General features: G+C 66.8%; 97 protein-coding genes, 1 tRNA gene and 1 pseudogene (1 of these 99 running past the window's edge). 36 read left to right on the top strand and 63 right to left on the bottom strand.

Annotated elements, in window-relative coordinates; genetic code table 11:
• Positions 1-862: the 3' portion of a DUF3108 domain-containing protein gene (locus tag HMPREF9710_RS14385; RefSeq protein ID WP_005667448.1), read on the top strand. The gene continues 122 nt to the left of window position 1, outside the view; only the last 862 of its 984 coding nucleotides appear in the window; its start codon lies off the left edge, out of view; its stop codon occupies positions 860-862.
• Between the two features lie 13 nt (positions 863-875).
• Here the strand turns inward: HMPREF9710_RS14385 and HMPREF9710_RS14380 are convergent, their stop codons facing one another.
• From HMPREF9710_RS14380 to HMPREF9710_RS14340, 9 genes are all read right to left on the bottom strand, one after another.
• The gene (locus HMPREF9710_RS14380) at positions 876-2,528 is read right to left on the bottom strand and encodes a peptide chain release factor 3 (protein WP_005667447.1); all 1,653 of its coding nucleotides are present in this window, start codon (positions 2,526-2,528) and stop codon (positions 876-878) included.
• Positions 2,529-2,639: 111 nt separating this feature from the next.
• Complete coding sequence (locus HMPREF9710_RS14375; protein ID WP_005667445.1) at positions 2,640-7,304, bottom strand: pilus assembly protein; 4,665 nt, start codon at positions 7,302-7,304, stop codon at positions 2,640-2,642.
• 26 nt (positions 7,305-7,330) lie between these two features.
• Positions 7,331-7,927: a hypothetical protein gene (locus HMPREF9710_RS14370; protein WP_005667444.1), complete on the bottom strand. Its 597-nt coding sequence runs from the start codon at positions 7,925-7,927 to the stop codon at positions 7,331-7,333.
• Positions 7,924-9,099, bottom strand: a complete 1,176-nt coding sequence (locus tag HMPREF9710_RS14365) for a PilW family protein (protein WP_005667442.1) — start codon at positions 9,097-9,099, stop codon at positions 7,924-7,926. The genes HMPREF9710_RS14370 and HMPREF9710_RS14365 overlap by 4 nt, the downstream gene beginning before the upstream one ends.
• Positions 9,096-9,536 (bottom strand): type IV pilus modification PilV family protein, encoded by a 441-nt coding sequence (locus HMPREF9710_RS14360; RefSeq protein WP_005667440.1) that lies wholly within the window; start codon positions 9,534-9,536, stop codon positions 9,096-9,098. Before HMPREF9710_RS14360 ends, HMPREF9710_RS14365 begins: the two co-directional genes overlap by 4 nt.
• On the bottom strand, positions 9,533-10,171 hold the full coding sequence (locus tag HMPREF9710_RS14355) for a pilus assembly FimT family protein (RefSeq protein WP_040776296.1): 639 nt from the start codon (positions 10,169-10,171) through the stop codon (positions 9,533-9,535). The genes HMPREF9710_RS14360 and HMPREF9710_RS14355 overlap by 4 nt, the downstream gene beginning before the upstream one ends.
• Positions 10,172-10,194: 23 nt before the next feature.
• The gene (locus HMPREF9710_RS14350) at positions 10,195-10,626 is read right to left on the bottom strand and encodes a type IV pilin protein (protein WP_005667436.1); all 432 of its coding nucleotides are present in this window, start codon (positions 10,624-10,626) and stop codon (positions 10,195-10,197) included.
• 133 nt (positions 10,627-10,759) lie between these two features.
• Positions 10,760-12,076 (bottom strand): sensor histidine kinase, encoded by a 1,317-nt coding sequence (locus HMPREF9710_RS14345; protein WP_005667434.1) that lies wholly within the window; start codon positions 12,074-12,076, stop codon positions 10,760-10,762.
• A gap of 25 nt (positions 12,077-12,101) precedes the next feature.
• On the bottom strand, positions 12,102-12,773 hold the full coding sequence (locus tag HMPREF9710_RS14340) for a response regulator transcription factor (RefSeq protein WP_005667433.1): 672 nt from the start codon (positions 12,771-12,773) through the stop codon (positions 12,102-12,104).
• Positions 12,774-13,123: 350 nt separating this feature from the next.
• On the opposite strand from HMPREF9710_RS14340, the gene HMPREF9710_RS14335 reads away from it, so the two are divergent.
• Positions 13,124-13,858: a Crp/Fnr family transcriptional regulator gene (locus HMPREF9710_RS14335; RefSeq protein WP_143054549.1), complete on the top strand. Its 735-nt coding sequence runs from the start codon at positions 13,124-13,126 to the stop codon at positions 13,856-13,858.
• On the opposite strand, the gene HMPREF9710_RS14330 is transcribed toward HMPREF9710_RS14335, so the two are convergent.
• From HMPREF9710_RS14330 to HMPREF9710_RS14280, 11 genes are all read right to left on the bottom strand, one after another.
• Entirely contained in the window at positions 13,839-15,377 is a 1,539-nt protein-coding gene (locus HMPREF9710_RS14330) for a CHASE3 domain-containing protein (protein WP_005667430.1), read from the bottom strand. The genes HMPREF9710_RS14335 and HMPREF9710_RS14330 overlap by 20 nt on opposite strands.
• Positions 15,378-15,568: 191 nt before the next feature.
• Positions 15,569-16,201 (bottom strand): response regulator, encoded by a 633-nt coding sequence (locus HMPREF9710_RS14325; protein ID WP_005667428.1) that lies wholly within the window; start codon positions 16,199-16,201, stop codon positions 15,569-15,571.
• Between the two features lie 284 nt (positions 16,202-16,485).
• Positions 16,486-16,887: a MerR family transcriptional regulator gene (locus tag HMPREF9710_RS14320; RefSeq protein WP_005667427.1), complete on the bottom strand. Its 402-nt coding sequence runs from the start codon at positions 16,885-16,887 to the stop codon at positions 16,486-16,488.
• Positions 16,888-16,903: 16 nt separating this feature from the next.
• The gene (locus tag HMPREF9710_RS14315; RefSeq protein WP_005667425.1) at positions 16,904-17,272 is read right to left on the bottom strand and encodes an integration host factor subunit alpha; all 369 of its coding nucleotides are present in this window, start codon (positions 17,270-17,272) and stop codon (positions 16,904-16,906) included.
• A 172-nt stretch (positions 17,273-17,444) separates the two neighbouring features.
• The gene (gene pheT / locus HMPREF9710_RS14310) at positions 17,445-19,871 is read right to left on the bottom strand and encodes a phenylalanine--tRNA ligase subunit beta (protein ID WP_005667424.1); all 2,427 of its coding nucleotides are present in this window, start codon (positions 19,869-19,871) and stop codon (positions 17,445-17,447) included.
• A 25-nt stretch (positions 19,872-19,896) separates the two neighbouring features.
• The gene (pheS, locus tag HMPREF9710_RS14305) at positions 19,897-20,910 is read right to left on the bottom strand and encodes a phenylalanine--tRNA ligase subunit alpha (protein ID WP_005667423.1); all 1,014 of its coding nucleotides are present in this window, start codon (positions 20,908-20,910) and stop codon (positions 19,897-19,899) included.
• 134 nt (positions 20,911-21,044) lie between these two features.
• Positions 21,045-21,404: a 50S ribosomal protein L20 gene (gene rplT / locus HMPREF9710_RS14300; RefSeq protein WP_005667421.1), complete on the bottom strand. Its 360-nt coding sequence runs from the start codon at positions 21,402-21,404 to the stop codon at positions 21,045-21,047.
• Positions 21,405-21,424: 20 nt separating this feature from the next.
• Positions 21,425-21,625, bottom strand: a complete 201-nt coding sequence (gene rpmI, locus HMPREF9710_RS14295; RefSeq protein ID WP_005667419.1) for a 50S ribosomal protein L35 — start codon at positions 21,623-21,625, stop codon at positions 21,425-21,427.
• Between the two features lie 295 nt (positions 21,626-21,920).
• Positions 21,921-22,478 (bottom strand): translation initiation factor IF-3, encoded by a 558-nt coding sequence (gene infC / locus HMPREF9710_RS14290; protein ID WP_267871919.1) that lies wholly within the window; start codon positions 22,476-22,478, stop codon positions 21,921-21,923.
• A complete protein-coding gene (thrS, locus tag HMPREF9710_RS14285; RefSeq protein ID WP_005667417.1) occupies positions 22,478-24,388 on the bottom strand; it encodes a threonine--tRNA ligase in 1,911 nt (636 codons plus the stop codon). The genes infC and thrS overlap by 1 nt, the downstream gene beginning before the upstream one ends.
• A 327-nt stretch (positions 24,389-24,715) precedes the next feature.
• Positions 24,716-24,792, bottom strand: a tRNA-Val gene (locus tag HMPREF9710_RS14280).
• Positions 24,793-24,923: 131 nt separating this feature from the next.
• Between HMPREF9710_RS14280 and HMPREF9710_RS14275 the strand changes: the two genes are divergently transcribed.
• The 4 genes from HMPREF9710_RS14275 to HMPREF9710_RS14260 all read left to right on the top strand — a co-directional run bounded on the left by HMPREF9710_RS14275 (position 24,924) and on the right by HMPREF9710_RS14260 (position 29,079).
• The gene (locus tag HMPREF9710_RS14275; protein ID WP_005667415.1) at positions 24,924-25,847 is read left to right on the top strand and encodes a cation diffusion facilitator family transporter; all 924 of its coding nucleotides are present in this window, start codon (positions 24,924-24,926) and stop codon (positions 25,845-25,847) included.
• A gap of 84 nt (positions 25,848-25,931) precedes the next feature.
• A complete protein-coding gene (locus tag HMPREF9710_RS14270; RefSeq protein ID WP_005667414.1) occupies positions 25,932-26,870 on the top strand; it encodes an NAD(P)/FAD-dependent oxidoreductase in 939 nt (312 codons plus the stop codon).
• 159 nt (positions 26,871-27,029) lie between these two features.
• Positions 27,030-28,235 carry a glycosyltransferase gene (locus HMPREF9710_RS14265; protein ID WP_005667413.1) on the top strand — a complete coding sequence of 402 codons (1,206 nt, stop codon included), beginning with the start codon at positions 27,030-27,032 and terminating at the stop codon, positions 28,233-28,235.
• The gene (locus HMPREF9710_RS14260) at positions 28,210-29,079 is read left to right on the top strand and encodes a phytanoyl-CoA dioxygenase family protein (protein ID WP_005667411.1); all 870 of its coding nucleotides are present in this window, start codon (positions 28,210-28,212) and stop codon (positions 29,077-29,079) included. The genes HMPREF9710_RS14265 and HMPREF9710_RS14260 overlap by 26 nt, the downstream gene beginning before the upstream one ends.
• A gap of 66 nt (positions 29,080-29,145) precedes the next feature.
• Here the strand turns inward: HMPREF9710_RS14260 and HMPREF9710_RS14255 are convergent, their stop codons facing one another.
• The 7 genes from HMPREF9710_RS14255 to HMPREF9710_RS14225 all read right to left on the bottom strand — a co-directional run bounded on the left by HMPREF9710_RS14255 (position 29,146) and on the right by HMPREF9710_RS14225 (position 35,857).
• Positions 29,146-29,670, bottom strand: coding sequence for a hypothetical protein (locus tag HMPREF9710_RS14255; protein ID WP_005667409.1), 525 nt, complete (start codon positions 29,668-29,670; stop codon positions 29,146-29,148).
• Between the two features lie 126 nt (positions 29,671-29,796).
• Complete coding sequence (locus HMPREF9710_RS14250) at positions 29,797-30,441, bottom strand: hypothetical protein (protein ID WP_005667406.1); 645 nt, start codon at positions 30,439-30,441, stop codon at positions 29,797-29,799.
• The gene (locus HMPREF9710_RS14245; protein ID WP_005667404.1) at positions 30,438-31,385 is read right to left on the bottom strand and encodes an MlaD family protein; all 948 of its coding nucleotides are present in this window, start codon (positions 31,383-31,385) and stop codon (positions 30,438-30,440) included. Before HMPREF9710_RS14245 ends, HMPREF9710_RS14250 begins: the two co-directional genes overlap by 4 nt.
• Positions 31,386-31,404: 19 nt before the next feature.
• On the bottom strand, positions 31,405-32,211 hold the full coding sequence (locus HMPREF9710_RS14240) for an MlaE family ABC transporter permease (RefSeq protein ID WP_005667401.1): 807 nt from the start codon (positions 32,209-32,211) through the stop codon (positions 31,405-31,407).
• Positions 32,212-32,310: 99 nt separating this feature from the next.
• Positions 32,311-34,551: a RelA/SpoT family protein gene (locus tag HMPREF9710_RS14235; protein ID WP_005667399.1), complete on the bottom strand. Its 2,241-nt coding sequence runs from the start codon at positions 34,549-34,551 to the stop codon at positions 32,311-32,313.
• 14 nt (positions 34,552-34,565) lie between these two features.
• Positions 34,566-34,916, bottom strand: a complete 351-nt coding sequence (locus HMPREF9710_RS14230; protein WP_005667398.1) for a RidA family protein — start codon at positions 34,914-34,916, stop codon at positions 34,566-34,568.
• A gap of 50 nt (positions 34,917-34,966) precedes the next feature.
• Positions 34,967-35,857, bottom strand: coding sequence for an alpha/beta fold hydrolase (locus HMPREF9710_RS14225; protein WP_005667396.1), 891 nt, complete (start codon positions 35,855-35,857; stop codon positions 34,967-34,969).
• A gap of 143 nt (positions 35,858-36,000) precedes the next feature.
• Here HMPREF9710_RS14225 and HMPREF9710_RS14220 point away from each other — a divergent pair, with 143 nt between their 5' ends.
• From HMPREF9710_RS14220 to HMPREF9710_RS14175, 10 genes are all read left to right on the top strand, one after another.
• Entirely contained in the window at positions 36,001-36,783 is a 783-nt protein-coding gene (locus tag HMPREF9710_RS14220; protein ID WP_229409797.1) for a 3-hydroxybutyrate dehydrogenase, read from the top strand.
• Complete coding sequence (locus HMPREF9710_RS14215) at positions 36,761-37,747, top strand: cupin domain-containing protein (protein WP_005667394.1); 987 nt, start codon at positions 36,761-36,763, stop codon at positions 37,745-37,747. The genes HMPREF9710_RS14220 and HMPREF9710_RS14215 overlap by 23 nt, the downstream gene beginning before the upstream one ends.
• A 184-nt stretch (positions 37,748-37,931) precedes the next feature.
• Positions 37,932-39,233, top strand: coding sequence for a dicarboxylate/amino acid:cation symporter (locus tag HMPREF9710_RS14210; protein ID WP_005667392.1), 1,302 nt, complete (start codon positions 37,932-37,934; stop codon positions 39,231-39,233).
• Between the two features lie 115 nt (positions 39,234-39,348).
• Complete coding sequence (locus HMPREF9710_RS14205; protein ID WP_005667390.1) at positions 39,349-39,852, top strand: GAF domain-containing protein; 504 nt, start codon at positions 39,349-39,351, stop codon at positions 39,850-39,852.
• On the top strand, positions 39,845-40,276 hold the full coding sequence (locus HMPREF9710_RS14200; protein WP_005667388.1) for a DNA-binding transcriptional response regulator: 432 nt from the start codon (positions 39,845-39,847) through the stop codon (positions 40,274-40,276). The genes HMPREF9710_RS14205 and HMPREF9710_RS14200 overlap by 8 nt, the downstream gene beginning before the upstream one ends.
• Before the next feature lie 108 nt (positions 40,277-40,384).
• On the top strand, positions 40,385-40,771 hold the full coding sequence (locus tag HMPREF9710_RS14195; protein ID WP_005667387.1) for a BlaI/MecI/CopY family transcriptional regulator: 387 nt from the start codon (positions 40,385-40,387) through the stop codon (positions 40,769-40,771).
• Complete coding sequence (locus HMPREF9710_RS14190) at positions 40,768-42,039, top strand: M56 family metallopeptidase (protein ID WP_005667385.1); 1,272 nt, start codon at positions 40,768-40,770, stop codon at positions 42,037-42,039. The genes HMPREF9710_RS14195 and HMPREF9710_RS14190 overlap by 4 nt, the downstream gene beginning before the upstream one ends.
• Positions 42,036-43,619 (top strand): alpha/beta hydrolase, encoded by a 1,584-nt coding sequence (locus HMPREF9710_RS14185; RefSeq protein WP_005667383.1) that lies wholly within the window; start codon positions 42,036-42,038, stop codon positions 43,617-43,619. The genes HMPREF9710_RS14190 and HMPREF9710_RS14185 overlap by 4 nt, the downstream gene beginning before the upstream one ends.
• A 44-nt stretch (positions 43,620-43,663) precedes the next feature.
• Positions 43,664-44,071 (top strand): energy transducer TonB, encoded by a 408-nt coding sequence (locus HMPREF9710_RS14180; protein ID WP_005667381.1) that lies wholly within the window; start codon positions 43,664-43,666, stop codon positions 44,069-44,071.
• Positions 44,068-44,451 carry an energy transducer TonB gene (locus HMPREF9710_RS14175; RefSeq protein ID WP_005667380.1) on the top strand — a complete coding sequence of 128 codons (384 nt, stop codon included), beginning with the start codon at positions 44,068-44,070 and terminating at the stop codon, positions 44,449-44,451. Before HMPREF9710_RS14180 ends, HMPREF9710_RS14175 begins: the two co-directional genes overlap by 4 nt.
• Positions 44,452-44,526: 75 nt before the next feature.
• Here the strand turns inward: HMPREF9710_RS14175 and HMPREF9710_RS14170 are convergent, their stop codons facing one another.
• Together HMPREF9710_RS14170 and HMPREF9710_RS14165 are read right to left on the bottom strand one after the other, a co-directional pair.
• Positions 44,527-45,177 carry a 3-oxoacid CoA-transferase subunit B gene (locus HMPREF9710_RS14170; protein WP_005667378.1) on the bottom strand — a complete coding sequence of 217 codons (651 nt, stop codon included), beginning with the start codon at positions 45,175-45,177 and terminating at the stop codon, positions 44,527-44,529.
• A 24-nt stretch (positions 45,178-45,201) separates the two neighbouring features.
• Positions 45,202-45,897 carry a CoA transferase subunit A gene (locus HMPREF9710_RS14165; protein ID WP_005667377.1) on the bottom strand — a complete coding sequence of 232 codons (696 nt, stop codon included), beginning with the start codon at positions 45,895-45,897 and terminating at the stop codon, positions 45,202-45,204.
• Between the two features lie 153 nt (positions 45,898-46,050).
• Between HMPREF9710_RS14165 and HMPREF9710_RS14160 the strand changes: the two genes are divergently transcribed.
• Positions 46,051-46,623, top strand: coding sequence for a PAS and helix-turn-helix domain-containing protein (locus tag HMPREF9710_RS14160; protein WP_040776284.1), 573 nt, complete (start codon positions 46,051-46,053; stop codon positions 46,621-46,623).
• 34 nt (positions 46,624-46,657) lie between these two features.
• On the opposite strand, the gene HMPREF9710_RS14155 is transcribed toward HMPREF9710_RS14160, so the two are convergent.
• The 17 genes from HMPREF9710_RS14155 to HMPREF9710_RS14075 all read right to left on the bottom strand — a co-directional run bounded on the left by HMPREF9710_RS14155 (position 46,658) and on the right by HMPREF9710_RS14075 (position 66,027).
• A complete protein-coding gene (locus tag HMPREF9710_RS14155; protein WP_005667373.1) occupies positions 46,658-46,939 on the bottom strand; it encodes a superinfection immunity protein in 282 nt (93 codons plus the stop codon).
• Positions 46,936-48,396, bottom strand: coding sequence for a GNVR domain-containing protein (locus HMPREF9710_RS14150; protein ID WP_005667371.1), 1,461 nt, complete (start codon positions 48,394-48,396; stop codon positions 46,936-46,938). The genes HMPREF9710_RS14155 and HMPREF9710_RS14150 overlap by 4 nt, the downstream gene beginning before the upstream one ends.
• Before the next feature lie 225 nt (positions 48,397-48,621).
• Positions 48,622-50,124: a lipopolysaccharide biosynthesis protein gene (locus HMPREF9710_RS14145; RefSeq protein WP_040776281.1), complete on the bottom strand. Its 1,503-nt coding sequence runs from the start codon at positions 50,122-50,124 to the stop codon at positions 48,622-48,624.
• A 1-nt stretch (position 50,125) separates the two neighbouring features.
• Positions 50,126-51,271 (bottom strand): glycosyltransferase, encoded by a 1,146-nt coding sequence (locus HMPREF9710_RS14140; RefSeq protein WP_005667368.1) that lies wholly within the window; start codon positions 51,269-51,271, stop codon positions 50,126-50,128.
• Positions 51,255-52,370, bottom strand: a complete 1,116-nt coding sequence (locus tag HMPREF9710_RS14135; protein WP_005667366.1) for a glycosyltransferase family 4 protein — start codon at positions 52,368-52,370, stop codon at positions 51,255-51,257. Before HMPREF9710_RS14135 ends, HMPREF9710_RS14140 begins: the two co-directional genes overlap by 17 nt.
• On the bottom strand, positions 52,367-53,923 hold the full coding sequence (locus tag HMPREF9710_RS14130) for an O-antigen ligase family protein (protein ID WP_005667364.1): 1,557 nt from the start codon (positions 53,921-53,923) through the stop codon (positions 52,367-52,369). The genes HMPREF9710_RS14135 and HMPREF9710_RS14130 overlap by 4 nt, the downstream gene beginning before the upstream one ends.
• A gap of 23 nt (positions 53,924-53,946) precedes the next feature.
• Positions 53,947-55,671: a glucosamine inositolphosphorylceramide transferase family protein gene (locus tag HMPREF9710_RS28250; RefSeq protein WP_005667362.1), complete on the bottom strand. Its 1,725-nt coding sequence runs from the start codon at positions 55,669-55,671 to the stop codon at positions 53,947-53,949.
• Entirely contained in the window at positions 55,653-56,546 is an 894-nt protein-coding gene (locus HMPREF9710_RS14120; RefSeq protein ID WP_005667360.1) for a hypothetical protein, read from the bottom strand. The genes HMPREF9710_RS28250 and HMPREF9710_RS14120 overlap by 19 nt, the downstream gene beginning before the upstream one ends.
• Complete coding sequence (locus tag HMPREF9710_RS14115) at positions 56,546-57,727, bottom strand: Gfo/Idh/MocA family protein (RefSeq protein WP_005667359.1); 1,182 nt, start codon at positions 57,725-57,727, stop codon at positions 56,546-56,548. Before HMPREF9710_RS14115 ends, HMPREF9710_RS14120 begins: the two co-directional genes overlap by 1 nt.
• Positions 57,714-58,739 carry a DUF354 domain-containing protein gene (locus tag HMPREF9710_RS14110; RefSeq protein ID WP_005667357.1) on the bottom strand — a complete coding sequence of 342 codons (1,026 nt, stop codon included), beginning with the start codon at positions 58,737-58,739 and terminating at the stop codon, positions 57,714-57,716. Before HMPREF9710_RS14110 ends, HMPREF9710_RS14115 begins: the two co-directional genes overlap by 14 nt.
• A gap of 28 nt (positions 58,740-58,767) precedes the next feature.
• A complete protein-coding gene (locus HMPREF9710_RS14105; RefSeq protein ID WP_169331327.1) occupies positions 58,768-59,868 on the bottom strand; it encodes a glycosyltransferase family 4 protein in 1,101 nt (366 codons plus the stop codon).
• 57 nt (positions 59,869-59,925) lie between these two features.
• A complete protein-coding gene (locus tag HMPREF9710_RS14100; protein WP_005667353.1) occupies positions 59,926-60,150 on the bottom strand; it encodes a hypothetical protein in 225 nt (74 codons plus the stop codon).
• Positions 60,138-61,190, bottom strand: coding sequence for a GNAT family N-acetyltransferase (locus HMPREF9710_RS14095; protein ID WP_005667352.1), 1,053 nt, complete (start codon positions 61,188-61,190; stop codon positions 60,138-60,140). Before HMPREF9710_RS14095 ends, HMPREF9710_RS14100 begins: the two co-directional genes overlap by 13 nt.
• A 67-nt stretch (positions 61,191-61,257) precedes the next feature.
• Positions 61,258-62,490, bottom strand: coding sequence for a GNAT family N-acetyltransferase (locus HMPREF9710_RS14090; RefSeq protein ID WP_005667350.1), 1,233 nt, complete (start codon positions 62,488-62,490; stop codon positions 61,258-61,260).
• A 437-nt stretch (positions 62,491-62,927) separates the two neighbouring features.
• On the bottom strand, positions 62,928-64,220 hold the full coding sequence (locus tag HMPREF9710_RS14085; protein ID WP_005667349.1) for a hypothetical protein: 1,293 nt from the start codon (positions 64,218-64,220) through the stop codon (positions 62,928-62,930).
• A 586-nt stretch (positions 64,221-64,806) separates the two neighbouring features.
• Complete coding sequence (locus HMPREF9710_RS14080) at positions 64,807-65,226, bottom strand: acyl-CoA thioesterase (protein WP_005667348.1); 420 nt, start codon at positions 65,224-65,226, stop codon at positions 64,807-64,809.
• A 24-nt stretch (positions 65,227-65,250) separates the two neighbouring features.
• The gene (locus HMPREF9710_RS14075) at positions 65,251-66,027 is read right to left on the bottom strand and encodes an SDR family oxidoreductase (RefSeq protein WP_005667346.1); all 777 of its coding nucleotides are present in this window, start codon (positions 66,025-66,027) and stop codon (positions 65,251-65,253) included.
• Between the two features lie 205 nt (positions 66,028-66,232).
• On the opposite strand from HMPREF9710_RS14075, the gene HMPREF9710_RS14070 reads away from it, so the two are divergent.
• The 3 genes from HMPREF9710_RS14070 to HMPREF9710_RS14060 all read left to right on the top strand — a co-directional run bounded on the left by HMPREF9710_RS14070 (position 66,233) and on the right by HMPREF9710_RS14060 (position 69,405).
• Positions 66,233-67,909, top strand: coding sequence for an electron transfer flavoprotein-ubiquinone oxidoreductase (locus HMPREF9710_RS14070; protein ID WP_005667345.1), 1,677 nt, complete (start codon positions 66,233-66,235; stop codon positions 67,907-67,909).
• A gap of 9 nt (positions 67,910-67,918) precedes the next feature.
• On the top strand, positions 67,919-68,908 hold the full coding sequence (locus HMPREF9710_RS14065) for an alpha/beta hydrolase (protein WP_005667343.1): 990 nt from the start codon (positions 67,919-67,921) through the stop codon (positions 68,906-68,908).
• A 122-nt stretch (positions 68,909-69,030) separates the two neighbouring features.
• Entirely contained in the window at positions 69,031-69,405 is a 375-nt protein-coding gene (locus HMPREF9710_RS14060; protein ID WP_005667342.1) for a hypothetical protein, read from the top strand.
• Positions 69,406-69,475: 70 nt separating this feature from the next.
• Here HMPREF9710_RS14060 and HMPREF9710_RS14055 read toward each other — a convergent pair whose 3' ends face one another.
• Complete coding sequence (locus HMPREF9710_RS14055; RefSeq protein ID WP_005667340.1) at positions 69,476-70,291, bottom strand: transporter substrate-binding domain-containing protein; 816 nt, start codon at positions 70,289-70,291, stop codon at positions 69,476-69,478.
• 59 nt (positions 70,292-70,350) lie between these two features.
• Positions 70,351-71,463 carry a Gfo/Idh/MocA family protein gene (locus HMPREF9710_RS14050; protein WP_005667339.1) on the bottom strand — a complete coding sequence of 371 codons (1,113 nt, stop codon included), beginning with the start codon at positions 71,461-71,463 and terminating at the stop codon, positions 70,351-70,353.
• 154 nt (positions 71,464-71,617) lie between these two features.
• On the opposite strand from HMPREF9710_RS14050, the gene HMPREF9710_RS14045 reads away from it, so the two are divergent.
• Positions 71,618-72,574: an SMP-30/gluconolactonase/LRE family protein gene (locus HMPREF9710_RS14045; protein ID WP_005667338.1), complete on the top strand. Its 957-nt coding sequence runs from the start codon at positions 71,618-71,620 to the stop codon at positions 72,572-72,574.
• A gap of 4 nt (positions 72,575-72,578) precedes the next feature.
• Here the strand turns inward: HMPREF9710_RS14045 and HMPREF9710_RS14040 are convergent, their stop codons facing one another.
• Positions 72,579-72,980, bottom strand: a complete 402-nt coding sequence (locus HMPREF9710_RS14040) for a hypothetical protein (RefSeq protein WP_005667336.1) — start codon at positions 72,978-72,980, stop codon at positions 72,579-72,581.
• Between the two features lie 301 nt (positions 72,981-73,281).
• Between HMPREF9710_RS14040 and HMPREF9710_RS14035 the strand changes: the two genes are divergently transcribed.
• Positions 73,282-73,890 (top strand): potassium channel family protein, encoded by a 609-nt coding sequence (locus HMPREF9710_RS14035; protein WP_005667335.1) that lies wholly within the window; start codon positions 73,282-73,284, stop codon positions 73,888-73,890.
• 50 nt (positions 73,891-73,940) lie between these two features.
• Here the strand turns inward: HMPREF9710_RS14035 and HMPREF9710_RS14030 are convergent, their stop codons facing one another.
• The 4 genes from HMPREF9710_RS14030 to HMPREF9710_RS14015 form a co-directional block, all read right to left on the bottom strand.
• A complete protein-coding gene (locus HMPREF9710_RS14030) occupies positions 73,941-74,417 on the bottom strand; it encodes a metallophosphoesterase family protein (RefSeq protein WP_005667334.1) in 477 nt (158 codons plus the stop codon).
• Entirely contained in the window at positions 74,418-74,708 is a 291-nt protein-coding gene (locus tag HMPREF9710_RS14025) for a DUF378 domain-containing protein (RefSeq protein ID WP_005667333.1), read from the bottom strand.
• Positions 74,709-74,831: 123 nt separating this feature from the next.
• Positions 74,832-75,449 (bottom strand): YcbK family protein, encoded by a 618-nt coding sequence (locus HMPREF9710_RS14020; protein ID WP_005667332.1) that lies wholly within the window; start codon positions 75,447-75,449, stop codon positions 74,832-74,834.
• A 185-nt stretch (positions 75,450-75,634) separates the two neighbouring features.
• On the bottom strand, positions 75,635-76,159 hold the full coding sequence (locus HMPREF9710_RS14015; RefSeq protein WP_005667331.1) for a GNAT family N-acetyltransferase: 525 nt from the start codon (positions 76,157-76,159) through the stop codon (positions 75,635-75,637).
• A 204-nt stretch (positions 76,160-76,363) separates the two neighbouring features.
• On the opposite strand from HMPREF9710_RS14015, the gene HMPREF9710_RS14010 reads away from it, so the two are divergent.
• Together HMPREF9710_RS14010 and HMPREF9710_RS14005 are read left to right on the top strand one after the other, a co-directional pair.
• Positions 76,364-77,383, top strand: coding sequence for a sulfate ABC transporter substrate-binding protein (locus tag HMPREF9710_RS14010; protein ID WP_005667329.1), 1,020 nt, complete (start codon positions 76,364-76,366; stop codon positions 77,381-77,383).
• A 289-nt stretch (positions 77,384-77,672) separates the two neighbouring features.
• A complete protein-coding gene (locus HMPREF9710_RS14005; RefSeq protein ID WP_005667328.1) occupies positions 77,673-78,623 on the top strand; it encodes a serine hydrolase in 951 nt (316 codons plus the stop codon).
• A 60-nt stretch (positions 78,624-78,683) separates the two neighbouring features.
• Here HMPREF9710_RS14005 and recD read toward each other — a convergent pair whose 3' ends face one another.
• From recD to HMPREF9710_RS13985, 4 genes are all read right to left on the bottom strand, one after another.
• Positions 78,684-80,606 (bottom strand): exodeoxyribonuclease V subunit alpha, encoded by a 1,923-nt coding sequence (gene recD, locus HMPREF9710_RS14000; RefSeq protein WP_005667326.1) that lies wholly within the window; start codon positions 80,604-80,606, stop codon positions 78,684-78,686.
• Positions 80,593-84,255 carry an exodeoxyribonuclease V subunit beta gene (recB, locus tag HMPREF9710_RS13995; RefSeq protein WP_005667325.1) on the bottom strand — a complete coding sequence of 1,221 codons (3,663 nt, stop codon included), beginning with the start codon at positions 84,253-84,255 and terminating at the stop codon, positions 80,593-80,595. The genes recD and recB overlap by 14 nt, the downstream gene beginning before the upstream one ends.
• Positions 84,252-87,641 carry an exodeoxyribonuclease V subunit gamma gene (recC, locus tag HMPREF9710_RS13990; RefSeq protein WP_005667323.1) on the bottom strand — a complete coding sequence of 1,130 codons (3,390 nt, stop codon included), beginning with the start codon at positions 87,639-87,641 and terminating at the stop codon, positions 84,252-84,254. Before recC ends, recB begins: the two co-directional genes overlap by 4 nt.
• A 77-nt stretch (positions 87,642-87,718) precedes the next feature.
• Positions 87,719-90,775, bottom strand: a complete 3,057-nt coding sequence (locus HMPREF9710_RS13985) for a CHASE domain-containing hybrid sensor histidine kinase/response regulator family protein (protein ID WP_005667322.1) — start codon at positions 90,773-90,775, stop codon at positions 87,719-87,721.
• Between the two features lie 44 nt (positions 90,776-90,819).
• Here HMPREF9710_RS13985 and HMPREF9710_RS13980 point away from each other — a divergent pair, with 44 nt between their 5' ends.
• Positions 90,820-92,892, top strand: coding sequence for a prolyl oligopeptidase family serine peptidase (locus tag HMPREF9710_RS13980; RefSeq protein WP_267871918.1), 2,073 nt, complete (start codon positions 90,820-90,822; stop codon positions 92,890-92,892).
• A gap of 7 nt (positions 92,893-92,899) precedes the next feature.
• Here HMPREF9710_RS13980 and HMPREF9710_RS13975 read toward each other — a convergent pair whose 3' ends face one another.
• The gene (locus tag HMPREF9710_RS13975) at positions 92,900-93,481 is read right to left on the bottom strand and encodes an acyl-homoserine-lactone synthase (RefSeq protein ID WP_005667320.1); all 582 of its coding nucleotides are present in this window, start codon (positions 93,479-93,481) and stop codon (positions 92,900-92,902) included.
• Between the two features lie 186 nt (positions 93,482-93,667).
• On the opposite strand from HMPREF9710_RS13975, the gene HMPREF9710_RS13970 reads away from it, so the two are divergent.
• The gene (locus tag HMPREF9710_RS13970) at positions 93,668-93,940 is read left to right on the top strand and encodes a helix-turn-helix domain-containing protein (protein WP_005667319.1); all 273 of its coding nucleotides are present in this window, start codon (positions 93,668-93,670) and stop codon (positions 93,938-93,940) included.
• Here the strand turns inward: HMPREF9710_RS13970 and HMPREF9710_RS13965 are convergent.
• Positions 93,915-94,553, bottom strand: a complete 639-nt coding sequence (locus HMPREF9710_RS13965) for a helix-turn-helix transcriptional regulator (RefSeq protein ID WP_005667318.1) — start codon at positions 94,551-94,553, stop codon at positions 93,915-93,917. The two genes, HMPREF9710_RS13970 and HMPREF9710_RS13965, sit on opposite strands and share 26 nt — an antisense overlap.
• A gap of 140 nt (positions 94,554-94,693) precedes the next feature.
• On the opposite strand from HMPREF9710_RS13965, the gene HMPREF9710_RS13960 reads away from it, so the two are divergent.
• The 3 genes from HMPREF9710_RS13960 to HMPREF9710_RS13950 all read left to right on the top strand — a co-directional run bounded on the left by HMPREF9710_RS13960 (position 94,694) and on the right by HMPREF9710_RS13950 (position 102,253).
• On the top strand, positions 94,694-96,028 hold the full coding sequence (locus HMPREF9710_RS13960) for an IS4 family transposase (RefSeq protein ID WP_040775238.1): 1,335 nt from the start codon (positions 94,694-94,696) through the stop codon (positions 96,026-96,028).
• 461 nt (positions 96,029-96,489) lie between these two features.
• Entirely contained in the window at positions 96,490-101,403 is a 4,914-nt protein-coding gene (locus HMPREF9710_RS13955) for a response regulator (RefSeq protein WP_005667317.1), read from the top strand.
• A 7-nt stretch (positions 101,404-101,410) separates the two neighbouring features.
• Positions 101,411-102,253, top strand: coding sequence for a protein-glutamate O-methyltransferase CheR (locus tag HMPREF9710_RS13950; RefSeq protein WP_005667316.1), 843 nt, complete (start codon positions 101,411-101,413; stop codon positions 102,251-102,253).
• Positions 102,254-102,255: 2 nt separating this feature from the next.
• Here the strand turns inward: HMPREF9710_RS13950 and glpD are convergent, their stop codons facing one another.
• Entirely contained in the window at positions 102,256-103,797 is a 1,542-nt protein-coding gene (gene glpD / locus HMPREF9710_RS13945) for a glycerol-3-phosphate dehydrogenase (RefSeq protein WP_005667314.1), read from the bottom strand.
• A gap of 122 nt (positions 103,798-103,919) precedes the next feature.
• Between glpD and HMPREF9710_RS13940 the strand changes: the two genes are divergently transcribed.
• Positions 103,920-104,564 carry a hypothetical protein gene (locus HMPREF9710_RS13940; RefSeq protein WP_005667310.1) on the top strand — a complete coding sequence of 215 codons (645 nt, stop codon included), beginning with the start codon at positions 103,920-103,922 and terminating at the stop codon, positions 104,562-104,564.
• Between the two features lie 4 nt (positions 104,565-104,568).
• Here HMPREF9710_RS13940 and HMPREF9710_RS13935 read toward each other — a convergent pair whose 3' ends face one another.
• The 3 genes from HMPREF9710_RS13935 to HMPREF9710_RS13925 all read right to left on the bottom strand — a co-directional run bounded on the left by HMPREF9710_RS13935 (position 104,569) and on the right by HMPREF9710_RS13925 (position 109,292).
• On the bottom strand, positions 104,569-106,020 hold the full coding sequence (locus HMPREF9710_RS13935) for a sugar porter family MFS transporter (protein ID WP_005667309.1): 1,452 nt from the start codon (positions 106,018-106,020) through the stop codon (positions 104,569-104,571).
• Positions 106,021-106,599: 579 nt separating this feature from the next.
• Positions 106,600-108,696, bottom strand: a complete 2,097-nt coding sequence (locus HMPREF9710_RS13930) for an ATP-dependent helicase (RefSeq protein WP_005667307.1) — start codon at positions 108,694-108,696, stop codon at positions 106,600-106,602.
• A gap of 377 nt (positions 108,697-109,073) precedes the next feature.
• Entirely contained in the window at positions 109,074-109,292 is a 219-nt protein-coding gene (locus HMPREF9710_RS13925) for a hypothetical protein (protein WP_005667306.1), read from the bottom strand.
• 190 nt (positions 109,293-109,482) lie between these two features.
• Here HMPREF9710_RS13925 and HMPREF9710_RS28245 point away from each other — a divergent pair, with 190 nt between their 5' ends.
• The 6 genes and pseudogenes from HMPREF9710_RS28245 to HMPREF9710_RS28240 all read left to right on the top strand — a co-directional run.
• Positions 109,483-109,653 carry a hypothetical protein gene (locus HMPREF9710_RS28245; RefSeq protein ID WP_005667305.1) on the top strand — a complete coding sequence of 57 codons (171 nt, stop codon included), beginning with the start codon at positions 109,483-109,485 and terminating at the stop codon, positions 109,651-109,653.
• 61 nt (positions 109,654-109,714) lie between these two features.
• The gene (locus HMPREF9710_RS13920; protein ID WP_005667304.1) at positions 109,715-110,341 is read left to right on the top strand and encodes a chromate transporter; all 627 of its coding nucleotides are present in this window, start codon (positions 109,715-109,717) and stop codon (positions 110,339-110,341) included.
• Positions 110,338-110,928 (top strand): chromate transporter, encoded by a 591-nt coding sequence (locus HMPREF9710_RS13915; protein WP_005667302.1) that lies wholly within the window; start codon positions 110,338-110,340, stop codon positions 110,926-110,928. The genes HMPREF9710_RS13920 and HMPREF9710_RS13915 overlap by 4 nt, the downstream gene beginning before the upstream one ends.
• Before the next feature lie 62 nt (positions 110,929-110,990).
• A complete protein-coding gene (fghA, locus tag HMPREF9710_RS13910) occupies positions 110,991-111,833 on the top strand; it encodes an S-formylglutathione hydrolase (protein ID WP_005667301.1) in 843 nt (280 codons plus the stop codon).
• A gap of 89 nt (positions 111,834-111,922) precedes the next feature.
• Complete coding sequence (locus HMPREF9710_RS13905) at positions 111,923-112,657, top strand: phosphoribosyltransferase (protein WP_005667299.1); 735 nt, start codon at positions 111,923-111,925, stop codon at positions 112,655-112,657.
• Positions 112,654-112,860, top strand: a pseudogene (locus tag HMPREF9710_RS28240) (hypothetical protein); the annotation flags it as partial. The gene HMPREF9710_RS13905 and the pseudogene HMPREF9710_RS28240, both read left to right, overlap by 4 nt.

Raw genomic sequence — 112,860 nt, 5'->3', positions numbered from 1 at the left:
GCGCGAGCCTGCGCCGCTGACGCTGCGCATCGCGCGCGCCGGGACCGAGCGCGCAACGCCCCGGCCGGCGCCAGGCCCGTCGCCCGCATCCCGGCCCGCCCCTGGATCCGCCCCGCAGCCCGCGCCAGCGCCCGATGCCGGGCCTGAAGCCACATCGTCCCCGCTGCCGGCGCTCGCCCCGCTCCAGGCGGCCGGGCAAGGCGAGGTGCTGCCGGGCGCGATGCCGGGCCAGTTCCGCGTCTCGCCGGCGCCGCCGGCGCGCCTCGACTACCGCGTCAGCGGCGGGGGCGCGGCGCGCCTCGAATGGCGCACCGACGGCAGCAGCTACCGGCTCGCGCTCGACGGCATCCTGGGCGCGCTGGACAGCGAGGGCGGCCTGGACGACGGCGGCCTGGCGCCGCTACGCGCCAGCGAGCCGGCGGGCCTGGGCCGGGCGAGCACCGAATTCGATCGCGCGCGCGGGGTGATCGTCTCGCACCTCGGCGCGCGCCGCGACCAACTGGCGGGCGGGACCCAGGACCGCGCCTCGCTGCTGCTGCAGCTGGCGGGCATGGGACGCGCCAATCCGGACCAGCTGCGCGGCGTGCTGGCGTTCTGGATCGGCGCCGCCGGCGGGGCGCGCCAGGAACGCTACGAGGTGATGGAAATGGAGACGGTCGACACCGGGATCGGCGCCCTGGAAGCGCTGCGCCTGGCGCAGCTGGCGCCCGAGGGGGCGCCGCGGCTGGAAGTATGGCTGGCGCCAGGCCAGGCCTGGCTGCCGGTGCAGCTGCGCCTGACCTTGCCCGACGGCGCGGTGCGCACCCAGACCCTGGACGCGCTCGAGATCGACATGGAGATCAAGAACGCGGCCGGGCCTTGATGCGGGGGCTGCGTCAGGCCAGCTTGGCCGCGTGCTCGCGGGTCGCGTGGAACACCAGCTTGGGCCAGCGCTCCTGGGTCAGGCGCAGGTTCACGCCGGACGTCGCGAGGAAGGCCATATTGCCGGCGGCGTCGTAGGCGACCTGGTGGCCGAGCTGGTTCTCGAAGTCGGCAAGGGATTTCTTGTCGTCGCTCGAAATCCAGCGCGCGCTGCTGATGCTGCTGCTTTCGAACACCGCATCCACGCCGTACTCGTTGAGCAGGCGGCTGGCCACGACCTCGAACTGCAGCACGCCGACCGCGCCCAGGATCAGGTCCGAGCCGAGCACCGGCTTGAACACCTGCACCGCGCCCTCTTCGCCCAGCTGCTGCAAGCCCTTGTGCAGCTGCTTCACTTTCAATGGGTTGCGAATCCGCACCGTGCGGAACAGGTCCGGGGCAAAATACGGAATGCCGGTGAAGGTCAGCATCTCGCCTTCCGAGAAGCTGTCGCCGATCTGCATATTGCCGTGGTTCGGCAAGCCGATGATGTCGCCGGCGTAGGCTTCTTCGACCTGTTCGCGGCTCGAAGCCATGAAGGTCACGACCGACGACAGCTTCACTTCGCGTCCGAGGCGCAGGTGCTTGACCTTCATGCCCTTCTCGAAGCGTCCCGAGCACACGCGCAGGAAGGCGATGCGGTCGCGGTGGGCCGGGTCCATATTGGCCTGGATCTTGAACACGAAGCCCGAGAACTTGGGTTCGACCGGCGCGACCGCGCGCACGGTGGCGTCGCGTTCGCGCGGCGCCGGCGCCCAGTCGACCAGGGCCGACAGGATCTCGCGCACGCCGAAGTTGTTGATCGCCGAACCGAAGAACACCGGGGTCTGCACGCCCGACAGGAAGCGTTCGAGGTCGAACACGTGCGAAGCGCCGTGCACCAGTTCCACTTCCATCTTGAGTTGCTCGATCTCGAGCGGGAACATCTCGGCCAGCTTCGGATTGTCGATGCCCTTGACGATCTCGAAGGCGCCGTCGGCCTTCTCTTCGCCGGCCTTGAACAGCATGATCTCGTCGCGCAGCAGGTGGTACACGCCGCGGAAGTTCTTGCCCATGCCGATCGGCCAGGTCACCGGCGCGCACTCGATCTTGAGCACCGACTCGACCTCGTCGAGCAGCTCCAGCGGATCGCGGGTCTCGCGGTCCATCTTGTTCATGAAGGTGACGATCGGGGTGTCGCGCATGCGGCACACGTCGAGCAGCTTGATGGTCTGTTCCTCGACGCCCTTGGCGGCGTCGATCACCATCAGCGCCGAGTCGACCGCGGTCAGCACGCGATAGGTGTCTTCCGAGAAGTCCTGGTGGCCCGGGGTGTCGAGCAGGTTGATCACGTGCTCGCGGAACTCGAACTGCATCACCGAGGACGCGACCGAGATGCCGCGCTGCTTCTCGATGTCCATCCAGTCCGAGGTCGCGTGGCGGCCGCTCTTGCGGCCCTTGACGGTGCCGGCCAGCTGGATCGCGCCCGAGAACAGCAGCAGCTTCTCGGTCAGCGTGGTTTTACCCGCGTCGGGGTGGGAAATGATGCCGAAGGTGCGGCGGCGCGCGACTTCGCGCGCGATCGCGCCGGCCTGGCGGGGGGCGGCGACGTCGAGGTCGTCGCTGGAAATATCGGTGTCGTTGGCCATGGATCGAGCCCTGTTGTCGGGCCGCGGGCGACCCTTGTCGGAAAACCCTCGATTTTACCGTTTCCGGGGCGCGCCGTGTGAACTAAACGGCGCGCCCGGCGCGTCCATCGCCTAGTCGCGCACCCGGCGCCAGCCGGTGCGGCGCGCGTCCTGGGTCTTGGCCGGCGCCACCTCGGTGGTGATGGTGTTGCCCTTGGCGGTGGTGGTGATCAGCTTGAGCGCGCCCGACGGCAGGCGCACGATGGTCGTGCCCACCGCCGCCGCGTCGCCCGACAGCAGCACGCCGGCGATGTCGTTCGAGACCGCGGCGCCGCTGCACACGTCGACGAAATAGGCGTAGCTGATGCCGCCCACCGCGCAGGCGGTCGAGGATTGCGGCAGGTTGGACACCACGGTCAGGGTGCCGGCCACGATCTTCGGATCCAGGTTGACCCGCTCGCCGGCGTTCTTGTCGAAGTCGACGAACCAGCCGCGCTGGCGCCCCAGGTCGGCGATCGTCCCGCCGATCGTGAACTGGTTCGAGCGCGGCACGTCGGGCGCGGCGTCATCGTAGGGCCGGGTCTCGGTCAGCGTACGTTCGGCATAGGTTTCGTCGTCGCGCCAGGCAGCGGCGTCGAAGGCGGCGCCATCGTCCTTGAGCACATAGGCGCTTTGCACCTTGGTGTTCTGGATGTCCGGCAAGTCGAGCATGCGACCGGTGCCGAAGGCCACCACGCGCCTGGTCGGCGAGGCGTCCGCCCCCTCGCCGGTCGAGCCGACCTGGCAGACGGCGACGTCGGGACGGGTGGTGATCGGCTGATCGGGGCCGGCATCGGCCATCAGCAGCCGCTGGACGCGCTCGCCGGTGAAGTCGAAGCGCCACATCTGGCCCTGGTTGTCGCCGCCGTAGACGTAGGTCACCAGCGGATCGGTGTTCGGGTTGGCCGTGATCGCCGTGATCTTCGCCAGGCCGGACGGCGTCGTGGCGTCGCCGCTGCCGGTGGTGAGCATGCCCTTGTCCAGCACGTCGCCGGCGCCCAGGTTGGCGATCGCCTCGCCGGTGGCGACGTCGATCACGAACAGGTAGCCCTTGCCGCTGCCCGACTGGATGTCGTCGGCGCCGGGAATGTTGTTGTAGCCCGAGGTCAGGAACACCACCCAGCGCTCCGCGCCGCCCACCCGGATGGTGCCGAACTGGGGATTGCCGAAGGTGAAGCCCATGTCGGGCTGGTGGTGCACGCCGCCGCACACCGTGCTGTCGGCGCAGATTTCCCACAAGGGCTTGGGATCGGCCGGATCGGTGACGTCCAGCGCATAGTAGCCGCGCCCGCCGGCGTTCAGGCCGGCGACCAGCACCGTGCGCCATTCGCCGCCGATCTTGACGTCCGCCAGCTCGGGCGAACCGTCGGTGCTGAACTGGTGGCTCGACGCGTAATTGACGCTGGCCTGCCGGTACAGCTTCTTCATCGTGATGCGCGGCATGTAAGCCCACAGCTCGGTCCCCTTCTCGGCGTCGAAGGCATGCAGCATGCCGTCGTTGGCGGCGATGAAAACGACCGGGTCGCGGCTCGCGTTCTCGCTGCGGAAGGCCGCATAGTCGGCGCTGCCGTAAGCCTTGCGCGGCTCGCGCAGGTAGGCCGGCTTGGACGACGCCACGTCGCCCAGGATCTCCAGCTGCGCGCCGTTCGGGCCGGTGTCTTCCGGCCCGGTGGTGGTGTAGGCGCGCAGCAGGACGTTGTCGGCATGCTGCTGCTGGCCGCGCAGCCAGCCGACGATGGTGCGGCCGTCGTTGACGACGGCGCGCTGGTCGGCCGACAGGCGCGCGCACTGCGGCAGCGCCGAGCACTTGTTCGAGAACCAGGCCTGGTCGGCGCCCAACTGGTCGTAGGCGAAGTCGGCGCGCGCGCCGGTGGCCGGGTTGCGCCACCAGATGCTGCGGGTGTCGGCGTCGGCGCCCACCTTCTGGCCCATGCTCCAGGAGGTCTTCCAGTCGACGTCCTGGCTGACCTCGCCCGTGACGATGTCGATCACGCGCTTGGAGAGGTTTCCCGTCCATTTCACGGTGGTGAAGGTGGCCGAGAAGATGTCGCGGTCTTCCTGCGCCACGTTGGGGGTCGAGGTGGCGGCCGCGGCGGCCGCGCCGGTGGCGACCTGGATGTCGTTCAGGACCCGGTTCAGGCTGTCGACCACCTGCAGCGGATCGGAGGCCGGGAAGTATTTGCCGCCGCCGTTGATGGCGGCGTGCCACAGGTCGTCCACGCGCGACTGCAGCGCGGTCGACAGGTCGGTGGTGCCGGTGTTCGGATCGGGCCAGACGTAGGCGCCGTTGTTGTTCCACGGGCAACCGGTCTGTACGCCGTTGATCAGGTTGTAGAAATCGCCGCCGACCACCGGCTTGGTGTCGTAGTCGGGCTCATAGGTCATGATGCCGTCCACGCCCAGGCCCAGGGCGTAGGTGCGCATGTGCAGGTGGTTGTTGCCAGCGCCCGGCACCTGGCCGGTCTTCGACATGTCGTCGATCTCGGGACGCAGCGACACGGTGCCGGTGCTCGAACCGCCGTTGTACCAGTACAGCGCGACGTCGGCCAGCGACGGCAGCGTTTGCGCACGGGTGTCGAGGCAGCCCTTCTCGCGCGTGCAGAAGCGCGCCGGGTTGACGGTGTTGTCGTTGTTGACGACGGTTTCCTCGTATTCGGCGGGCGAATTGCGGGTCGCCGCCTTGACCAGCGTCTTGGGGCTGTTGCCGTTCCAGTAGCCGTCGGTGGTCACGAACGTGAAGTTCTGCTGGCACGCATACTCCACCGTCTCCGAGCCCGCCTCCTGCCTGTAGGGCGCCTGGTTGGCGAACATCTTGCCGATCGCGTGCAGCGCCAGACGCACCGGGGTGCCGCCCGCGCTGTTCATCGCGTACAGCGCGTCGTACCAGTCGATCCGGTTCTGGCCGGTGAACGGCTTCGGACGGCTCATCGTCCCTTCCGCGGCCGCATCCTGCAGGCCCACCAGGCCGACCTTGTAGGCTTCGCCCAGCGGCTGGAAGGCCAGGCCGACGGACGTCTTCATCATCTGGTTGCGCGTCTTGTAGTAGGCGTACCAGTTGGCGAAGTTGGTCATCTCCTCGGCGTAGGTGCAGGCCGCGCCCTGGCAATCGGTGCGCTGCGCCGATTTCGGGTAGTTGTCGCGCGCCGGTACGATGTCGGTGCGGATGAACACGCCGGTATCGAAACCCGAGACCGAGGTCGGCGCGCCGTCGCTGGTCGCCGGCGCGCCTCCCCAGCTCAGGCTGGCGGGATTGTCGACCCGGGTATAGCTCAGGTTGGCGCCGGCCATGCTCAGCGGCGCCACGATGCACACCATCGAACTGGTGGCCGCGGCGCACTGCGGCGTCACGTTGTTCGGACCCACATAGGCCTTGATCGTGCCGCGGGTGCCGATCTCGCTGGCGATTTGCGAGGCGACCTGGGCCGCCGTGTAGTTCTGGCCGAAGCGCAGCGAGTCGATCAGCGTGGTATTGCCCAGCTTCAGGCCGACCAGGCGGCTGCGGCCGTTGGTGTTGCTGCTGTTGGCGGCGCGTCCGCCCACTTGCAGCAGCGCGGTGGCGGCGGTGCCGGAATCGACCACGATCTCGTCGCCGGTGCGCTCGCCCTCCCTCACCACCGTGCAGTTGTTCTTGTTGGTGACGTTGCGGCCGCAGCTGATCGGGATCACCGCCAGCATGTCGCTCGACTCGAGCGTGATGCCGAAGTCGGAACAGGCGCGCACCACGCCGCTGGCCTGGGGCACGCAGGCGGTGAACGGACGGTCCGATACCGCCTTGTTGACGATCGAGGCCGCCAGCGCGGTGGCCAGCGCGGTGCGCTTGGCCGCGGTGTTGGTGCCGCCCGAGGCCGTGGCCGCGTCGCGGGTGATGGTCTGGGTGCCGGACACCCCGACCGCGCGCACGGCGGTGATCGAGACCGCGCTGGCGGCGCCCGAATCGTTGATGGTGATGGTCGAATACCAGTTGGCCGAGCGGTTCGGATCGCCGTAGCGCGGGTACTTGTAGTTGCCGACGTACTTGGCCTGGCAATCGGTCAGCGCCGTGCTGTTGCACCAGCGCACCGGGGCCGGCACCGGATACCCCTGCGGCGCGGGGGCATTGACCGCGGTGCTCACGCATCGCTTCAGGCTGGCGTCGGTGCAGTATTCGGCGACGTTGATCGTGTAGTAATAGGGATTGGCGCCGACCGCCTCGGCGCTGTTGTAGGTCAGGCTCGGATAGGCGTAGCCGCCGATGTTGCGGCGGCACTCGCCGTCGCTGTTGCACCACTGCAGGTCCGGGTAGCCGGTCAGCAGATTGGTGGTTTCCTCGTTCGCATTGCGCATGTTCCGCTTGTCGATGCCGAAGCCGTCGGTGGTCACGGACTTCCAGCCGTCGGTCTGGCTGGAGGTCTGGCTCGGATACGAGGTCTGGTCGGCCCGGACCGGCGGCTGGTAGCGCACCTTCGGGTCGTAGTACTGGCGGTTGAACAGCGGCGCCGCATAGGGCGGATCGCCGATCACGCAGCCGCGCGGGTTGCGCGCCGCGAGCGTCGTGCTGGCGCGGCAGGTGGTGTTGTCGTCGACGTAGTCCGGCGTATGGTTCCAGGCCATCGAGCCGGAATCGTCGTACAGCAGCATCAGGTTCGGCTTGACGGTGCCGCTGCCGGTGATGCTCATCAGGGGCAGCGAGGCCAGGCCGGTCGGACCGGCCCAGGCCGGCGTCGACGCCAGGGTCATGGCCAGCGCCAGCGCCAGCGTGGTAAGGAGAGAAAAATTCATGCGTATTCCATTCGTGCCGGCCGGCGTCAGGCGCCGATCAGGACAGCCATCTGGTTGATCACGTTGCCGCCGCGCGCGCCGTCGATGCGGGCCGTGATCACGTAGTGAATCTGGGGCGAGCTGGCGTAGGCCGGCGCGTCCGACGCCAGGCTCTCGCCGATCGCCACCCGGTTGCCGATCTTGACCGTGTTGGCGGAGGTCAGCACGCACTCCTGGTTTTCGCTGCTGAAGCTTCCCGGGTTGCGGCACATGCGGTGGATGACATACTGGATCCGGTTGCCGTCGGCGTCTTCCACCGCAAAGCTGTCGGCCCAGAACGCCTTGTCCTTCGGCGTCAGCGTGGTATCGAGGCTGGCGTGGTAGCCGCGCGCGAGGTCATCCTGGTTGAGGCTGGCCTTGTCGGCCGACGCGGCGTCGCTCAGCCACTGGAAGCCCGTGTGCAGGCCCAGGTCGACCGCCCGGCTCAGGGTGGCGTCATAGGCCAGGTTCGAGGCCGCCAGGGTGGCCGAATTGCTGGAGCGCAGCAGGTAGATGCTGGTCACCAGCATCACCAGCATCATGACCAGCATGACGGGCAAGGCGACCCCGTCCTGGCTGCGGGTGCTTGTCGGTGGATGGGTCATGCAGTGGGCCTCCAGCCCGCATTGCGCAGCGGGACGATGGTCTCGAAAGTGCGGTAGCGGTAGCAGCGCCAGTCGACCGGGTCGTCCGCCACGCGCACGTCGAGTTCGACCTCCACCGGGTCGACGCCCTGCGGCTGGGCGCTGCCGAACACCTTGATGGCCTGCGGCTGCGCCGTGCACACGCCGTCGGAGCCGGGCCGCTCGGGCGTCTTGGCGCGCGCCACGACCGCGATGCGCAGCGCGGCGACGCGCTGGTAGTCGCCCGGGCCGCCGGTCACGCCATCGTCGTCGGCGTCGATCATCGCGCTCGACCATTCGCCCACCTGCATCCCCAGTTCCGGATCGAAGTCGGCGGCGGCGCGCTTGTCGAAGCCGTATTGCGCCTTGAGCGAGACGATGTTGTCGGCCACCGCATGCGCGGCCTCGCCATCCGCGCCGAGGTTGGTGGCGCGCAGGCGCAGCACCCCGTCCCGCACCAGCCAGGTGTGGAACGACAGGTTCGCTTCGCCTCCGAGGTTGAAGATGCGGCTCGCGCTGCCGTCGAAATTGCGCGCCAGGGCGCCGGCGTTGTAGCGGTAGCGCACGTCGCCGATCGAGATCGCCGGCGCCGCGCCCTGGCCCGTCAGCGCCGCGACCTGGGCCAGCGCGCACTTGCCTTCGCCGTTCTCGGGCGCGACCACGATCACGTCGCCGACCGCGAAGCCGTACAACGGCCGGTCGACCACCAGCTGGTTGCCGCCGATGTAGTTGGTGAGCAGGCGCGTGGTGCCGGTGCCGCCCGGCGCGCTGCCCGCGTACATGGTCAGCTGGTCCGGCTTGCCGTCGGCCCCCGGCACGATCACGGCGGCGGCCAGCGGCGTCACGCCGACGCCGTCGCGGCTGGCCGCTGCCAGCGCGTAGCCGCTGTTGTCCGTGAACAGCGTGTCGCAGCCGTTCAGGATCGGATCGTTCAGGCCATAACCGGCCTGCTCGGCGTCGCCGCTGATCGAGAACATCGCCATCATCCCGTTCTGCATCGAATCCGAGCCGCCCAGCGCGCCGCGCTTGGTGGTTTCGGAATCGGTCATCATGCGGGTGGCGAACAGCACCGCCAGCAGGCCGATCACGATGCTGACCATCAGCTCGACCAGCGAAAAGCCGGCCATGCGCCGCGCCTGCGCCCGGGAACTCATGCCGACCTCGCCAGGTAGGTGACGATGCGGTGCGTGTTCTGCTGCGCCTCTTCGCTGCGGCGCCACTTGATGACGATCACGACGGCGGTGCGTTCGGTGTCCGCCGCCGGCGTGACCGTGACCTCGACCGCGGCGTTCGGCAGGTGGCCGGCAAGCGCGGCATGCCAGGTCTCGAGACGCTCGCCCGGCTCCGCGTCCCTGGCCAGCGCATATTCGTCCAGGTGGTCGAGGTCGGTGCTCATCACGCCGATCAACTCGTTGGCGGCGATGGTCGCCTCGGCGCGCATGGCGGCCTCGGACAGGGCGGCCTGGGAATTGACCTGCAGGGCCAGGGTGCCGATCAGGCCGATCCCCAGCAGCAGGACGGCGATCAGCGCTTCGAGCAGCGCAACGCCGCGCTGGGCCTGGCGGAGCACGGAAATGCGGCGACCCATCATGGACACCTGCGCGCGTCGCCCGCCGCAGCGGCGCCGACCAGGTCGGGGCGGCAGGTCACCACGGCCCCGGCCAGGGTCAGCACCACGGCGGTCGGCGTGAAAACGTGCTCGGCGTCGGCGCTGCCGGGCCCGAGGTCGAAGCGCATCAGCGCCGGCTTGGCGCCGTCGACCCAGCCCAGCTCGGTGAAATAGACCGAGCGCGCCTCCGAATCGGGCGCGACGCTCAAGGCCGTGGTGCGCGGCAGCGCGGCGGCGCTGCGAAAGACCGAACTGGTCTCGACGTTGCCGTCTTCCGGACCCGGCGCCGGCTCGTCCACGGTCGACCAGCGCGCGCTGTCGGCGCCGCAGCCATCGTCCGGGACCGGGAAGCAGACGTCGACCTGCCAGTCCAGCTGGCCGCTGCCGGCGTTCTCGGTGAACACCAGGCGGCTGCGGCTGTTGTTGGCCAGCGCCTGGCTGCGCGCCAGGCGAAAACCTTCGGCGTAGAACTCGGCCGCGCCGGTGGCCGTGGTGCCGCCCAGCCAGCCGCGCATGCCGGGAATGCCGACCGCCAGCAGGATGCCGAGGATCGCCACCACGACCAGCGCCTCGAGCGCCGTGAAGCCTTTCTCGCGGGCCGCGCTTGCTGGCAGCACTGCTGGGCGAACTACTGGGCGAACTACTGGGAACACGTGCCCTCCTTGCGGTCGACCCAGCAACTATCGTTGTCGAGCCAGCCATCCGGCACCCCGGTGGTGGCCCGCTGCCCGGACTGGTCAATCGTATACACGAATCCGGCGGCGGCGTTCTTGCCGGTGGCGGTCAAGGTATAGGCCGAGGCGGTGGCGTCGTCCAGGCTGTAGTCGAAATTCAGGCCGGGCTCGGGCATGAGGCTGGCGCCTTCCGCGTCGAAACCTTCGTATTTGTGGTTGTTGCTCCAGTACTGTTCCAGCTTGTTCTGGGTGGACGCGAGCACGCCATGCGCCTCGACCAGGCGCGCGCGCATGACGTAGCTATTGTACGAAGGCACGGCGATCGCGCTGAGGATGCCGATAATCGCGACCACGATCATGAGCTCGACGAGCGTGAAGCCGGACTGGCGCTGCTGCATGGGATTCTCCTGAAGGCGGACGGACTCCGCCAATAATGTTGCCATGGAGAATGATATCCCAGGAACCTGTCATTTCCCTGAGGAAAAGCTGACAAAGTCCTGACAGCGACGCAAATACGACGCCGGCAAGTTCCTATCTTGTCGGAGCTGCAGCAAAACGCACCGTCACGCGGGTGCCGCCGCCGTCGGCGTCGTCCAGCACCACGGTGGCGCCATGCGCCAGCGCGATATCGCGCACGATGGCCAGCCCCAGGCCGCTGCCGGTGGTCTTGTCGTCCAGGCGCACATACCGTTCGAACACGGCGGCGCGCCGCGCGGGCGGGATGCCGGGGCCGGAATCTTCCACGGTAAACAGGACGGCATCGCCCTCGCGCGCGCAGCCGACGGTCACCCGCCCGCCGGCCGGCGTGTAGCGCAGGGCATTGTCGACCAGGTTGTCGACCAGGTCGCGCAGCTGGAACGCGTCCCCTTCGACCAGCGCCGGCGCCAGCTCGAAGCCGAGGTCGATGTCCTTGGCGGCCGCCTGCCCGACGAAGAACTGGATGGTTTCCTGCACGAGCCGGGCCAGGTCGAGCGCGGCGTGCTGGCCGTCCGGCCGCCCTTCCCTGGCGCGCGCCAGCGCCAGCAGTTGGTTGACCTGGCGGATCATGCGCTCGTTGGCCAGCTCCATCATGCCCAGCGAGCGCACGGTGTCGGGGTCGCGCGCATGGCGCGCGCGCAGCCATTCGAGCTGCAGCTGCATGCCGGCCAGCGGCGTGCGCAGCTGGTGCGCCATGTCGGCCAGGAAGTCGCGCTGGGCGCGCGCGCCGGCTTCGACCTTGTCGAGCAATTCGTTGAAGCCGGTGACCACCGGCGCGATCTCGTAAGGCACGCTGGCTTGCGGGATCGGCGCCAGGTCGCCGGGCCCGCGCGCGGCCAGCTCGGCGCGGATGCGCGCCAGCGGGCGCAGGCCATTGCTGACCGACAGCCAGACCACGCCGGCCAGGGTCAGGGTCACGGTCGAGACCAGCACCACCAGCGAGCGCACGATGGCCGAACGCACCTCGAGGCGCTGGCGCAGGGTGCGCGCCACGCCCAGGTGGCGTTCGCCGGCGGGCGTCGCCAGCGCCAATGCGACCACCCGCACCGGCTCGCCGTCGACCTCGGCGTCATATGGCGCGGCGCCGGGGCGCAAGGCCGGGAAGGCGGCGGCGCCGGCCAGGTGGCGCCCATGACCGTCGCGCACCACGAACCAGTTGCGGTCGGCATCCGGCGCGCCGGGCGGCAATTGCGGCGTGGCGCCCGCGGCCAGCCGCGCGGCAAGGCCGTTGGCGGTCTCCAGCAAGCCAGCGTCGAAGGCGACCTGGGCCGGGGTCCAGGCCAGGCCGGCCACCAGCGCGGCCAGCACCAGGTTGACCAGCAGGATCGGACCCAGCAGCCACTTGAGCAGGCGCAGCCGGATGCTGCTCATGCGGCGCGCAGCATGACGCCAAGCGTCATTCGGCCGCCTCCAGCAGGTAGCCGAAGCCGCGGATGGTACGGATCGCGACGCCTGATCCGTCGAGTTTCAGGCGCAGGCGCGACACATAGACCTCGACCGCGTTCTGGGTCACGTCTTCGCCCCAGGGCAGGATGGCGTCGATGATCTGCTGCTTGGACACCACCCGCCCGGCATGCTGCAGCAGGTATTCGAGCACGCCCCACTCGCGCACCGACAGCTCGATGGGATGGCCGGCGACGCGGGCGCGGCGGGTGGCGCGGTCCAGCGACAGGCCGGCGAGCGACATCAGGGTGGAGACCGGGGCGTGGCGCCGCGCCAGCGCGCGGATGCGGGCCACCAGTTCGGCGGTGGCGAAGGGCTTCACGAGGTAGTCGTCGGCGCCGGTCTCCAGGCCGCGCACCCGGTCCTCGACCGCGTCGCGCGCGGTCAGCAGCAGCACCGGCGTGGCCGCGCCGCGCGCGCGCAGGCGGCGCACCACCTCGAAGCCGTCGATGCCGGGCAGGCCGATGTCGAGCACCGCCACCTCGGTCCCGGACTCTTGCAGGGCGCGGTCGGCGGCCAGCCCGTCGGCCACCTGCGTGACCGTCATGTCCTGCGCCTGCAGCGCGCGCAGCAGGCCGTCGGCCAGCACCGCATCGTCTTCCACCAGCAATACCCGCAACCCCATATCCTCAGTCCCGTGATGCGCCCGTCATGGTCGCGCCGGCGAATTATGCGGCATTTCGGCGTTCTTCAACGAAACTTTGGCGCGGAAGGTGCGCCAGCGCACTGTCTTCCCCAGTAGGACTGGGCTGACACGACATCATGCTTGGAACCTACATGGGGGCGGATACTCGTCTTATGTGCGGCAACAGACCGTAGCCTTAAAGTACACCCATCGCGATGAGGTAAGAAAGACAAGCCTCCTGAAGTCGCCCCCGACGCACGATAGACATAAGAGGACATAAGATGAACAACACTCAGTTTGGTGGTCTCACCCAAAAAGCCAAGAACCAGATCCCTGCCACGAGTGAGGCAATGAAGTCCGCGTCGAAACCGGTCGTGAGCTACAGCGGCACCCAGCAGAACGAACTGCTGGCCGCCCTGCCCCGTACCGACCTGGAAGAGATGTTCGACCATCTCGAACTGGTCCCGATGCCGTTCGGTAAAGAGTTGTTCGAGTATGGCAGCAAACTGGAATACGTGTATTTTCCGACGACCGCAATCGTGTCGCTGCTGTACGTGATGGAAGACGGCGCCACCACCGAGATCGCCGTGGTCGGCCATGAAGGCGCGGTCGGCGTGTCGCTGTTCATGGGCGAACGCGCCACCTGCAGCGCCGTGGTCCAGAGCGCCGGCTACGGCTACCGCCTCAAGACCCAATATCTGCGCGACGCCTTCAACCGCGGCGGCGCCCTGCCCCAGCTCCTGATGCGCTACACCAATGCGCTGTTCGCCCAGATGGCCCAGAACGCCGTCGGCGGCCGTCACAGCTCGATCGAACAGAAGCTGTGCCGCTGGCTGCTCGACCGCCTGGACCGCTCGGCCAGCAACGAACTGAAAGTGACGCAAGAACTGATCTCGATCATGCTGGGCGTGCGCCGCGAAAGCATCACCGCCGCCGCCGGCAAGCTGCAGGACGAAGGCCTGATCCAGTACCGCCGCGGCAACATCACCGTGCTGGACCGCGCCGGCCTGGAAGAATATGCGGGCGAATGCTACAAGGTCGCCAAATCGGAATACGACCGCCTGCTCATGGATGTGGCGCGTTGAGATGATGTGACACTGGATTCGCCTTGGCCCCGTCCGGGGCCGGCGGATCCAGCAAGACCGCTTCGGCCTGTACGCACGACAAGGCGACCGCGGCGGCAGTCATCCCCCCTGCAGCACCCGCCTCCTCATTGCCCCCTGGGGCCGCCGCCGGAATCAAGGCGCGCACGCACGTTCCCACCCCATTCACACCACGCTCCACCACCAGCGTGCCGCCCAGCAGCAAGGCGCGTTCGCGCATGCCGAGCAAGCCATGCGATTTCGACCTGGCCATGGCGTCAAGCGGAATGCCGATGCCGTCGTCGGTGATCTCGAGGCCCCAGCCTTCGGGCTCGCGCGTCAGGTTGACGATCACGTTGCTCGCCTTGGCGTACTTGGCGATATTGTTCAACGCCTCTTGCGTGATACGGAACAGCGCGATCGCCTGCATCGGGCCGGCGGCGTCGGCCTCGGCATCGATCAGGGCATCGCAATCGAGCGACGTGACTCGCGCGTAATCGGCGCAATAGCTTTGCAGCGCGGCAGACAGCCCCATATTGTCGAGCAGGCTCGGCCGTAAATTCTCGATGATGCGGCGCTTCAGCTGCACGGTGTCGACCAGGGTGCGCTTGGCGCGTGCCAGCTTCGACGCCAGTTCCGGATGGCTGGCGCGCAGGTGTTCGCCGACCGTGGACAGGTCCATGCCGATCGCCGTCAGGTTGGCCCCCATCTCATCGTGCAGTTCGCGCGCCAGGCGCGATTTTTCTTCTTCCGACACCTTGATCAGATGGCGCGACAGCACCGACAACTGGGCGGTGCGCTCGGCCACGACTTCTTCCAGGCCATCATTCGACCGTTGCAGGGCGCGCTCGGCCAACAGGCGCAAGCGGAAGGCGCGCTTGATCATCTTGTAGAACAGCAGCAGCACGAAGATGGCGGCGGCATTGATGCCAACGCCAAATACCACGGCGTGGCGGTATTGCTGGTAGAACTCGGCGGTGCGGGTGGCGAGCAGTTCGTTCTGCTCGCGCGTCATGATCACGACCTGCAGCCGGATCTCGTCCATCTGCGCCCGGTCGTCGGGCGAGGCGGCGATCGCCACGATATCGTTCAGCCCGCCTTCGCGGTAGACCTCGAGCGACTGCTGAAGCAAACCAAATTTCTTGTCGACCAGCGTGCGCAACTGCTGCAGGTTCTTTGCCTGGGAAGGATTATCGCGCAGCAAGTCATCGAGCGACCCCATCTGCTTGTCGATCTGCTGTGAGGCGCTGCGCAGTGGGCCCAGGTACACCTCGTCGCCCGACAGAAAGTAGCCGCGCAGGCTGCTTTCCGCGTCGGTGACGATCAGGTTCAGGTATTGCAGCTCGTCCGACACCTGGGCCGTCTGCGCCTGCAGCGCGTTGGCCGCCCGCAAATCGTCGAGGTTACGCGTCAGGAACACACCATTGACGACCAGCAGCACCACGCACATCAGGCACAGCAGGGTCTTGTGAAGGGGGAGACTACGGATGGTTTTCTCGTCCGCAGCGGTAGTAAAGTACATCCAGGCTTCCTTTCGCGCAAGGAATGTGGCCCTTCATTATAGGCGTATGGACGCAATGTTGCACTGCGATATTCTCTGCCGTAACCTTTTGTTGCATTTGCGCTTGAGGATGTAACACACCTGTCCAGACGTGACAACGCGCCCTGGTGGGCGCGTTGTCAGATGAATCTGGCTAAAAAATCAGCAGAGGATTAATCGAGCAGATTGTTCTTCATGGCGTAATAGGTCAGGTCGGAATTCGACTGCAGGCCCATTTTTTCCATGATGCGGGTACGGTAAGTGGACACGGTCTTGATCGACAGCGACAGCGCGTTGCCGATGTCGGACACGGTCGCGCCCTTCGCCAGGCGCAGGAAGACCTGGAACTCGCGATCGGACAGCTCGGTGTGCAGCGCCGTATTGGGGTCGCGGTCGAAACTCTGGGCCAGCAGTTCGCCGACCGTGGAGGACACATAGCGGCGGCCCTGGTAGACGGTGCGCACGGCGGTCTTGAGTTCGTCGGCTTCGCACTCCTTGTTCAGATAGCCGTTGGCGCCCATCTTGAACAGGTTGAGCGCATACTGCTGCGCCGGGTAGCCGGACAGGATCAGCACCGGCAGATTGGGCTGGCCCTGGCGGATGGTGCGCAGGATGTCGATGCCGCTCTGGTCGGGCATCGCGATGTCCAGCAGCAGCACGTCGCAGATCTCGCGGCGTGCGATATCGAGGGCCTCGCGGCCGGTGGCGCCTTCGGCGACGACTTCGAAATCGCCCGACGATGAAAAAATCTGCTTGAATCCTGCTCTAACTATCTGGTGATCGTCACAAATGGCAACGCGTATCATTGTCTTCCCTTAAATTTTCCTTGCGCAGGAAAGTGCCGGGTCTGAACCGCCCGGTTTACATGCGTTAGATTCAGCATATGCGCGGGTGACATTTTAACACTCAGAGGGCCGCGTTCAACAGGTGCACGAATGCTTGAGTATACATAAGCCGCGTGCGACCGACGTCTGACCAGCGCAACACCGGCAACTGAACCGGGGACGACCCGGCGGCGGGCGAACGCGAGATTCTGGGCGGCACGTGATCACGACTGGCCCTGCCGACGCCGGATGGCAAGCCCAGGGCTTTACACCGGCCGCGCGCCGTTTTTAAGCAAGTCGAGAATGTCCAGCAGATCGGCGCGCAGCTTGTCGCAGTCGATCGCTGGCGGGCTGTCGGGCAGGTCCAGCTCGAACTCGGCCGCCGCGCTGGCGCGACCGTCGAGGCGGTTACGTGCGCCGCTGATGGTAAAGCCCTGCTCGTACAGCAGCGCGCGGATGCGCCGGATCAGCAGGACTTCGTGGTGCTGATAGTATCGGCGGTTTCCTCGACGTTTGACCGGCTTAAGCTGAGTAAATTCCTGCTCCCAGTAGCGCAAAACGTGGGGTTTGACTCCGCACAAGTCACTGACTTCCCCAATCGTGAAATATCGCTTGGCCGGAATCGGCGGCAGCACGTTCGGTTCGATCTTGTTCGGTCGGTCATTCATTGCTTATCGGGCGTCCTCAGGCTGCACGCGCCAGGGAACCCGCGGGTGGACTACCTGGTGTGGTCTCTTCGACCATTCCCTTGAGTTTCTGGCTGGCGTGGAATGTCACGACGCGGCGCGCCGTGATGGGGATTTCTTCCCCCGTTTTCGGGTTGCGGCCGGGCCGCTGCGGTTTGTCGCGCAACTGGAAATTGCCGAAGCCGGACAGCTTGACCGCTTCGCCGCGCTCGAGCGCATTGCGGATTTCGTCAAAAAAGGTTTCGACCATGTCCTTGGCTTCGCGCTTGTTCAGGCCGACCTGCTCGAACAGCAGCTCGGCCAGCTCGGCCTTGGTCAAGGTCGGCAATGACTGTTCAGCTTCCTTGCGTACCCGCGCCACTTGCATGGCGCGGTCCAGATCGGCGGCCAGCGCCTCCTGGAAAACGGCGGAATCAAGGTCGTTGTTGTTAATTTTGAAGCCCTGCCTTCAAGTCGAACGATGTTTCGGATGACGGACAAGCCTGGCTTGCCCGTCATGGACTGTAGCTACTATCGGATTTCTCTGCTTGTTTCGCTACTCATGCGCGCAGCCGCGCGTTCAGTTTCGTCGACGCCGATTCGGCGACCGCTGCCATGATGGCATCGACCGCTTCGTCCTGCAGCGTCGATTGAGTATCTTGCAAGCTAAAGCGGAAAGCAAGACTTTTTTCATCCGTCTCCAGGCCCTTGCCGCGATATTCATCAAACAAAACAACGGCTTGCACGATCTTGCCTGCAGGATTGGCGGCGATCTCGGCATTGAACGCATCGATCACGCGCTGGGCCGGAACGTCTTGCTTGACCACCAGCGCCAGGTCGCGCGTGGCGCCCGGGAACTTCGAGATCTCGGTGTAACGCGGGACCACGCGCTCGCACAGGGCGTCGGCATCGACTTCGAACAGTACCGGCGCTTGCGGCAGGTCATATTTCTGCAGCCAGCGCGGATGCAGCTCGCCGACCAGGCCGATCTGCTTGCCGTCCAGCTCGACCGTGGCGCAGCGGCCCGGGTGCAGCGCCGGGTGCTCGGCCTTGGCGAAGCGCAGCTGGCGCGGAGCGAACAGCGCTTCCAGGTCGGCCTTCACGTCGAAGAAATCGACGGCGCGGGTCGGCATGCCCCACTGCTCGTCCGCGGCGGGACCGTAGGCGATCGCGGCCACGCGCTTGGGCTGATCAAAGCCGGCCACCGCCAGCGGACCATCCTGGACCTCGCCATTGCGCTTGAACACGGCGCCGACTTCGAAGGCGCGCACGCGGCCCGCCTTGCGGTTGATGTTGTAGCGCACATTGGCGACCAGGCTGCCGATCAGGCTCGAACGCATCACGGAGAGCTGGCTGGCGATCGGGTTCTGCAGGCGGATCGGCTCGGGATTGCCGGCGAAATCGGCCTCCCAGGCGCTCTCGACGAAGCTCATATTGACCACTTCCTGGTAACCCAGGTCGGCCAGCTGATGGCGGATTGCGAACAGCGAACGGGTGTTTTCCGGCGCGATCAGCATGGCGCTCGGCGCCACCGGCGGATTGGCTGGAATGTTCTCGAAGCCATACACACGCGCCACTTCCTCGATCAGGTCTTCCTCGATCTCGATGTCGAAGCGGTACGACGGCGCCGTCACCAGGAACGTGCCCTCGCCGCGCGTGAACTCCAGCCCCAGGCGGGTGAAGATGTCGGCGATCAGCTCGTCGCTCAGGGGCACGCCGATGACCTTCTGCGCGCGCGCCGTGCGCAGCAGCACCGGCTGGCGCTGCGGCAGATTCACGATCTGGTCGTCGACCGGGCCGACTTTGGTCTCGCCGGTGCCGCAGATCTCGACGATCAGCGCGGTGATGCGCTCGATATGGTCGGGAATGGTCGCATAGTCGACGCCGCGCTCGAAGCGGTGCGCCGCATCGGTCGAGAAGTTATAACGGCGGGCACGGCCCTGGATCGCGTTCGGCCACCAGAACGCCGCTTCCAGGTAGATGTCGGTCGTGTCCAGCGAGACGGCGGTGGCGTCGCCGCCCATGATGCCGGCCAGCGATTCGATCTCCTTGTCGTCGGCGATCACGCCGACCCATTCGTCGAGCTCGACGGTATTGCCGTTCAGCAGCTTGAGCGACTCGCCCTTCCTGCCCCAGCGAACGTCGAGCGAACCGTGGATCTTGGCCAGGTCGAACACGTGCGACGGACGGCCGACTTCCAGCATCACATAGTTGGAGATGTCGACCAGGGCCGACACCGAGCGCTGGCCGCTGCGTTCCAGGCGGCGCTTCATCCATTCCGGGGTGGCCGCGCGCGCGTTCAGGCCGCGGATCACGCGGCCGGCGAAACGGCCGCACAGGTCTGGCGCCGACACCTTGACCGGCAGGATTTCGTCGCTGCTCACCGGCACGGCGCGCGTCGGCGCCAGGCTCAGGGGCGAGCCGGTCAGGGCCGACACTTCACGCGCCACGCCCAGCACCGACAGGCAGTCGGCCTTGTTCGGGGTCAGCTTGATGGTGAACTTGAGGTCGTTCAGGCCCAGGTAGTCGCGGATGTTCTGGCCAACCGGGGCGTCTTCCGGCAGTTCCATCAGGCCGCTGCTCTCTTCCGAGATGCCCAGCTCCTTGCTTGAACACATCATGCCTTGCGACTCGACGCCGCGCAGCTTGCCGGTCTTGATCTCGAACGGCTTGCCGTCGGCGCCCGGCGGCAGCAGCGCGCCGGACTTGGCGCAGATCGCCTTCATGCCGGCGCGCACGTTCGGCGCGCCGCACACGATATTCAGCAACGTGCCTGTGCCGGCATCGACCTGGCACACGTTCAGGCGGTCGGCGTTCGGGTGCTTCACCACTTCCTTGACTTCGGCCACCACCACGTTCGAGAACGGCGGCGCGACCGCCTCGACCTCTTCCACTTCGAGGCCGGACATGGTCAGCAGATGGGACAGCTCATCCGAACTCATCTTCGGATCGACGATGGAACGGAGCCAGTTTTCCGAGAATTGCATATTCTTTCTACCTCAGCTTCGCAAATTAATTGAACTGCTTCAGGAAACGCAGATCGCCTTCATAGAACAGGCGCAGGTCGTTGATTCCATAACGCAGCATCGTCAGGCGCTCGAGGCCGGAGCCGAACGCGAAGCCGATGAATTTTTCCGGATCCAGTCCGAAATTGCGCACGACGGTGGGGTGCACCTGGCCGGCGCCCGACACTTCCAGCCAGCGGCCCTTGAGCGGACCGGAACCGAAGGCGATATCGATCTCGGCCGACGGCTCGGTAAACGGGAAGTATGACGGACGGAAGCGCACCTGCAGGTCGTCGGTCTCGAAGAACGCCTTGACGAAGTTCAGGTACACGCCCTTGAGGTCGGCAAAACTGATGTCCTCGCCGATCCACAGGCCTTCGACCTGGTGGAACATCGGCGAGTGGGTGGCGTCGCTGTCGACGCGGTAGGTGCGGCCCGGCGCGATCACCTTGATCGGAGGCGTATGGGTGCGCGCGTAGCGCACCTGCATCGGGCTGGTGTGGGTGCGCAGCAGCAGCGGCTTGCCGGTGCTGTCGTTGCCCTCGATATAGAAGGTGTCCTGCATCGAACGCGCCGGATGGTTCTCGGGGCTGTTCAGTGCGGTGAAGTTGGTCCAGTCGGTCTCGATCTCGGGACCGTCGGCGACGTCGAAGCCGATCGAGCGGAAGATCTGCTCCACACGCTCCCAGGTGCGCATCACCGGGTGGATGCCGCCCTTCGAGCGGCCGCGGCCCGGCAGGGTGACGTCGATGCTCTCGGCGGACAGGCGCAGCATCAGCTGCGCTTCGGCGAGCGCCTCGCGGCGCGCGGTCAAGGCCTGTTCGATTTGTTCTTTGGCGGCATTGATCAGGGCGCCCTGCGCCTTGCGCTGTTCAGGGTCGAGCTTGCCGAGGCCCTTCATGAGGTCGGTCACCTGGCCGGTCTTGCCCAGGTACTTGGCTTTCGCATTTTCGAGCGCGGCGGCATCCAGGCTGGCCGCGAAGTCGGACCTAGCCGCGACGACGAGTTCTTCCAGGTTCATGCTTGTTCTTTTCCTGTTTTTCGTTGGCGGGAGACGCCAGAATCAAAAACGGGGCACAGGTGTGACCCTTGCCCCGCTTCTAGTGCGCCGCGCTATTGCTAACGCGGCACTGACTTGCTAGCAGACTGCTTGAATTAAGCGGCCAGCTTGGCCTTGACGGCGCTGACGATCGCGGCGAATGCCGGCTTGTCATGCACAGCCATGTCGGCCAGGACTTTACGGTCCAGTTCAATCGCGGACTTCTTCAGGCCGTTCATGAAGGCGCTGTAGGTCATGCCGTGCGAACGCGAAGCCGCGTTGATACGGGTGATCCACAGTGCGCGGAAGACGCGCTTCTTGTTGCGGCGATCGCGGTAGGCATACTGGCCAGCGCGCATGACTGCTTGCTTGGCAATACGGTATACCTTGCTGCGGCGGCCACGGTAGCCTTTGGCAAGTTCAAGAACTTTCTTGTGACGGGCACGTGCAGTAACCCCACGTTTTACTCGAGGCATATTAGCTCCTTAGTGTGAGATTAAACAGCAGATGGCATCATGCGGTAGACGCTGGTCACGTCCGACGCATTGATGTTACGGGTGCCGCGCAGCTGGCGCTTGTTCTTGGTGGTCTTCTTGGTCAGGATGTGACGCTTGAAGGCCATGCCCGACTTGACGGTACCGCCCGGACGCACGCGAAAACGTTTCTTCGCGGAGCTCTTGGTTTTCATTTTTGGCATAGTCATCTGCCCTTGCGGACAGCCTCATATGGGACAGGATTGCAGGTGGCAGCAACGCTGCTCTTGGATGCCTACTTTCACTTGTCTTGCAGCAGAAGCGAGTCTGCTACAACCTGTTTCTAAAAACAGGAATCGCAGATTGTAGCACAGGTTTTGGGGGAATAGCATGGCCCCCGGCAACTCATCCGGCAATCCGCACACCCGCCCGCGCGACACGGACGTGTGAAAGCCGGGCCGCGGCGCCGGCTTTCGCCAGCACCACGGACCCGGCCGTGTATCTACCTCGCGCGAAGAATTACTTCTTCTTTTTCGGCGCGACCACCATGATCATCTGGCGACCTTCGAGCTTCGGGAACTGCTCGACCTGGCCATACGGCTCCAGGTCGCCGCGCAGGCGCTCGAGCATGCGCAGGCCGATGTCCTGGTGCGCCATCTCGCGGCCACGGAAGCGCAAGGTGATCTTGGTCTTGTCGCCTTCTTCCAGGAACTTGATGAGGTTGCGCAGCTTGATGCTGTAGTCGCCTTCATCGGTGCCCGGACGGAACTTGATTTCCTTGACCTGAATGATCTTCTGCTTGAGCTTGGCTTCGTGGGCCTTCTTCTGCTCCGAATACTTGAACTTGCCGTAGTCCATCAGGCGGCAAACCGGAGGGACCGCATTTGGCGCGATCTCAACCAGGTCGACGTTCTTTTCTTCGGCCAGACGGAACGCTTCGGCCAGGGTCACGATGCCCAGCGGCTCGTTGTCCACACCGTTCAAACGCATTTCCGGATGGGTGATCTCGCCATTGATGCGATTCTGCTTGTCAGTAGCTATGTCTTTTCCTTTGAATGTATTGGTATTGGCCGGGATTATTTCGTCTTGGCGGCAACTTCGCCTACCAGACGCTCCACGAGCGCGTCGACGGACATCACGCCCAGATCGACATTGCCGCGGGCACGCACGGCCACAGTGTTCGCGTCCTTTTCCTTATCCCCGACAACGAGGATATACGGCAGTTTTTGGACGGAATGTTCACGTATTTTATAGGTGATCTTCTCGTTCCGCAAATCAGCGTGAACGCGCAGGCCCGCCTGGCGCAGCTTTTGCTCAACTTCCTTGACGTAGTCAGCCTGTGCGTCGGAGATATTGAGCACCGCTACTTGCACCGGCGCAAGCCACAGCGGCAGCGCGCCGGCATAGTTCTCGATCAGGATACCGATGAAGCGCTCCATCGAGCCCACGATCGCGCGGTGCAGCATCACCGGCACCTTGCGGGTATTGTCTTCCGCGACATACTCGGAACCGAGGCGGCCCGGCATCGAGAAGTCGACCTGCATCGTGCCGACCTGCCATGGACGGCCGAGGCTATCCTTCAGGTGGTACTCGATCTTCGGGCCATAGAAGGCGCCCTCGCCCGGCAGCTCGGTCCATTCCACGCCACAGGCGCGCAGCGCCGAACGCAGCGCCTCTTCGGCCTGGTCCCAGACTTCGTCGGAGCCGATGCGGCCCTCCGGACGCAGCGCCAGCTTGACGTCGATGTTGGCGAAGCCGAAATCGTCGTACACCGCCATCGCCTGCGAGTGGAAGGCGGTCACTTCGGCCTCGATCTGCTCTTCGGTGCAGAAAATGTGGCCGTCGTCCTGGGTGAAGCCGCGCACGCGCATCAGGCCGTGCAGCGCGCCCGAGGATTCGTTGCGGTGGCACTGGCCGAATTCGCCGAAGCGCAGCGGCAGGTCGCGGTAGGAGCGCAGGCCCGAGTTATAGATCTGCACGTGGCCCGGGCAGTTCATCGGCTTGAGGGCGTACGAGCGGTTTTCCGACTCGGTGGTGAACATATTGTCACGGTAGTTTTCCCAGTGACCGGTCTTTTCCCACAGGGTGCGGTCGAGGATCTGCGGCGCCTTGACTTCGCTGTAGCCGCTGGCCTGGTACTTGTGGCGCATGTACTGCTCCACCTGTTGCCAGACGGTCCAGCCCTTCGGGTGCCAGAACACCAGGCCCGGCGCTTCTTCCTGGAAGTGGAACAGGTCCAATGCCTTGCCGAGCTTGCGGTGGTCGCGCTTTTCCGCTTCTTCGAGCATGTGCAGGTACTGCTCCTGGTCTTCCTTCTTGGTCCAGGCGGTGCCATACACGCGCTGCAGCATCTCGTTCTTCGAGTCGCCGCGCCAGTAGGCGCCGGCCAGCTTCATCAGCTTGAAGACCTTCAGCTTGCCGGTCGACGGCACGTGCGGGCCGCGGCACAGGTCGGTGAAGCCGCCTTCGCTGTACAGCGACACGTCTTCATTGGCGGGGATCGAGGCGATGATCTCGGCCTTATAGGCTTCGCCGATCGACTTGAAATAGGCCACGGCTTCGTCGCGCGGCAGCACCTTGCGGGTGACCGGCTCGTCCTTCTTGGCCAGCTCGACCATTTTCTTTTCGATGGCGGCCAGGTCGTCCGGGGTGAATGGACGCTTGTACGAGAAATCGTAGTAGAAGCCATTCTCGATGACCGGGCCGATGGTGACCTGGGCTTCCGGGAACAATTCCTTGACCGCATAGGCCAGCAGGTGGGCGGTCGAGTGACGGATCACGTCCAGGCCTTCCGGGTCGCGGTCGGTCACGATCGCCAGATCCGCATCACTCTCGATCAAGTGCGAGGTATCGACCACCTTGCCGTTGACCTTGCCGGCCAGGGCGGCCTTGGCCAGGCTCGGGGCAATACTCTGTGCTACCTGGGCCACCGTCACGGGGCCGTCGAATTGACGGCTGGAGCCATCGGGAAGTCGAACGTTCAGCATGCTGTTCTCCAATTGGCGCACGCGCCGGTGAAAATAAACAAAAAGACAATGAAAATTTAAAAGACGAAAAAAAACGCGGCACTAGCCGCGTTTTTCCGTTGTGTTGAGCAAAAGCACACCCCTTCGCGTCTAGCGATTCCCCCACAACCAGGTTGTAGTTCGCGGTGTCATAACCGTCGGTGCCTTTCTCGCTCTTACTCAACGAAACCCAAACAAGCTACTGCGCGTTCGCATTTCCGGTTTGCGATGCTCGCCGTACTAAAGTACGGCTGCGCTTCTCAACCAGAACTGCTTCCGCTCGCTACGCTTCTTTGAATTTCTGTGTTCTGGTGGGCGGTGCAGAATTCGAATCTGCGACCCCTTGGATGTCGACCAAGTATTCTAACCAGCTGAACTAACCGCCCGATGCCGCCATTATAAGGACCGCATGGCGGAACCGCAACCCTCGCACGGAAATAGTTGCCGCAGGGCCCGCCCCTGCCCTCTGGCGTATGCTTTACACTTGCGGTCAGCCACCATATTTACTTCGCAAGCGATGACCTACAAGCCGCTCGACCCTTCGCACCTGCACGCCCACCTGGACGGCGACGCCAGCCATTCGCACTCGATCGAGGCGCGCAGCCAGAAGGCGCTGGCGGTGGCGCTCGGCCTGACCCTGCTGTTCGCCGTGATCGAAGTGATCACCGGCTTCCTGTCCAACTCGCTGGCCCTGATCTCGGATGCCGGTCACATGGTGACCGATGCCGCCGCCCTCGGCCTGGCCCTGCTGGCCCAGCTGATCGCCAAGCGTCCGCCGTCGGCCCGCCACTCCTTCGGCTTCGTGCGCGCCGAGGCGCTGGCCGCCTTCGTCAACTGCCTGGCGATGCTGGGCCTGGTGGCCTGGATCGGTTACGAGGCGGTGCAGCGCCTGATCCATCCCGAGCATGTACAAGGCGGCATCGTGCTGGTGGTCGCGGCCCTGGGCGCGTCGATCAATCTGCTGGTGGCATGGATTCTTTCGCGCAATAACGACAGCATCAATACCCGCGCCGCCCTGGTCAATGTCATGGGCGACCTGCTCGGCTCGCTGGCCGCGATCGCCTCCGGCGCCATCATCTACATCACCGGCTGGGTGCAGGCCGACCCGATCCTGTCGATCTTCGTCGCCCTCCTGATCCTGCGCTCGACCAGCGGCATCCTGCGCGAGTCGTACCACTTCCTGATGGAAGGCGTGCCGCACGCGATCGACTACGTGCAGGTCGGCGCCGACATGGCCGCCGTCGACGGCGTGCTGGCCGTGCATGATATGCATGTGTGGGACATGTCGCCAGGCCACCCCGCCCTGATCGGCCATATCGAGATCCGCAGCCTGGAAGAATGGCCGCCGGTGCTGGAAGCGGTGCGCGCCATGCTGCGCGAACGGCACGGCATCGATCACGTGACCCTGCAGCCCGAGGCCGCGGGCGGCAAATCGCTCTGAGGGCGCGCCTGTAAGCCGATGCCGACCCGGCGTTGAGGCACGCGCCGATAGCCTGCCGGCGAGCGGCTCGGGATAATCGGCCGCATGGAACTGAAAACCAATGTATTCGACACGCTCATCGTCGGCGGCGGGCCCGGCGGCCTGACCGCCGCCATCTACCTGCACCGCTTCACCCGCAACGTCGCCCTGGTCGACAAGGGCAATAGCCGGCTGGGCTGGATTCCCGTCTCGCACAACTATCCGGGCTTTCCGGACGGAATCAACGGCAAGCAGTTGCTGGACCAGCTCCGTTGCCAGCTCGGCAATTACGGCGGCCATGTGATTCCGGGCGAAATCACGAACCTGCGCATCGAGGACGGGCTGTTCGAGGCCGACTGCTGCAGTCCCGAGGGAGATTTGACGACCCTGCGCGCCCATACGGTGCTGCTGGCCACCGGCGTGGCCGACGCCGGCATGCCGGTCGAGCGCTGGGAAGAAGCGGTGGCCGCCGGCGCCGTGCGCCTGTGCCCGGTGTGCGACGGCTTCGACGTGATCGACAAGCGCATCGCGGTGGCCACCTCCGAGGTCAATCCGGTCGGCCATGCGCTGTTCATGCGCAGCTTCAGCACCGAGGTGCTGCTGTTCGAGCGGACCGAGGAATCGGCGGTCGACGCCGACGAAAAACGCCAGCTGGAAGCGGCGAACGTGCGGCACATCACCTCGCCGCTGGCCGGCGTGACCCTGACCGACGAGCTGCGACCGGTGCTGCACACGCGCGACGGCCAGGACTATGCATGCGATGTGTTCTATCCCATGCTCGGGGAAAGCGCACGTTCGGGACTGGCTGCGGCGCTTGGCGCCGAGACCGTCGAGTGCGACAAGCTGCTGGTGGATGACCATTGCCGCACCTCGGTGCCGGGCCTGTTCGCCATCGGCGACGTCACCCGCGGACTGAACCAGATCGCGGTGGCCGCGGGCCAGGCTGCGATTGCAGCCACGACCATCCACAATACGCTCCCGTGGGCGCTGCGCGCCCGACCGTAACTGACTGTCGATAAAACTTACAACAGAATAACTTAAGTTTTAGATACTGAACAAAATCAAGTGATTGCAGATAGGCATGGGAATTGCATTGCGATACCCATCGTCCGAATCATCATCGATTGATGGCGGCGCGACCGATCAACGTTGCCAGCGACCCCGATGCTGAATATCCTGACGTTCTCTACTCTGTACCCGAATGCCGTGGAGCCGCACCACGGCATTTTCACCGAGACCAGCCTGCGCCAGCAGTTGCGCCTTCACCCCATGCGCGCGGTGGTGGTCGCGCCGGTGCCGTGGTTCCCGTCGACCGCGGGCCTCTTCGGGCGCTATGCCCGCTATGCGCGGGTACCGCTCGAGGAAGTCCGTAACGGCGTGCACGTGCTGCATCCACGCTACGCGAATGTGCCCCGGATCGGCATGTACATGACGCCCTGGACGCTGTATCACGCCGCACGCCGGGCCATCGATGGCCTGCTCGCGCAGGGCGGCGATTTCGACGTGATCGACGCTCACTACTTTTATCCCGATGGCGTGGCTGCAGCCATGCTGGGGCGCCATTATGGCAAGCCGGTCGTCATCAGCGCCCTCGGCAGCGACATCACGCAGCTGCCGGGCCACGCCTGGCCACGCCGCCTGATCCGCCAGGCCGCGCATGCCGCGTACGCAATGATCAGCGTGTGCGAGGCGCTGCGCCAGGACATGATCCGCCTCGGCCTGCCAGGAGAACGCATCCATGCGCTGCGCAACGGCGTCGATCTCGATCTGTTCTATCCGGAACCCTATGCGCGATCACGTGCGACGCTGGGCGTCGAGGGCTTTACCCTGCTCTCGGTCGGTCACCTGATCGAACGCAAGGGTCACGACAAGGTCATCGCCGCGCTGCCGGAACTGCCCGGCGTGCGCCTGATGATCGTTGGCGCCGGCCCGGAACGCGGCGAGCTCATGGCCCTGTGCCACGAACTCGGCGTGCACGAGCGCGTTCGCTTCCTCGGCCTCCTCACACAGGACCAACTGCGCACCTGCTACAGCGCCGCCGACGCGCTGGTGCTGGCTTCGAACCGCGAAGGCTGGGCCAACGTGCTGCTCGAGGCGATGGCCTGCGGTGCGCCGGCCCTGGCCAGCGACGTGGGCGGCACCGCCGAAGTGGTGCGCTGCCATGCGGCCGGGTTGCTGCTGCGCGCCAATTCGGCGGCAGGCGTGGCCGACGCCGTGCGGCGCCTGCGCGCCGACATGCCCGCGCGCGAAGCCACCTGCGCGCATGCGCGCCTGCACTCCTGGCATGCGACCACGCATGCCCAATTCAACCTGTTCTCCAACGCCGCCGGATTCTCCATCGACCATGCTCTCCACCGACCAGCTGCTTGACCTGACGCTCCAGTACAATACACAAGGATTCGTTCACCTGAAACAGTTGCTGCCGCAGGCGGTGCGGGACGCCGCGCGCAGCGCCTTCGATGCCGCCGCCGCCCGTCACGCGCAGGCGACGGACCAGGCGCGCGCCAGCGGCAAGCGCTTCCACGACCTGCCTGCCATCCTCGACGCCGACCCGGTATTCGTCGACCTCGTCGACCTGCCGCAGCTGCTCCCGCTGCTGCGGGCGACGGTGGGCGAGGATATCGCGTTGCAGGAGACCAGTGCGCGCCTGTTCTTTCCCGGCCCGACCTTCACCAGCCCCTACCACTCCGACATCGCGCGCGTCTCGGGCGTCAATCCCGCCCACGCGCCGGGCTTCCTGGCCAAAGCCCATTTTTACCTGGAAGACCTGGCGCCGAACCAGGGCTGCCTGTCATTCATCCCCGGCAGCCAGCACCTGCCGCCACTGCACGTGAATCCGCATCGACCGACGCTGGCCGGGTCCGGCGCCACGGTGCGCATCGTGCCGCGCGCCGGTGACGTCGTGCTGTTCAACACCCACGTGCTGCACATGGCCGAAGCCAACGAAACCGATCGCGTGCGTAAATCGCTCATTTACACCTACGGGCACTTCTGGATGAAAGCCTTCCGCAGCGCGGCGCCGTCCGATCTGGGGCGTTTCGATAACGACCCGCAACGCCAGCAATTGTTCGGGGTCGAGCTGCCGGGCGTCAGCCATTTCGGCCGCCGCCTGGACCTCCTGGCGCCCGCCGGCACAGCGAATCGCTTGCGCCGCTTGTCGGAGAAACTGGTGCATCGCCTGCTGCCGATGGACACCCTGCCTCCGCGAGCCTGAATCGAGACCGCCATCGGCACGCCCGACGGCGTTCCCATCGTCGCTTTGGCCTTCTCGACAATTCACTCAAGCCCCGGGCGTGCCCTCGTCGATGCGCGCACGCGCCAGTTTCCAGTCCAGGTCCTGCAGGATTTGCATGAGGCTGCGCGCAGTCACCTTCGGCAGCGCCGAGTCCGGCGCGGCACGCGCCGAGCGACCTCCCGGGTCGGTCAAATCCCTGTATTTCACCTCTCCCGGAATCGCCTTCAGGATGTCGGCGATGCGGGCGTCGGCCAAGGCCAGCCCCTCGCCATCATTGGTCAGTTGCGCGCCGTAGGCTTCCCGCTCGAGGTGGGTGACGCCGGAGTCGTAGATCGTCGCCAACGTCTTGCCGCCCAACGTGATCTGGGCATGGATCTTGTCGGGATGCAGGTCGGCGTAACGGCGCCCTGCTTCCAGGCGCGCGGCCATCTGCTCATCGTGCAGCCTGGCCTCGGCGACCAGTTCGTCGGGCATCTTGTAGACCACGTCAGGGTTCTTCTTGGCCAGCTCGCCGAAGGAAGTGATCGTGCCTTGCACGCGGTAGGGACTGGCGAAGTCGATGCGGGACATGGCGCTGCTCCATGGTAGATTTGTACACGGTTGGCTTCATCGGACTGCACGGCCAGTCTACAAGCGCCAAGCCGCGGTCAAATGACCGATTAACCAAGGTTTACAACCGCATAACAACGGATACCCTCATTGCCCAGCCGGCAGCGTGCCGGACACCAGCGCCATCCGACGCCGGATCTGCTCCGTCGCGCCGGTATCGCCCGCTGCCTTGGCACGCTGCTCCTGCACCCCGAGCCAGGTCAGCAAGGGTCGCCGCCAGCCCTGGTTCGACGCCGTGTCGACCGCGAGCGCGATGCCCTGTGGCGTCATGCGCCCGGCCTTGAACAGCGCACCGGCCGCGACCAGGCGCGACAGCGGGTCTTCGATCTTCTCCAGTGCCCCGCCGCCGACCACGGCGCGATGCTGCTCGGGCAGCAGCGCCACGTCCAGGCCCTCCCACTGCCCCGCCAGGTAGGCGGCATACGCGCGCTGGGCCGGCGTGGCGTCGGCGGCCAGCGCCGCATAGCCCGGGCACTCCTCGAACACCAGGCTGGCCGCCTGCGCCGCGCAGCGCACCAGCTCCACCTGGGCCACGCGGTCTAGCCGGCCGGTGGCAGCCGTCTCGCGCCGCGCCTCGCGGAATTCGGCCTCGGAAGCCGCCGTGTGCCCCTTCAGGTAGTCGTCGACCGACGCGTCCAGGGCGCCCTTGGCGTTGGCTTGCCAGTCCGGCGGCAACGGCTTGCTGGCGCAGCCGGCCAGCACGGCCGCAATGCATACGTATGCGATCTTCATGGAAGCTTGATCTCCTGGCTGCTGCGCGCGAACGGCCATTTGCGGTTGATTTCTTCGACCAGGCGGTTCACCTTGCGCAGGCTGGCGTCGACTTCGCCGCGCAGCGCGCCCAGGTCTTCGGTGGCCGCGCGCGTGTTGGCGCCGACCGCCTGGGCCTCGACCAGCACCGCGTCGACCTTCTTCAGCGTGGCGCTGGCGTCCTGCAGCACCACGTCCAGCTGGCGGATCGCGGCTTGCGTGTCGTCCATCACGCCGGCCTTGCCGAACACGCGCTGGTCGGCCTTGGCCAGGATGGCGTTGACCCGGTCCAGCGCCTCCATCAGCTTCTTCGCCTCTTCGTCGCCGCCCAGCGCGCCCCCCAGCACCCCGTAGCGGCCCGACATGCGGCCCGTCACCGCCGACAGGTTGGCCAGGCTGGCGTTGACGTCCGAGCCGGAGGCGGTCATGGTTTCCAGGTTTTCCAGCAGCGCCCTGGCGGTGGCGACGATGCGCGGGATCTCGGCGGTGGCGTCGCCGCGCAGCACGGTGCGGGTGGAGTTCGGCGGCAGCGGCGCGTCGGTCAGCACCCCGGTATAGGCGCGCAGGCGGGTCTCGCCGACGATGCTCGACTCGAGCGTGAACACGCTCGAGGCGCGCAGCCACTTGGCGTCCTTGCTCTGGACGTCGACCGTGATCTGCACCTTGCCGTCGTCGCCCAGGTCGACCTGGCGCACGCGCCCGATCGGAAAGCCCGCGAACGTCATGTCCATGCCGGGGATGACGCCGGACGAATCCTCGGCCACCAGGGTCAGGCGCTGGGTCGGCTCGAACACGCCGCGCGCGTACATCACGTACAGCACGAAGGCCGCGATCAACAGGCCGAGCATCACCAGGACGATCGCCGCCTTGGCTTCGACGTTCTTCGGCTCATCAAGAATGGATGGATCAGGAGTCAGGTCCGGCATGTAGTTCTCGTTCCAGGATTCAGATGTATTTCAGGGCCAGCGAGCCGGCCTCGATCACGATCAGCACGAACAGCAGGCGCAGCGCGCCGGGCTGCACGGTGGTCGCCAGGGCGCGCGGATAGCGCTGCAGCTCGAGCACGGCGGCGGTCGGGATCAGGGCCACGGCCAGGCCGAACAGCACCGTCTTGAGCACGAAGCCGGCCGTCACCACCGGCGCGAACACGCGGCCCACCGTGCGGGTGTAGTCGGGGATGCCCCAGGGCGACAGGCCATACACGTTCAGGTAGGCCAGCAGCAGCACGGTGATCGAGGTGACCATGGCCAGGGACAGCACCGCCACCGCGTTGGCGATCAGCTGCGGCACCAGGTCGCGCCGCACGCGGCGCAGCGCTTCGTCGCTGGCGGCGCGGATCGACAGGCCCGAGCGCGCCAGGCCCAGGGCCGAGGCGTCGAAGGCCATGCTGGCGCGCAGCGCCACGAACAGCGCCGCCGACAGCGGAATCAGTTCCAGCACCAGCACCCGCACCACCATCTCGAGCGCCAGGCCGGACAGGCCGTAGCTCCTGGCCGTGACCAGCACGATGCGGATGATGACCAGGCTGACCAGGCAGGAGGCCAGCGTGAACCAGGGCAGCACCTGCCAGGTGCTGGCGTGGATGTGGCGCGCGGTGGCGTGAAAGCTCGCGCGGCGCCAGGTGGAAGGCGAGAGCGCCGTGACGACGGCGATCGCGCCCAGGTGGATCATGTACCACCAGCTGCGCAGGTAGCGCGCCAGGTAGGCGGGCCACAGGGTCGGTTGGGCGATGGGCGGGATCGTTCGCGGCATGGGCTGAATGATACTTCGGTTACAGGCAATTGCGCGGACCCGTGACAAATGATTACGTTCGCACGGTCCGCGGAGGCAAGGCCGGCGCCCTGCTGCGCCCTATTGCCTGCGCGCCTCCATCACCCCCGAGACCTCCATGATCGCCGCCAGCGCCTTCTGCGCCTGCGCCGTCGACCCGATCTCCGCCGTGAACACCATGCGGGCCTGGCCCCTGGCGCTCTGGGTGTTCACCCCGATCACATTGATCTTCTCGCGCGAGAACACCTCGGAGATGTCGCGCAGCAGGCCCTGGCGGTCTTGCGCCAGGATGAACAGGTCGACCGGATACACGGTCTCGAAGCCGGCCGTGCCCCACTCCACCTGGATCACGCGCTCGGGCGACTTGGCCTGCATCTCGGCGAAGTTCTTGCAGCTGAGGCGGTGGATCGAGACGCCTTTGCCGCGCGTGACGAAGCCGACGATCGGGTCCGGCGGCGCAGGTTTGCAGCACTTGGCCAGCATCGTCATCAGGCCCTCGGTGCCCACCACCAGCACGCCCGACTTGGCGCCCTGTTCCACGCTCGAGGCGCGGCTCTTGTTGACCACCGCCGCGTCTTCGACTGGCGCCGGCTCGGCGTTCTCGTGCAGCGCGGCTTCCACGTGGCGCAGGCTGAACTTGTCCTTGCCGACCTCGATGAACAATTCGTCCACCTTGGCGAAGCCCAGCTTCTGCGCCAGCAGCTCGAGGTTGACCGCGGTCTTGCCCTCGCGCTGCAGGGATTTCTCGACCAGCGCCCGGCCATGGGCCAGCGTTTCGGCCATGTCCAGCGCATGGAACCAGGCGCGGATCTTGGACCGGGTGCGGCTCGAGACCGTGTACTCGGGACTGAGCCAGTCGCGCGACGGGCCCTGGCTGCCGGCGCCGCCCTTGGCAGTGATGATCTCGCAGGTCTGGCCGTTCTTGAGCGGGGTGTTCAGCGGCACCATCACGCCGTCGATCTTGGCGCCGCGGCAGCGGTGCCCGACTTCGCTGTGCAGGTGGTAGGCGAAGTCGATCGGCGTGGCGCCGACCGGCAGCTCCAGCACCCGCGCCTGCGGCGTGAGCACGAAGATGCGGTCGTCCAGGCTGGCCGCCTTGAGCTTCTCGACCCATTCCTTCTGCTGCTCTTCCTGGCCGGCCACGGCGTCGGCCACGTCGGTCTTCCAGGCCAGCAGCTGGCGCAGCCAGGCGATCTTCTCGTCGTACTGCTGGCTCTTGAAGTTGGACCCGCCCTCTTCCTTGTAGCGCCAGTGGGCGGCGATGCCGTACTCGGCGAAATTGTGCATCTCTTGCGTCCGGATCTGCACTTCCAGCGGCCGGCCGTCGTCGGCCGTCACCACCGTGTGCAGCGAGCGGTAGCCGTTCGGCTTGGGACGCGAGATGTAGTCGTCGAACTCCTTCGGCACCGGGGTCCAGATATTGTGGATCACGCCCAGCACCGTGTAGCAGGTCTTGATGTCCGCCACGATCACGCGGAAAGCGCGCACGTCATACAGCTCGGAGAAATCGAGCTCCTTGCCGCGCATCTTGCTCCAGATGCTGTAGATGTGCTTCGGCCGCCCCGAGACGTCGGCCTTGATGCCGGCCGCCGCCAGCTCGCTTTGCAGGCGCGCGATCGACGAGGCCACGAAGCTCTCGCGCGACATGCGCTTTTCTTCGAGCATCCTGGCGATGCGCTTGTAGGTGTCCGGCTCGATGAAGCGGAACGCCAGGTCTTCCAGCTCCCACTTCAGTTGCCAGATGCCGAGCCGGTTGGCCAGCGGCGCATAGAAGTCCAGCACCTCGCGGCCATAGGCGCGCGTGACCTCGTCGAAGCGCTTGTGTTCGGCGAAGTGGCGCAAGGTGGCGGCGCACGAGGCCAGGCGCATCAGGACCACGCGCATGTCGGTGGCCATCGCCAGCAGCATCTTGCGCAGGGTTTCGTTGTGGGCCGCGGCCTGCTGGGCCGCGTTCTTGCCGCTGCCCACCGGCGCCTGGCCGACGGTCAGGTCGCGCAGGCGGATCAGCTGGTGCACGCCCTGCACCAGCGCCGCCACCTCGGGGCCGAAGCGCTCCTCGATGCGCCCGAAGGTGGACGGATCCATCAGCGCCAGCTCGAACAGCAGGCCCGCGATGCGGGTCTCGGCGTCGGTGTTCAGGTAGGCCAGGGTGCCGGCCGCGCCGAGCGAGAACTCGAAGGCGCCCTGGCCCGACGAGGCGACCCGCTCGCCATAGCTCGCGGCCGCGTAATCGAGCGCCGCGTGCACGCGCACGCAGTCCTCCTGCCCCAGTCCCTGGACCAGGCCGCTGTTGACGTCGCCCAACAGGGCGGTCGATACCATACGACGGTTCTGCCTTAGCGCAGGGCGGCGACGACGCAGACCTCGACCAGGCAGGCGGGGTTGGCGAGCCTGGCTTCGACGGTCGCGCGCGGCGGGGTATGGCCCTGCGCCACCCACTCGTCCCACACGCTGTTCATGCCGGGGAAGTTGTCCATGCTGGAGATAAAGATCTGGCAGGAGAGGATGCAGGTCTTGTCGCTGCCGGCCTCGCCCAGCAGGCGGTCGACATGGCCCAGCACCTCGCGCATCTGGCCCTCGATGCCCTGGCTGGTGTCTTCGGCGATCTGGCCGGCCAGGTAGACGGTTTCGTTGTGGATCGCCACTTCGGACAGGCGCTTGCCTACGTGCAGTCGTTTGATTTCCATGATCTCTTTCTTCTAGGTTATGAGGAACCGTTCAGGTCCGGATTAATAATTCAGCCGATCAAAAATTCACGCGCGATCGCGATCTGGTCGTCGTGCACGAAGGTCGGCGCATGGCCCACCCCGGGAATCTCGACCAGGCGCGGACGCGGTCCGCGCTGCGTCATCTGCTGCGCGGTCGCGCGCGACAGCAGGTCGGACTGCTCGCCGCGCACCAGCAGGGTCGGGCAGCGAATCGCGTCCCAGGCCGCCCACAGCGCGGCCTCGTCCTGGGCGGCCCCTTCCAGGGTGATGGCCCGGAACGGCTGCGCCAGGTTCAAGTCGTAGTGGCGCTCCCACTGGCCGTCCTGCCCCTGGCGCAAGACATCGGCCGCCAGCTTGCGCCATTCGTCGTCGGTGTGCGGGCCGAACGACGCCGACACCGTTTTCACGAACTCGGCCCCGGCGGCAAAGCTCGGGAAACGCAGGTCCTGGCCGATGTAGTCGCCGATGCGCCGCAAGGCGGCGCCATCGAGCACCGGACCGATATCGTTGAGCACGAACCTGCGTATCGGGCTGCCCTCGAGCGCGGCCAGCGCCATGCCGATCAGGCCGCCCATCGAGGTGCCGAACCAGGCCACGTCCTCGCTATCGGCCCCATCCCGGGCGCCGGCAGTGACGCGCGCGATCAGGGTCACCATGTCGGCCATGTATTGCGGCACCGTGTAATAGGCCGGATCGCGCAGGCGCTCCGAGCGCCCGCGCCCGACGATATCCGGGCATACCACGCGATAGTCGTCGCACAGGGCGCGCGCCAGGTGGTCGAAATCGTCGCCCACGCGGGTCACGCCGTGCACGCAGACCAGCACCTTCGGATTGTCCGCGTCGCCCCATTCCTTGTAGGCGACGCGGTGCAGCCCGGCGGGCGAGCTGCACTGGACGCTTTTTAATCTGGGTTCAGACATCGTGACTCCGTCATGACAATATGTAGCCGCCGCTTCGCGGCGCCCTGCAAATCACCACCGCGATGGCGTTGCGATTAGAATTCTACCAATTCTGAGGAAGTTCCCCCGATCACCTTCATATAGAGGACACAATGAAATCCAGCATGCTAAGTGGCAAAACGGCTCTCGTCACCGGTTCGACCTCGGGCATCGGGCTCGGGATCGCGCGCTCGCTGGCCGAACAGGGCGCCAACATCGTGTTCAACGGCTTCGGCGACGCCCAGCAGATCGAGAAGCTGTACACCGACATCGGCGCCGAGTTCGGGGTGCAGACCGCCTACCACAACGCAGACATGTCCAAGCCGGGAGAGATCGAGGCCATGATGGCGTACGCCACCGAGAAATTCGGCGGAGTCGACATCCTGGTCAACAATGCCGGCATCCAGCACGTGGCGGCGGTCGAGGACTTCCCCACCGAGAAATGGGACGCCATCATCGCCATCAACCTCAGCTCGGCCTTCCATACCACCCGCCTGGCCCTGCCCGCCATGAAGCGGAAAAACTGGGGCCGCATCATCAACCTGGCCTCGGTGCACGGCCTGGTCGGGTCGAGCCAGAAATCGGCCTACGTCGCCGCCAAGCACGGCCTGGTCGGCTTCACCAAGGTGACGGCGCTCGAGACGGCGCAGACCGGCGTGACCGCGAACGCGATCTGCCCCGGTTTCGTGCTGACCCCGCTGGTGCAGAAGCAGGTCGACGACCGCGCCGCGCGCGAGGGCCTGGACAACGACGCCGCGCGCAAGGCCTTGCTGCTTGAGAAACAACCGTCGGGCGAATTCGTCACCCCGGAAGAACTGGGCGCGCTGGCCGTGTTCTTCTGCAGCCCGGCAGCCGACCAGGTGCGCGGCGTGGCCTGGAACATGGATGGAGGCTGGGCTGCGCAGTAAGCCCGACCTGGCCGGCGCCGCCGCCGCGGCCCAGGGCGTGGATGCGCTCAGCCGCCTGCTGTCGCTGTTCACCCTGCGCACCTCGCTCGACATCCGCTGCGCGCTGGCCGCGCCCTGGGTGCTGGAGCAGCCCGCGGCCAGCGCCGGCGTCGCGCCCTACCACCTGATCGTCGAGGGCGAAGCCGCGGTCGACACGCCCGGCGGCGAACGGGTCAAGCTCGCCGCCGGCGACATCGTCGTCTTCCCGCAGGGCGGCGCCCACCGGCTGCACGCGGGGCCGCCGGAACAGGCGCGCGCCCTGGTGGACGTGCCGGGCCCGGCGCCGCTGCGCTGGGTGTCGAATGACGGCGCCGGCGCGCCGACCGGCATCCTGTGCGGCCAGTTCGTGTTCGACGATGGCGCGCGCCGTGTCCTGCAGCCGGCGCTGCCCGCCATGATCGTCGTTCACGCCTCTTCACGTCCCGACTTCGCCGGCCTGCTCGCGCTGGTGACGATGCTGCGCAGCGAAGCCGACAGCGCACGGCCCGGCGCCGCGGCCGTGGTGGCGCAGCTGTCCGGAGCGCTGTTCACGCTGTTGCTGCGCGCCTGGCTCGACGACGGCCCGACCACCCCCGGCCTGCTGGCGGTGCTGGCCGACCGCCGCCTCGGCCCCGCGCTGCGCCTGATGCTGGCGCAACTGGAGCGCTCCTGGCTGGTGGAAGAACTGGCGGCGGCCTGCTTCATGTCGCGCGCCACCTTCGCGCGCCTGTTCCGCCAGCTGGCGGGCACGACGCCACTCGACGCCCTTGTGCAGTTGCGCATGATTCAGGCCGCCCAGTGGCTGGCGCGCGACACGCGGCCGGTCGCGGCGATCGGCGAAGCGGTCGGTTACCAGTCCGAGGCGGCCTTCAACCGGGTCTTCAAGCGCAGCTACGGCGTGGGGCCGGGCGCCTGGCGGCGCGCGGCATTGGCCGCCTCGAGCTAGTCATTTTCCTCTGCCCGACCTGGGCATGGCAAACACGCCACCTGCTGCGCTTGCCTGCCGCACCGCTGCGGTGCGTGGTCATCCGTGATGCCCTGGTGCAGTGCAGCATGCGGATTTCCACAATAGCTTGCCGGGAACGATTGCTCCAACATGGAACAACCACCAACCTCGTTGAAGAGTTGCCATGAAGAAGCCTTTTTATAAAGTACTGTATGTCCAGGTGCTGATCGCCATCGTCCTTGGCGTGTTGCTGGGGGTGTTCTACCCCGAACTGGGCACCGCGATGAAGCCTTTGGGAGACGGCTTCATCAAACTGATCAAGATGATCATCGCCCCCGTGATCTTCTGTACCGTCGTCGCCGGCATCGCCGGGATGCAGGACATGAAGAAGATCGGCCGCGTCGGCGGCAAGGCGCTGATCTATTTCGAAGTCGTGTCGACCTTCGCCCTGGCCATCGGCCTGGTGGTCGCCAACCTGGCCAAGCCGGGCGCCGGCTTCAACGTCGATCCGGCCCACCTCGATTCGAGCTCGATCGCGCAATACACCACCAATGCGCATGCACAGACCACGACCGAGTTCATCATGCACATCATCCCGAATACCTTCGTGGATGCTTTCGCTACCGGTAATATCCTGCAGGTCCTGCTGATCGCGATCCTGTTCGGCTTCGCGCTGTCGATGATGGGCGAGCGTGGCCGTCCGGTGACCAAGTTCATCGACGACATTGCCCACGTGATCTTCGGCATCGTCAACATCGTCATGAAAGTCGCGCCGATCGGCGCCTTCGGCGCGATGGCCTTTACCATCGGCAAATATGGCCTGGAATCGCTGCTGCCGCTGGCCAAGCTGATGGGTTCGTTCTACCTGACCTGCGCGCTGTTCGTGTTCGTGGTGCTGGGCGCGATCGCCAAGTTCACCGGCTTCTCGATCTTCAAGTTCATCAAGTACATCAAGGAAGAACTGCTGATCGTGCTGGGCACCTCGTCGTCGGAAAGCGCGCTGCCGAACCTGATGCGCAAGCTGGAAAAGCTGGGCTGCTCGAAGCCAGTGGTCGGCCTGGTCGTCCCGACCGGCTACTCGTTCAACCTGGACGGCACCAATATCTACATGACGATGGCGGCGCTGTTCGTGGCGCAGGCGACCAACACCGACCTGACCCTGACCCAGGAACTGACCATCCTGCTGGTGGCGATGCTGACCTCGAAAGGCGCATCGGGCATCACCGGCGCCGGCTTCATCACGCTGGCCGCGACCCTGGCCGTGGTGCCGACGATCCCGGTGGCCGGCATGGCCCTGATCCTGGGCATCGACCGCTTCATGAGCGAAGCGCGCGCCCTGACCAACTTCATCGGCAACGGCGTCGCGACGGTCGTGGTGTCGAAGTGGGAAAAGGAACTGGATTCGGCGCGCATGGACGACGTCCTGAGCGGCCGTGTGCATGTCGAAGACCAGAACAGCCTGAAGGAAGTGCGCGAAGCGGCGTAATCCCAATCGCTGCCCACCCTGAAAACCGTGTCCTCGTGACACGGTTTTTTTATGCCCGCAAGCAGTCTGCTATATTGCGGCCATCCCGATCGACGACCGCCCTGCGGGCTCCACGATGCACGTCGCCGCCACACCCGACAACGAAGCCGCGCGCCTGGCCGCGCTGTACGAGCTCTTGATCCTCGATACCCCGCCCGAGGAACGCTTCGACAGGATCGCGCAATTCGCCGCCGCCGAGTTCGACATGCCGATCGTGCTGGTCACGCTGGTCGACGCCGATCGCCAGTGGTTCAAGGCGCGCGTGGGCATGCCGGTGTGCGAGACGGGGCGCGACGTGTCCTTCTGCGCGCACGCCATCCTGCGCGACGAGATCATGGTGGTCGACGACGCGCTGCACGACCCGCGCTTCGCCGACAACCCGCTGGTGACGGGCGCGCCTCATATCCGCTTCTATGCCGGCGCCCCATTGGCGCTGCCATCCGGCCCGCGCCTGGGCAGCCTGTGCCTGATCGACCGCCGTCCGCGCACCCTCGATGCGGTGGAGCTGGCGATCCTGGGCACCTTGCGCGACCTGGCGCTGATGGAATTGACGAACACGGTGGAGCACGCCGATGGCTGAATCCACACAGATTTTGCTGGTGGAACCGGAGCCGATGCTGCGCCGCACCGTGGCGATGACCGCGCGCAGCCTGGGGCTGAGTCAGGTGCACGAAGCCGCCAGCATCGAGGCCGCGCGCCGCATGCTGCGCGCACGCGCCTTCCACGGCGCGGTGATCGCGGTCGACTGCGTCGGTCGCGGCGGCGAACGGCGCTACGACCTGAGCCTGGTGGACGAACTGCGCGCCGGCGGCGCGGCGAACGGGACGATCCCGATCGCGATCATGGCCGAGCAGGCGACCGCCGAACTACTGCACGAGCTGCGCGACCGCAGGATCAGCCGGGTCATCCTGAAGCCGTTCCGCGCCAAGGTGCTGCTGGAAACGATCGAGCAGTTCGGCGCCGCCGGCAAACCGCGGCCCGGCCTTCCCCAGCGCCCGGCCTGAGCCGGCGTTCATTTTATTCAGCCTGCATCGCCACCCACACGGATTAGTGTAGACATCTCGATCTAGACAGGATAATCTAGATTCATCCTGAACAGACGAGGTCATGCCATGCCGCGCTCCCCCGACGCTCCCAAGCCCACGCCCGCCGAACTCGACCTGCTGCAAGTGCTCTGGCCGCTCGGCGCGGCCACCGCCAAGCAGGTGCACGAGGCGATGCTCCCGCAACGTCCCGACGTCACGTATGCCACGGTCTTGCGCCTGATGCAGGTCATGCACGGCAAGGGCTTGCTCAGCCGCGACGAGAGCGAACGTTCCCACGTGTATGCGCCCGTCCATGAACGCGACGCCCTGCAGACCAATCTGCTGCAAGACCTGATGCAGCGCGCCTTCTCGGGCTCGGCCAAGGCGCTGGTGCTGGCCGCGCTCAAAAGCGGCATTTCGAAGAAGGAACGCGACGAGATCGAACAGCTCCTGAAAGACGAGGACAAGCGATGAGCGCATTCGAGATCGTCAACAGCATCGGCTGGACGCTGGTCCATTTCAGCTGGCAGGGCGCGCTGGTCGGCGCCCAGACCGCCCTTGCCCTCGCCCTGCTGAGCAAGGCGCGTCCGCAGACGCGCTACCTCGTCGCCTGCGCCGGGCTGCTGTTGTGCGTGGCATGGCCGGCGACCGAACTCTACCTGCGCCTGAGCGGCGATGCCGGCGCCGGCGGCGGCTTCGCGATCGTGCTGGCAGGCGCCGCGCAAGGCGTCGCCGAGGACGGCGGCTGGAGCGGCCTGTTCCAGCGCAACCTGGCCTGGATCGTGGGCGCCTGGGCCGCCTGCGCGCTGTGCCTGGCGCTGCGCATGATCGCAGGGCTGTTGTGGGTGCGGCGCGCGGCGACGCGGGAAGGCCGCGATCCGGCATGGCAGGGGCGCGTCGACCGGCTCGCCGCGCAGTTCGGCCTGGCGCGGCCGGTCCGACTGCGCATCGTCGGCGGTTTGTCCAGCCCGGTCACCGCCGGCTGGTGGCGCCCGGTCGTGCTGGTGCCGGCATCGCTGGTGACCACCATGCCCCCGCACCTGCTGGAAGCGCTGCTGGCGCATGAACTGGCGCATATCCAGCGCCACGACTACCTGGTCAACCTGTGCCAGAACGTCATCGAATCGCTGTTGTTCTACCACCCGGCGGTCTGGTGGATCTCGCGCCGCATCCGCGTCGAGCGGGAACAGATCGCCGACGCCATCGCGGCACGGCAGCTGGGCGAACCACGCCGCCTGGCCCTGGCCCTCTCGGAACTGGAAAAACTCCAGTTCTCCACCCACCACCTGGCCCAGGCGGCCAACGGAGGAGATCTCATGTCACGCATCAAACAACTGGTACGTCCCGATACCGAAGCGCTGAACTGGAAAGCCGCGATCCCGGTGCTCGGATTCCTGCTCGCCGGGCTGGCTGGCTGCGCCCAGACGCCGGCATCGACCGCGGCGACGGCCAACGCGAACAGCATCGTCGATCTCCCGACGGTGAAGTTCGACTCCTGCGAACGGCCGAAGTACCCGGCCGAGGCGCTGGCGCGCAATATCGAGGGCACGGTGACTCTCGGCTTCCTGGTCGGCGCCGGAGGGGCCGTGCTCGAGACCACCTTGCGCAAGTCGAGCGGCGACAGCTCGCTGGACGAGGCGGCCCGCACGGCGCTGGCCAAGTGCACGTTCAAGCCCGGCACGGTCGATGGCAAGCCGACCGAGCAGTGGACTGAGGTGCAGTACGTCTGGGTATCGAAGTGAGCGCAGCTGCCCGCGTCGTACGTCGCCTCGTCGGCCTGCTTGTGCTGTGCACGAGCACGCTGGGCGCCGCAGCGGTCAATTTCACCTTCGAAAGTGCCCCGGGGCCGCTGCCGGTCGGATTCCGGGTCGTCGAGCAATACGACCGGTCACGCGTTTTCCTGGGCGACCACGATCTCGACACGGGACGCCCCATCACGCGGGAACGGGCGCGGCCGATCCAGACCCTGGTCTGGTATCCGGCCACCGATTCGGGCCAGGCGATGCGTTACGGCGACTACCTGCGCCTGACCGGCAGCGAGACCGATTTTACGCGCGGCAGCGCGGCCGTCCAGGCAGCAGCCGACGCCTTCATCGCGCTTAACTACGCGCCGCCGGGCGCAAATATGCAGCAGCTCCGGGAAGAGCTGGCCGCGCCGATGCGGGCGCGCCCCGACGCGGCAGCCATCGGCGGCAAGTTCCCGATCGTCATCTATGCGCCCAGCATCAGCGCGCCCGCCGCAGAGAACCCGGACCTGTGCGAATACCTGGCGAGCCACGGCTATATCGTGATCGCCAGTCCCAGTATAGGGCCGCGCTCGCGGCGAATGCCGAACGACCTGGCGGGCGCAGAAGCGCAGGCGGCCGACATTTCCTTCCTCATCGGCTATGCCGGCACGCTCGCCCAGGCCGATCCGGCCCGGATCGCGGTGGCCGGCTTCAGCTGGAGCGGCTTCGCCAACGTCCTGGCAGCGGCCAGGGACAGCCGGATCAAGGCGCTCGTCGCCCTGGACGGGTCGGTGCGCTATTACCCGGAATTGGTCTCTGCCGCGACCTACCTGGCCCCGCAACGCACCACGACGCCGATGCTGTATGTCGCCGCGCGGCCCTCCTCGCTCGAAGACATCGCCGCGCGCGGCAAGCCGACGTCCAGCTACCTGAACGATGCGAAGCATGCCGACATGTTCAAGCTGACGATGTACCCGATGGAACACTTTGCCTTCTCGTCGACCTACCTGCGTTTCGCCGGGGACGAGTGGTTCAACCAGTATTCGCGCATCGATGCGAACCAAGCCCATGGCTGGACGGCGAGCTATGTCGGGCGCTTCCTCGACGCCTATCTGAAGGATGACGAGGCGGCGTTGGCCTACCTGGATGCCGCTCCGGCCAGGAATGGTTTCCCGGCGCATGCCGCCACGATGGAGGTCCGGCGCGCCGCGCCGCTTCCCGCCGGTCGCGAGCAGTTCGCGGCGGAGCTGGCGCGCCGCGACTTCCAGCATGCCGGCGCAGCATATCGCGCCATGTTTGGAAGAGAGAAGGACGGCGGCCTGCCCGAGAAGGAACTCAATGCCTGGGGTTATGCCTTGCTGCAGGCGGGGGAAGCGGAGGCCGCGCTCGCGGTATTCGGCCTGACGACAGAGCTGTACGCGTCGAGCGCAAACGCTTTCGACAGCCTGGGCGAAGCCTGCGAACGCAGTGGCGACACTGCGCGTGCGATCATCAATTATCGCCGCTCGCTGGAGCTGAATCCCGACAACGACAATGCCCGGCAGCGGCTGCAGGCCCTCGAGAATGACATGCATAAACTGGCAATATTGCAGTGATAAGCTATCATTTCGCCTGAGCCCGTGAATAGGAGTGGATCTTGATGCGTGAGTCGTTGTTCAAATGGCGCAGTACAGGCCGTCCGATACTGGTGTCCGGATTGGCGGTGGCGGCCCTGGCCGGCTGCACCCAGACGGCGCCGGTCAATCCCTTCGCCGCGATGCCGGACAGTGTCACCACCGAGCCGGTCGCGAATTTCAAATCCTGCCGCAAGCCGGAGTATCCCCCGCAGGCGCTGGCCGCCAAGGTCGAAGGTACGGTCACCCTCGCCTTCCTGGTCAGGGCCGACGGCACGGTGCGCGAAGCGTTGGTGCGCAAGACCAGCGGCAATGCCTCGCTCGACGAGAAGGCGCGCGCTGCGCTCGCCAAGTGCCGGTTCCAGCCGGGTACCGTAAACGGTGCGCCGAAGGAGCAATGGACCGAGCTGAAATACACCTGGGCGCCTGAATGAAGCCGAGCCTGGGTATGCCCGCGGCCTTTGGCGTGGCCGTCGCCGTCCTGGCCGGTTGCGCACAGGCGCCGGTGGTGGAACAAGCCGCCGCGAATCCGAACGCAGCGCAGCGGCCGGTTGTGGATTTCGCTTCCTGCCATCGACCGGTGTATCCGCCACAAGCTGTCGCCGACAGGATCGAGGGCACGTCGACGATCGGCTTCCTCGTGGGTCCCGACGGCAAGGTGATCGCATCGAGGGTCTATACCTCGAGCGGCGACGCGTCGCTCGACGAGGCGGCCCGCAGCGCGATCTCGCAATGCACGTTCAGGCCGCCGACCGACAAGGGCAAGCCGGTCCAGGCCTGGATTCCGGTGCAATACGTCTGGAAAATGGATTAAGCATCATTCGGCACGCTGTAACGACAAAGGGCGCCAGAAACATTCAGCGCCCTTTGCCGTTCGACACCGCGCCGACTACAGCGCCGAGGTATCCAGTTCGCAGCCAGTGGCGGCCACGATCTCGTCACGGCTCACGCCCGGCGCCAGTTCCACTACCTTGAGGCCGGTATCGGTCACATCGATCACCCCGAGGTCGGTGATGATGCGGTCGACCACGCCCACGCCGGTCAGGGGCAAGTCGCATTTCTTGAGGATCTTGTGGCTGGTGGAACCATCCTTGGCGGTGGCGACATGTTCCATCACGACCACCACGCGCTTGACGCCGGCGACCAGGTCCATCGCGCCGCCCATGCCCTTCACCATCTTGCCTGGGATCATCCAGTTGGCCAGGTCGCCGTGTTCCGACACCTGCATCGCGCCCAGGATCGCCAGGTTGATCTTGCCGCCGCGAATCATGCCGAAAGAGTCGGCCGAGCTGAAGTAGGCGGAACCGGGCAGCGCCGTCACGGTCTGCTTGCCGGCGTTGATCAGGTCGGCGTCGACTTCGGCTTCGGTGGGGAACGGGCCGATGCCCAGCAGGCCGTTCTCGGACTGCAGGAACACCTCGATATCCTTGGGTACATAGTTGGCGACGAGGGTCGGCAAGCCGATGCCCAGGTTCACATAGAAGCCGTCCTGCAGCTCCCGGGCCGCGCGCGCGGCCATTTCATCACGAGTCCATGCCATGTTCTTGTCTCCGAATGTGTGTGATCAAGCGCGTACGGTGCGCTGTTCGATGCGTTTCTCGGGCGTCGGATTGTGGACGATGCGGTGCACGAAGATGCTGGCCAGGTGCACCTGGTCCGGATCGATCTCGCCGATCTCGACCAGTTTCTCGACTTCCACGATGCAGACCTTGCCGGCCATGGCCACGTTCGGATTGAAGTTGCGTGCTGTCTTGCGGAACACCAGGTTGCCGGCGCGGTCGGCCATATGGGCCTTGACCAGCGACACGTCCGGGAACAGCGCGTGTTCCATCACGTAGTGCTCGCCGTTGAACTCACGGGTTTCCTTGCCCTCGGCGACGATGGTGCCGTAGCCGGTCTTGGTGAAGAAGGCCGGAATGCCGGCGCCACCGGCGCGCAGCTTCTCGGCCAGGGTGCCCTGCGGGGTGAACTCGAGCTCGAGTTCGCCGGCCAGGAACTGGCGCGCGAATTCCTTGTTTTCGCCCACATAGGACGAAATCATCTTCTTGATCTGGCGCGTTTCCAGCAGCTGGCCGAGGCCGAAACCGTCCACGCCGGCATTGTTGGAAATGGCGGTGAGGTTCTTGACGCCCGAATCGCGCAGCGCCGCGATCAGGGCTTCCGGAATGCCGCACAGGCCGAAGCCGCCCACGGCGATGGTCTGGCCGTCTTGAACGATGCCGGCCAGGGCGGCGCGCGCGTCAGGATAAACTTTATTCATACCCGTCCCTTTTATAGGTTAAGCCAAAGCTCTTCTGTACTACTGAGTAGACTCTCAGCATAGAATACGTGACAACGAAGCACAATACCGTAGAACTACGGCCAATCCCAACACATAGCACGGCGAATGAAGACGGCTGTCGATCTGCATCAGATGAACCACCAAAACCCACAGAGTCCGGGCATCGACTATGAAATGATCTTCCAGCACGCGCCGGTCGGCATGTGCGTGTCGCTCGACCGCGTGATCCAGACCTGCAATGGCGCGCTGGAGGAAATGTTCGGCTATCCGCCGGGTCACCTTCAAAGCCTGTCGTTCAGCGTGCTGTACCCGACGATGGACGAATTCCTGCGTACCGGCGACCGCATCATCCCCATCATGAATACCCGGGGCCGCTATTCTGACGAGCGCATCATGCGCCGCGCCAGCGGCGAACTGTTCTGGTGCCACGTGACGGGCCGCGCACTGGACCCGGCCCAACCCCTGGGCGCCGGTGTCTGGACCTTCGAGGACGTCAGCGAAAAACGTCCGGTGACGGCGCAACTGACCCCGCGCGAGCGCGAGATCGCGGCGCTGCTGGTCGAAGGAAAGACGAGCAAGATGATTGCACGCGATACGGCCCTGAGCCCGCGCACGGTGGAAATGCACCGGGCCAGCCTGATGCGCAAATTCGCGGCATCGACGTCGTCGGAGCTGGTGCACAAGCTGGTGGGCGTGCGCGGATAACGGCCCGTTCGCGCCGGGCGAATACGACGGCGCGTCACCGGTGGCCATGAAGGGCCGATGGCCCGCATTCACGCACAGGGGTTGAGCGCCGCGTCAGGACGAAGACCAGGGCCGCGATCCAGGCCGCCCCGGTCCAGCCCAGCAGCGCGCACCACAGGAAGACCCGGTCGGCGTGGGGATAGTCGCGCTTCATGGCGATCACGCCCGGCAACAGCAACAGATACACCAGGACCCCAAGGAGCACGAGGGCGATGCGCAGGACGCACAACACGCCAGCGGCCAGCAGGACGATTCCGATACGCGCGACCCGGTTCATGCATCCCCCCCATACTGCTGGCGCAGCCGCTCACGCAAGGTCAGGAAAAAGGCCCCGCCGATGCCGAAGAACAGGCCGAGCACGACGGAGATGGCGACGATCGCCTTGCGCGAACCGGCCGGCTTCGTTGGCACGACCGCCTCGTCGACGATCCTGACGTTGCTGGAGCGGTCTCCGGCATCGACGTCGAGTTCCTCGGTCCGGCGCAGCACCGCGTTGTACAGGTCGGTCTCGGCCTTCAGGTCGCGCGCGCGGCGCTCGAGCTCGGTCGCCACGGCGGGGAGGCGCCCGGTGTCCGCTTCGAGGCCGGCGATCTCGCGACGCGCCCCTTCGAGCTGCCGGTCGAGCGCCAGCAGTTCCGGATGCTGGTCCCCGAAGCGCACGCCCAGCTCGGCGCGCCGGCGCTGCAACTGGGCCAATTGCTCGCGGGTCGAGGACAGCCGGCCCAGCGCCAGGCGCGTATCCTCGACGACGTCCGCGGCGCCGTGCTGGCGGCGGTAGGATTCGTAGCGCTCCTCGGCGGCGGCGACGCGCTGGCGCAGCCCGGGAAGGCGCGCGCGCAGGACGTCCATCGAGCCGGTCGACTCGCTCGCTTTCTGGCGATGCACATGCTCCATGTAGACGTTGCCGATCTCGTTGAGGACAGCCGTGATGCGGCGCGGCTCGGCGCCCTGGAGCCTCACGCTGAGGACGCCGGTATCCTTGCCGAGCTCGGCAATGTCCAGCCCGGCGCCGATCTCCTCGATCACGGCCGGCACCGAGCGCCGCGCCACCAGGTAGTCGGTGCCCGGCGCGCCCTCCAGTGCGTCGATCGTCAGGTGCACGCTGCCGCCGTCCAGCGCCGCCGCCAGCGGCGTGCCGACCCGGCCGACGACGGCGCGGGGGCCGTCCCCGGCGCGCAGGCTGTAGCGTTCCCGGTCGAGGCGCGTGACAAGGAGCGGCTGGTCGAGCAGCTCGGGGGGCACGGTCAGTTCGCTGACCCGGATGCGCTCGCCGCCCCAGGCATAGCCGCCGTACGGCGCCGGCGCCAGGCCGTGGCGCGCATTCCAGCGCGCCAGCGCCGTGCCGATCAGCGGGAAGTAGCGCGGCTCGGCCACCACGTCCAGCCGCAGGCGCGTCGCGGCGGTCCCGATGACCGCGCGTGAGCGCAGCAGTTCGGCTTCGGACATGGCGCGCTTGTAGGCCGAACCCGGCGTCGTCTCGCCGAGCAGCGTGCGCGGTTCGGACGAGCGCATGTCGGTCACGTGGATGAGCAGGTTGGCCGTGTAGGACTGAGGCCGCGCCAGGGCATAGAGGGTGCCCAGCGCCGCCACCGACAGGGTGACCAGCACGATGAACAGCCGGTGGCGCACCATCACCCCGACATGTTCCGCCAGCCGGAATGGCACCAGCGCGGGGCCGGGATCGAACCTGTCCAACGGCGTGACTTCGGGTGTCAGGATTTCGTTCTTGCCCATGCTGTTCCCTCGGTTGGACCGGCACAGCGCACTGCTGTGCGGCTATTTAAGTGACCTGGCGCGTGACGGCAACCCTGCAATCACTACCCTAGCGCGATAAACACGTTCCTTGCTGAGCTAAATCAAGGCGACCCGTACCTCAGCAAGCCGTAAAGGTGTTCGAAGCGCCCCCGGCCGACGCTGACGCGGGTTCCAGGTGCCTATGCACACCCGCGACAGCGACATTCAGGCCGATGGCGGCCGCGCCGCGGCCGGCGCCACGCCGGGAACGGCGAACGGCGCGCACAGGCGGCGCAGCTCTCCCAGGCCGCCGCAGGCGGCGAACAGCGTCAGGGCCGCGGCGGCGTACACGCCAAGCTTGCCCCCGAGGGAGCGCCACGGGCCGGCGCCGAACGCCGGCGCGCACCATTCGGCCAGCAGGATTGCGGCCACGCAGGCGCCCAGCACCAGCCCCGCCAGCCGCAGCGGGAACATCGCGCGCCATGGCCGGCCCAGCACCTTCCCCACGGCGCGCGCATTGGCCAGTTCGCACAGCAGGAAGGCGGCCACGCTGCCGAGCGCCGCGCCGGCCAGGCCGAACCAGTGCACGCCGGCCAGGCTCAGGGAGGCGGACAGCGCCAGCCCTGCGAGATTGATCCGCAGCGCCAGCCGGCCCATGTCGAGCGCCGGCATCGCGAAGCCGACCGCCACCGACTGCAGCGCGACCAGCAGCAGGTACAGGCGCATCACCGGGACCGCCGCCAGATAGCGCTCGGTGTAGACCAGCGCCACGATCTCGGGCGCCAGCAGGAACAGCGCGCCGGCCAGCGGCGCCAGCAGCAGCGTCGCCGCCCCGCTCCCCTTGAGCAGCAGCGCGTGCACTTCGGCGCGGGCGCCGCCGGCGAAGGCGCGGTTCAGGTGCGGCAGCATGGCGCTGTTGATCGGCTGGCGGATCAGCGAGGCGACCGGCAGCGCCACGGCGCCAATGGTGAACGCGGCAAAGACGTGCGTCGGCATGAGCGACGCGGCGATCCAGCCGTCGGCCTGGGCCCGCATCGCGAACAGGCTGCCGCCCGCGGCGAACGGCAGCGCATAACGCAGTTGCGCCAGCAGGCTCGCCGGCGCGCAGCGCAGGCGCGCTCCGCCGGGCCGCGTCAGGAAATAGGCCGCCAGCACCACCAGGCGCAGCGCGGCATCGAGCACCAGCGCCGCCAGCACCCAGGCGATGTCGTGCGACAGGATCGCGGCCACGGCCACCAGCGCCGTGCGCAGCAGGGCCAGCGCCAGCTCGGTGCTGCAATGCCACAGGATGCGTCCCTCGGCGATCGCCAGCGTGGTCGTGATCGTCAACAGCACGGACAGTCCCAGGTACAGCGCCGACAGGCCGTGCGTGGCCCCGTGCAGCGCGCGCGACAGGTCGCCCGTGAGCGGACTGGCCGGGCTCGCGAGCAGGGCCACCACCAGGCCCATGCAGGCCAGGTAGGCGAGCGCGTTGCCGATCACCGTCAGCTGCCGCCCGCCGGCGCGCGGCAGGAAGTAGTACAGCGCCTGCGGCATGAAGGCCGGCGCCAGCGCCAGCGCCGTGCCCAGCATCAGGGTCAGGAAGCGGTACTGGCCGAACGTGTCGGCGTCGAGCTGGCGCACCAGGATCACGGGCAGCAGGAACTGCAGGGCGAATTCGACCATGCCACCGGCGGTCAGGAACGCCGCCGACCGGCTCAATCCCATGGCGCGACCGGCGCGTGCCATGTCAGTCGCGCGCCAGGTCGATCAGTTCGCGCACGTAGGCGTCCACCATCCGCGTCAGCGAGAATTCGTGGATCACCTTGCGCAGGCTGGCAGCGCCGAACGCGCTCCGGCAGCCGGGATCGGCCATGCGCAGGATGCGGTCGGACAGCGCGGCCACGTCGGCCTTGGGATACAGGTAACCGTTGCCCGAGTGCTCGACCTGCTCCGAGGCGCCGCCGACGTCGGCCATGATCAGGGGCTTACCCAGGGCCATCGCCTCGAGGGCCGCGATCGAGAATGTCTCGTTATGCGAAGGCACCACGATGACGTCGCACGAGCCGATGGCGAGCCGCACGTCGGCCAGCACGCCCGTGATCGCCACGTCCCCGGTCAGGCGCAGGCTGTCGATGGTGGACTCGATCGCCGGCCGCATCGGCCCATCGCCGATCATCAGGCACTTGGCGCAGGTGCCGGCCGTGCGCGCCATATGAAGCGCGCGCAGCAGGTCCTGGTGCCCCTTCTCCTGGCGCAGGATGCCGCAGACGCCGACCACGTAATCGTGACCCGCGAAGCCGTGCGCCCGGCGGAAGGCGCTGATCTGCGCCGGCCCGAAATCGTTCCTGAAGCGGCCGAGGTCCACGCCGTTGTGCACCACCTGCGAACTGCGCGCCCTGACCCGCTGGGTCTCCCAGTACGAACGCTGGTTCTTGCAGACGAAGACCAGCAGGTCGGACATCCACATCAGGGGCCGGTACAGATACATCTGCAGCCAGGCGCGCCGCGTGAACGGCTCGGTCGAATGCAGGATCTCGACCACCCGCAGGCGGCGCCGCGACAGCAGCCGCACCGCCCACGCATAAATCAGCGGATACGGGTTGGCGCAGACGACGATGTCGACCTCGCGCTGCGCCGCATAGTCCGCCAGCCGGCGCGCCGCGCCCAGGTCGAGCTTGTTGCGGGCGTTCAGGCAGAACGCCGACACCCGGCACTGCTCGTCGTCGAAGGCGCCCGGGATCTCGGCCTCGTCCTTCAGATAGACCAGCGACACCGAGAAGCGGCGCCGGTCGAGCGCCCGCGCCAGCGTCACCGCGTGGGTTTCGGCCCCGCCCACGCTGGCCGAGACGACCAGGAACATCACATGCAGCGGCCGTTCAGTTCCTTGTTCCATGGCAGACCTCCTCGAGTCCATCCAGATAGGGGCCGAGCACGTCCTGCTCGGCATAATGGCGCTCCATGTAGGAGCGGCAGCGCGCGCTGCGCGCGTGCCATTCGGCGCCGCCCGCTGCCAGCGTGGCGACCTGCGCCGCCATGTCGTCCAGCGTCGTTGCCGCATGGCCGAGTCCTTCGCGGGCGATCACGCCGTCGGGGTCGAAAAAAGCGACCGTGGGCGTGCCGTGGATCCAGGCTTGCAGGTAGGAGTTGGGAAAGCCCTCGCTGTCCGAGGTGTTGACGAACACCCGCGCCGCCGCATAGCGCTCGGCCATCCGGTGGTACGGCACGCGGCCGCTGAAGGACAGGTTGCGCAACAGCGCGGCCTGCGCCGCGATGCCGGCATACAGTTCGGCGGCGCCGGGCTGCTCGCCGCCGATCATGCAAAAGCGCAGGTGCGGCAGGCGGCGCGCCAGTTCGAGCAGCAGGTCGGGACGCTTGAACTGGCGCAGGTTGTTCACCCACAGCACGTCGATATCGCGCGCCACCGGCCCCGCCGCGGCCTGCACCAGCATGCGCGCGACCGTGCTGTCGCGCCGGTAGTTCTGCAGCATGGCGTCGCGCTGGCGCTGGGTCTGGACCAGCACCAGGTGCGCCCGCCGCAAGCCGTATTCGTACAGCTTGCGGTCGCGCCGGTACTTGATCAGGAGCGCATCCGGCTCGCAGTCGCTGTCGTGCGCGACCCGGAACACCAGCTTGCGGCCGTACTGGCGGCAGAACAGCGCCACCAGCCCCAGCTGCATGCCGGCGCAGCTCAGGTAGTACACGTCGGCGTCGGCGCGCCGCAAGGCGCGCCAGGTCTTGATCCAGCGTGGATACACGAAGCGCAGCACCGGCAGTCCGGCCGCCTGGCGGAACGCGCGATGGGTGACGATGCCCGACCAGCTGTGGCGGTCGGGCTGGCCGTAGTCGTACACCACCATGCTGACGTCGAAACCGCGCCGCACCAGTGCCCGTGCCAGCAGCGTCTGCTGGACCTGCTCGCCGCCGATCCCGTGCATATTGAATTCCTCGGCCAGCACCGGCAGGTTGTCCATGCCGACGAAACAGACTTTCATGCCCTCTCCTCCACTGCGGGCCGGCCGCGTACCGGCGCGTGCTGCGCAGCCGCAGGCTGCGCGGCCGCGCAGTGCGCACGGGCCAGGGTCCCGACGGCCGCGCCGTAGCACAGCCAGAAATACACATGCGTGAACGACGGCATGAAGCTGTCGTCGGTCAGGCCCTGGACCAGCAGCAGCAGGATGCAGGCCGCGCCGCCGCCGAAGAACCCGGCCAGCGCCGCGCCGCCGGCCTGGCGCGCCGCGCGCCGCAACAGTCGCCAGGCATGGGCGAAGAACAGCGCGGTCAGCACGCTGCCGACGATGCCGACGTCGAGCAGCGCGCCCAGGTAGGCGCTGTGCGGATGGCCCACCGGCAGGATCGTGCGCGCCTGCGCCGCCTGCGACCACAAGATGGATGCGTGGCCGGCGCCCAGGATCGGGTGATCGAGTATCTCCGGCAACAGCGGCAGCCAGATGGCGTCGATGCGGCCCGAGCTGAGCAGGTCGAGGTCGCCGCCGCCGATGCCGTGCAGCGCCCGCTGCGCCAGGGAATCGGACGACAGGGCCACGACCAGCGCCAGCGCGACCAGCACCCAGACCGGCCAGTTGCGTCCGCGCACGGTCGCCAGCGCATACAGGATGACCACCCCCAGCCCGAGAAAGGCGCCGCGCGAGAAGGTCATGAGGACGCCCGCCATCAGCACCAGGCAGGCCAGCGCCAGCGCGACGCGCGCCGTGGCGCGCCCGGTCGTCCCGAGGGCGCAGAGCGCCAGGGCCAGCGCCATGTTCAGCAGCAGGCCGAGCTCGTTCGCATGCAGGCCCAGCGCCGACAGCGAGCTGCGCGACTCCTGCTGCGCCAGGTCGGCGCCGGCGCTGGCGCCATGCAGCGCGAACAGGCAGACCAGCACAGCCAGCAGCACCGCCGACGACAGCACCGGCAGCAGCAGCCAGCGCGGGTCGCGCACGTTCGCCGCCAGCAGGCCCATGAACGCGCAGCCGGCGACGACCAGCATGGGCACGAACAGGCTCACCTTCAGGTAGCCCAGCGGCGTCGTCTCGACCACCACCTCGAGCACCCTGAAATATTCCGGGATGGCGCTTGCCGACCGGGCGCCGTTGAGGGCCGCGAACACGACCATGGCGACATAGGCCAGGAAGGCCGGCCGCCAGCGGGGATAGCGGATGCGCCAGGGATCGAGCGCATGGCCGCAAGCGACCGACACCAGGGTGAGCAGCATCACCAGGGCGACGATGCGCTGGCCGGACTGGCCGGCCACGCCTTCCGACAGGAACCAGGTCGGCACATAGGGCAGCAGGAAGGCCACCGCCACGGCCAGGACACGGAAATCGCGCATGCCGAGCAAGGCCACGACGCCGGCGCCGAGGACGGCGGCGGCGCGCACGCCGCCGAGGAACTCGCAAGCCATGCCGACCGCCAGCGCCGCACCCAGGCAGGCCAGGTACACGAGCGCCGGCCCGGCGGGCCGGGCCGCGCCGAGCGGACGCGCGGCGGACGCCGGGGTCGACGCCGCCAGAGGCGGCGACAGCGGTGGCGCGATCGGATCGTTCATCGGCTCCTCGTCGGCTCCAGCCCTCAGGGGGCGAAACAATGGGTCTTGATATCGACCACGGTCACATCGCCGTCCGACGAGATATGGTGGCTGCCCAGCGAGCGCTGCAGATAGTCGTGCCGGATGTCGGTGACCTTGCGCTCCGAATACCTGGTTTCGTCGAGTTCGATGATCTCGTACAGGGCCAGGCCTTCGCCGTACTGGTCGAAGCCCTGGCGCTGGGCGGCGCGGTAGATGCGGCCTTCGTCCACGATCAGGCCGGCATTGCGCCCCATGTCGGTATCGATGTAGAGCGGGTTCATGGGGTGCGGCGTCCACGCTCCGCCGAGCGGATCGGGCGCGTGGAACAGGCACAGCTCGGAGCAGTGGTCGTTCAGGCCCGCGCGGTCGATGCTGGTGAGCAGCCACCAGCGACCTCGGTGCTCGAAGAACATCGAGTCGGCGGCCGAGATACCGTCGATGGCGACCGAATCGAGCGACCAGCGCAGCGGGAACTCGTCGCATTTGTAGATGCGGATCTGGTTGCTCTCGGAGGTCTCGGGGCACATGTAGAGACGGCCGGCGTATTCGAACAGGAACGGAAACGACAGGTGGAACGGCTCGCGCAGCGCCACGCCGAGGCACTTGACGTCGGCCTGGGTGATCTCGAGCACCGAGATATGCGCGCGATTGGTGGCGTAGACATAGTCTTCGACGAAGCAGAAGATCCTTCCGGCATGGACCCGCAGGAAGGGATCGGCCCAGAAATGCCCGTCCGGGGCGGCCACCGGCACGCCGCGCCACAAGACGGCGTTGCGCCACCCGGAACGGGTCACCGACAGCGTCCATTTGTGACGGATGCCGAGGATGCGTCGCAGGCCGCGCATGCCGAGCCGCCCGGCCAGCTTGAACGCGTAGCGCAGCGCGTGCAGGCTGCCCGGCGACGCCAGGCAGCAGCCCGAGTAAGGGACCGGATCGCGCACGGCCGGCAGCTTGCGCGTCGCGGCCACGTCGTCCAGCAGCCTGCGCAACTGGGCATGCGCCTTGCAGAACAGGTGCGCCTGGTTGAGCAGGAAGGAATACTTGGTGCGGAACGCCCCCTCGACCAGGACCTGGCCCGCCTCCCCCGGCCGTCCCAGCCGGACGATGGCGAATCCGGTCTTGCGCGTACGGTGGTAGGTTTCCCAGAAGCCGATGGGCGCGCCGCCGGCGATCCGGTCGCGCCGGTAGTCGATGCCGATGGCGCCGAGGCGCGCCGCGCCGCCCAGGCGCTCGTCGCAGGTGGCGCCATCGCAGCACACCAGCAGGTCGAGGTCGAACCCGGCCAGCTCCGGATCCGAGATCGCCGGGAGCGCAGCGTCGGACGCCGCGGCCGATGCGGGATCGGGCGCCGCCGCAGACGGCGCCACGCTGCGCACCGGCACGCCGCGCGCGGCGGCCAGCGCGGCCACGTCGACCACGTCCAGGTGCGCGCGGTGCGCTTCATAGTGGCGCAGCAGTTGACACTCGAGGGCCATCACGCCGGCAAACAGCAGCGGTGTGCGCGGCGACGGCTGCGGCGACGGCTGCGGCGCGGTCGGTCCCCGGGCCGCGGGGCGGCGCTTGCGCCCCGCCAGGCCCGGCGGCGCGCCGTCGGTGACCAGCACCAGCGCCAGCTCGAGGTCGCCGTGTTCGGCCAGCCAGTCGCACAGGGCGGCCGTATAGGCGTCGCTCGCGCGCGTCTCGAGCAACAGGCCGACGCGCAGCGGCTTCATACGCGCCCACTGCATGGCTCGCCCCTTCCCAGCGCCGTGTAGTGGTCGATCAGGTACTTGGTATTGCGCACCTTGCCCAGGCTGGAGGCGCCGAACACGATCGACTCGATGCGCGGCTGGCCGCAGACGTACTCGATCGCTTCCTCGGCCGGGATCGCGCCGGAAGCGAACACCGACATCGCCACCGCGCGGAACTTGCGCGACGCGACCGTTTCCTCGTAGGCCGGCAGGCCGCCGCACATCCGGAAGCCGATCTTGTTGACGTTGGCGCAGACGATCGGGTTGTCGATGCCCACGGCGTCGAGCGCTTCGAGCAGCCGGGGAAGGTTCATGGTGATGAAACCCGGTTCGGCCCCGTAGCGCTCGCGCGCATGGTCGTGGAAGGTGCGCAGCGCGTCGTGGAAGCCGAGGCCCAGCGCCAGGTCGGTGACCACGTTCTGCAGGAAGACGACCGGGGTCGGGATCGCCGCGAACATCTTCATTTCGGCGTCGATGAGACGCCGGATCAGGGCGTCGACGTCGCGCCGCGCCACCGCGATGCCGCTCTTGACCGCCGCCGTCAGCGGCGACTCATCCGGCAGGAACTTGCGGACCGCCTCGATGATGCCCAGTTCGGACACGGCGTTGGCATACTTGTGCGCGTAAGGCATGCAGGGATAGATCTTCAGCTGGCGGTAGCGCGCCGGCTGCGCGCGGATGGCCTCGCAGATCGCCGCGACCCGCTCGTGGGTGGTGCACATCAGCACCTCGATGCCCTCTTCCAGGACGCCATCGAGCATCGCCAGGATGGCCTCGTTGCTCTGGAACTGCATGCTCTGGGCCCGCGCATGCTCGTCCGACATGTGGTTGATGCCGAAGAACTGGTTGTCTCCAAATAGAATACGGTCCATCAGGGGCTCCCTTTCAATGCCTTCATGATCGTCTCGGGCGAGCTCAGAATCGCGTCGCGCAGCCTTCCCCAGCGCCCCGGGACGCCGCGCGCGAGCGCCAGGTCGGCGCCGGCGCCTGCCCCGGCGCCGGCCCCGGCGCCGACCGCGCCGGCGGCGTCGCGCCGGATCATGTCGGCCACCAGGTCGGTGGCCAGGCCCGCGGCCAGGCTGCAGTGGCTGTCGACCCGGCGCTGCCGTATCGATTCGGCGAAATAATCGATCTGCGCCGAATACTCCTCGCCGCGCAGGTAGAACCACACCGGCCTGGTCAGCTCGGTGGTATAGCGGACGTTCCAGCCTGCCGCCAGGTCGGGACGGGCCGCCACCGGCGTGCGCAGGTGGATGTGCAGCTCCTGGCGGCTGGCCTCGATCTTGCCGTTGGTGCCCCACAGCACGAGCGTGGTCGACATCTTGCGGTGGCTGTCGTCGCTCCAGTTGGCGGACAGCTGCGCGGTCTTGCCGTCGGCGTAAGACAGGTTGGCATACACCTCGTCGTCGGCCGACGCGGAAAATACGCTGCTCAGGATCGAGCCCGATACGCCGGTCGGCGCGCCCACCGTGAAATTGAGCAGGTCGATGCCGTGGCAGGCGTAGTCGTACAGGCAGCCGCCGCCCTCGTTGCGGCTGCTGCGCCAGGTCGCTCCCTTCGGGCGCAGCACCACCGGGCCATAGCAGTCGACGCGCGCGTGATGCACGCGCCCGATCGCGTCGACGTCGAGCAGGCGCCGGACCTCTTCGAAAGTGCCCAGGAAGCGGTTGTGGTAACCGACCTGGGTCACCGCGCCGCGCGCGGCGGCCAGCGCCACCAGGCGCGCGCCTTCCTCGACGTCCAGGCAGAACGGCTTTTCGCAGAACACGTCGAGGCCGTGCTCGAGCGCCGCGCGCACCATCCGCGCGTGCAGCCGCGAGGGCGTGGCGACCAGCACCGCATCGAGGCGCTCGCGCTCGAGCATGCGCGCGTAGTCGCTGTAGGTGGCCACCCCGGTGTAGCGGCCGATGATGTCCAGCAGCCAGGTGGCGGGATCGCAGACGGCGACCAGCTCCAGGTCGGGATGGGCGTTGACGATGGCCTGGTGCGACAGGCCCATCTTGCCCAGGCCGGCGATGGCGATGCGGATGGGGGGCGTGTCAGGCGTGTGCATGGGTCACCTCGTGCTTGATCATGTCGTAGGCGGCGCGCCCCTTGGCGAGCAGGCCGGCGTTGGGACCGGCCCGCTCGCGCGAGGCCAGGTAATCCAGGGCGTCCTGCGCGGTGAGCGCAGGCAGGTGGGCGCAGGCGCCTTCGGCGATCAGGTAGCGGTCGACGTCGAGCAGCGCGTCCTGGTAGACCGAGATGGTGGGCACGCCCAGCACGGCCATCTCGCGCGTCATGGTGCCGCCCGCGCCGATGAACAGGTCGCAGTCGCCAGCGATGGCGTCGATGTCGATCACGCCGGACAGGGTGCGGCAAGCCTTGAACGCCGCGCCGGCATAGTGCTGGTACTGCTCGCGGGAGCGCGGCAGCACCGTGACGCTGGCCCGGTGCTGCAGCGCGCCGATGACATCGTCCAGGAAATTGCGCGGCCCCCGGTAATACTGTGCCGTCCAGGGCTCGGGGCGGACGAAGATGCGCGGCGGCGCCTGCGGATGGGGCGATCTGGGCGGCGGCGCGCGGCGCTGCGCATACTCCCACAGGTAGATCCCCTCCTTCACGCCGGGATAGCGCTCGACCTTGGCCAGGCGCGCGCCCTGGCGCCTGAGGTTCCGGGCGCTCAGAAATTCTGGCACCATGATCCGGTCGGCGCAGGCAAAGGCCGGCACGTTGCCCGCCGCATGCTCGTTGTCGTTCAGGTAGACCGAGCGGATGCCCAGCAGCCGGGCCACGACGGGCGAGTGGAAAGAGCTCTGCGATACCGCCACCTCGACCCCGCGCCGGCGCAGGAAGCGCACCAGCTGCGCGACCCGGATCGGGAAGCCGCAGGCCTTGCCGATCAGGGAGCGGCCATAGTGCACGCCCACGGTCGTATGCGGGATGCGGTGCATGCGCAGCAAGTCTTCGGTATTGGCCAGCGGCCGGCTGGTGACGATGACCTCGTGGGACCGCTGCAGGTCGCGGATCATCGTGCGGAACATATTGATGTGCGGCGAATTGGATAGATCGAACCAAATCTTCATGGATTCTCCCTGGTCGGACGCGGCCCGGTCAGCCGATTTTCTCGTCGAAGCGCTCGGGCCTTCCAGGCCGGCGCGCCTCGTGTGCCGCGAGTTTGTCGTACAGGTCTTCCAGCGTGGCGATCATCCGGGTGCTGGAGAATTCCGTCCGGACCCGCTCGCGGCCGGCGGCGCCCAGGCGCATGCGGGCGTCCGGATCGGCCAGCAGGCCGAGCACCGCGGCGGCGAGCGCCCCGGGATCGCCGGGGGCGACCAGCACGCCGTCCACCCCATCGCGCACCGCCTCCGGGATGCCGCCGACCGCCGTGGCGACGACCGGGGCGCCATGCGCCATCGCCTCCAGCAAGCTCATCGGCAAGCCCTCGGCGTGCGACGGCAGCACGAAGACGGTTGCCGTGTCGAGCAGGGCCGCGCGTTCGCGTGCGTCGACCCAGCCCGGCAGGTCGACGCTGGCCTGCAGTCCAAGGGTCGCGACGAGCGCGCGCGTCTCGTCGCGCTGCCCGTCGCCGCACAGCAGCAGCCGCGCCTGCGGCACGGACGCGACGATCGTGCGCATCGCGCGCAGCAGGTCGTGGCAGCCCTTGCCCGCCTCGAGATGGCCAAGAAAGACCAGCGTCGCCGGCGCGCGCGCGGGCGCCTGCGCCCCGTCGCGCTGCGGCAGCAGCACCGGGTTGTGCAGGACGACGACACGGCGCTGGGAGGAAACGGCGCGCACCCAGGCCTGCAGTTCGCTCGAGACGACGACGACGGCCCGCGCCCGGTCGAAGGCGAAGCGCATCAGCAGGCGGGCCAGCGGGCCGCACCCGGTGCGGTAGTACTCGGGATAGCGTCCCGCGTGCAGGTGCAGCGCGACCGGCACGCGGAACAGGTAACCCAGCAGGAAGAACACGTACTTGCGCCAGAAGCTGGCGTTGATGGCCACGTGGATGTGCAGCAGCGCGACCTCGCCCCTGGCCAGGTGGCGGAGCAGGGCCATCAGGGCCTGCGCGAACAGGTGGACCTTGGCCCGCCCCGGCCCGGTGCGATGTGTCGGAAGGTAGACGATGTCGCGCCGCGCGAGCAGCCCCGCGGCCCGGTACACCGCGATGACCGATGCGATGCCGCCGCAGCCGTCGACATGGGTTCCGAGCATCACGATTTTCTTTTCATGGTTCATGGCTGTCGCTCCAGGCGTGTGTGCGCCCTTGTTTTAAAGGAAATGGGAAGCCAGCAGGATCGCGCCGAGCAGGGTCAGGAGCACCGTCTTGGCGCGCCGCGTCTCGCGCTCCATGGCCGCATCGCGCTCGCTCGCCGCGCGCGGCGCGGCTTGCGCGGGAGCCGGAGCCTCGGTCTCTTCCCACAGCAACGGCAGCTGTTCGGGTGGGCCGGTGCGCTCGCGTTCGGACCGGGGCCGGCCGACATCTAGGATTTCCACGATCGCCTCCAGGACGAAATGCGCTGTTTGGCCTGGCGCCCCCGCCCGCGCGCCAGGGTGCGGGCATAGGTCGGCAGGCTCGCCATGACCGCGGCCGGCGAGCGGTACACGACGATGCGGTCGAAGTCGCGCTGCTGCCCGAGCAGCCTGCGCTTGTAGTCATAGCGGCCGGAGAGCAGGTGGTACTCGCGCATGCCGCGCCGGATCGACTCGCAGATGCTCATGAAGCAGCACAGCAGGCCGAGCCGGGCCTGGTCGAAGCCGGGATCGTGCGCGATCACGTGCATGTAGGCATGCCGGCCCACATGGGTACACGCCACCCCGGCGCGGATACGCCCGCCGCTTCGGGCGAACAGGACGCATCCATACGCGCCGAGCATGCTCTCCAGCATGGCCAGCGAGTCCGCGGTGTGGCTCGGGGATTGTCCCTTGCGCGACAGGCGCAGGCAGTTGAGCCCGACCAGGGCGGCCAGATCGGCGTGCTCGATGGTGTCGGGGCCATGGAAGGTAAACGCCAGGTCCGGCGCCTGCTGCGCGACCATCCGCTGGGCGCGCCGGATCGCCGCGCGGGTATTCGGCCCGAGGCTGGCAAGATAGGCGTCGGGCGTGCCCTGCAGCGAGATCACCAGGTCTTCGGTGGCGCCATAGCGCTGGCACGGAAACGGCATGGGCGAGGGTTGCGCCTGCACCGCCGGGAAATGAATCAGGCGGACGCCCTCGTGCCGCGCGAGCAGGCAGCGCACCATCTGTTCGAGCTGTCCGCCCTCGATGGCGAACAGCTCGTTCAAGACCGTGATCGCGCCCCCTTCGCGGCGGTACAGCACGGCCGTGACCGGAGCGCCGTCGCGCAGCGCGACATAGCACGCCACCTCGGCGTCGGCCGGGAACGCCGCGCAGCGCGCCTCCGTGCAGAACACGTTCTCGTGGCACTTCTCGAGCAGCGCGCGCAGGGACGGCGGAAAGGGCCGTCTGACGATCAGCGTTTCTTGCCGCGCCGCGCCACTTGTCAGGTCGAGTCGATCGTCGAGTCGATCATTCATTGTTCCACCATGTGGTTTTGAAACGAAGCCGGGCCACAGCGCGCCCGTCCTCATGCCCCGCGGGCCGTCAGGCATCCGTGTCGCCCCCATCGCGCTGGAAGCCCGGCTTGCCGACTCGCCCCGCCGACATGAAGCGCAGGTGCCGCAGGCCCTTTCTGGCGTGGCGCAGCGCGGCGAGCGTATGGCCGAGGAGCCGGCTGCCCGCGCCGTCGCGCGCCCGCACCTCGCCCACGCGAAGCCGGAGCTGATGCAACCGGGAACGCGCTGCGTTGCGCAACAAGGTGCGACAACAGACGAGCGCCGCAGCCCGGGAGCGGTAGATCGTCACGCTGCGCAGCGTCTTGGGCCGCGCCAGGAAATGGGACTTCCAGCCGTCATGGCCCCCCATCATCCATAGTTCGCGGCCGCCGGTGGCGATGGCGTGGAAGATGGTATGCAGGTTGACCTGGCGGCCCAGCCGGTAGGCATCGAAACGAGGGTCGTGGCCGACCAGGTGCAGGAAGTGGCGCGTCCCGACCCTGAAATAGAGGGTGGCCGCCACGATTCTTTCTTCGATCAGCATGATGCCAAGGTAGCCGTAGCTGCGCGCCAGCTTTAGCATGCGGTCGATCTCGGTATTCACGACATACGGTTCGGCATGGCGCGCATCCATCCGCTGGTCGGTCAGGTGGACCAGTTCGCGCACATGGCGCGGGGTGATCTGCTGCGTGGACAGCACCTCGAAACGGCAGGATGGAAACTGCGCTGCGCACTTGCGCATGCTGCGCCGCATCAGCTCCCTGGTACTCTTGCCCAACTGCTGCATATAGGCGTCCGCGCTGGGCGGAAGATCGACCACGTTTTCCTGTAGCTGGGGCAGGACCTGGACGGGGTAGGCGAAGGTGGACGCATCGATGAACGTGTCGAGCGCGTAGGCCTCGATGCGCCGCGCCGCCGGATAGCGGGAAAACACGTTGACGGCGAAATAAGCGAGGTCGCCCTCGCTCAGGGCGACCTGCTGGTTGACGATGTGGACCGTGTCGCGATCGATCCGGAACAGAATCAGCAGGACGATGTCATGCTCGTCGGCGGCGACGAAGGTGTGGATGGCGTCAAGCCGCTCGTAAATGCCGATCCGGGTCAGGGTGCAATAGATATTTGCGTAGAGGCGCTCGAGGGCCGCGTCCGCGAAGTCTGGAATGGCGTTCTCGTAGAAGCGACTGGAAACAATGTGTTTGTCTGCATGGGATGCAAAGGGCGGATTACCTTCTTGCCAGAAACTAGCTGGAATCGCATGAGCGGTGGTGTTTTTATTGCCCATGTTATGACCACGCCTCCGCATGAATTGAATTGACATTCAAATTCTATTTTTTTGCGATCAGTCTGGCGTGATCAATATCAAACCATGCATGAGCAATAAATATTTATCACTGTCGAGCATGGTTTTACCTTGCCTCATTAAATTCATTTCGACAAGATCGGCGAATCGCCCCGCCCCGCCGATTCAAATAACAAGGCGAAGTGGTATTTTTCACGGGATATCTTGATAAAAGCTATAAGCCATGCGCAGATTTCTTTTAATATTTTTTATATTAATTCGGCATTAGCATATTCGACGCCAGATATTATAATTGGCAAAGTTATCAGTATCATGATGCGGCCGAAGCGCCGTTTGGCGCCGCGCTCACGCGACGCCTGCACCGCCCATAAAAAAAGCCGCCGCATTCTCATGCGGCGGCTCGTGCTCTTGCGAAGCGCTTATGGCGCGATGGCAGGCGCCAGAGGCTGGCGCGGGGTGCCGCCGCCACCGATGCTGGTCGGGCTGTTGTTGTCGACCACGCTCAGTGCGCGCATGAGGCGCTGGATGTCACGCACCCAGGCGGTATTGCCCTGGACCTTCTGGTTCATGTCGAAGCCCCAGTCGCGCCGGAACTCGGCGCGTTTCGAGCCGTCCGGACCGTCTTCGGCGCTGATGTCGAAACCAGGCGCATAGGTGTCGTCGACGATGTAGGCGCCATAGTTCTGCAACGTCCAGGCCAGCTGCTTGGCCGGCGTGGTTTCCAGGCCCAGCGAGGTGATCGAGGTGCTGCCCGGGATCGCCAGCAAGGCGCCCATCTTCATGGCGGTGTTGCTGTTGCCGGTTGCGCTGCCGTACCAGCCGACCGCATAGCTGTCGGAGGTCGTTGCCGGCCAACGCGAGCAGGCGCTGCGCGTCGTGCACCTGAACAGCGCTTCCTTGGCGTACACATTGACCTTCAGCGCATGGCGCGGACCGGTCGTGGTGCCCGGACGCAGCTCACCGAGGCGGATGCTGCCGCCGATCGCGGACAGGCCCGAGCCGCCGTGCGCGCCGGTAATGCCTGAACCATACAGGTCGACATTGGAGAACTTGGCGAAGGACGTGGCCGGGCCTCCGGCGGTGCAGCGCGCCACCGGCTGGGTTTGCACCAGTGTGCGGCCATCCCTCATCAGGAACACGGCCGAGCTGTTCTTGTTGGTATTAGGAATGATGTAATTGCTGGGCATCGGCACCTGGTACATCAGGCCGCCCGTGGCGCTGCAACGATTCCTGCCAGTCCAGGCGGCGCTGCTGTAGTTGATATTGACCAGCGGCGCGGTTGGCTTGAGGATGATTTTCTCGTCGTCGATACCGGGCATTTGTGCCCAAATATTATTGCCCGGACGCGAATTCAGGTTGGCGCGCACGAACCGTGCATTGCTGCCGATCGGCATATTCCAGATGCTGTTGCTGGCAAACGGTTGCTTGAGGGGATCGCGCGCACCCGCGGCGGCGACCACGGTTGCCAGCGACTTGTTTCCGCTGGGGGCATCGGTCGTGGCCGCGGGGGCGACGTCGGTGGATTGGCCATCCGGCGTGGCGTCGGTGGCGGGCGCATCGGCTGCGGTAGTGGCAGCGCTGTCGGGCGCGTAATCGGCGGGACGAACTGGCGTTTCTACTTCTGCCAGAGAAACACTGGCCGGGTCGAGCGAGGCAGGATCCCCGCCACCACCACATGCGGCGAGTACGGCAAACGCAGGGGCAAGCACCATGAGTTTGGCTTTCGGTTGGAGTCGAGTGGAATTGTTCACAGAATCTTTCCTTACACAAATGATGAATGAGGTCGTTTGAGGATTCCAAAGACCAAGGAGTTCCATCACATAAGGAAAATATTTTCTGTTGGCTATTTCATCAACTCAAATAAACAAAGATTTTTCCCCTCTAGAAATTGAACCGGGGGTAAAAAATGCGGAACCGGCATTCATCGATGCACTCGGGGAAACAGAGTTTCTATTCGACATGCTGCCACTAATACAGCATACAGAGACTTATTCACAGCCGTATCCGTCGATAAGCGATAGCGAGATATCGAACAACTAGTTGAACGATGCCTCGTCGATCGTGGATGACATGCAGCGATGCACGCCATTACGCGGCTGAATGGGATGAGCTGATTGAATTTCGCTGATTGCGACACGTGTTCGATAACACGCGTCGTACCGTCGCGCTGCCACGATTGCGCAGGCATGGCGCGGCTGGTCGGGCGCTGGAATGCCGAGGCCGGCATAGCCTCGGCGCGCGACCGCGAACCTGTCGGCGATCGCGCGACGGCCGAAGACGATGGTGGGCGGTCTCGTCTTACGCGGTCGGGAGCCCGGCGCGCAGGGATTCCGGCAAGGGCGCCGACTTGCCGAGCTTGAAGTCGACCCACACCACCTTGGCCACGCCGTCGGCATGCAGGTCGCCCGGTTCGCCGTCCGCCCCGATCAGGCGGATTTCGTGCGACACCTCGACGCTCGAGCGTCCCGGCGGCGCCACGAAGGTGCGCACCTCGATATCGCCGGGATAGGTCAATTGCTTGAGAAAATTCATCGAGGCATTGACGATCACCGGTCCTTCGTCGCGCGAATCCGGTAGGCCGCCCACCTGTTCCAGCCAGGCGATGCGGGCCGACTCGATATAGCGGAAATAATTCGTGTTGTTGACATGCCCCATGGCGTCCATATCGCCCCAGCGAATCGGCATGCGCATGGTGTGAACCAACTTCTTGCTACTCATTCCCTGTCTCTGCTTCCCAAAAAATTATTGCGCCGTCATCCCGTCATCGGCCGTGATGATGGCGCCATTGATGAAATGGGCTTCTTCCGCCGCCAGCAGCAGCAGCAGCCCGTCGAGGTCTTCCGGCTTTCCCGGCCGCTTGCGCGGCAACATCTCGATCAGCTTGCGGCCCGGCTCGGTGTCGAAATAATCCTCGTTCGAATCGGTGGCGATGTAGCCGGGACAGATCGCGTTCACGTTGATCCCGTATTTGCCCCACTCCACCGCCATCGCCTTGGTCATCTGCACCACGCCGGCCTTGCTCATGCAATACACGCCGATGCGCGGCAACACCCGCAGGCCCGCGACCGAGGCGATGTTGACGATGCGGTGCTGCTTGCGCGGGTCGCCCTTGGCGCGCGCGATCATGCGCTTGGCCGTCTGCTGGGCCATGAAGAAGGCCCCGCGCAGATTGGTGTCCATGATATAGCCATAGTCGTCTTCGCCGACATCGAGCAGACGCTGGGTCGACGAGACGCCGGAGTTGTTGACCAGGATATCGATCGGGCCGGCCTCGGTCTCGGCGTGCGCGATCGCCGCCTTGATGCTGCCCAGGTCGGTCACGTCGAGGCGCACCACGTGCGCCGCCCCGCCGTCGGCCTCGATCTCGGCGCGCAATTCCTTCAGGCGCTCGACCCGGCGCGAGGCCAGGACGACCTGGGCCCCGGCCCCGGCCAGCGCCTTCGCGAAGCGCGCGCCGAGTCCGCTCGACGCGCCGGTGACCAATGCAATCTTTCCTTCGAAATTGACTTCAATTCCCACGTCCCGCTCCCCAATGCTGTCGTGCCGGCCAAGAACCCTTCTGTCAGGTTCTGATTGCGAAAGCATAATGATCCCACAAATGTCCAGTATTAGATTGCCTCATCTAATATTGCCTTTACAATGGCGCCCAAGTTGCATTCGACAACAAAAACCCGCACACTCGTGCTATTTTCAAGATTGCCTCACTGAGAGCACACCAACAACCATGACAGAGACAACCAACCTCCTCGAACAATACGGACCGCGCGAAGCCATGGAATACGACGTCGTGATCGTCGGCGGCGGCCCCGCCGGCCTGGCGGCGGCGATCCGGCTCAAGCAGCTGGCTGCAGAAAAAGGCCAGGAAGTATCGGTCTGCGTCTTGGAAAAAGGCGGCGAGCTGGGCGCCCACATCCTGTCGGGCGCGGTGATGGATCCGCGTGCGCTGAACGAACTGATTCCTGACTGGAAGGAAAAAGGCGCGCCGCTGAATACGCCGGTCACGGAAGACCGTGTCATGTTCCTGACCGAAACCAAGTCGTTCTCGACGCCCGTGTTCGCCATTCCGCCGGCGCTGAAAAACCACGGCAACTACATCGTCTCGCTCGCCAACGTCGTGCGCTGGCTGGGCCAGCAGGCCGAGAGCCTGGGCGTGGAAATCTTCCCCGGCTTCCCGGCGGCCGAGATCCTGTACCACGAGGACGGCTCGGTCAAGGGCGTGGCCACCGGCAATATGGGCGTCAACCGCGAGGGCGAGCCGGGCGGAGACTTCCAGCTCGGCATGGAACTGCACGCCAAATACACCTTCTTCGCCGAGGGTTCGCGCGGCCACCTCGGCCGCCAGCTGATGGCGAAGTATGACCTGAACAAGGGCAAGGACCCGCAAACCTATGGCATCGGCATCAAGGAGCTGTGGGAAATCGACCCGGCCAAGCACCAGCCGGGCCTGGTGATCCACACGGCCGGCTGGCCGCTGCCGAACGACACCTATGGCGGCTCTTTCCTGTACCACCTGGAAAACAACCTGGTCGCGGTCGGCTATGTGGTGGGGCTGGGTTACCAGAACCCCTACCTGTCGCCGTACGAGGAATTCCAGCGCTATAAAACCCACCCGGACATCCGCGGCTTCTTCGAAGGCGGCAAGCGCATCTCGTATGGCGCGCGCGCCATCACCGCCGGGGGTCTGCAATCGTTGCCGAAGACCGTGTTCCCGGGCGGTGCGCTCATCGGCTGCGACGCCGGCTTCCTGAACACCAGCCGCATCAAGGGCAGCCACGCCGCGCTCAAGACCGGCATGCTGGCGGCCGAAGCCGCCTTCGCGGCGCTGGGCGAAGGCCGCTCGAGCGACGAGCTGAGCGCCTTCCCGGCCGCCTTCGAACAATCGTGGCTGCACGAAGAGCTGCACATCGCGCGCAACTTCAAGCCATGGATGAGCAAGGGCCTGGTCCTGGGCACGATCATGACCGGCATCGACCAGATCGTGTTCCGCGGCAAGGCGCCATGGACCCTGCACCACCGGCACGCCGACCACGAATGCCTGAAGCCGGCTTCGCACTACAAGCCGATCGCCTATCCGAAGCCGGATGGCAAGCTGACCTTCGACAAGCTGTCGTCGGTGTTCATCTCGAACACCAACCACCGAGAGGACGAGCCGATCCACCTGACGCTCAAGAATCCGAGCGTGCCGGTCGACGTCAACCTGGCCAGGTATGCCGGCCCGGAACAGCGTTACTGTCCGGCCGGGGTGTACGAGTTCGTCAAGCGCGAGGATGGCGGCGACCGCCTGCAGATCAATGCCCAGAACTGCGTGCACTGCAAGACCTGCGACATCAAGGATCCGACCCAGAACATCGTCTGGGTCACGCCCGAGGGTGGCGGCGGCCCCAACTATCCAAACATGTAAGGAGCGCCCATGGCGACCATCACGCTGCACCACCGATTGCATGCCGTGAAGGTCGCCTGCCTGCTGGCCGCGGCTTTCACTTGCGCGTCCAGCCTGGCCCAGGACGGCGCTGCGCCGGACTCCGCTGCGCAAGGTCCATTCCACACCGCCGTCCTGCTCAGCCACGAGATGGCGGTCGAGCCGAACATCACCTACCTGCGCGCGAGCGGGCAGGAACTCAAGCTCGATGTCTATCGTCCCTGGCGCGACAGCACTGCCCGCCTGCCGGTGGTGCTGAACTTCCATGGCGGCGGCTGGGTGGCAGGGAACCGCGAAAGCCGCGCGCTGGCCGCCCTGCCCTATCTGCAGATGGGCTTTGCCGTCGTCAACGTCCAGTACCGCCTGGCCAATGTGGCGCTGGCCCCGGCCGCCGTCGAAGACACGCTGTGCGCGCTGCAATGGGTGGGCCGCAATGCCGAGCGTTACCGCTTCGACCTGGAGCGGGTGGTCACCACCGGCGATTCGGCCGGCGGCCACCTGGCGCTGGCCACGGCCATGATCCCCGCCGACTCGCCCTTCGCGAATCAGTGCGCCTTCACCGAAGGGAGCTGGAGCGGGCCATACAAGAACGCCGCGCCGAAGGTCAAGGCCGTCGTCAACTGGTACGGCATCACCGACGTGGCCGACATGCTGCAAGGCCCCAACATCCGCTCGTATGCGGTGGGCTGGTTCGGCAGCCTGCCTGGGCGCGCCGCGCTGGCCAGGGAATTGTCGCCGCTGAGCCATGTGCGCCGCGGCGGACCGGCCGTGTTCACGATCCACGGCGACGCCGACAAGCTGGTGCCGTATGCCCACGGCGTGCGCCTGAAAAGCGCGCTCGACAAGGCGGGTGTGAGCAATGTGCTGCATACGGTCGAGGGCGGCGGCCATGGCGGTTTCAGCCTCGAGCAGCAGGTCGCCATCTTCGGCGAGATCCAGGCCTTCCTGCGCCGGCAGGAAATCATCCCGGCGGCGCATTGACTCCCCTGCTCACTGCTGACTTTGTCTGACAAATCCTACGAAGCCTCCATCAATCCTCTGATTGGCGGAGACGTCCATCGGCGTAGCATGGGTCTTCCAGACACCAGTGCCAGGAGTCGTATATGGGTGAAAACAAAGGACATAGCGATAAAGCGCCGAGCTACCCAGAGCTGGACGAGATGGGATCGGCGGCAAGCCGCGCCGGCCAGAGTGCCGGTAATCGACAGAGTGCCGGGAACCAGCAAGATGCCGGCCTGCAGCAAGACAGCACTATCCAGCAACAAGGCAGTCAGCAGCAAGCCGGCGGCAACCAGCAAAGCGCCGGTGGACAACGGCAGAGCCAGCAGAAAGGCGGCCAGCATGCCTCGGGCGGAACCCCGGCACTGGACGACCTGAACGCCGACCTCGACAGTCGTCACCGTGGGTCGCTGGGCAACGCGTCCCGGCAAATGGACCAGACGAGCGGCTGGGACGGCAAGCAGGACAACAACCGTTGACGTGGCATCGACCACGCATGGCGCGGCCCGCGACGCGGGCCGCGCCTGTTATCGTGTACGTCGGTCGCCACTAGCGCGTGGCGCTGCTGGCGTCGACGCCGAACCACTTGACGGACAGCCGGCGCAGCGTGCCGTCGGCGCGCGCTTCATTCAGTATCTTGTCGACCGCCGCCTTGAATCGCGGATTGCCCTTGCGCATGGCGACGCCGATGCGCGCATCCTTGCCGACCCGTGGCCCGGCCTTGATCGGCAGCGCCGAATTCTTCAACAGGTAGCTCACCATCAGGCTGTCGTCGAGCGAGGCATCGATGCGGCCGAAGGCGAGGTCTTGCAGGTTCTCAGGCACGGCCGGGTAACTCCTGACCTCGATCCCGTTCACTTCCTTCGCCTGCTGCTCGAACACGCTGCCCTGGCGCACGCCCAGCTTGCGGCCCTTGAGGTCATCCAGCCTGCGGTAGGTGGCGCGTTCGTTCTTGCGCACGATCAGCTGGAAGCTCGAATAGGTGTAGGGCACCGAGAAGTCGAAGGCCTGCTCGCGCTCGGGGGTGATGATCACCTGGCTGATGGCGGCGTCGACCTTGCCAGACGCCACGGCCGGCAGGATGGCGCTCCATTCGGTGAACACGAACTGTGGCCTGAGTTTCAGCCCGGTGGCGACCAGGCGCGCGACCTCGACGTCGTAGCCGGTCAGGTGGCCGCTTTTCGGATCCTTGAAATTAAAGGGCGGATACGTGCCCTCGACGGCGATGCGCAGGACGCCGCGGGCCCTGGCCTGGCTCATCAGGTCGGCGCCATGCGCAGCCGGCAGCAGGATGGCGGCCAATGCCGCCGCTACTACGCCAATCACGCACCGGCGCCGCCGCTCCTTTGATACTACCTCGTACATCGACATTTACCCTGCACTACGGTCAATGGCACTTTATAACCGATAAACAGCACCGGTGGCTAGCCGCTTAGGCCGATTCGCTTCTGTTCGCGCGCTGAACGGTAAACGGCCTCGATGATGCGGATGTCGCGCAAGCCCTCTTCTCCCGGCACGATGGTCTCGCGGTTTTCCTTCACGCATTGCGCCATATGGTCGAGCTGGCCGACCCACTGGTTGGCATACGGTCCCGGTGGCGGCGTGACCAGTGTCTTGTCGCTGCGCTCGCCGCCGACCCACATGCGCTGGCCGCTATAGGCGGTGGCGGGCTCCAGCTCGATCCGTCCCTTGTCGCCCATCAGCACAAACTGGTTGCGGTTGGCGCTGTACATCGACATGCACGAACCGATGACGCCGGACGGGAATTCGAGCTGGAAGTCGATCATGTCTTCGACCTCCCGGAAGCGCGGGTCGCTGCGGTCGGTGGTTTCCTTGGCGAACACGGCAACCGGCTCCTCGCCCGTCATGTAGCGCGCCGCCTGCAAAGCATAGATGCCGATGTCCATCAGCGAACCGCCGCCCGATTGCGCCTTCTTCATGCGCCAGGTGTTCGGGTCACGCGCGACGAAACCGTGTTCGGAGCGGAAGTAACGCAGCTTGCCGATGGCCCCGCTGCGCGCCTGGCGGATCGCCTCGACGTTGTGCGGCTCGAAGCGCGATCGATAGCCCAGCATCAGCTTCTTGCCGGCCTTGCGGCAGGCGGCGATCATCTGCTCGCATTCGGCCACGCTGACCGCCATCGGCTTTTCGCACATCACGTGCTTGCCGGCCTGGGCGGCGCGGATCGTGTACTCGGCATGCATGAAGACGGGCAGGCAGATGTAGACGATGTCGATATCGGGATTGTCGCGGATGCTGTCGTAGTTCTGGTAATCGTAGATGCCGCGTTCGGGCACGCCATACTCCGCAGCCACCTTCTTCGCCTTGGCCGGATCGCCGCTGACCAGCGCCACCAGGCGGCTGTGCCGGCACTCCTTGAACTGGGGGGTGATGCGGCCCAGTCCATAACCGCCCAGGCCGACGATCGCATAGCCCAGCTTGCGTTCGGGATTGGCCCAGGCCGGCATGCCCACCGCGCCGGCCGCCAGCACACCCCCCGCGGCCATGACCAGGCCGCGCCGATTCAGGTCGATCATTCAGGTCTCCTTGCAGAATGTTTCGTTCGAATGCCGTGCCGATCCGGCGACGCGGCGGGTTACCATCGCTTCCTTAGTAAGGATACAATTGATTCGATTGAAATGGTAGCGTTAACACAGCGCACCAACCAGCATGCACAAGGAGACCATATTGATGAACCGATCCCATCCATTCCGCTACACCCACCTCGTGCGCGCCCTGCTCGCGGCCAGCGTAGCGCTCGCCGTGCCGGCAGCTGCCGCGGCGACCAGCTGCAGCGGCAAGCCGCCGTCGGGCGAACTGAAGGCCGAACGGATCGCCGCGATCAAGCCGTCGCGCAGCGAGCCGGGCCTGTACGAGGGACCGGTATGGATCAGGGATGCGCTGTACTTCTCGGACTTCGGCTTCAGCGAGGGTTTTCCTTCGCGCGTGCGCAAGTTCTCGCCTGACGGCGCGGTGAGCACGGCGCTCGAGGATGCCGGCAGCAACGGCCTGGCGGTCGACGCCGGCGGCGCGCTGGTCGCCGCCACCCACAAGCACAAGGCCATGTCGCGCTATGACATCGCAACCGGCCAACGTACGGACGTGGCCACGCGCTACGGGGGACAAGTCTTCAATTCGCCGAACGACATCGCGATCGCGGCCGACGGCACGATCTACTTCACCGACCCGGATTACCAGAAGGCCGCGGCGCCCGGCGGCCAGCCGGTGACCGGCATCTACCGCATCGCGCCCGATGGCGCCGTGACGCTGGTCGACGGCACGCGCAAGAATCCGAACGGGATCGCGCTCTCGCTGAACGGCGACACGTTGTACGTGAACGCGAGCGACGGCGCGGTGCGCGCCTACCCGATCCGGGACGGCGTGCCGCAAAAAGGCCACGATGTCATCCGTGGCATCGAGAATGGCGACGGCATGACGCTCGACTGCCACGGCAACCTGTACGTGACGGAGCATGGAGCGAAGCGCGTGCGCGTGTTCACCCCGCAGGGCCGCGAACTGGCGACGATCCGGACCGACGCCAACGTCACCAACGTGGCCTTCGGCGGCGCCGACGGCAAGACCCTGTACATCACCGGCGCCGGCGCCGTGTGGCAGCTGCGGCTGGGAGTGACCGGCCTGCCCTACTGAGTTTTTACCAGACGCGGCGGCCGGCAGACCCGAAATTGTGGCCCGTCACCAGCGTCGTGCTCTGCACCAGCATCGACAGGCCGAGGATCAGCTGCACCAGCCGGTCGTCCGGCAGCAGCCAATAGTGGCCGCGCGGCTGCTCGGCGCCGGTGGCGGCCATGATCAGCGGCGCGATCCACGCGGCGTCATCGTCGACGTCGAGCACGATCGCGTCTTCGGTCGTCTGCATGTGCACCGTGCCGCCTTCGGCCAGATTAAAACAGATGCCGACGCCGGTCTCTTGCGGCCGGATCAGCTCCTGCATCGCGGCATTGTGTTCGTCGATCCAGAGTTCGACGTCCTGCGGCGTCTCGAGGGGCGTCCAGGGGCGGGGTTTGAAACGGGGTTGGTCGGACGGGAGGGTCATCTGCTGCGCGGTTGAAGAAACGGCCCCTATCTTAAGGGATTTCGGGCGCCCGCGCCCGATCCTGCGAATGCTTCCTTGGGCTGCAACCGGCTGCGTATGCAACAGTCAAATTTCCGTCGCGTACGATTATTCGAGAGTTTTCTCAGCTAACCAGCTGCTATTCTCATATCACCAACCGAGTTGAGTCATGATTCCGCCGACGGGTTGATGTCCGTGTTCATCAATGGGCATGAAGGGAACGTTTCGCCGATCTGTTCATCGGACCGAGTCCGGAACATTTTTTACGGAGAAGAGGAACCAAATGGACAACAGCAGGATACTCGAACTTAAGGTGCAGCCAGTGGACGGCATCGCCGAAGATCTGAAAGCCAACCGACCGATCATCTTCATGATTGCGGCCGGTGTTGGCGCCTACATCGCCTTCAGCACCATCCTCTACTGGTTGCTTGAAATGCCAGGGAGACCATTCCTGGATAGCTTGTACTTCACAGTCATCAACGTCACTACCGTGGGCTTCGGAGACATCCATCCGACATCCGATGTCGGCAAGATCATCGCGATGATGAACGCGGTGATTGGCCTCGTCATTTTCGGCTTCCTGGTGGCGGCTATTACAGCGGCGCTGCAACCATCCGAATTCAGCGGCGAAGCCACGGCCATGAGTGACTTGCCTCTGGATCAGCATCGCATCAATGCCGTGGATGCCCTCTATCACGCCCTTGCGACGTTGATCAAGGACGTGAAGATCGAATCAGGCAACGGGCGCAGACTTGAGACGCGTGATGGCGTGCCAACCGGAGCGCACATACGCGTGAGAGGCGGCACGCCCGACGACCACGATCTAATCGACATTTGGATCGACATTCATGTCAAAGAGATTTCTGCCACCGATGAGATCAAGCCAGGTTGATCTTCGCCCGCCCCGCCTCAAAAAGTCTTCATGAACGGGAGCCGGGTGAATTAAGTCACGTCAAGCGTAATCAACCTCGCCGCCACCTGTCCATCCCCGATCAACACTTCACCGATCGACACCGGCAACGTGAAGCGTCGGCGTCCAGCGCTACCGGGATTTACATAGAGCACGCCGCCGCGTTCTTCGCAGGCGGGCTTGTGCGAATGGCCGGTCACAACCACGCGCACGCCTTCCACGGCCGGATCGATGGCGAGTTCCTTGAGGTCGTGCAGCATGTGGATGACGACGCCGCCCAGGGTGACGGTGACGCTCTCGGGCAAGGCGTGCGCCCAGTCGCCGTGGTCGTTATTGCCGCGCACGGCGGTCAACGGCGCCAGCCCGGCAAGCTGGTCGAGGATGGCCGCGCCGACGACGTCGCCGGCGTGGAGGATGTGGTCGCTGCCGCGCAGGAAATCGAGCGCCTGCGGCCGCAGCAGCCCGTGCGTGTCGGAAATCAAGCCGATGCGCACGGGCCGGATCGGCATTCAGTGCCGCTTGCTGCTGGCCATCTTGGCCGTGGTATAGATCGAATACAGCGCGGCCAGGCCCACCACCACATAGACGATGCGGGTCAGCGCGGTGTCGGGACCGAACAGCGTGGCGACCATGTCGACGTCGAACAGGCCGACCATGGCCCAGTTGAGGCCACCGATGATCAGGAGCGCCATCGCGATATAGTCGACGGCGGACATGGCCGAACGCTCGCGCGCGTGGACGTTGACGCGGCGGTCGGGGATGGACCGGCGGTCCATGGTTGGTGCGTTGATTGTTGCCATCACAGCCTCCTTGGAAAGACGTGGGACAGCCGGGGCGTCCTGCCCCGGCACTTGACAACCATACTATCCCAAGTTACCGGACACCTTCGCACGCATCGGCGGTGTCACGAACCAAGCTGCGGATCACCCCTTCCAGGTACGCTCGAGACCGGTATCCGCGTGGATCCAGCCGCCGCGCGGGCCGGAGCGGTAGTAGTAGCCGACCCCGCCGCCGCGGAAGCTCTTGATCAGGCCGCCGAGCACTTCTTCGTTCAGGCCGGCGATGCGGATGTCGGCCGCCTTGCCCACCATGTGCAGCGACTGGCGCGCGGCCGGGATGCCCGCCTCGCGCAACCGCTTGTTCGATTCCGGCGAGCGGTAGCCGGACAGGATCTCGAGCGGCTGCAGCAAGCCGTAGCGGGCGATGAAGGCCTGGGTGCTCCACAGCATCTCGAGCAGCTTGGGATCGATCTTCGCGGTGGCCTTGCCGTTCACGTCGCGCAGCAGGTGGCACAGCTGCTCGTAGGCGGAATCGATGACTTCGCCATCCTTCCAGTACAGCACGCTGGCGCGTTCGCCGCTGGCCGGACGGGTCACGGACAGGGTGCGCGGCTTGACCCAGAAATCCAGGTCCAGCGCTTGCGAATCGAACAGGTCGGGAGGCGGTTGGAGGTCGGTGGCGACGGCGGCCAGCGGCGCGCCGAGTGCGCCCAGCGCGGCCAGGCGGGCACTATGGTGAAGGAAATCTCTGCGTGAAGCCATGGGGCGGATCCGTTACTCGACAATTGCGATAGCGCGTACTATAGCGTATCCGACAAGCATGCAGAAGAGTGCACGAAGCGTGCAGATGTTATCGATTTGTTGCGTGGGGTGGACGGCTCGCGATTTGGTCCACTGGGCCGAATCCTCCACGCGTTCGCATCATGCAGGAGGTGGTGGCCGTCGTCTTACTCGCCGCAGTTGCAGAAGCGCTTGCGCGCCGCCGTATCGCAGGCGCCGTCCAGGCGCTTCCAGAGCAGGTCGCATTCGAGGCCGAAGCAGGCTTTTTCCTTCCCGGCATTCATATAGCCGTGACGCTCGAAGAACAGGCTCGCGCCCGCCGGACTGTGCAGGTGCAGCTTGCTGATGTTCCAGGCGCGCGCCTGCTGTTCCACCGCTTCCAGCAGCGCCCGGCCGACGCCGCAGCGCAAGGCGTCCGGCAACACGTAACACAGCGCCACCTTGCCGGCCTGCGTCAACAGGGTCAGGCCGACCAGTTCGCCTTCGCTCTCGGCGACCACCGCATAATTGGTGGGCGAGAAAAACCAGGTGACGACGTTGGCCGGCGTCTTGTTGCCGAGCCAGGCGCCGAGCACGCCCGGCTGGTCCTGGTGGTCGGCGCGGCAGCCCTCTTCGATCGAACGGCGCAGCAGATTGCAGGCAGCCGTTGCATCGTCAGGGACAGCCCTGCGGATTTCAATACGCGTGGACATCAATCATCTACTTGGAAACGGACATGAACGAACGATGACGGGGCATCGCACGACCTCGACTATACACCTAAAGTAAGAGACCCTGCTGGCGGCACGGTCAAACGTGACCACCGTATAAGGATATGACGAAACTATCGTTCCGTTCCCCGCACGGATTAAGGAACATGCACTCTGTCACTATCACTTTCAAAGCGAGAAACAACCATGCGCAACACCACTCCGAACGCGCTGCGCCGCTCCCTGACGGCCCTGGTCCTGGCCGCCGGCGCTGCGCTGCCACTCCACGCCAGCGCCGCCAATGTCGAACTGCTGAACGTGTCCTACGACGTCGCCCGCGAGCTGTACAAGGAAGTCAATCCGGCCTTCATCGCCTCGTACAAGCAGCAGACCGGCCAGACCGTCACCATCAAGCAATCGCACGGCGGCTCGAGCAAGCAGGCGCGCGCCGTGGCCGATGGCCTGGCGGCGTCGGTGGTGACGATGAACCAGGCCAACGACATCGACATGCTGGCCGACCGTGGCCTGGTGGCAAAAGACTGGGCCAAGAAGTTCCCGAACAATGCAGCGCCGTATTACTCGACCATGGTGTTCCTGGTGCGCAAGGGCAACCCGAAGCAGGTGCGCGACTGGCAAGACCTGGCGCGTCCGGGCGTGGGCGTCGTCATCCCGAATCCCAAGACCGCCGGCAACGGCCGCTATACCTACCTGGCGGCCTGGGGCTCGGTGATCAAGAAAGGCGGCAACGAAGCGCAGGCGCGCGACCTGGTCGCCAGGATCTTCAAGAACGTGCCGATCCTGGACGGCGGTGGCCGCGCCGCGACCACCACCTTCACCCAGCGCCAGATCGGCGACGTGCTGGTGACCTTCGAGAACGAAGTGAGCATGGTGCGCCAGGAATTCGGCAATGATTTCGAAGTCGTCTACCCGAGCACGTCGATCCTGGCCGAGTCGCCGGTGGCCGTGGTCGACAAGGTGGTCGACCGCCTCAAGATCCGCCAGCCGGCTACCGCCTACCTGAACTTCCTGTACTCGCCGGCGGGCCAGGAAATCGGCGCCAAGCACTTCATGCGGGTGCGCTCGGAAGCGGTGATGAAGAAGTACGCGGCCAACTACAAGCCGATCAGCCTGTTCACCGTGGACGAGGTGTTCGGCGGCTGGAGCGCGGCCCAGAAACGCCACTTCAACGACGGCGGCGAATTCGACAAGATCTACCAGGCCAAGTAACAACCGCTCGAAATCGAACAGCCCTGCCGCGCGCAGGGCTGTTTTGTTTGATATGCACAGCAATTAGTCACTCGACATTTCTATGTGACATGAGTTGTTAATCTTGCGAATCGCCAGCGTCACATTTCCGACAAAAAATGGCTTCCCATAGGGGAATTTGCTCGTGCGCCATAGACATGCAGCTGGGATGGATGATATTGTCCTTACTCTAGTTGCTCTAGAGATAGATGTTGATCTGCGCCGCCCGGCGCCCCGACGTTCAACCTCAACCCCAGATTCCAGACAAAGAATGATCAAGAAACTGTTCGCAACGGTCCTGATGACCTTTTCGGCTGCGGCATTCGCCGTGCCGTTCGGTTCGCAATCGGTGCTCGTGGTGGAAGACGACACCGGCAAGATCCTGCTTGAGAAGAATGCCGATACCGTGATGCCGATCGCGTCGCTCACCAAGCTGATGACGGCGATGGTGGTGCTCGATGCCAAGCTCGACATGGACGAGACGATCGAGATCGACAGCGCGGACGTCGACCGCCTCAAGTACAGCAGCTCGCGCGTGGCTGTCGGCGCCAAACTGACGCGCCGCGATGCGCTCCACCTTGCCCTGATGTCTTCGGACAATCGCGCCGCCGCCGCCCTGGCCCGCACCTTCCCTGGTGGCAATGACGCCTTCAAGACCGCCGTGCGCAACAAAACCCGGCAGCTGGGCATGGCCCACACCGTGATCGAAGAGCCGACCGGACTGTCTCCGCACAATCGCTCCACTGCCGGCGACCTGGTCAAGATGGCCAAGGCCTCGACCCGGTATCCCGAGATCGTGCGCATGACAACCGAGACCACGGATGTCTTCGACATCAAGGGCCGCGACGTGAATTTCCGTAACACCAATCGCCTGGTCGGCGCCAAGGGCTGGGACGTCGGCCTGTCCAAGACCGGCTTCACCAACGAAGCCGGCCGCTGCCTGATCATGAACATCACCGCCGCCGGCAAGAAGGCGACCCTGGTGCTGCTGAACGCCGGCGCCTCGTCGGCGCGCATCATGGACGCGCTGAACATCCGCCGCTTCATCACCGGCGACGAGCCGGTGAGCCGGGTGGCGCGCGCAGCTAGCGGCCCGCGCATCAAGGCCAGCGCCGGCAGTTCCAAGGCCAAGGCCCGCGCCAAGTCGAAAGCCTCGAAGGCCAAGGTGACCAAGAAACGCGTCAAGGCCAAGGTCAAGACGACACGCAAGCGCCGCGACTGAGATCATCGATGCAATGACAAAAGGGGCCGCGAGGCCCCTTCGTCATTGCGCGTTCCCTGATTACGCCACCAGCTCGCGCAGCCCGCTGGTGCGGTGGGTGCGGCTGGCGATCGCCTCGCGCAGCACCTCGCCGCTCGGGGTCACCAGCGTGAATTCGCGGCTGGCGCGCGTGATGCCGGTGTACACCAGCTCACGCGTCAGGATGGCATTGACCTCGCGCGGCAGCGCCAGCACCGTGTGGCGAAATTCCGAACCCTGCGATTTATGCACCGTCATCGCGAACGCCGTCTCCACATTGCGCAGGCGCGTGGCCAGCACGCTGCGCACCTTGTCGCCCTCCAGGAAGTAGACGCGTTGCGCGCCCGGACGCGCCGGATCAGGCAGGGTCACGCCGATGTCGCCATTGAACACGCCGGTCGAATAGTCGTTGCGGGTGACCATCACCGGCCGCCCCACATACCATTCGGCGCCGCGGCGCAGCAGGCCGCCCGCCTCCAGGCGCTTTTCGATCGCCTCGTTCAGGCCCGACACGCCCCACTCGCCGTCGCGCACCGCGCACAGGATGCGGAAGGTCTCGAAGCTCTGCAGCACCTGGCGCACCCAGTCCTCGTCGCTCGCCGCGCCGCCCTTGAGCAGTGCGAGATAAGGCGCGTATCCGGCATGGGCCAGTTGCAGCAACTGGGATGGTTGCGCGTGCTCGATCCAGCGCACGCCATCGAGGCTGGCGCGCAGGACTTCCTCGGCGCGCGCCCTGTCGCCGGCATTGACCGCCAGCGCCAGTTGGCCGATCGGACCGCCGAAACGGCGGCTGTGGCGCAGCATCACGGTCTGCTGGGCCAGCGCCCCGCCCTCGCCCGCATATTCCGCCGGAATCGCCTCGCCGCTCGCCGCCCGCACATAGGCGATGGTGTCGGCGTCGTAGTTGCCGCTCTGCGCATCGTGGCACAGGTCGCCCAGCACGGCGCCCGCCTCCACCGAGGCCAGCTGGTCCTTGTCGCCCAGCAGGATCAGCGTGGCGCCCGGCGGCAGCGCGTCGAGCAGGCTGGCCATCATCTCCAGGTGCACCATCGAGGCTTCGTCGACGATCAGCACGTCGACGTCGAGCGGATTGCCGCGGTGGTGGGCGAAGGCGCGGGTGTCGGGCCGCGCCCCGAGCAGGCTGTGCAGGGTGCGCGCGGCGCCCATGCGCGCGGTCAGCTCGCGCAGAGGCAGCTCGGCGCCGACGCGGTCGGCCAGCTCGCCCAGCGCCTTGTCGATCGACTGCTTCAGGCGCGCGGCCGCCTTGCCGGTCGGCGCGGCCAGGGCCACGCGCTGGCGTGCGGCATCCGGCGCGGTCGCGAACAGGAGCGCCAGCAGGCGCGCCACCGTATAGGTCTTGCCGGTGCCGGGGCCGCCCGTGATGATCGCGACCGAACCGCGCAGGGCCACGGCGCAGGCCAGCTTTTGCCAGTCGGGCTGCCCGGCGCCCGGCGCCGCCACGAACAATTTGTCGAGCCAGGACCGCACCAGGCGCGCGTCCACCGGGTGGGTCGCCTCGGCGCGTTCGCGCACGGCGCGCGCCACCTGGGTCTCGTCGCGCCAATAGCGGCGCAGGTACAGGCGCTCGCCGTCCAGCACCAGCGGCTGGTCGTAGTCGAATTCTTCGCGCACCCACACCTGCTCGCAGCTGGCCAGCAGCTTCCTCCAGCCCGCCACGCCGCGCGGCAGCGGCGCCGCGGCCGCCGCCAGCTGCGCCCATTGCTCCTCGCTCCAGCCCAGCAGGGCCGCCGGGCTGGCGGCCAGGTCGGACAGCTGGACGCAGCTGTGGCCATGGCCCTCCAGCTCGGACAGGATCGCCGCCGCCAGCACCAGCGGCGGCGGGGCGGCGCCCAGCTCGGCGATGAAGCGCGCGAAGGCGCTCGACAGGCGGCGCAGCTCGCCGGCCTCGGTCAGATTGCCGATCTCATGCCACAGGGCGTCGATATGCGGTTCAGTCTTGCCCATGCTTTTCCTTGTCCAGCAATCGTTCCAGTTTGTCCAGCAGTTCCAGGTCGGGCGCCAGCACGCAGCAGCCGCGCGTGTCCGGGTTGGCGATCCCGCGCAGGAACATGAAGATCGCGCCGCCCAGCTGGACTTCGGGCTCGTAGGCTTCGCCCAGGCGCGCGCGCAGCAGGCGGTGCAGCGCCAGCAGGTAGATGCTGCCCTGGATCTCGTAGCGGTGCTCGGCCATGCCGGCCTCCATCGCCGCCTGGCTGTAGGCGGCGTCGTTCGGCCCCAGCGCATTGGTCTTGTAGTCGAGCACCCAGTAACGCCCCTCGTGCTCGAACACCAGGTCGGCGAAGCCCTTGAGCATGCCGTGCAGGTCGCGCTCGGGCAGCACCGGCCGTTCGATGCCGTTCAACAGGTGCGCGCGGCACAGCGCGTCCAGCGCGGGCAGCGCCAGGCGCTCGCTGGGGAACCAGAATTCCATCTCGGGCAGCACGCCCTGCAGCGCGCGCAGCGCGGCGCCCAGCGGCGGCAGCGGCGTATCGACGATCGCGCGCAGCCATGTCAGCGCGTCCTCGAGCCGGTTGCTCCAGCCGGCGCGCTCGATGCGCTGCACCAGCCGCGTCTCGCAATGCGGCTGGTCGAGGCAGTCGAAACCCTCGCGCGCCAGCCATTCGAGCTGCTCGTGCATGAAGTTGCCCGGCACCGAGCCGCGCGGGAAGCGGTGCCAGGCGACGTCGTCGATGCGCGGCGGCAGCGGCGCCTGCGGCGCTTCCTCGAGCAGGGTCTGTTCCTGGGCCCGCATCGGCGTCGGCGGCGGCGCCACCGCATGCCGGGTCAGCGATGTGAACGAGCCGATCGACCAATCCTTCTCGAAGTCGGCGCGGTACACCGGCGCGTCCAGCAGCGCGGGACGCGCATCCTGGCGCGCCAGCATGGTGACGCCGTCCTCGCGCTCCAGTTCGCGCAAGGCGATGCCTCCCCCCGCGCCGGCCACCGCCTCGAAGCGAGCGCGCAAACCGTCGGCCGGGATCGGCGCGCCGCCGGCCAGCAGATAGCCGAGCGCCGATTCGTGCAGCCGGTTCTCGCCCTTGCGCGTGCCGGCCACCGCCGCCGCGCCCAGCCACAGGAAGTGGCGCGCCCGGGTCAGGGCCACGTACAGCAGGCGCAGGTCTTCCTCGATGCGGGCGCGGTCGACCGCCTCCAGCGCTTCGTCGGACAGCGCCAGGTCGAGGCGGCGGCTGCCCGCATCGTCCACGTATTCGAAGAAGGCGCGGTTGCGGCGGTTGGTCGCGCGCGCGGTCACCGCGAACGGCAGGTAGACCAGCGGATACTCGAGGCCCTTCGACTTGTGCACCGTCACCACCTTGACCAGCTCGGCGTCGCTTTCCAGGCGCAGCACGCGCTCGTCGCCGCCGGCGCCCAGGCCCTCGATCTGCTCGGCGAACCAGCGGATCAGGGCCTGCTCGCCCTCGAGCTGGGCGCTGGCCTCTTGCAGCAGTTCGGCCAGGTGCAGCAGATTGGTCAGGCGCCGTTCGCCGCCCGGCTCGCCCAGCAGGCGCGCCGGCAGCCCCAGTTCGTGGATGAAGGTGCGCAGCATGGCCAGCACGCCGCGGCGCTGCCAGGCGCCGTGCAGGGCTTTCAGTTGCTCGACGCGCCGCTCCCACGCCAGCTCGTCGCTCGACAGCCGCGCCAGTTCGCCCATCGGCAGGCCCGCGGTGCGGGTGGCGAAGGCGGCCCGCGCGAGAGCGCCGTCCAGCGGATTGGCGACCGCGTACAGCCAGCGCAGCATGTCGGCCGCCTCCTCGCTCTCGACCACCGAATCCTTGTCGGACAGGTAGACGCTGGCCACCTTGCGCCGCACCAGCGCCTGGCGCACCGCGGCCGCCTCGCGCCGGTCGCGCACCAGGATCGCGATATCGGCCGGCATCAGGCGCCGGAAACCACCGTCTTGCTCATCCCGGAAGCCGACCCGCTCGTCGTTCAGCAGGCGCACGATGTGCTCGGCGCAGTGGTGGGCGAAGAAGCTGCGGTAGTCCTCGGCCTTGAGGTCGTCGCAGGTGGTGCACACGGACATGGCCTCGATCTCGCCGTCGCTCTCGACGCCAACCAGGCGCTCCCTGTGGCCGCGCGCCTTGACCGCCTCGAACGGCAGGGGATTGTCGTCGCCGCGCCGGAAGCGGAACGCCGCTTGCGCATGGCCGGTGCGGCCGTCGCCACCTTCGGCGTGCAGGAACAGCGCATTGACCGCCCCCACCAGCGCCGCCGTCGAGCGGTAATTGGTGTCGAGCTGGTAGTGGCGTCCGGTGGTGGCGCGCCGCGCCGACAGGTAGCTGTGGATGTCGGCGCCGCGGAAGCCATAGATCGACTGCTTGGGGTCGCCGATCAGGAACAGCCCCTGCTGCGGATCGTTGGCGCCTACCCGGTACAGCAGGTCGAAGATGCGGTACTGGTCGGGCGAGGTGTCCTGGAATTCGTCGACCATGGCCACCGGATACTGCTGCACGATGCGTTCGCGCAGCGCCGCGCCGTTCTCGCCTTCGAGCGCCAGCTTGAGGCGTTCGAGCATGTCGGCAAAGCCGAACTGGCGGTTGCGGCGCTTGAGTTCCTGCATGCGCGCGCCGATATGGCCGGCGGCGTGGCGCAGCAGCGCATGGGCAATCGGATCGATCGCGCCCAAGGCTTCCTGCAGTGCGGCGGTGCCGTCGAAGCAGTCCGGGACCTCGGCGCTGAAGTCCTTGCTGAAGGCGTCCACGATGCCGTCCGGCGTCAGGCGTTTCCAGGCGGTGTCGCTCAGGTCCGGCATGTGCCGCGCCGGGTCCGTGGCCCAGGCGCGCAGCGCCTCGAACCACTTGACCAGCGAATCGGCGCGCATCTTGTTGCCGTTGAAGCATTTGGGCGCACGTTCGCGGTGGCCGGCGATCCAGCGCTCCATCGCGTCGGCGCGTTCGACCCAGCCGTGCTTGAGGCGCGCCAGCTCCTCGCGCTGGGCCTGGGCCAGGCGCGCCACCTGCTTGCCCAGCGGCTCGCGCGCCACTTCGCCCAGCAGCGGCCCGCGCTGCACCAGTTCGCGCACGCTGCCCTTGAGCGCCTCGACGTCGCTCCAGGTATCCAGCACGATGGCCAGGTTCTGCGCGCCGAGCGGATAGACGTGCTGGCGCCAGTAATCGTGGGCGGCGTCCTCGAACAGCATGCGCTCGTCGCTCACCAGTTCTTCGTCGAACAGGCTGCCGCTGTCGAAGGCGTGCTCGCGCAGCATGCGCTGGCACCAGGCGTCGATGGTGAAGATCGCCGCCTCGTCCATCGTCTCGGCGGCCAGCATCAGGCGGTGGGCGGCGATGCTGCGTTCGCTGCCCGGCGCATAGGCTTCGGCCAGTTCGTCCAGGTAGGCATCCTGTTCGTGCGCTTCGCCGCGAAAGTAAGCCGCCGCCTGCACCAGCCGCTCGCGCACGCGGTTGGAAAGTTCGCGCGTGGCCGCGCGGGTGAAGGTCATCACCAGGATTTCGGACGGCAGCAAGGGGCGCACGAAGGCATCGTCGCCACCGTGGCCGAGCACCAGGCGCACGTAGAGGGCGGCGATGGTCCAGGTCTTGCCGGTGCCGGCCGACGCCTCGATCAGGCGCGAGCCGTGCAGCGGGAACCGGATCGCTTCGAGTTTGCTGCTCATGCGGACAACTCCTTGACCGTGACGGCGCCATCCATCCAGCGCGCCAGCGGTCCATACAATTGTTCGGCCAGCTCGGGCCAGCCGCCGCAGGCGTGTCGCGACTCGCACAGCGCCTCGAAGCTGGGCCACAGGCGCGCCAGGCACAGGTCGTCGACTTCGCCACGGAGCTCGAAGCCGCCGTCATAGGTGGCGCGCGGGTCGCCCTCGGCCAGCTGCGCCAGCGCGGTGCGGCAGGCCACCGGCAGCGGCGCGTCCAGGTTGGCGCGCCACAGCCGCACCAGGTCGCGCAGGACCTGCAGCGACTCCTCCTGGGCCAGCGGCGCCATCTCGAGCACGGCGTCGCGCGCGACCAGGTAGCCAGCCACCGGATGGCCGGCCGCGCTACTCCCCAGTTGACGCAGCCACGGAGCGATCAGCTTGTCGCCGCGCGGACGGCCGTTGCGGTCAAGAACCTTCGAGGACAGCTGCATCAGCCAGGCGGTCTCGACGCCGTCGCTCCTGAGGCGGTCGATCCAGTCGTCGAGCACGATGCCGTCCAGATCCAGGCTGAGCGCCTGCTTGGGGGCTGCCTCCGGGAAGCGCGCGCCCAGGCGCAGCCACTCGGTGCGCACCGGCGCCAGGCTTTCGACCAGCTGCTCCTGCCACAGGCGGCCCATCAGGCCGATCGGCAGCACGCCCTCGCGCGCCAGCCGCTCGGCGCGCGTGGCAAGCGTGGCGCGCACCTCGTGCAGCTGTTCGGGCTCGCCGCTGTCGTCCAGCAGGTGGTCCTCGATCTGGTAGCGTTCGAGCGCGTCGAGCGCGAACGGTTCCTCGTCTTCTCCCACCTGGGCGGCGTCGGCGAACACCACGCCCAGGCGGCGGCGGAAGAAGAAGCGCGCCGGCTGGCGCAGGAAGCTGGCCAGCTCGCCCAGCTTGAGCACGAAGTCGGCCTCCAGCTCGAAAGGCGGCAAGGCGTCGCCCCCTTCCAGCTGCTCGGCGCCGTGGGCCAGGCGCCATTCGCCGGCATAGGTCAACAGGCCGCCCTGCTGGAAATAGACGCGGCTGAATGGCTGCAGCGCGTGTTCGGTCGTCAGGCCATGCAAGTCCAGGCTCCAGCCGTCGGCGAGATAGTCGCGCAGCTGCGACACCAGCACCGACGGCGGCTGCTCGCTGTTGTCGCGCACGTTGCGGCCCACCCAGCTGACGTAGAACTTGTCGCGCGCCGCCAGCAGGGCCTCTAACATCAGGTAACGGTCGTCGTCGCGGCGCGAACGGTCGCCCGGACGCGCCATGCCGGGCAGCGCCAGCAGGTCGAAGTCGGACTGGCGCGCGCGGCGCGGGAAGTCGCCGTCGTTCATGCCCAGCAGGCACACCACGCGAAACGGCACCGCGCGCATCGGCATCAGGGTGCAGAAGGTCACGCCGCCCGAGACGAACTGGTGGTTCAGGGTCGGCTGGTCGAGTTCGTTCATCCAGGCTTCGCGCAGCACGCCCAGCGGCACCGGTTCATCGAAGCCGGCCGCAGCGCAGGTCTCGAGCCAGCATTGCAGGCCTTCGTTCAGGCTTTGCAGGGTGAGGCGGTCGGCTTCATCGCTGGCGGCATAGAAGCACGACAGCATCGCGCGCGCCGCCTCGCCCCAGGCGGCCGGCGTGCGCGGCGTGTCGAGCTGGGCGCGCCAGTTCAGCAGGCAATCGACCAGCTGCGCCAGCGCGCCGGCCAGCGCCGCATCCAGCCCGCCGACCTCGGCATAGGGCTCGATGTCGGCGAAGCTGGCGCCGGCGCCGCTGGCGTAGCCGAGCAGCATGCGCCGCACGCCGAAGATCCAGGCATTCTGTTCGCCCGCCATGCCCAGGCCCAGGCCGGTGCGGTGCTCGTGGTCGAGGCCCCAGCGCACGCCGGCGCCTTCGATCCAGCGGCCCAGGATGGCCAGGTCGTCGTCGCCCAGGCCGAAACGGCGCGCCACGGCCGGCACGTCCAGCAGGTCGCGCACCTCGCTCTGGCGGCAGCGCTGCTGCGGCAGGCGCAGCAGCCATTCGAGCGACACCAGCAGCGGGTTGACGCTGCGGTCGCGCATGTCGCCGATCTCGAACGGGATGCGGCGCAAGTCCTTCTGGCGATGCTGGTCGAACACGGCGTGGATCGCCGGCGAAAAGGCGTCGATGTCGGGCACCATCACCACCACGTCGCGCGGCCGCAGGCTCGGGTCTTGCGCGAACCACGACAGCAGCTGGTCGTGCAGGACCTCGACCTCGCGCTGCACGCTGTGGGTGACGTGGAATTCGATCGAGCGGTCATCCGGCGTCGGGGGCACGCGCGGATGCTCGGACAGCGGCAGCAGGTCGCGCACCGCGGCCTGGACCTGCCCCAGCAAGGTCGCGCCGTCGTCGTCGGCGAACAGGTCGACCTTCAGCGGCGCAGTCTCTTCGTCGCTCCGGTCCTGGGTGTCGAATTCGTCCAGCATGCGCACGAAGTCGCGCCCCTGGCGCCCCCAGCTCGCCAGCAGCGGATGGCTGTGCGCATGCAGCTCCTCGATCGGGATCGCGCCCAGGTCGACGCCGCCCCGCTGCGGCTGGCGGCGGCGCGCGGCCCTGAGCAGGTCGCGGCCGTCGATGATGTCGCCCCAATAGAAGCGGCACGGGTTCGGCACCGCGAACAGCACTTGCGTGTGGCGCGACAGCGCCGCGATCGCCTGCAGGGTCTGGTACGGCAGGGTCGACATCCCGAACAGCACCACGCGGCGCGGCAGGCGGCTGGCAGGCGCCTGGCCGGACTCGATCGCGGCCAGGAATTGGCGGTGGATGGTCGCGCGTCCGCTGTGGCGCTGCGATTCGTCCAGGCTGGCGTGCACGGCGCGCCACAGGCAGGCTTGCCAGCGTTGCTCGGGCGCCAGTGGCAGCGGGTCGCCCACCGCGCGGCGCAGCTGGTCGCGGCCCTCGGCCCAATCGGCCAGCCAGTCGGCGCGGTAGACCTGGTACTGGTCGTACAGGTCGGCCACGCGCTCGGCCAGTTGCAGGCGGCGCTCGGCGTCGCCGTCGGCCAGGAAGCGCGCCAGCGGCTCATAGCCGTCCTCTTGCAACAGCGTGGGCAACAGGCGCATCAGGCGCCAGGTGAGCGGATCCTTGTCGAACGGCGCCCGGGTCGGCACCCGCTCGCGGCCCAGCATGCCGCGATAGGCTTCCCACATGAAGCGCGCCGGCAGCGCCACCCGGGTGGCGGCGCACACGCCGATCTCCTCGGCCAGCGCGATCTTGAGCCATTCGGCCACGCCATTCGACTGCACCAGGAATATCTCTTCTTCGAGGGGGCCGAGCGGATGGTTGCGCAGCCAGTCGAACACGGCGCTGCGCAGCAGCTCCATCTGGTTGCCATGAAGGATCAGGAGGCCGGGGGTGATCGGGGAAGGCATGCGTGAAGCTCGAACGGTCGGGTCCACAGCATACCGTGTTTGGTCCGCTCGCGGTAGGCCCGCGGGCGCTTGCGCGCTCAGCGCACCTCGCCGTCCCGGCTGCCGAACTGGGTCGAGACTTCGCGTTCGATCCGGATCAATAGTGCGCGCAGGCGCGCCGCCAGCGCCCTGGCCTGGGCGGTGCCGGCCGCGCCCATGCGCGGCGCCCGCTTCGGTTGCGCCTCCAGGTCTTCGCAGATGGCGCCGAAGCTGGCGGCGCCGATCGCGCGCGCCGCCGACTTGAGCTGGTGCGCCAGGCTTGCGGTATGGGTCAGGTCGCCCCCGGCCAGGGCGGTCTCGATCCCGGCCAGGTTCTCGCGCGCGGTATCGAGGAACAGGAACACATATTTACGCATCCGTTCGGTGTCGCCGCCGGCCGTGTTGGCCAGGCTGGCCAGGTCGAGCACTTCTCCCTGCCCGCCCGGCCCCGCGCCGCTGACGGATCCTGGCGCCCTCGCGATCGCGACGTCGGCCACCGGCGCCGTGGCGCGGCCCAGGCAGCGCGCGATGGTGGCGGCCAGCAGTTCCGGCACCACCGGCTTGGCCAGGAATTCGTTCATGCCGGCGGCCAGGCAGCGCGCGCGGTCGTCGACGCCGGCATTGGCCGTCATCGCCACCACCAGGGTGTCACGCAAGGCGGGATCGCGGCGGATGCGGCGGGTCGCTTCCAGCCCGTCCATCACCGGCATCTGTACGTCCATCAGCACGCAATCGAAGCGTTTGACCGCCATCGCCGCCAGCGCCTCCTCGCCGTTGTTCGCCACCTCGACCGCGGCGCCGGACTGTTCCAGCAACTCGCGCGCGACCTGCTGGTTGAAGGGATTGTCCTCCACCAGCAGCACCGCGCAGTCGTCCAGGCGCGCCTGGGCCGCGGCCGGCGCGGCGCCCAGGCCGGCTCCGAGCATGGTCCCCGCTCGCCCGCCGGCGGCATCGTCCAGGGCCAGGCGCGCCGTGAACCAGAAGGTGCTGCCCTCGCCCAGGATGCTGGACACCCCGACCTCGCCGCCCATCAGCTCGGCCAGCTGGCGGCTGATGGCCAGGCCCAGGCCGGTGCCGCCATGGCGCCGGGTGGCCGACTGGTCGGCCTGCTGGAACGGCGTGAACAGGTGGGGCAGCGCGGCGGCGTCGATGCCGATGCCGCGGTCTTCGACCTCGAAGCGCACCAGCACTTCAGGGCCGAAGGCGCGCGCCAGGCGCGCGCGCAGCGTGATCCGGCCGCGCTCGGAGAATTTGACGGCATTGCCGGCGAAATTGAGCAGCACCTGTTCCAGCCGCAGCGAGTCGCCGCACAGGGGCCGCATCAGGACCGGATCGATCTCGATGTCGAAGCCCACGCCCTTGGCCACGGCCGCGGTGCCCAGCTGGGCCTCGACGTTGCGCAGCAGGGCGTCGAGCATGAAGCACACGCGCGACAGTTCCAGCATGCCGGCCTCGATCTTGGAGAAATCGAGGATGTCGTTGATGATGCCCAGCAGGTGCTGGCCCGAGTGGTAGATCTTTTCGAGGTAGTCGCGCTGGCGCGCGTCGGGCGCGGCCTGCAGCGCCAGGTGGGTCATGCCGATGATGCTGTTCATCGGGGTGCGGATCTCGTGGCTCATGTTCGACAGGAAGTCGCTCTTGGCCTTGCTGGCGGCGTCGGCGCGCGCCTTCAGGCGGTGCAGCTCGGTGACGTCGGTCGCCACGCACAGCACCGCCGGCTCCTCGTCGACCTGCATCGGCACCCGCACCGTCCACAGCTGGCGCGCCGCGCCGCCCGGCGCCGACTGCGCCACCTGGGCGCTGCTGCTGCGGCCGTCGTGCAGCACCGCGCGATCCAGCTCCCAGGCGGCGTCGGCCAGGGCGCGGTCCATGGCCTCGACGTCGCGCCGGCCGATCAGCTCCGCCGCCGGCCGCCCGAGGCGCGAAGCGCCCTTGGCGTTGAGGTAGCGGATGCGGCGCAGCGCGTCCTTCAGGTAGACCTCGGCGTCCAGGTTGTCGAGCACCGTGTCGAGCAGCAGGCGCTGCTCGTCGGCGGCGCGGCGCGAGCGGTACTGGGCCAGGAACAGTCCGTATACCAGCAGGGTCGCGGCGAAGCCGAAGGGCAGCGCCGCCACCGGTATCCAGAGATCGGCGCCATGGAGCATGGCGCGCTTGGGCGTGGCGAAATGCGCCGTCCACCGGCTGCCGGCGAAATCCACGTCCAGCACGGTCGTGAAGTAGTCGCCCGGGTCGAACGGCGTGCGCCGCACGTCGGGCCCATGCAGCAGCAACTCGCCCCCTCCCGCATCGCGGTTCGCGCCATACACGCTGACCGACGGCGGCGCCCCGGCCGATGCGGCGAGCGCATTGTCGACCAGCGCCGGCACCGAAAAGGCGATGCCGAACGAGCCCAGGTAGGCCGCGCGCCGCCCTTCCAGGCTCGGCGGGGTCACGCCGCCGCGATAGACCGGCATGCGCATGCCGAGGGCATAGTGCGGCGTGGGGTCGCGCAGGAACACCGGCTGCCCCGAGGCGCTGATGCCGCCGTTGTCGCGCGCCTGCTCCAGGGCGCGGGCGACGGCCGGCCTGCCGGCCATGTCGAAGCCGAGCCGGCGGCTGGGCTGGTCGACCGGATACTGGTAGGCGATCACCTCGTACCAGGGACGGCGCCCGGCGGGAAAAATCGCGAAGTCCGGGTAGCCGCGGGCGTCGACGCTGCGATCGGCGCGCACCGCGGCGACGAAGCGCTCGCGCTGGACTTCGGGCACGTGGGCGGCGTACGTCACCCCTTCGATGGCCGGATAGTTGCGCGCGATGTCGAGCGCGGCGACATAACGGTGGAAGGACGCCCGGTCGGGCACGGCGTTGCCGTCGCCCGCCGCATGCAGCGCCGCCAGCGAACGCACGGCGCGGCCATACGAGGCGAGCGACGCGTCGATCCGTTCGCGCGCCGCCTGCGCCGCGTTTCCGAAGCGGCCGCGCGCCTCTTCCTCGATCGAGGCGTCGGCGACCGCATGCAGCAGCAGGCCGACCGCCAGCGCCAGCGCGACGCCGCCGCCCCACAGCACCAACGGCCGGCCAAGGCGCATGCAAGCCGCTTCGATGACGTCGATTCCTGGCATGGTCAAGCGCTTCATGCTTCCCCTGGCGGGCGGTGCCCGCCACGTAAAATTGCTAGTATATCGGCGCGCCGCGCCGGCGTGATACTGATGAGGACAGCATGCAACACCACGACGATCCCTGGCTGTGGCTGGAACAGATCGACACCGACGAAGCGCGCGCCTGGGTCGACGCGCGCAACGCGGCCACCGAAGCCGAGCTCCAGGCCGATCCGCGCTTCGCGCCGCTCTGCCAACGCTTGAAAGGCATCCTCGATTCGAGCGACAAGATTCCCTACGTCGGCGTGCATGGCGGCTGGTGCTACAATTTCTGGCGCGACGCGGACCACGTGCGCGGCGTCTGGCGCCGCACCACGCTCGACGAGTACCGCAAGAATGCCCCCGACTGGGAAACGGTGCTCGACCTCGATGCGCTGGCGCTCACTGAGGACGAGAACTGGGTCTGGGCCGGCGTGTCCTGGCTCGAGCCCGACGCCGCGCGCTGCCTGGTCCTGCTGTCGCGCGGCGGCGGCGACGCCAGGGTGGTGCGCGAGTTCGACCTGACGCTGCCCGGCTTCGTGGCCGACGGCTTCACCCTGCCCGAGGCGAAGAGCGACGTGTCCTGGATCGACCGCGACACCCTGTTCGTCGGCACCGACTTCGGCCCCGGCAGCCTGAGCGAATCGGGCTATCCGCGCATCGTCAAGGAATGGAAGCGCGGCACGCCGCTGGCGGCGGCCACCACCGTGTACGAGGCGGCCCCTGGCGACATGGCGGCGTCCGGCTACCAGGACAACAGCCCCGGCTGGGAACGCGCCTTCGTGCTGCGCCAGATCGATTTCTATACGAGCGAACTGTTCTGGCGGCGCGGCGACCGGCTGCTCAGGATCGACAAGCCGCTCGACGCCAGCGCCTTCGCCCTGCGCGACCAGCTCGTGATCGAGCTGCGCTCGGACTGGACCATCGACGGCGTGACCTACCCCCAGGGCGCCCTGCTGGCGACCGGCTTCGACGCCTTCGTGGCGGGCAGCCGCGCCTTCGAGGTGCTGTTCACGCCGACACCAATGACCTCGCTGGACGGCGTGGCGGCCACCCGCAGCAGCCTGCTGCTGACGGTGCTCGACAACGTCAAGAACCGCATCGTCGAATTGCGGCGCGAAGACGGGCGCTGGATCCGGCGCGAGGTCGCCGTGCCCGGCATCGGTTCGCTGGGCGTGTCGGCCCTGGACTCGGACCACTCGGACGACTACTTCCTGACCGTGACCGATTTCCTGCATCCGACCACCTTGTACCTGATGCGCAGCGGCAGCGACGCGCGCGAGCCGCTCAAGGCGATGCCCGCCTTCTTCGACGCCGGGCCGTACGAGGTGAGCCAGCACACGGCGACCTCCAGCGACGGCACCCTCGTGCCCTACTTCGTCGTCGCCCCCAGCGGCAGCGCCGCCGGCGCCTCCGGTCCGACCCTCCTGTACGGCTACGGCGGCTTCGAGGTCTCGCTCAAGCCCTTCTACAGCGGCATGACCGGCGCCGCCTGGCTCGAACAGGGTGGCACCTATGTGCTGGCCAATATCCGCGGCGGCGGCGAGTTCGGCCCGCGCTGGCACCAGGCGGCCCTGCGCCAGCATCGCCAGCGCGCTTTCGACGACTTCATCGCCGTCGGCCAAGACCTGGTGGCGCGCGGCGTCGCCACGCCGCGACAACTGGGCATCATGGGCGGCAGCAACGGCGGCCTGCTGGTCGGCGCGGCGCTGACCCAGCGTCCCGACCTGTTCGGCGCCGTGGTGTGCCAGGTGCCGCTGCTGGACATGCGGCGCTACCACCTGCTGCTGGCCGGCGCCTCGTGGATGGGCGAGTACGGCGACCCGGACGATGCCGAGGACTGGGCCTACCTGGCCCGCTACTCGCCGTACCACAACGTGCGGCCCGGCCAGCGCTACCCGCGCGTGCTGTTCACCACCTCGACCCGCGACGACCGCGTCCATCCGGCGCATGCGCGCAAGATCGCGGCGCGCATGCTGGACCAGGGACACGACGTGCTGTACTGGGAAAACACCGAAGGCGGCCATGCCGGCGCCGCCGACAACGCCCAGACCGCGCGCATGGTGGCGCTGACCTACACCTTCCTGCTGCGACAGCTGGGCGAGCACGCGGCCTGAAATCCGCTCAGGAGGCCAGCCGCCTGGCGAACAGCGCTTCCCAGGTCGGCTCGATCTCCACGTAGAGCGCGACCGCGGTCTCGATCCCGACCGCCTGCGGCGACCCGATGCGGGTGGTGACCACGCCGGCCCGGCGCAGCATGCGCTCGATCGCGGTGGTGGTGACGGTGACGTAGCGCGACAGGCCGCGCTCGTGAGCGTGGCGGATGATGGCCTCGATCGACTCCATCGTCATCTCCGAGAAGCCGTAGCCGCCGGCGCCCTCGGTCTCGATCGCGAAGCGCGACAGCTCCCAGATGTGCGGGTCGCTGGGCGGCTCCTGGCCGTCGAGCAGCTGGGGGAAGGAATCCTTGAGCATGTACGGCCCTTCGGTCGGCAGCAGGCGCCAGCAGCCGCGCAGCGTCTCGCCGTCGCGCATCAGCATGTAACGCGGTTCGAGCGCGTCGTAACCATCGATCTCCATGCCGGACAGCACCGGCACTTCCCATCCCAGCCGCCCGCGGAATACCTTCGCGCGCAGCGTATGCATTTCCCACAACTCTTTCGATGCGAATGCGCGGCGTGGCGCGATCGTGATTTGCATGCTCATTGCCAACCCCCTCCTCGTTGAGAAAATCGGTTCAAGAAATATGCACTACGCATTAAAGCGTTATGCAAATCGGGTAGGCTGGGTACTATCAGCATTGATAGGTGGCGAGCAATATCGGCAGTGCAATACTTTTGGAAACGACGCAGTTTCCGAATTATTCGATTCACTACCCCGAAAGGAACGACCATGGCAAACGATCTGATGTGCGACGCACTGGCAGCCGAACTGCAGGCCAACCAGCTGGTCCAGGCCGCCGGCACGGCACGCCTGGCGCCGCACGAACTGCGTCGGCTGCGCATCACGAAGCGCGAAAGCCAGGAAAAATTCTGGGGCCGCTTCGGCGTCACCCAGTCCAGCGGCAGCCGCTTTGAAACCGGTCTCGCGATCCCGGCGCCTGTATCGATTCTTCTGCGCATGTACATGAACGGCAAACTCAGCGATGGTGATCTTCAGGGGTGATGAGCCCCAGGGCGATGGCCTTGACCACCGCCTGCTGGCGAGTGTTGACGTCAAATTTTTGACGCACATTCGCCAGGTGAAAATTAACGGTGGCTTCGGAACAGCCCGTGATGCGTGCGACCTCCCACGACGACTTGCCCGCCATCACCCACTGCAACACTTCCAGCTCGCGCCGCGTCAGGCGCGGCGCCTCTTCCGGTCGCGTCTCTTCCTCGCGGAAGCGCCCGGAAGAAATGAAAGCGTAGTCGCGCACCAGCGACAGCATCGGCAGCGCCTCGGTCATGGCGCGCCGGGCGTCGGCGTCGGGCCGCGCGTCGGACGCGAAACTGATCACCCCGAACTCGCCCTGCGGCCCGTGCACCGGCAAGGTCGCGCCGCTGCGGATGCCGTGGGCGCTGGCCTCTTCGTAGAGCCCGGCCTGTTGTGGGCCGGAGGCGAACGTGCCCGGCTCCCACACGATCGGGATCGTGCTCGACAGGCAATGGGCGACGGTCGGATCGACATGGGCGAAGCCGTTGCGGTCGTAGCGATCGCGCCAGTCTGCGGAATAATTACTGCGCAAGAAAGCCGACTCGAAACGGGTATGGCGCGAATTGACGACGCCAAACAGCACCTGGTCGAAACCACCTCGTTATACACAAGTCCGCCAGCCTCACCACGCCGGCTGAAAATCCCGTTTACTTTCAATGACTTGCCAGCGCCCTTGTAAACCTTTGCAAAATCGCGTTTACTCTCGTCTTTTGCGTGGCGCAATTGGCGAGCAAATCGAAGGGATGGACCGATTCGGAGTTTGAGCAACTCGACCTGGGCGACGCGCGCCTGAACCGGCGAGCGAGGACACTGATGGAAACAATGGCGGGGGCACCGACGGCGAGCGTGCCAAAGGCCTGTAACGGCTGGGGTGAGACGATGGCCGCGTATCGCTTCTTCGACAATGACGGCGTCGACTGGCGGGCAATCCTGGAGCCGCACTGGCAGCAAACGGAACGGCGAATGGCCGAGCAGTCGGTGGTGCTGTGTCTGCAGGACACGACCGAACTGGACTTTAACGGACAGCAGGCGCGCGGCCTCGGACCGCTCAGCTATGAAGCGCAGCGCGGCATGTACGTCCACCCCACCTACGCGGTGACGACGGCGCGCGAGCCGCTGGGGATCCTGGACGTGTGGATGTGGGCGCGCGCGCTGCGCGACACCAACGGCCAGCGCGGCGGCCCCAAGGAAAGCCTGCGCTGGATCGAAGGCTACGAAAGACTGGCGGAACTGGCACCGCGCCTGCCCGCCACGCGCTTGGTGTATGTGGCCGACCGCGAGGCGGACATGCTGCCCTTGATGGCGCGGGCGCAGCAGCTCGACTGCCCGGTGGACTGGCTGGTGCGCGCCGCGCACAACCGCTGCTTGCCCAACAGCGAGAAGCTGTGGCCGCATGCCACGGAAGGCGCGCCGCTGGGGGAAATCGAGTTCGCGCTGGCCGCGCGGCCGGGCGCCAAGGCGCGCATCGTGCGCCAGCAGCTGTGGGCACGCCGGGTCGAACTGAACGCGGGCAAGGGCAAGGTGGTGACCGCCACATGCATCGTGGCGCGTGAACACGGCGCTCCGGCCGGCGTCAAGCCGATCGAATGGCGCCTGCTGACGAACCGGGTCGCCACCAGCGCGGCCGAGGTGGCCGAATTGATCGACTGGTATCGCGCCCGCTGGGAAATTGAAATGCTGTTCAATGTGCTCAAGAACGGCTGCAAGGTCGAGGAACTTCAGCTGGGCACGATCGAGCGCATCGAGCGCGCACTGGCGCTGTACTTGGTCGTAGCCTGGCGCATTGCCTATCTGGTACGCATGGGCCGTACCTGCCCGAACCTGGATGCCCACTTGTTCTTTGATCCCGATGAGATACGCGGCGCCTACTTGCTCAACAAATTACGCCCCCAGCCCAACCCGGCGTTAAACGAAGTAATACGCTTGATCGCCCGCGCGGGCGGCTTCTTGGGCCGAAAAGGTGATGGCGAACCTGGTGCCAAGACCCTCTGGGAAGGGCTGCGCGACGTGCGCGCCTCAGCTCTCACCCTTCAAGCACTACGCGAACTTGGAGACTGACGAGTTGTGTATAACGAGGTGGGTCGAAACCCAGCCCCCGCGCAATGGTGAACAAGGACGCGCTCCATTTGGAAGCATCCTTGGCCTGCATCAGCTCGAGTAATAAGGCAGTGTCAATCATGGGGCAAAGTTTGATGTAACACCCCTATGCTAGATGGTTCACCCCGCTCACAAATTCACAGAAATTAACAATCAAGATATTTACTTCTATCTCACATGCATGTTGTCGTGCATTAACCACAACAAAGTTGCAATCGTGCGCCCTGCTAGAGGGGAATCGGCTACCCTCCGCCGAATTACCTGTAACAAATTTCAGATTAGCAAGTATTTACTAGCCGAGATACCGTTTCGCGGTTTGACTTAGATCTATAGAATCGTATCTCGTGCGTGTGTAAAAACGACACTCTTGCCGGCTCAACCGGCTAACCGACAGACTTCCTTTCAGGACGAGGATCCAGGCGATGAACACCATGACCGATATGGGCGAACAGTTGGACGTCAAGCTGCTGCTCACCACATTGATGGCCCTGAAAAAAGGCGATTTCTCGGTGCGCATGCCTGACGACTGGACCGGCGTGTCCGGCAAGATCGCCGATACCCTGAACGACATCATCGAGACCAAGCAAAAGATGGTCGAGACCGTCACGGAAGTCTCGCGGGTGGTCGGCCGCGAAGGCCACCTGACCCAGCGCGCCGACCTGCCGGGCGTGGTGGGCGGCTGGAGCACCATGATCAGCTCGGTCAACACCCTGATCGACGACCTGGTGCGCCCCACCACCGAGATGGCGCGCGTGATCGGCGCGGTGGCGAAAGGCGACCTGTCCCAGACCATGGCCCTCGAAGTCGACGGCCATCCACTCAAGGGCCAGTACCTGCGCGCGGCGATGACGGCCAACACCATGGTCGAGCAGCTGTCCTCGTTCTCGTCCGAAGTCACGCGCGTGGCGCGCGAGGTCGGCACCGAGGGCAAGCTGGGCGGCCAGGCGCAAGTCAAGGGCGTGGCCGGCACCTGGAAGGACTTGACCGACTCGGTCAACTCGATGGCCGGCAACCTGACCTCGCAGGTGCGTAATATCGCGGAAGTGACCACCGCGGTGGCCAACGGCGACCTGTCCAAGAAGATCACGGTCGACGTGCGCGGCGAGATCCTGCAACTGAAGGACACCATCAACGTGATGGTGGACCAGCTGCGTTCCTTCGCCTCCGAAGTGACGCGGGTGGCGCGCGAGGTCGGCACCGAGGGTAAACTCGGCGGCCAGGCCTATGTGCCGGGCGTGGCCGGCACCTGGAAGGACTTGACCGACAACGTCAACTTCATGGCCTCGAACCTGACGGGCCAGGTGCGCAATATCGCGGCGGTGACCACCGCGGTGGCGAACGGCGACCTATCCAAGAAAATTACCGTGGACGTGAAGGGTGAGATTCTCGAGCTGAAGAACACCATCAACGTGATGGTCGACCAACTGTCCTCGTTCGCCTCCGAGGTGACGCGGGTGGCGCGCGAGGTCGGCACTGAGGGGAAACTCGGCGGCCAGGCGGTGGTGAAAGGCGTGGCCGGCACCTGGAAGGACTTGACCGACTCGGTCAACTCGATGGCGGGCAACCTGACCGGCCAGGTGCGTAACATCGCCGACGTGACCACCGCGGTGGCGAACGGCGACCTGTCCAAGAAGATCACGGTGGACGTCAAAGGCGAAATTCTGGAGCTGAAGAACACCATCAACGTGATGGTCGACCAGCTGAACTCCTTCGCGTCCGAGGTGACGCGGGTGGCGCGCGAGGTCGGTACCGAAGGTAAGCTCGGCGGCCAGGCCAACGTGCCGGGCGTGGCCGGCACCTGGAAGGACTTGACCGACGGCGTGAACTCGATGGCGGGCAACCTGACCGCCCAGGTGCGTAATATCGCGGAAGTGACCACCGCCGTGGCGAACGGCGACCTGTCCAAGAAGATCACGGTGGACGTCAAGGGCGAGATCCAGGAACTGAAGAACACGATTAACGTGATGGTCGACCAGCTGTCGTCGTTCGCGTCGGAAGTCACGCGGGTGGCGCGCGAGGTCGGCACCGAAGGTAAACTCGGCGGCCAGGCCTACGTGCCGGGCGTCGGCGGCACCTGGAAGGACTTGACCGACAACGTCAACTTCATGGCCTCCAACCTGACCGGCCAGGTGCGCAATATCGCGGCGGTGACCACCGCCGTGGCGCGCGGCGACCTGTCCAAGAAGATCACCGTGGACGTGAAGGGCGAGATTCTCGAGCTGAAGGACACCATCAACGTCATGGTGGACCAGCTGTCCTCGTTCGCCTCGGAGGTGACCCGGGTGGCGCGCGAGGTCGGCACCGAGGGTAAACTCGGCGGCCAGGCGAACGTGTCGGGCGTGGCCGGCACCTGGAAGGACTTGACGGAAAACGTCAACCAGCTGGCGGCGAACCTCACCAACCAGATGCGCGCGATCGGCGAAGTGGCGACGGCGGTGACGCGCGGCGACCTGTCGCGCTCCATTCAGGTGGAAGCGCGCGGCGAAGTGTCCTACCTGAAGGACAACATCAACGAGATGATCCGCAACCTGAAGGAGACCACGCAAAAGAACGCGCAGCAGGATTGGCTCAAGACCAACCTGGCGCGCTTCACTCGACTGCTGCAGGGCCAGCGCGACCTGCAGGCGGTGACCAAGCTGATCCTGTCGGAGCTGGCGCCGCTGGTCTCGGCCCACCACGGCGTGTTCTACATGATGGACTCGCAAGAGACCGACGCCAGGTTGCGCATGATCGCCAGCTACGGCTACCGCTCGAGCCGCAAGCTGCCGACTTCCTTCCTGCCGGGCGAAGGCCTGGTGGGCCAGTGCGCGCTGGAGAAGACCCGCATCTGGCTGACCGACGTCCCGCGCGACTACATCGTGGTGTCCTCGGGCCTGGGCTCGGCGCCGCCGAACAATATCGTGGTGCTGCCGATCCTGTTCGAGCAGCAGGTCAAGGCCGTCATCGAGATCGCCTCGCTCGACCGCTTCACCGAAACCCACCTGTCCTTCCTCGACCAGCTGATGGAATCGATCGGCGTGGTCCTGAACACGATCGAGGCCAACAGCCGCACCGAGTCGCTGCTGACCCAGTCGCAGTCGCTGGCGCAGGAACTGCAGCAGACGAACCAGGAGCTGGGCGAGAAGGCGCGCCTGCTGTCCGAGCAGAACATCGAGGTGGAGCGCAAGAACCGCGAGGTGGAGCAGGCCAAGCTGGCGCTGGAAGAAAAAGCGACCCAGCTGGCGCTGTCCTCGAAGTACAAGTCGGAATTTTTGGCCAATATGTCGCACGAATTGAGGACGCCACTGAATTCGCTGCTGATCCTGGCCCAGCAGCTGTCCGACAACCCGGAAGGCAATCTGTCGGGCAAGCAGGTGGAGTTCGCGAAGACGATCTACGGGTCGGGTTCGGACTTGCTGACCCTGATTAACGACATTCTCGACCTGTCCAAGATCGAATCGGGCACCGTCACGCTGGACGTGTCGGAATACCGCTTCTCGAACCTGCGCAACTACGTCGACCGCACCTTCCGCCACATGGCCGAGGCCAAGCACCTGGGCTTCCAGGTCGAGCTGGCCGAGAACCTGCCGACGGCCGTGATGACCGACACCACGCGCCTGCAGCAGGTGCTGAAGAACCTGTTGTCGAACGCCTTCAAGTTCACCAGCCATGGCCAGGTCTCGCTGGGAATCAGCCTGGTGACCAGCGGCTGGACGGCGGATCACCCGAACCTCGAGCATGCCGACGCGGTGCTGGCGTTTTCGGTGTACGACACCGGCGTGGGCATCCCCGCCGACAAGCTGCAGCTGATCTTCGAAGCCTTCCAGCAGGCCGACGGCTCGACCGCCCGCAAGTATGGCGGCACGGGTCTCGGCCTGTCGATTTCGCGCGAACTGGCGCGCCTGCTGGGCGGCGAAATCCGGGTCGAGTCGACGGTCAACGTCGGGTCGGTGTTCACGCTCTACCTGCCGTACAACCGCGCCGGCTTCATCAACTATGAACAGGCGCGCCAACCGCAGCCGGCGCGCCTGGCGCCGCCGTTGAGCGTCCCGGCCCCGCTGGTGCCGGTGCTGCAGGAAAACAGCGAAGTCTCGACCCTCGAGCTGACGGCGGACCTGCTCGACCCGAGCGGCGCCGTGGTCGAGTACGCGAGCGTGCTGGACGACCGCGGCCTGGTGACGCCGGGCGACCCGTCGGTGCTGATCGTCGAGGACGACGAGCGCTTCGCCAAGGTGGTGCTCGAATTCGCCCGCGAGAAAAACTTCAAGGCGATCGTGACCCACCGCGGCGATTCGACCTTGTCGCTGGCGCGCGACTACCTGCCGTCGGCGATCCTGCTCGACCTGGACCTGCCGGACATCGACGGCTTCACGGTGCTCGACCGCCTGAAACGCGACCCGAGCACGCGCCACATCCCGGTGCACGTCATGTCGTCGCTGCGCGAGCGCGAACGCGCGCTGCGCCAGGGCGCCATCTCGTACATCAACAAGCCGGTCGAGCGCGAGGCGCTGAACGAGGAATTCAAGCGCATCCAGAAATTCCTGATGGGCGGCAAGCGCAGCCTGCTGGTGGTCGAGGACGATCCGGCCCAGCGCGATGCGATCGTTTCCCTGATCGGCAACAACGACATCCATATGGTGACGGTCGACCATGGCGCCGCCGCGCTCGAGGCCCTGCAGTCCTCGCACTTCGACTGCATGGTGCTGGACCTGACCCTGCCCGACATCTCGGGCTTCGACCTGCTCGAGCAGATCGCCCGCTACGAACGCCTGCGCGACCTGCCGATCGTGATCTACACCGCCCAGGAGCTCACCCGCAAGGAGGTCACGAAGCTCAAGCGCTTTGCCAAGACCATCGTGATCAAGGATGCGCGCTCGCCCGAGCGCCTGCTGGACGAGACGGCGCTGTTCCTGCACCGTTCCCAGGCCAGCCTGCCCGAAACCCAGCGGCGCATGCTGGAAGAGATCCACGCCCTCGACTCGGGCCTGGCCGGACGCAAGGTGCTGATCGTCGACGACGACCTGCGCAATATCTTCGCCCTGTCGACGCTGCTGGAGCGCCAGCAGATGCAGGTACTGTTCGCCGAGAACGGCCGCGACGGCATCGAAGTGCTCGAGAAGGACCCGGGCATCGAGATCGTCCTGATGGACATCATGATGCCCGAGATGGACGGCTACGACACGATGCGGGCCATCCGCCGCATTCCGAAATTCCGCTCGCTGCCGATCATCACCCTGACCGCGAAGGCGATGAAGGGCGACCGCGACAAGTGCATCGCGGCCGGCGCCTCGGACTACATCACCAAGCCGGTCGACGTGGCGCAGCTGCTGTCGATGATGCGGGTTTGGCTGCACTGAGGCCGCGGTGAATGCCCTGACTGGTGTGCCGGTCGACACCGGCCTGGCGGAGCTCGAGATCGATCTGCTGCTCGAAGCGCTGTACCAGCGTTTCGGCCTCGACTACCGCAGCCACGAGCGCGCCATCCTGCGCCGCCGGCTGCAGGAGCTGGCGCGCCTGCACGCCTTGCCGAATCTCACGCGGCTGCAGGAACAGGTGCTGCACGCGCCCGGCGCGGCGCTGGGCGTGGTGCGCGCGCTGGCGGTGCCGCCTGCCGCCCTGTTCGACCGCCCTGACTGGGCGCGGCGCCAGCGCGGCGCGCTGGCCGACAGCCTGCGGCCGACGGCACTGCCCAAGGTCTGGCTGCCCGAGGTGGGCGGCGTGGGCGAGGCCTGGACCCTGGCCGTGCTGCTGGCCGAGGAAAAGCTGTACGGACGCACCGAAGTGTTCGCGACCCTGGCCAGCGACGAACTGCTGTTCGAGGCGCGCGAAGCCACGCTGCCGGCCTCGCAACTGGCGGACGCCCAGCGCGGCTACGAAGCCAGCGGCGGCACGGGGCGGCTGGCGGACTACTTCGAGGTCAGCGACGGCCGCGCGCGCCTGCTGCCGCGGCTGCGCGAGCGCATCACCTGGCTGCAATACTGCCTGGTGACCGACGGCTCGTTCAACGAGTTCCACGCGATCGTCTGCTGCCGCGCCCTGCCCGACTTCGGCCCGGTGCTGCGCCAGCGGGTGCTGCGCCTGTTCCGCGACAGCCTGGCCCTGTTCGGGGTGCTCGGGATCGACCGCGAACTGGCGGCGAGCGAAGCGGGCGCGGCCGACTACCAGCCCTTGTTCGAGGAAGGGGCCTGGTACAAGCGGGTGCGCTGACCTTACGCGATAACGACGGCTGGCCGCTGCGCGGCCATCCAGGCATCGATCCGGCCCGCCACGCCCGGCCGCAGGTGCAGTCCCAGCTTGGCCCTGCGCCACAGGACGTCCTGGGCGCACGCGGCCCATTCGTGCGCCATCAGGTAGCGCAGCTCGGCCTCGTACAGGCCGGGGGCCACCTCGAGGCCGAGATCGGCCAGCGCCCCGCACCCATCCAGCAAGACATCCACCCGTGTGCCGTAGGCGCGCGCATAGCGCAGCGCCAGCGGCTTGGGCAGCCAGGCGACACGCCGCTGCAGCGCCGCCACCCAGCGGTCGAATTCCAGCACGCCGCGGTTGTCGGGCTGCGGCCCGAACAGGTCGCCGCCCGGCAGCACGGCGCGCGCCGTCCATGCTCCCGTCGGCGTCGCGCCCAGCAGCGGCGCGATCCAGTCGACGGCTTCCTCGGCCAGCTTGCGGTAGGTGGTGATCTTGCCGCCGAAGACCGACAGCAGCGGCGGACCGCTGGCGTCGCGTTCGAGGAAGTAGTCGCGCGTGATCGCCGCCGCCTTGCCGGCCTCGTCGTCCAGCAGCGGGCGCACGCCCGAATAACTCCACACCACGTCGCTCGGGGCCAGCTGGCGCTTGAAGTAACGGTTGACCAGCGCGCACAGGTAGCGCGTCTCGCCCTCGCCGATCGCGGCGGCGCCGGGGTCGCCCGCGAAATCGACGTCGGTGGTGCCGACCAGGGTGAAAACTTCTTCATACGGAATGGCGAACACGACCCGGCCATCCGCATGCTGGAACAGGTAGGCGCAGCCATGATCGAACAGGCGCGGCACGACGATGTGGCTGCCCTTGACCAGGCGCAGCGCGCGGTGCGGCGCCGCCCGGTTGGCGCCGCGCGCGAAATGGGCCGCCCACGGGCCGGCGGCGTTGACCAGGCCGCGCGCGCGCACGGTCAGGGGCGCGCCGCCCCCATCGATGCGGGCCTCCCAGTGCGCGGCGCGCCGGACCACGTCTGCGCAGGCGGCATGGGTGAGCACCCGCGCGCCGCGCTCGTGGGCATCGAGGGCGTTGAGCACCACCAGCCGGGCGTCGTCGACCCAGCCGTCGGAATAGGCGAAGGCGCGCGTGAACTCGGGCTTGAGCGGCGCGCCGGCGGGGTGGCCGGCCAGCTCGATCGCGCTGGACGCCGGCAGGAAGGCGCGCGGCGCCAGCCGGTCATAGAGGAACAGGCCGGCGCGGATCAGCCAGGCCGGGCGCTGGCCTGCCACGTGCGGCATCACGAAGCGCAGCGGACGCATGATGTGCGGCGCGCTCCTGAGCAGGGTCTCGCGTTCGGCCAGCGCCTTGCGCACCAGGCCGAATTCGCGGTATTCGAGATAGCGCAGGCCACCGTGGATCAGCTTGCTGGAGGCGGACGAGGTATGCGCGCCCAGGTCGTCCTTTTCGCACAGCACCACCGACAGGCCGCGCCCGGCCGCGTCGCGCGCAATGCCGGCGCCATTGATGCCGCCGCCGACCACCAGCAGGTCGCAATCGATCGTCGTGTCCGCTCCCATCGCCCCCTCCTCCAAGCCATCCGACCCGGCGCATCCGTTCCACTTTACGCGGGCGCGCCGGTCCGGCGTTTGCCTGCGTCAATTATGCGGAGAATGGACGGGCCGGTGTGTAAAATCGCCACATGTCCATCCCGTCCACGCCAGACCGGACCCGCGCCTGGGTCCGCATGCCATCCGGCCGCCGCCTCGACCTGCTCGACCCGACACCCTTCGACTGGGACGACGCCGACCTGGCGCTCGGCCTGGCCCGCACCTACCGCTGGGGCGGCCACTCGGCCTGGCCGTTGCCGCTGTCGGTGGCCCAGCACTCGATCACGGTGATGCTGCTGCGCCGCGCCGCCGCCCCGGCGATCACGCCGCTGGAAGAGTTGCGCGAACTGCTGCACGACGCCGAGGAAGGCCTGCTCGGCTTCGATGCGATCTCGGTGATCAAGCCTTTCCTGGGCGACGCCTTCCGCGCGCTGACCCGGCGCCTCGAACACATGGTATTCCTGCGCTATGGCCTGCCGGCCTGGGACGCGCGCAGCCATGCGGCGCACAAGCGCGCCGACCGCCTGGCCGCGGCCACCGAGGCCGTGCACGTGGCCGGCTGGTCGCGCGAGGAGGTGCGGCGCACCCTCAAGATCCGCGCCGGGGTGCTGGCCGAGGATCCCCTTGCCGCCTACTACGATTGCCGGCCGTGGGAGCCTTGGGCGCCGGGCGTGGCCTGCGAGCGTTTCATGCGCGAGCTCGAGCGGCTCGCGCTCGCGGTGCGCTCGACCGACTGACGTCTCAGGCGCCTGCGCTCAGCGTCTTCTCCAGGTGGCGCTCCAGCCCTTCCAGCGACTTGCCGCGCGTTTCCGGCACGCAGGTCGCGACGAAGGCCAGCGAGGCAATATTGATGGCTGCGAACACGAAGAAGGTGGCGCTGCCGAACTGCGCCAGCGCGATCGGGAACAGCAAGGCGACCAGGGCGTTGAACACCCATTGGCAGGCCACGGCGGTGCCGGTCAGCACGCCGCGCACGTGCATCGGGAACAGTTCGGACATCAGCAGCCAGTAGACCGGCGCGATCAGCATTTGCATGCACAGCAGGAAGCACAGGATGCAGGCGAGCGCCGCATAGCTGCGCGCCAGGCCGTCCGGGAACCACGTCAGCACGATGCCGAGCGCGGCCTGGGTCAGGATCACGCCGCCCAGGCCGGTCATCAGCATAGGCCGGCGGCCGTGCTTGCCGATCAGCCAGATGCCGATCAAGGTCGCGATCACCGATACCACGCCGTTGCCGATGGTGGCGATCAGTGCGGCATTGGTGCCGAGGCCCGTCGAGGTCAGGATGATCGGGGTGAAATACATGAAGGCATTAATCCCGGTGAACTGGGCGGTGAAGCCCAGGCCGATGCCGATCCACAGCAGCTTGCGGATCCACGGCGTGCCGAGCACGGCCGAGCAGCCCGCCTGCTCGCGCTCGATCGTATTCAACCGGGTCATCTCCGCCATCTCGGTCTCGATCTGCTTGTCGCTCGAGCGGATCTGTCCCAGCACTGCGCGCGCCTCGTCCATCCGGCCCTGGCCGGCAAGCCAGCGCGGCGACTTCGGCACCAGCATCATGCCCAGCCCCAGCAGGACGGCCGGGACCGCCGAGATGGCGAGCATGTAGCGCCAGACGTGCGGGGAATCGGACAGGTAGGCCAGCAGCGCATTGAGCACGTAGGCCGCCAGCTGGCCGGTCACGATCATCAGCTCGTTCTGGCTGACCAGGCGTGCGCGCCGGCTGGGGCCGGCCATCTCGGCAATGAACACCGGCACCGTGGACGAGGCGCCGCCCACCGCCATGCCGAGGATGAAGCGCATCGCCACCAGCACCGCCACCGACGGCGCCAGCACCGAACCGAGCACCCCGATCATGAACACCAGCGACAGGCCCATCAGCGTCGTACGGCGGCCATACTTGTCCGACAGCGTGCCCGCCATCAGCGAACCGAGCGCGGCGCCGAACACCAGCGACGAGGTGACGATGCCCTCGGTCACCGGCGTCAGGCCGAGACCGCCCTGCGCGGGCGCCAGGCCGAGGAACGGCAAGGCGCCCGAAATGACGCCCGTGTCATAGCCGAAGGCCAGCGCGCCCATGGTCGCGGCGATGGCGACCTTGAACACGAAGCGGCTTTCCCTGGTATCGGGAGGGGTGGGGTTGGCGGGATTGGCGGGATTGGCGGCGTGCGCTGGCGCCGTGACTGATGACATGAGGCGAGATCCTTTGGAAAATGGGGACGCGGCAGGCGGCATGCGGGCGGAGCCCGCCGCCCTCGCCGTCGCGAGGACGGCGGAGCTCGCGTGGCCGGGCGATAAGTCGGCCACTCTGTTGGAATTGCTTGATACAGGTTAACTGCAGTTATCGATCAAGTATGTTCGATAACTTACATATTAGCGAATTTTCTTGCAAATCATCAATGACAGCCCATGCCTGACGGCGCGGCGCACCTCCAATGGCCGGGTCGGCCCCACGCCGACGCAGACAATCCCCGGGGCGGCCAGGACGCGACCTGGCGCTGCGGTCGGACGACGCCAAGTACCTGATTTCATTCGATCTTTGGGTCTATCCACAAGAAATGTGGATAACTGTGTGGAAAAGCGCCACTTGACAAGTCGCAAGCGCAGCATTGATGCGGGTTTCAACAAAATGCCCGTTCAAAAGGCAAAAAAATATCCCCGTAAAATCAGTCACTTGCACGTGCACCACTTCTGCGCGTCCATGTCACATACGGCAAACTCCTACAAAAGTGGGGCACCGGGGATAAGTCGTCAATTTGTCCGCATCTGTCGTCATTTCCACGCGTTCCGGGCGCGGTCGCGCACCATCATGCGGATGCTGTCGGGCATGGGCGTGCGCAGCTCGCGCTTGTCGGCGCTGAGCCAGGCGCATTCCTCGAAATGCTTGAGCATGACCGGGGTAATGAAGCGCGTGCGCGTCGCATACACATGGCGGTCGCCCATGCTCGACTGCTGCTTGATGAAGAAGCGGTTCGGCACCACCAGGTGCAGGTTCTCGCGCGCCCGCGTCATGGCCACGTAGAGCAGGCGCCGTTCTTCCTCGATGTCGTCCTGGCTGCCGGTCGCCATGTCGGACGGCATGCAGCCGTCGACGACGTTCAATACGTGCACCGTGTTCCACTCCTGGCCCTTGCTCGAGTGGATGGTGGACAGGATCACGTAGTCTTCGTCGAGCAGCGGCGCGCCGGCGCGGTCGCTGGTGGCTTCGGGCGGATCGAGCGTGATCTCGGCCAGGAAGCTCTCGCGGTTGCCATAGCCGCCGGACAGCGCCACCAGCTGGTCGAGGTCGGCCGCGCGCACCTGCGCATCGTCGTGCAGGCGCTCCAGGTGCGGCTGGTACCATTCGCGCGCCAGCTCGAGATCCATCGGCCAGCGCAGGCCGGGCGTGCGCAGGCGCCGGTACAGCGCGCAGAATGCCTGCCAGTCGGTCTTGCAGCGCGCCGGCACCGCGAAGCCTTCCAGTGCCGCCGCCGGATCGTCGCTGCTGCCTGCGGCCTCGACCAGCCGGGTGGCGGTCGCCTGGCCGATGCCGGGAATCAGCTGCAGCGCGCGGAAACCCGCCAGCCGTCCGCTCGGGTTCTGGGCGAAGCGCAGCACGGCCAGCACGTCCTTGATGTGGGCCGCTTCCAGGAATTTCAGGCCGCCGAACTTGACGAAGGGGATGTTGCGACGCATGAGTTCGAGTTCGAGCGCGGCGCTGTGGCTGGCGGCGCGAAACAGCACCGCCTGGCTTTTGAGTGCGACGCCGGTTTCGCGCTGTTCGAGGATGCGGTTGCAGACCCAGCGCGCCTGCTCGGCTTCGTCGGGAATCAACACCAGCTGCGGCTTGATGCTTGAGGCCTTGTCGGTCCACAGGGTCTTGGCGTGGCGCTCCAGCGCGGCCCCGATCACGGCGTTCGACGCGTCCAGCATCGGCTGCGTGGAGCGGTAGTTGCGCTCCAGCGTGATCAGGTGCGCCGGCTGCGAGAACTGGGCCGGAAAGTCGAGGATGTTGCGCACGGTGGCGCCGCGAAAGCCATAGATCGATTGCGCATCGTCGCCGACGACCATCACGCCGCGGCCGTCGGGCTTCATGCCGGTGACGATGGCCGCCTGCAGGCGGTTGGTGTCCTGGTATTCGTCGACCAGCACGTGGTCGAACAGCGCGCCGAGCTCAAGCCCCAGCACCGGGTCGGCCGCCATCTCGGCCCAGAACAGCAGCAGGTCGTCGTAGTCGAGCACGTTCTGCTCCTGCTTGGCGTCGACATAGGCGCCGAACAGGGTCTTGAGCTGGGCTTCCCACTCGCTGCACCAGGGGAAGAACGCCTGCAGCACCGCGTCGAGCGGCTCGCGGCCATTGACCACGCGCGAATAGATCGACAGGCAGGTGCCTTTCAGCGGAAAGCGTTTGTCGAGCTGGCTCAGGCCGATCTCGTGGCGCACCATGCCCATCAGGTCTTCGGAGTCGCCGCGGTCGTGGATCGTGAACCCGGCATCCAGGCCGATGCGTCCGGCGAACTCGCGCAGCAGGCGCGCGCCGATGCTGTGGAAGGTGCCGGCCCAGGGCAGCGTGACCGGCGCCTGGCTGCCCTTGAGCCCGAACAGCCGGTGCAGCACGCCGCCGGCGCGCTGGGTCATCTCGGTGGCGGCGCGGCGCGAAAACGTCAGCAGCAGGATGCGCTGCGGATCGGCGCCCGACTGGATCAGGCGCGCCACCCGGTGCGCCAGGGTGTTGGTCTTGCCGGAACCGGCGCCGGCCACCACCAGCAGCGGACGCGGCGCGTCAAGCCCGACGTCGTGCTCGACCGCTGCCCGCTGCTCGGGGTTCAGGCTGGCGAACGGGTCGTCGGTGGCGGACAGGTTGGCGATCGGATCGGCGACGGCGGACATGGGACGGAATCTGGAAATGCCATACTGTACATTTATCCAGTCACGGGCCGCAAGAAGAAAATGCGGCCGTCCGACGCCGCCGTCAAGGCGTTGTCAAGGATGACATCAGGCATGACCTCAGCAATCGCTGCCAAGTCACGGATAATCAAGGCGTTTTTTGGATATCCACAAAGTCTGTGAATAAGTGTGTGGAAAAGCGGGGGCTTGACACGCTGGACGCGGCCTCCCGTGCGGCTTTCAACAATTTGCCTATTGGGAAGGCAATCTCGTTTCCGCTGTAAATCAAGGGGTTACACGTTGTGCCCCCGACGCACGCAGTATGCACCACAAATAAATCTCGCGGCAACTTTGTGGTCTGGCGGATGCGCCGGATCCGGTCAGGCGAGCGCCCGGCGCCGTTCGGGTTCGAGCAGCACGCGTTCGATCACCTGGGCGCGCACGCCATGCGCCTTGAGGTACTCGAGCGCCGGCATGGTGCCGCACTCGCCCAGCGTGGCGATGCCGCGCGCCACGATGTCACGCTCGCGTACGTTGCGCCTGAGCTCGGAAGATCCGGAGAGGCGTTGGTCGATATCCTGGGCACGGTATGGGCTCATGGCGCGGGTCTCCGGTGGGTTATGTCGCTGACGCACCACGAGTATTGACGATGCTGGAATGAAGTCAATGTCAAACCTGTATCGAACCGCGAAAACCCTGGCTGGATGCCTGTGGCCTCGACCAGCGCTGCGCCGCCCGCCCGTCATCCTGCCTACAATCGGCCGCAACACACCAACCATGAGGATTTCCATGAGCATCCAACCCGACCTGAATCCCGGCGACGACGCCGCTCCCGGCACGCCTGGCGCCGGCGAGGACATCTGCGACGCCTGCGCCGGCCGCGGCACGCTGGCCGATGGCAAGCCATGCCCGCAATGCGGCGGCACCGGCCGCGTGATGGAAGGCATCGGCGGCGGCTGAGCCACTACCCACGGCGGGTAGTGCGTGGACACGGCACGGGCCCTGCGGCGATAATCGCCGGATGAGCGCCTCACCCTTGCCGATACCGCCTTCCGCCCCCCAGTCCCCACGTACTGCGCCGCCGGCCGAACCCGATCGTCCCCGTCCGACTTCGCTGACCGACCTGTTCGTGTCGTTCACGCTGATCGCCCTGCAGGGCTTCGGCGGGGTGCTGGCCGTGATCCAGCAGCAAGTCGTCGAGCGCAAGCGCTGGATGAGCAACGAGGAATTCATCGAAGAATGGTCGGTGGCCCAGATCATGCCGGGCCCGAACGTCTGCAACCTGGCCATGATGATCGGCAGCCGCCACTTCGGCCTGGCCGGCGCCATGAGCGCCCTGGCCGGCATCCTCACCGTGCCGCTGATCCTGGTGCTGTGCCTGGCCCTGGTCTACGCGCAGTTCGCCGCCCAGCCCCAGGTCCAAGGCGCCCTGCGCGGCATGGCCGCCGTCGCCGCCGGCCTGATCGCCGCCACCGGCCTGCGCATGTCGGTCGCGCTGACCAGGAACGTGATTCCGCTCGCGGCCTGCATCGCGATCGCCGCCGCCGGCTTCGTGCTGCTAGCCTGGATCCGCATGCCGCTGGCGGCCGTGATCGGCCTGCTCGGCGGCCTCGGCTGCGTGCTGGCCTGGCGCGGGCTCAAGCCATGAGCGCGCCCAGCCTGGTGTTCGGCTGGCATGACTGGCTGAACCTGTTCGTCCATTTCCTGATGCTGTCCATGATGTCGCTCGGCGGCGCGATCTCGACCACCTCCGAGATGCAGCGCTACCTGGTCGAGCGCCAGGGCTGGCTCAGCCAGACGCAGTTCGCCGACTCGGTGGCCCTGGCCCAATCGTCGCCCGGGCCCAACGTCCTGTTCGTGGCCCTGCTGGGCTGGAACGTGGGCCTCAATTCCGGCAGCGTGACGGCCGCGCTCTACGGCGTCGCGATCTCGATGATCGGCATCATGCTGCCCTCCACCGTGTTCACCTACCAGGTGGCGCAGTGGGCCCAGCGCAACCGCGAGCTGCGCGCCGTGCGCGCCTTCAAGCAGGGCATGGCGCCGCTGGTGATCGCCATGCTGCTGTCGACCGCCTGGCTGCTGGCCACCGGCGGCGGCAAGGGCGGCGAACACATGGACAACTGGCCCCTGTGGCTGCTGACGGCGGCCACCGCCATCGTCATCTGGCGCACCCGGCTGCACCTGCTGTGGATGCTGGCGCTCGGCGCGCTGCTGGGAGCCCTGGGCGTGGTCTAGTTGGCAAGCCGGGGCGGGAAGCGGCATACTGGCGGCATCCATCAACTGCAATCGACCCCAAGATGCCCCAACTCCTGAATGAACACGCCTGCTTCGGCGGCGTGCAGCGCTTCTACCAGCACGACTCGGCCGCCATCGGACTGCCGATGAAATTCTCGGTCTACCTGCCGCCGGCGGCGGGCGAGAAGAAGCTGCCGGTCCTGTTCTACCTGGCCGGCCTGACCTGCACCGAAGAAACCTTCATGATCAAGGCCGGCGCCCAGCGCCTGGCCAGCGAACTGGGCGTCATCCTGGTCGCGCCCGACACCAGCCCGCGCGGCGCCAACGTGCCGGGAGAAAGCGACAGCTGGGACTTCGGCGCCGGCGCCGGCTTCTACCTCGACGCCACCCAGGAGCCGTGGGCGCGCCACTACCGCATGCACAGCTATCTGCTGGAACTGCATGCGCTGGTGCTGGCCACTTTCCAGGCCGACCCGGGCCGGGTGGGCATCTTTGGCCACTCGATGGGCGGCCATGGCGCGCTGACCATGGCGCTCAAGCACCCCAACCTGTTCCGCTCGGTGTCGGCCTTCGCGCCGATCGCCGCGCCGAGCCGTTGCCCGTGGGGCAAGAAGGCCTTCGGCGGCTACCTCGGCGCCGACGAAAACGCCTGGCAACAATATGACGCCAGCGCCCTGATGGCATCGCACACCAGCGCGCCGTTCCCTGGCGGCATCCTGATCGACCAGGGCCTGGGCGACAAATTCCTGGTCGAACAGTTGTTGCCCGAGGTCTTCGAGCAAGCCTGCGCCAAGGCCGGGCAGCCGCTCACCCTGCGCCGCCATGCCGGCTACGACCACGGCTATTACTTCATCTCGACCTTCGTCGAAGACCATCTGCGTTTCCACAGCCGCCAGCTCGGCTGATCCACCGCGCGCGGCCCCGTCCGGGGCCGCCATTCTCATCGACATCATTCCGCGCGGCAAACGAACGACGGCCACGCTCGTCCCTGTGTATGCTGGAAGTTAACAACTTCTTCATCATGCAAGAGCTCGAACCATTCATCGACCGCGCCGACGCGGGCACGAAATTGGCAACTGCGCTGGCACAGGCGTTGGCACACCATGCCGGCATTCAAGACGTACTCGTGCTGGCCCTGCCGCGCGGCGGCGTGCCGGTCGCGTTTCCGATCGCGCAGGCGCTGGGGGCCGAACTCGACCTGATGCTGGTGCGCAAGCTCGGCTTGCCCAACCAGCCCGAGTTCGCCATGGGCGCCATTGCCAGCGGCGGTGTCCAGGTGCTCCAGCCCGGCGTGCCGGGCCTGATGGGCGTGACCCGGGCCGAAGTCGATGCGGTGATCGCGGCGGAACAGGCCGAACTGGCGCGGCGCGAACGGCGTTATCGCGGCGAGCGCCCCCCATGCCGGGTGGCGGGACGCTGCGTGATCCTGGTCGACGACGGCATCGCCACCGGATCGACGATGCTGGCGGCGGTCGAAGCGGCGCGCCGCCAGCGGCCGTCGCGGCTGGTGGTCGCGACGCCGGCGGCGGCCCAGGAGGCGCTGGACGCCTTGCGCGGCGTGGTCGACGACGTGGTATGCCTCGTCGCCCCGCCCCGCTTTCGCTCCGTCGGGCAGTGGTATCGCCACTTCGGGCAGACCGGCGATGAAGAAGTGCAGACCCTGCTGGCGCAGGCGTGGGCCTTGACGCGCGACGCCGCCAGCCAACCCCACCGAAAGGAGCCGACATGAACGATACGAACGAAAAAGCGATGAACGCAGGTAAATGGATCGGCGCAGCAGTCGCAGGCGCATTGCTGATGTACGCATTCGACCCGGACCGCGGCGCCAAGCGCCGCGCCAACGCCCGCGGCGCACTGCGCGACGCGCGCGACCGCACCGGCGACCGCCTCGAACACGCCTGGCACAACGCCGGCGACCGCCTCGACTCGGCG

The sequence above is a fragment of the Massilia timonae CCUG 45783 genome (genome assembly GCF_000315425.1).
Lineage (GTDB): Bacteria > Pseudomonadota > Gammaproteobacteria > Burkholderiales > Burkholderiaceae_D > Telluria > Telluria timonae.
Note: the sequence above shows the minus strand (reverse complement) of the source record. Positions and strands in the feature narration are given on the sequence as shown.

Excerpts from the sequence above, each read along its gene's own strand:
- HMPREF9710_RS14380 (WP_005667447.1), bottom strand. The coding sequence starts at position 2,528 with ATGGCCAACGACACCGATATTTCCAGCGACGACCTCGACGTCGCCGCC.
- HMPREF9710_RS14375 (WP_005667445.1), bottom strand. The coding sequence starts at position 7,304 with ATGAATTTTTCTCTCCTTACCACGCTGGCGCTGGCGCTGGCCATGACC.
- HMPREF9710_RS14370 (WP_005667444.1), bottom strand. The coding sequence starts at position 7,927 with ATGACCCATCCACCGACAAGCACCCGCAGCCAGGACGGGGTCGCCTTG.
- HMPREF9710_RS14365 (WP_005667442.1), bottom strand. The coding sequence starts at position 9,099 with ATGAGTTCCCGGGCGCAGGCGCGGCGCATGGCCGGCTTTTCGCTGGTC.
- HMPREF9710_RS14360 (WP_005667440.1), bottom strand. The coding sequence starts at position 9,536 with ATGATGGGTCGCCGCATTTCCGTGCTCCGCCAGGCCCAGCGCGGCGTT.
- HMPREF9710_RS14350 (WP_005667436.1), bottom strand. The coding sequence starts at position 10,626 with ATGCAGCAGCGCCAGTCCGGCTTCACGCTCGTCGAGCTCATGATCGTG.
- HMPREF9710_RS14345 (WP_005667434.1), bottom strand. The coding sequence starts at position 12,076 with ATGAGCAGCATCCGGCTGCGCCTGCTCAAGTGGCTGCTGGGTCCGATC.
- HMPREF9710_RS14340 (WP_005667433.1), bottom strand. The coding sequence starts at position 12,773 with ATGGGGTTGCGGGTATTGCTGGTGGAAGACGATGCGGTGCTGGCCGAC.
- HMPREF9710_RS14335 (WP_143054549.1), top strand. The coding sequence starts at position 13,124 with ATGAAGTCCGCGTCGAAACCGGTCGTGAGCTACAGCGGCACCCAGCAG.
- HMPREF9710_RS14330 (WP_005667430.1), bottom strand. The coding sequence starts at position 15,377 with ATGTACTTTACTACCGCTGCGGACGAGAAAACCATCCGTAGTCTCCCC.
- HMPREF9710_RS14325 (WP_005667428.1), bottom strand. The coding sequence starts at position 16,201 with ATGATACGCGTTGCCATTTGTGACGATCACCAGATAGTTAGAGCAGGA.
- HMPREF9710_RS14320 (WP_005667427.1), bottom strand. The coding sequence starts at position 16,887 with ATGAATGACCGACCGAACAAGATCGAACCGAACGTGCTGCCGCCGATT.
- HMPREF9710_RS14315 (WP_005667425.1), bottom strand. The coding sequence starts at position 17,272 with ATGCAAGTGGCGCGGGTACGCAAGGAAGCTGAACAGTCATTGCCGACC.
- pheT (WP_005667424.1), bottom strand. The coding sequence starts at position 19,871 with ATGCAATTCTCGGAAAACTGGCTCCGTTCCATCGTCGATCCGAAGATG.
- pheS (WP_005667423.1), bottom strand. The coding sequence starts at position 20,910 with ATGAACCTGGAAGAACTCGTCGTCGCGGCTAGGTCCGACTTCGCGGCC.
- rplT (WP_005667421.1), bottom strand. The coding sequence starts at position 21,404 with ATGCCTCGAGTAAAACGTGGGGTTACTGCACGTGCCCGTCACAAGAAA.
- rpmI (WP_005667419.1), bottom strand. The coding sequence starts at position 21,625 with ATGCCAAAAATGAAAACCAAGAGCTCCGCGAAGAAACGTTTTCGCGTG.
- thrS (WP_005667417.1), bottom strand. The coding sequence starts at position 24,388 with ATGCTGAACGTTCGACTTCCCGATGGCTCCAGCCGTCAATTCGACGGC.
- HMPREF9710_RS14275 (WP_005667415.1), top strand. The coding sequence starts at position 24,924 with ATGACCTACAAGCCGCTCGACCCTTCGCACCTGCACGCCCACCTGGAC.
- HMPREF9710_RS14270 (WP_005667414.1), top strand. The coding sequence starts at position 25,932 with ATGGAACTGAAAACCAATGTATTCGACACGCTCATCGTCGGCGGCGGG.
- HMPREF9710_RS14265 (WP_005667413.1), top strand. The coding sequence starts at position 27,030 with ATGCTGAATATCCTGACGTTCTCTACTCTGTACCCGAATGCCGTGGAG.
- HMPREF9710_RS14260 (WP_005667411.1), top strand. The coding sequence starts at position 28,210 with ATGCTCTCCACCGACCAGCTGCTTGACCTGACGCTCCAGTACAATACA.
- HMPREF9710_RS14255 (WP_005667409.1), bottom strand. The coding sequence starts at position 29,670 with ATGTCCCGCATCGACTTCGCCAGTCCCTACCGCGTGCAAGGCACGATC.
- HMPREF9710_RS14250 (WP_005667406.1), bottom strand. The coding sequence starts at position 30,441 with ATGAAGATCGCATACGTATGCATTGCGGCCGTGCTGGCCGGCTGCGCC.
- HMPREF9710_RS14245 (WP_005667404.1), bottom strand. The coding sequence starts at position 31,385 with ATGCCGGACCTGACTCCTGATCCATCCATTCTTGATGAGCCGAAGAAC.
- HMPREF9710_RS14240 (WP_005667401.1), bottom strand. The coding sequence starts at position 32,211 with ATGCCGCGAACGATCCCGCCCATCGCCCAACCGACCCTGTGGCCCGCC.
- HMPREF9710_RS14235 (WP_005667399.1), bottom strand. The coding sequence starts at position 34,551 with ATGGTATCGACCGCCCTGTTGGGCGACGTCAACAGCGGCCTGGTCCAG.
- HMPREF9710_RS14230 (WP_005667398.1), bottom strand. The coding sequence starts at position 34,916 with ATGGAAATCAAACGACTGCACGTAGGCAAGCGCCTGTCCGAAGTGGCG.
- HMPREF9710_RS14225 (WP_005667396.1), bottom strand. The coding sequence starts at position 35,857 with ATGTCTGAACCCAGATTAAAAAGCGTCCAGTGCAGCTCGCCCGCCGGG.
- HMPREF9710_RS14220 (WP_229409797.1), top strand. The coding sequence starts at position 36,001 with ATGCTAAGTGGCAAAACGGCTCTCGTCACCGGTTCGACCTCGGGCATC.
- HMPREF9710_RS14215 (WP_005667394.1), top strand. The coding sequence starts at position 36,761 with ATGGAGGCTGGGCTGCGCAGTAAGCCCGACCTGGCCGGCGCCGCCGCC.
- HMPREF9710_RS14210 (WP_005667392.1), top strand. The coding sequence starts at position 37,932 with ATGAAGAAGCCTTTTTATAAAGTACTGTATGTCCAGGTGCTGATCGCC.
- HMPREF9710_RS14205 (WP_005667390.1), top strand. The coding sequence starts at position 39,349 with ATGCACGTCGCCGCCACACCCGACAACGAAGCCGCGCGCCTGGCCGCG.
- HMPREF9710_RS14200 (WP_005667388.1), top strand. The coding sequence starts at position 39,845 with ATGGCTGAATCCACACAGATTTTGCTGGTGGAACCGGAGCCGATGCTG.
- HMPREF9710_RS14195 (WP_005667387.1), top strand. The coding sequence starts at position 40,385 with ATGCCGCGCTCCCCCGACGCTCCCAAGCCCACGCCCGCCGAACTCGAC.
- HMPREF9710_RS14190 (WP_005667385.1), top strand. The coding sequence starts at position 40,768 with ATGAGCGCATTCGAGATCGTCAACAGCATCGGCTGGACGCTGGTCCAT.
- HMPREF9710_RS14180 (WP_005667381.1), top strand. The coding sequence starts at position 43,664 with ATGCGTGAGTCGTTGTTCAAATGGCGCAGTACAGGCCGTCCGATACTG.
- HMPREF9710_RS14175 (WP_005667380.1), top strand. The coding sequence starts at position 44,068 with ATGAAGCCGAGCCTGGGTATGCCCGCGGCCTTTGGCGTGGCCGTCGCC.
- HMPREF9710_RS14170 (WP_005667378.1), bottom strand. The coding sequence starts at position 45,177 with ATGGCATGGACTCGTGATGAAATGGCCGCGCGCGCGGCCCGGGAGCTG.
- HMPREF9710_RS14165 (WP_005667377.1), bottom strand. The coding sequence starts at position 45,897 with ATGAATAAAGTTTATCCTGACGCGCGCGCCGCCCTGGCCGGCATCGTT.
- HMPREF9710_RS14160 (WP_040776284.1), top strand. The coding sequence starts at position 46,051 with ATGAACCACCAAAACCCACAGAGTCCGGGCATCGACTATGAAATGATC.
- HMPREF9710_RS14155 (WP_005667373.1), bottom strand. The coding sequence starts at position 46,939 with ATGAACCGGGTCGCGCGTATCGGAATCGTCCTGCTGGCCGCTGGCGTG.
- HMPREF9710_RS14150 (WP_005667371.1), bottom strand. The coding sequence starts at position 48,396 with ATGGGCAAGAACGAAATCCTGACACCCGAAGTCACGCCGTTGGACAGG.
- HMPREF9710_RS14145 (WP_040776281.1), bottom strand. The coding sequence starts at position 50,124 with ATGGCACGCGCCGGTCGCGCCATGGGATTGAGCCGGTCGGCGGCGTTC.
- HMPREF9710_RS14140 (WP_005667368.1), bottom strand. The coding sequence starts at position 51,271 with ATGGAACAAGGAACTGAACGGCCGCTGCATGTGATGTTCCTGGTCGTC.
- HMPREF9710_RS14135 (WP_005667366.1), bottom strand. The coding sequence starts at position 52,370 with ATGAAAGTCTGTTTCGTCGGCATGGACAACCTGCCGGTGCTGGCCGAG.
- HMPREF9710_RS14130 (WP_005667364.1), bottom strand. The coding sequence starts at position 53,923 with ATGAACGATCCGATCGCGCCACCGCTGTCGCCGCCTCTGGCGGCGTCG.
- HMPREF9710_RS28250 (WP_005667362.1), bottom strand. The coding sequence starts at position 55,671 with ATGCAGTGGGCGCGTATGAAGCCGCTGCGCGTCGGCCTGTTGCTCGAG.
- HMPREF9710_RS14120 (WP_005667360.1), bottom strand. The coding sequence starts at position 56,546 with ATGGACCGTATTCTATTTGGAGACAACCAGTTCTTCGGCATCAACCAC.
- HMPREF9710_RS14115 (WP_005667359.1), bottom strand. The coding sequence starts at position 57,727 with ATGCACACGCCTGACACGCCCCCCATCCGCATCGCCATCGCCGGCCTG.
- HMPREF9710_RS14110 (WP_005667357.1), bottom strand. The coding sequence starts at position 58,739 with ATGAAGATTTGGTTCGATCTATCCAATTCGCCGCACATCAATATGTTC.
- HMPREF9710_RS14105 (WP_169331327.1), bottom strand. The coding sequence starts at position 59,868 with ATGCTCGGAACCCATGTCGACGGCTGCGGCGGCATCGCATCGGTCATC.
- HMPREF9710_RS14095 (WP_005667352.1), bottom strand. The coding sequence starts at position 61,190 with ATGAATGATCGACTCGACGATCGACTCGACCTGACAAGTGGCGCGGCG.
- HMPREF9710_RS14090 (WP_005667350.1), bottom strand. The coding sequence starts at position 62,490 with ATGGGCAATAAAAACACCACCGCTCATGCGATTCCAGCTAGTTTCTGG.
- HMPREF9710_RS14085 (WP_005667349.1), bottom strand. The coding sequence starts at position 64,220 with ATGGTGCTTGCCCCTGCGTTTGCCGTACTCGCCGCATGTGGTGGTGGC.
- HMPREF9710_RS14080 (WP_005667348.1), bottom strand. The coding sequence starts at position 65,226 with ATGAGTAGCAAGAAGTTGGTTCACACCATGCGCATGCCGATTCGCTGG.
- HMPREF9710_RS14070 (WP_005667345.1), top strand. The coding sequence starts at position 66,233 with ATGACAGAGACAACCAACCTCCTCGAACAATACGGACCGCGCGAAGCC.
- HMPREF9710_RS14065 (WP_005667343.1), top strand. The coding sequence starts at position 67,919 with ATGGCGACCATCACGCTGCACCACCGATTGCATGCCGTGAAGGTCGCC.
- HMPREF9710_RS14060 (WP_005667342.1), top strand. The coding sequence starts at position 69,031 with ATGGGTGAAAACAAAGGACATAGCGATAAAGCGCCGAGCTACCCAGAG.
- HMPREF9710_RS14055 (WP_005667340.1), bottom strand. The coding sequence starts at position 70,291 with ATGTACGAGGTAGTATCAAAGGAGCGGCGGCGCCGGTGCGTGATTGGC.
- HMPREF9710_RS14050 (WP_005667339.1), bottom strand. The coding sequence starts at position 71,463 with ATGATCGACCTGAATCGGCGCGGCCTGGTCATGGCCGCGGGGGGTGTG.
- HMPREF9710_RS14045 (WP_005667338.1), top strand. The coding sequence starts at position 71,618 with ATGAACCGATCCCATCCATTCCGCTACACCCACCTCGTGCGCGCCCTG.
- HMPREF9710_RS14040 (WP_005667336.1), bottom strand. The coding sequence starts at position 72,980 with ATGACCCTCCCGTCCGACCAACCCCGTTTCAAACCCCGCCCCTGGACG.
- HMPREF9710_RS14035 (WP_005667335.1), top strand. The coding sequence starts at position 73,282 with ATGGACAACAGCAGGATACTCGAACTTAAGGTGCAGCCAGTGGACGGC.
- HMPREF9710_RS14030 (WP_005667334.1), bottom strand. The coding sequence starts at position 74,417 with ATGCCGATCCGGCCCGTGCGCATCGGCTTGATTTCCGACACGCACGGG.
- HMPREF9710_RS14025 (WP_005667333.1), bottom strand. The coding sequence starts at position 74,708 with ATGGCAACAATCAACGCACCAACCATGGACCGCCGGTCCATCCCCGAC.
- HMPREF9710_RS14020 (WP_005667332.1), bottom strand. The coding sequence starts at position 75,449 with ATGGCTTCACGCAGAGATTTCCTTCACCATAGTGCCCGCCTGGCCGCG.
- HMPREF9710_RS14015 (WP_005667331.1), bottom strand. The coding sequence starts at position 76,159 with ATGTCCACGCGTATTGAAATCCGCAGGGCTGTCCCTGACGATGCAACG.
- HMPREF9710_RS14010 (WP_005667329.1), top strand. The coding sequence starts at position 76,364 with ATGCGCAACACCACTCCGAACGCGCTGCGCCGCTCCCTGACGGCCCTG.
- HMPREF9710_RS14005 (WP_005667328.1), top strand. The coding sequence starts at position 77,673 with ATGATCAAGAAACTGTTCGCAACGGTCCTGATGACCTTTTCGGCTGCG.
- recD (WP_005667326.1), bottom strand. The coding sequence starts at position 80,606 with ATGGGCAAGACTGAACCGCATATCGACGCCCTGTGGCATGAGATCGGC.
- recB (WP_005667325.1), bottom strand. The coding sequence starts at position 84,255 with ATGAGCAGCAAACTCGAAGCGATCCGGTTCCCGCTGCACGGCTCGCGC.
- recC (WP_005667323.1), bottom strand. The coding sequence starts at position 87,641 with ATGCCTTCCCCGATCACCCCCGGCCTCCTGATCCTTCATGGCAACCAG.
- HMPREF9710_RS13985 (WP_005667322.1), bottom strand. The coding sequence starts at position 90,775 with ATGAAGCGCTTGACCATGCCAGGAATCGACGTCATCGAAGCGGCTTGC.
- HMPREF9710_RS13975 (WP_005667320.1), bottom strand. The coding sequence starts at position 93,481 with ATGAGCATGCAAATCACGATCGCGCCACGCCGCGCATTCGCATCGAAA.
- HMPREF9710_RS13970 (WP_005667319.1), top strand. The coding sequence starts at position 93,668 with ATGGCAAACGATCTGATGTGCGACGCACTGGCAGCCGAACTGCAGGCC.
- HMPREF9710_RS13955 (WP_005667317.1), top strand. The coding sequence starts at position 96,490 with ATGAACACCATGACCGATATGGGCGAACAGTTGGACGTCAAGCTGCTG.
- glpD (WP_005667314.1), bottom strand. The coding sequence starts at position 103,797 with ATGGGAGCGGACACGACGATCGATTGCGACCTGCTGGTGGTCGGCGGC.
- HMPREF9710_RS13940 (WP_005667310.1), top strand. The coding sequence starts at position 103,920 with ATGTCCATCCCGTCCACGCCAGACCGGACCCGCGCCTGGGTCCGCATG.
- HMPREF9710_RS13935 (WP_005667309.1), bottom strand. The coding sequence starts at position 106,020 with ATGTCATCAGTCACGGCGCCAGCGCACGCCGCCAATCCCGCCAATCCC.
- HMPREF9710_RS13930 (WP_005667307.1), bottom strand. The coding sequence starts at position 108,696 with ATGTCCGCCGTCGCCGATCCGATCGCCAACCTGTCCGCCACCGACGAC.
- HMPREF9710_RS13925 (WP_005667306.1), bottom strand. The coding sequence starts at position 109,292 with ATGAGCCCATACCGTGCCCAGGATATCGACCAACGCCTCTCCGGATCT.
- HMPREF9710_RS28245 (WP_005667305.1), top strand. The coding sequence starts at position 109,483 with ATGAGCATCCAACCCGACCTGAATCCCGGCGACGACGCCGCTCCCGGC.
- HMPREF9710_RS13920 (WP_005667304.1), top strand. The coding sequence starts at position 109,715 with ATGAGCGCCTCACCCTTGCCGATACCGCCTTCCGCCCCCCAGTCCCCA.
- HMPREF9710_RS13915 (WP_005667302.1), top strand. The coding sequence starts at position 110,338 with ATGAGCGCGCCCAGCCTGGTGTTCGGCTGGCATGACTGGCTGAACCTG.
- fghA (WP_005667301.1), top strand. The coding sequence starts at position 110,991 with ATGCCCCAACTCCTGAATGAACACGCCTGCTTCGGCGGCGTGCAGCGC.
- HMPREF9710_RS13905 (WP_005667299.1), top strand. The coding sequence starts at position 111,923 with ATGCTGGAAGTTAACAACTTCTTCATCATGCAAGAGCTCGAACCATTC.